The following is an 83,353-nucleotide window of genomic DNA, read 5'->3' on the forward strand; positions in this document are numbered from 1 at the left end:
GACGGCATGCCACTTGGGGAATGTATGCTTACTTCTTTTCATCGTGTAAGAGCGCTTTCAGCAAGTTCTTCACCTGGGGGGACTTGATCGGGTCTGGCCGGTCGCAATGAATGCACTGATACGTGCGTGGCCCTTTGCCGCCGGGCGGCAGCATCAACTTCACGGGCTCCCCGCACTTGGGACAAATACGCTCGTTCGCGGGCATCGCCGCCACCCTGCCAAGGATGAGGTTATTTTAGTTCCTGCGCTGAATGAGAATCGAGTCCAATTTTCGAATTAGGCCACTGCAGAAATCAAAATAGGCCACTAGGGGTTAAAACAGGCCAGTACCCGACCTCGCAAAAGAACATATTGCGAACTTGGAACAAACAGGGTACATTCTTTTCATCGGATCCACCCCGATTCCGGTCCGCCGACCCTGGGAAGCCGTTTGTCCGGCAGGCGAATCCCATACATAAGAGGAGCATCAGATGGCCCCCGCCGCCCTGCGTATCGTTGAAGGATCGTCCATGGACAAGACCAAGGCCCTGTCGGCCGCGCTCTCCCAGATCGAGCGCCAGTTCGGCAAGGGCTCCGTCATGAAGCTCGGCAAGAACGACCGCTCCATGGACATCGAGGTGATTTCCTCGGGCTCGCTGGGGCTGGACATCGCGCTCGGCGTCGGCGGTCTGCCGAAGGGGCGGGTGGTCGAGATTTACGGGCCGGAATCCTCCGGCAAGACCACGCTGGCGCTGCATTGCGTGGCCGAAGCCCAGAAGAAAGGCGGCATCTGCGCTTTCATCGACGCCGAACACGCGCTCGATCCGGTCTATGCCCGCAAGCTCGGCGTCAATGTCGATGAACTTCTGATCTCGCAGCCGGACCATGGCGAGCAGGCGCTGGAAATCGCCGACACGCTGGTGCGCTCCGGCGCGGTCGACGTGCTGATCGTGGACTCGGTGGCGGCGCTGGTGCCGCGCGCCGAACTCGAAGGCGAAATGGGCGATGCGCTGCCCGGCCTGCAGGCGCGATTGATGTCGCAGGCGCTGCGCAAGCTGACCGCCTCGATCAACAAGTCCCACACCATGGTGATCTTCATCAACCAGATCCGCATGAAGATCGGTGTGATGTACGGCTCGCCGGAAACCACCACCGGCGGCAACGCGCTGAAGTTCTACGCCTCCGTGCGCCTCGATATCCGCCGCATCGGCCAGATCAAGGAACGCGACGAAGTCGTCGGCAATTCGACCCGGGTCAAGGTGGTGAAGAACAAGCTGGCGCCGCCGTTCAAGCAGGTCGAGTTCGACATCATGTACGGCGAGGGCGTCTCCAAGATGGGCGAAATCCTCGATCTCGGCGTCAAGGCCGGCATCGTCGAAAAGTCCGGCGCCTGGTTCTCCTATGACAGCCAGCGCCTCGGGCAGGGCCGCGAGAATTCCAAGGCCTTCCTGAAGGCCAATCCCGAGATCACCGCCAAGATCGAAGCCTCGATCCGGCAGAATTCCGGCCTGATCGCCGAGCAGATTCTGGCAGGCTCGCCGGAGCGCGATGCCGATGGCGAGGAGCCGCAGGACGACTAAAGCGTTTTCAAGCGAAGTGGGAACCGGTTCGCGTTAAGAAAACGCGACAACTAAAAAGAGTTCATTTTCGACCGGGCTTCACGGCCCGGCCGGTGCGATCCGAAAAGACGGGAATCCTTTTCGGGCATCCATCGCACCTTCGGAAGCAAACGGGCGTTGTGGATGTTGAGTTGCCGACATCCCCAGCGCCCGATTTGTTTTTGAGCGACGAGCGCGGCTGTTCTCTCTCCGCGTCGTCCCCGCGAAAGCGGGGACACATACTCCCTAAGCTATCGATGCCGTGGGATGTGGGGCAGATGCGTCGTTCTCTTCAGATGAGAAGAGGAAGGTGGATCCCCGCGTTCGCGGGGATGACCGGTTTGGAATTCGAGTGTGCGCTTACTCCGCCGCCTGCGCGTAGTCGGCGACCGGCGGACATGAGCAGACCAGATTGCGGTCGCCATGGACGTTGTCGACACGCCCCACTGGCGACCAGTACTTGTCGCTGCGCGAGGTGCCGGCCGGGAAGCAGCCTTCCGCGCGCGTATACGGCCGCTGCCAGTGATCCTCGGCGATGTCGTGCACGGTGTGCGGCGCATGGCGCAGCGGCGAGGCTTCAATGGGCCATCGTCCGGCCTCGACGTCGGCGATCTCTCGGCGGATCGCGATCATGGCGTCGCAGAAGCGGTCCAGTTCCGCCTTCGATTCGGATTCCGTCGGTTCGATCATCAGCGTGCCCGGCACCGGGAAGCTCATGGTCGGGGCATGGAAGCCGTAATCGATCAGCCGCTTGGCGATGTCGTCCACCGTCACGCCAGATCCCGCCTTGAGCCCGCGCGGATCGACGATGCATTCATGCGCCACGCGGCCGTTGTGGTTGCGGTAGAGCACCGGGAAATGCGGATCGAGCCGTTTGGCGATGTAGTTGGCGTTCAGGATCGCGACTTCCGTGGCGCGCGTGAGGCCTTCGCCGCCCATCATCAGGATGTAGATGTAGGAGATGACGAGGATCGATGCGGACCCGTAGGGCGCCGCCGACACCGGGCCGACCGCGGCGTCATCACCGTTTGTGATGTTCGCCGGAAGGAACGGCGCGAGGTGTTTCTTCACGCCGATCGGGCCCATGCCGGGACCGCCGCCGCCGTGCGGAATGCAGAAGGTCTTGTGCAGGTTGAGATGGCTCACATCCGCGCCGTAGTCGCCGGGCCGGGCGAGGCCGACCTGCGCATTGAGGTTCGCGCCGTCGAGATAGACCTGTCCGCCGTGGCCGTGGACAATGTCGCAGATCTCGCGAATGTGCTCCTCGAACACGCCGTGGGTCGAGGGATAGGTGATCATCACCGCCGCGAGATCGTTCGCGTGCTGCGCCGCCTTCTTGCGCAGGTCCTCGACATCGACGTCGCCACGCGCATCGCAGGCGACCACGACAACGTCCATGCCGACCATGCTGGCGGAGGCCGGATTGGTGCCATGGGCGGAGGAGGGGATCAGACACACCTTGCGATGTGCCTCGCCGCGCGAGCGATGATAGGCGCGGATCGCGAGCAGGCCGGCATATTCGCCCTGCGCGCCGGAGTTCGGCTGCAGCGACACCGCGTCATAGCCGGTGATGTCGGCCAGCCATTTTTCCAGTCTGGTGAACATGGCGTGATAGCCGCCGGCCTGTTCTTCTGGCGCAAACGGATGGAGCGCGCCGAATTCCGGCCAGGTCACCGGGATCATTTCGGTGGTGGCGTTCAGCTTCATGGTGCAGGAGCCGAGCGGGATCATGGCGCGGTCGAGCGCAAGATCGCGGTCGGACAGCTTGCGCATGTAGCGCAGGAGTTCGGTCTCCGAGCGGTGCTCGTGAAACACCGGATGGGTCATGAACTTGCTGGTGCGTGCGAGAGCAGGCGGCAGCGCGTCGCGTGCCTCCTTCTCCACGTCAGCGTAAACCAGATTGCCGCCGAAGGTGCGCCACACGCTTTCGACAATCGCAGGCGTCGTGGTCTCGTCCAGCGCGATGCTGACTGTCGTCTCATTCAGCCGCAGATTGATCTGCTCATGGGCAGCGTGGGAGATGATTTTCTGCCGCTCGCCGTTCACGGCGACCGTGACCGTATCGAAATAGGCGTCGTTCAGCGGCGCGAAGCCGAGCTTGCGCAATCCCGCCGCCAGTACGGCGGTGCGCCGGTGCACGGTCCGTGCGATATGGCTCAAGCCTTCGGGGCCGTGATAGACCGCGTACATCGACGCGATCACGGCGAGCAGCACCTGCGCGGTGCAGATGTTCGAGGTCGCCTTCTCGCGGCGGATGTGCTGTTCGCGGGTCTGCAGCGCGAGGCGATAGGCCGGCGCGCCGCGCGAATCCACCGACAGGCCGACGATGCGGCCGGGCAGCGAGCGCTTCAGCGCATCCTTCACTGCTATGTAGGCGGCATGCGGTCCGCCGTAGCCCATCGGTACGCCGAAGCGCTGCGTCGAGCCAACCGCAATATCCGCGCCGAGATCGCCGGGTGAAGCGAGGAGCGTGAGCGCCAGCGGATCGGCAGCGACAACAGCGATGCCGCCTTTCGCCTTCAGCGCCGTGATGGCCGCACGCGGATCATTCAGCCCGCCATGCGTGCCGGGATACTGGAACAGTGCGCCGAACACGTCGGCCTTGCCGAGATCGTTCGCGGGATCGCCGACGATCAGCGACCAGCCGAGCGGTTCGGCGCGGGTGCGCAGCACGGCCAGCGTTTGCGGATGCACTTCGCGATCGACAAAGAATGCCTTCGTCTTCACCGATGACGAACGCTCGGCGAGCGCCATGGCTTCCGCCGCCGCGGTGCCTTCATCGAGCAGCGACGCATTGGCGATATCGAGCCCGGTGAGATCGCAGATCATGGTCTGGAAGTTGAACAGCGCTTCAAGCCGTCCCTGGCTGATCTCGGGCTGATACGGCGTGTAGGCCGTGTACCACGCCGGGTTCTCGAGGATGTTGCGCTGGATCACCGCCGGCAGGATCGTGCCGGAGTAGCCTTGGCCAATCAGCGAGGTGAACACCTGATTGCGCGCTGCGATGCCGCGCATGTGTGTCAGTGCGTCGATTTCACTGAGCGGCTTGCCAAGATCGAGCGGCGTCTTCAGGCGGATGGACGCAGGCAGCGTCTGATCCATCAGCGCGCTCAGGCTGGCCACGCCGACGGTCTGCAACATCGCATTGATGTCGCGCGGCGAGGGACCGATATGCCGGCGGGCGAAATCGACGGCGGGTTCGGCGGACGGGCGGATGGCGGTCATGCGTAGGTCCTCACTCTGTCGGGCTTATGCCGTGTGGGCCTTGTAGGCAGCTTCATCCATCAGGCCGTCGAGATCGCCCTTGTTGGCGATGCGCAGCTTGAAGAACCAGGCCGCCTTGCCGGGGTCGGAATTGATCAGCGCGGGATCGGCGACCAGCGCGTCGTTGATCTCGATCACTTCGCCGGTGATCGGCGCGTAGACGTCGGACGCCGCCTTGACGCTCTCGACCACGGCGGCGGCTTCAGTCTTCTTCAGCGCGCGGCCGACCTTCGGCAGTTCGACGAACACCACGTCGCCGAGCTGGGTCTGGGCGTAGTCGGTGATGCCGATGGTGGCGACATCTCCCTCGATGCGGAGCCATTCGTGATCGGGCGTGTACAGTGTGGTCATGAAATCCTCAGCCTGTTGATTGCTATCGTTTGTAGCCATTGGGCACGAACGGCATCGCCGAGACGCGCAGCGGCAGACGCTGCCCGCGCACATCGGCAAAAACGGTCGTGCCTTCGTTGGAAAGAGATGTCGGCAGATAACCCATCGCGACGGGCGCGTTCAGCGTCGGCCCGAAGCCGCCGGATGTGACAGCGCCGATCTTGTCGGATGATGTTTCGCCGGCGTAGAGAGCTGCGCCTTCGCGTACTGGCGCGCGGCCCTCGGCCCGCAGGCCGACACGGCGGCGCGATGCGCCGGTTTCGAACTGTTTCAGGATGATGTCCGCGCCGGGGAAACCGCCGGCCCGTGCGCCACCCAGGCGGCGGCTCTTCTGCACCGACCATTCCAGCGCGCCTTCGACCGGCGTGGTCGTCGTGTCGATGTCATGGCCATAAAGACAGAGGCCGGCCTCCAGCCGCAGGCTGTCACGTGCGCCTAATCCGATCGGCAGCACGGCGGGATCGGCGAGCAGGGCCGTCGCAAGCCGCTCGGCATCCTCGGCGGGAACCGAAATCTCGAAACCGTCTTCCCCGGTGTAGCCTGAGCGCGAGACGAAGCAATCGATGCCGAGGACCTTGTGCGGTCCCGCGTCCATGAACTTCATCGCGGCGACGCTCGGCGCGTGCTTCGACAGTACCTCGACCGCCTTCGGTCCCTGAAGCGCGATCAGCGCGCGGTCCGGCAGCGGTTCGATGATGCAGGTGTCGGAGAGATGCTTGCGCAGGTGCGCTTCGTCTTCGGTCTTGCAGGCGGCATTGACCACCAGGAACAGGTGATCGCCGAAATTTGCCACCATCAGGTCGTCGAGAATGCCGCCGGTGTCGCTGGTGAACTGCGCATAGCGCTGGCGGCCGTGCGGAACCGCGAGAATGTCCTGCGGCACCAGCCGCTCCAGCGCGCGGGCGGCATCTTCCACCTTGCCCGACCTCGGCCTGAGCACGATCTGGCCCATGTGCGAGACATCGAACAGGCCGGCGGAGGCGCGGGTGTGGAGATGTTCCTTCAGCACGCCGGCGGTGTACTGCACCGGCATCTCGTAGCCTGCGAAGGGCACGATCTTGCCGCCGCGCGCCACATGCAGGTCGTGCAGCGGAACGCGCTTCAGCGCATTTTCGGCGGAGTCTGGTTGGCGCTCAGTGGCAAGCATATTCAGGGCTCCTGACGGATTCCGGGACGGTTCCCGAAACCTTGTCGAAGCCCCATCTGTCGCTGTGCCTGAGAGTATTATCCCGTCGGCGGATGCCGCGCCGGTCTGCCGGCCGCATCTCTTTCCAGATTTCAGTCAGTCACACGGTCCGTTTGCCTGAGAGTTTCCGGGGCGGTTGCTCCTTCGGCGCCGGCGTAAAGCCGGTCTCTCCCGACGTGACTTGAGAGTGCAGTATATAGCTAACAAGGGCAGGGAAACACGCCTTTCGAGGCCCTGTCAACGCAACTGCGAGATTATCAACGGCCTTCGCGGCGCTCTTGTGACTGCTTGCAAGCTGCTGATCCGGTGCACACTTTCTGGACATTCCTAGCCCGTTCCGTCTAGAAACAGGGCGGGACAAATTGCGCTGCACGCGTCATTGAAGGCGGGCGGCACATCCGAGTGTTTTCGGGCGAAACAGAGCGTGTTTTGCATGCCGAAAACGCATCAGAACATTCAGGGCTTCTTGAGAGCTTTTTGGGCGCGATTGGACGAGCATGAGCGGCGTTAACGAGATCAGGTCAGCGTATCTGAATTATTTCGCGAAAAACGGCCACGATATCGTGCCGTCGTCGCCGCTGGTTCCGCGCAACGATCCGACATTGATGTTCACCAATGCGGGCATGGTGCAGTTCAAGAACGTGTTCACGGGCCTTGAGAAGCGGCCCTATCAGCGCGCGACCTCATCGCAGAAATGCGTCCGCGCCGGCGGCAAGCATAACGACCTCGACAATGTCGGTTACACCGCGCGGCATCACACCTTCTTCGAGATGCTCGGGAACTTCTCGTTCGGCGATTATTTCAAGGACCGCGCCATCGAGCTTGCCTGGAATTTGATCACCAAGGAGTACGGCCTTCCGAAGGACAAGCTGCTGGTCACGGTCTATTCCGAGGACGACGAGGCGTTCGGCCTTTGGAAAAAGATCGCGGGCCTGCCCGAATCGAAAATCATCCGAATCGCGACATCGGACAATTTTTGGCAGATGGGCGACACCGGCCCCTGCGGTCCCTGTTCGGAAATCTTCTATGACCACGGCGACAAGATCTGGGGCGGGCCTCCGGGTTCGGCCGAGGAAGACGGCGACCGCTTCATCGAGATCTGGAATCTCGTGTTCATGCAGTTCGACCAGATCGCACCGGGAAATCGCGTCGCGCTGCCGAAGCCGTCGATCGATACCGGCATGGGCCTGGAGCGCATCGCCGCCGTGCTTCAGGGCAAGCACGACAATTATGAGATCGATCTTTTCGTCGCGCTGATCCGCGCGATTGCCGATCTGACCGGTGCCGATCCGCAGGGCGAACAGAAAGCCTCGCTGCGCGTGATCGCCGACCATCTGCGCGCTTCGTCGTTCCTGATCGCGGACGGCGTGCTGCCGTCGAATGAAGGCCGCGGCTATGTGCTGCGCCGGATCATGCGCCGCGCGATGCGCCACGGGCAGTTGCTCGGGGCGAAAGAGCCGCTGATGTATCGCCTCGTGTGGGCGCTGGTGCGCGAGATGGGTCAGGCCTATCCGGAACTGGTGCGTGCCGAGAACCTGATCGAGGAAACGCTGAAGCTGGAAGAGACCCGCTTCCGCAAGACGCTGGACCGCGGTCTCACAATCCTCGACGAGAAGAGCGCGTCGCTCAAGAAGGGCGATATGTTCGATGGCGAGACTGCGTTCACGCTGTACGACACTTATGGTTTCCCGCTCGATCTGACGCAGGACGCGCTGCGTAACCGCGGCATCGGCGTGGACATCGCCTCGTTTACCGACGCGATGGAGAAGCAGAAGGCCAAGGCCCGCGCGGCATGGGCCGGATCTGGCGACACCGCAACCGAGAACGTCTGGTTCCCGCTGCGCGAGAAACTCGGCGCTACCGAATTCCTCGGATACGACACCGAGATCGCCGAAGGCGTCGTGACTGCGCTGGTGAAGGACGGCAAGGAGATTGACAGTGCCAAGGTCGGCGACAGCGTCGCCATCGTCATGAACCAGACGCCGTTCTACGCCGAATCCGGCGGTCAGGTCGGCGACACCGGCGTTCTGACCGGCGACGGCATACGCGTGCGCATCACTGACACGCAGAAGAAGGCTGGCGATCTTTTCGTGCATCTCGGCACCGTCGAGCAGGGCACGGTGAAGCTCGATACGCCGCTGCAACTCGAAGTCGATCATAGGCGGCGCACGGCGATCCGCGCCAATCACTCCGCGACGCACCTTTTGCACGAAGCGCTGCGGCAGGTGCTGGGCGATCACATCGCGCAGCGCGGCTCACTCGTTGCGCCGGAACGTCTGCGCTTCGACTTCGCGCACAACAAGCCGATCACGCCGGACGAACTGCGCCGCATCGAGGACATCGCCAACGATGTCGTGCTGGAAAACGGCGAAGTCGTCACCCGGTCGATGGCGATCGATGACGCGCGCGAATCCGGCGCACGTGCCCTGTTCGGCGAGAAGTACGGCGACGAGGTGCGCGTGGTGTCGATGGGCAGCGCGGCCCGCGAGGGCGCGGCGAGCAATGCGCTCGGCTGGTCGGTCGAACTGTGCGGCGGCACCCACGTGAAACGCACCGGCGATATCGGCCTGATTTCGGTGACCGGCGAGAGCGCGGTGGCTTCCGGCGTGCGGCGTATCGAGGCGCTGACCGGGAACAATGCGCGTCATGCGGTGAATGCAACCATTCACACGGCGAAAGCAGCGGCAGCGGAACTGAAGACCACGCTGGACGATCTGCCTGTGCGTGTGGCGGCCCTGATCGAGGAGCGCAAGAAGCTCGAGCGCGATCTGTCGGACGCGCGCAAGAAACTCGCCATGGGCGGCACGAGCGTGTCCGGCTCCCATCGCAGCGAGGATGATTTCATCGAAGTCAGCGGCGTGAAGCTGATGGCCAAGCGCGTTTCCGGCATCGAGATGAAAGATCTCAAGAGCCTTGCCGACGACGGCAAGAAGCAGATCGGTTCAGGCGTGGTCGCAATCATCAATGTCGGCGAAGACGGCAAGGCCGGCGCGGTGGTCGGTGTCACGTCCGACCTGACGTCACGCTTCAGCGCCGTCGATCTGGTGAAGGTCGCGTCCGAAGCCCTCGGCGGCAAGGGGGGCGGCGGGCGTCCCGACATGGCGCAGGCCGGCGGTCCCGATGGCGCAAAGGCCGATGCAGCGCTGAAGGCGATCGAAGCTGCGATGGGCGCCTAGCGCGGCGCGGCGATGCTTTCGATCCGGTTGGTCCAGATGCCGAGACCGGATCGTTGTGGTGCTGCCTTGAACTCCTCCGGCGTATCGAGGCCGGTGGAATCGCCTTTCTGATAGCGGCCCGCCAGGATCACGACTGCGGAAGCGCTATGCATGCGGGTCAGGAAGCGATCCGGCCATCCCCACAGCAGCCATGCGTAGTTCTGCGGAATCAGCAACAAACTGCCAGCGCACGACGATGGCACGTAGCCGGTCCAGCCAACGGCGAGATAGCGCCACAGACACCCGATCTCCTGCCGGTTCGACATCGTTGGAATCTGCGGCAACTGCGCGCGTAGCGCGGTGACCGGACGATCGCCGCCATACACCATGAGCATCTTCAGGCGATCGGGCGGCAGTTGTTTCAGGCGGGCCACGAGCCTGTCGGCTTCGGCGGGATCATTGCTCTTGATGTGAATCAGGAAGCGGCGATCGGGAAACGCAGTCAGCACCTCGTCGAGGGTCGGCATCAGACCCACGCCTTTGCCGCGCAGGGGAAACGTCTTGCCGCCGTCCGCCGTGTAGCCGTAGCCGATATCGAGACGTTTCAAATCCGAAAGCGTGTGCTCGCGGGTGACGCCCTTGCCCTCGGTGCGGCAATCGACTGTCCAGTCGTGAAAAACGGCAAAGTGGCCGTCGGTGGTGGGATGAATGTCGAACTCCACGATATCCGCTCCTGCATCGAAGGCAGCTTTCATCGAGGGCAGGGTGTTCTCGATAAAATCGTGCGTAGGCGGGCGGATCATCGTCGCGGTGCAGTCATCGGCAGTCTGAGTGTAGGCGGGATAGGTCTGGTGCACGCCGCGATGCGCCAGCAGAAACGGCTTGCCCGTTGGCGCGAATGCGAGCCAGCTTGCGTTGAGAAGGTAGACGGTGGCGATGAAAAGAAGAACAGCAAGAACAACGCGGCGGCGCATGGTGTATTCCTGAAAGGAACGACTCACTCTGCTGCCAAACACGACAAAACAAGGGCGCGACAGTTGCTGCGGCGATGGGTAGCGAAAGATGCACTGGCATCAATCTACCTCATGCGGCAAAATGCGGCATGCATCACAATACTCCTTTGATTTCGACGGTCGTCGTCGGCCTCGTGCTGGCATTTGTTCTCGGAGCTATCGCTCAGCGGTTTCGCGCTTCACCCCTTGTGGGGTATCTCCTTGCGGGCGTGGTGATGGGCCCTTTCACGCCTGGTTATGTGGCGGATCAGAATATCGCCAATGAGCTTGCCGAAATCGGCATCATTCTGCTGATGTTCGGCGTTGGCTTGCATTTCTCGCTGAAAGATTTGCTGTCGGTGCGCGCCATCGCGGTCCCCGGTGCGGTGGTGCAGATCGCGGTCGCGACACTGCTCGGCATGAGCCTCGGTTGGGCGCTCGGCTGGCCGATCGGCGGCGGGCTGGTGTTCGGTCTCGCGCTGTCGGTCGCCAGTACGGTCGTGCTGTTGCGCGCTTTACAGGAGCGGCGGCTGGTCGATACCGAGCGCGGACGAATCGCGGTCGGCTGGCTCATCGTCGAAGACCTCGCGATGGTGCTGACCCTGGTGCTGTTGCCCGCGCTTGCCGGCGTGCTGAAAGGCGAGGGCGCCAATGGTCTCAGCGCCTATGCGATGGCGCAGCCGGTTTTTGTCACCCTCGGCAAGGTGGCGGCCTTCGTCATCTTCATGCTGGTGGTGGGCCGCCGCGTGATCCCGTGGGTTTTGCATTATGTCGCGCATACCGGTTCGCGCGAACTGTTTCGCCTCGCGGTGTTCGCGATCTCGCTCGGCGTCGCGTTCGGCGCGGCGATCCTGTTCGATGTGTCCTTCGCGCTCGGCGCGTTCTTCGCCGGCATGATCCTGAGCGAATCCGAACTCAGCCAGCGTGCTGCGAACGAAACCCTGCCGCTGCGCGATGCGTTTGCCGTGCTGTTCTTCGTGTCGGTCGGCATGCTGGTCGATCCGGCGATCATCGTCCGCGAGCCGCTGCCGCTGCTGGTGACCGTCTTCATCATCATCTTCGGAAAATCTGTCGCGGCGTTCGGCATCGTGCGCATGTTCGGGCATCCGACATCGACCGCGCTGACGATCTCCGCCAGCCTCGCCCAGATCGGCGAGTTCTCCTTCATCCTTGTCAGTCTCGGCGTCAGCCTGGCGCTGCTGCCGGATCGCGGCCGCGATCTTGTTCTTGCGGGAGCAATCATCTCGATCATGCTGAACCCGCTGTTTTTTGCGTTGCTGGATCGCTATGAGGCGAAGAAGAAGGCAGCGGAGGACGCTGCGGCAGCAGCCTTGTCAGCGGAGGACTCCGCTGCAGAGGCGGTCGCGGAGGCGGCAAGAAAGAAGCCGGCCCGCGTCGAGTTGCCTGTCACCGCTCTCACCGGTCATGTCGTGCTGGTGGGTTACGGGCGCGTCGGGAGTGTTGTCGGGGCATCGTTAAAGCAGGGAGGCGTGCCGCTTCTGGTCATCGAAGATAATCCGGGATGCCTCGAAAAGCTCGCTCAGGCGGGAATCGAGAAGATCACGGGCAATGCGGCCGCGCCGGGAATGCTGGTTGCGGCAAACCTCGAGGCCGCGCGCGGGCTCATTGTCGCGATACCCGATGCGTTCGAGGGCGGGCAGATCGTCGCGAAAGCCCGCGCGATTAGCGCGACACTGCCGATCATTGCGCGGGCGCATTCGGAAGAGGAAATCGCGCACCTCAAGCATCACGGCGCGAATTTCGTGATCATGGGCGAGATGGAAATCGCCAAGGCGATGATCGCGCAGATCGGTCTCGCCAGCATCTGAGCGCTGGCCGCTACGGGTCAGGATGCGAGATGCTTCTCGCGTGTTGCGATCAGGTTGCGGATCTCCGGCGTGATCGGGGCGGGGCGATGCGTCGATTGATCGGTGTTCACCCAGACGATTTCACCGGTGGCCATCAGATCCGCGCTGTTCTTCAGGAAGATCGCCAACTCAAACGCCATGCTTGAACTGCCGATCCGTGCGACGCGCGCACCGACTTCGATCTCCGCGTCGAAACGGATCGGTGCTTTATATTCCACCACCGACTTGACCACATGGAAGTCCATGCCGGTCTTTTTGGCGTCGGCGTACTGGTCGTAGCCCAGCGCGCGGAAATATTCGGTGATCGCCGTGTCGTAGAAGGTCAGGTAGTGCGCGTTGAACACGACGCCCTGACCGTCGATTTCCGAGTAACGGACCCGGAACGGCTGGAAGAAGCTGAACTGGTCTCGGGTCATGTTCGGTATTCCGTTCTTTTCGAAGTCCACAAGCAAACGGCGCAGACACTGTCTGCGCCGTTGAAGAGCGACGGATCAGGCGTCGTGCGTTGCCTCAGGCAGCCATCGCCTTGGTGAGGTTCTCCGCGACCTTGTCGAGGAAGCCGGTGGTCGAGAGCCACTTCTGGTCGGCGCCGACCAGCAGCGCGAGATCCTTGGTCATGAAGCCGGATTCGACGGTGGCGACGCAGACCTCTTCCAGCGTCTTGGCGAACTTCGCCAGTTCCTCGTTGTTGTCGAGCTTGGCGCGGTGGCTAAGGCCGCGGGTCCAGGCGAAGATCGACGCGATCGAGTTGGTCGAGGTTTCCTTGCCCTTCTGGTGCTCGCGGAAGTGGCGGGTCACGGTGCCGTGGGCGGCTTCCGCTTCCATGGTCTTGCCGTCCGGCGTCAGCAGTACGGAGGTCATGAGGCCCAGCGAGCCGTAGCCCTGCGCCACGGTATCGGACTGCACGTCGCCGTCGTAGTTCTTGCACGCCCAGACATAGCCGCCCGACCATTTGAGCGCGGCCGCGACCATGTCGTCGATCAGACGGTGCTCGTAGGTCAGGCCCTTGGCGTCGAAATCCTTCTTGAACTCGGCGTCGAACACCTCCTGGAAGATATCCTTGAAGCGGCCGTCGTACTGCTTGAGGATCGTGTTCTTGGTCGAAAGGTAGACCGGATAGCCGCGCGCCAGACCGAGGTTGAACGAGGAGCGGGCGAAGTCGCGGATGGACTCGTCCAGGTTGAACATGCCGAGGGTCACACCGGGGCCCGGAGCCTTGAACACCTCGCGCTCGATCACCTTGCCGTCGTCGCCGACGAACTTGAGACTGATCGTGCCAGCGGTCGGGAACTTGAAGTCGGTAGCGCGGTACTGGTCGCCGAAAGCATGGCGGCCGATGATGATCGGCTTGGTCCAGCCTGGAACCAGGCGGGGAACGTTCTTGCAGATGATCGGCTCACGGAACACGACGCCGCCGAGGATGTTGCGGATGGTGCCGTTCGGCGACTTCCACATTTCCTTGAGGCCGAATTCCTTCACGCGGGCTTCGTCCGGGGTGATGGTGGCGCATTTCACGCCGACGCCATGCTTCTTGATCGCATTGGCCGCATCGATGGTGACCTGATCGTTGGTCTTGTCGCGGTATTCCATCCCAAGGTCATAGTATTCGAGGTTCACATCGAGGAACGGGTGGATGAGCTTGTCCTTGATGTACTGCCAGATGATCCGGGTCATCTCGTCGCCATCGAGTTCGACGACGGGGTTGGTCACCTTGATTTTTGCCATGGGGAATCGGGCCTTAGCTTGGGGGCGGAGAGGGCGAGAGAACCGCAACGGTTCCGTAGCGAGGCTATAGCACCCGCCTTGGCGGGCTGGAAGGCAACGCACCTGAGACTTTCTGGCATGGCGTTCCGGCGGGCAAATCCGGAGCCTGTTTCAGCCGGTGAACGTGAAGCGATCCGCGCTTTGCCGCTGTGTGCGGAAACCGTGCAGTGGCAGAACCCGTGCGCACTTCCCCGAGGCGTGGTTTTGGAGAGCCGCTGTGCGACAGGAGGCGAACCTCGCGTTTCGCGCGAGATTCAAACCATTCGGTAACCCCATTGATTTATAAGGATAATTTCGGAAACTATGGCCGGGACTGAATCGGTCTGTTCGGTTCTTGAATCAATTCCTTCACGGCTTGAATCAAAACCTTCAGAAGCTGATTCAAAACCTTCATAAGTTGAATCCGGATCATCAGAACCTGATTCAAGGCCCTCTCGATCCTGATTCGAAATGCCAGGATTTGGGACCGCAGCCGGAGCGGCGCTATCGTGCTTTTGGCGTAAACGGCCCCGGCGGGGATTTGGTAATCAGGGCGGTGACAAGCAGGCCTGCGATCGCGAAGCAGAACGTCAGCCAGAAACCGTCGACGTAGGCCAGCACGTTGGCCTCCCGCTGGACGATACCGGCCAGTGTTCCGACGCTGCGCGCGGGGGCCGTCGCTGTGCCATGGCCAGCGAAATAACCCGACATGCGGGCAATAAACTGCTCCACCTGATCAGTCGCGTGGGTGATGTGCTGACCGATCAGGTTGGAGTGGGTCTGTTCGCGCACCCGCAGCCAAGTCCCCATCAGGGCGATACCGAATTCAGCGCCGCCAAGCCGCATGATCTGGATATAGGCCGCGAACGCCGTCGCCCGGGTCGGATCGGAGTTGGACAGCGCGATGATAATGATCGGAAACAGCGTGAATGCCTGGCCGACCGATTGCAGCAACACAATCGGGATGAAGTCGGCCAGCCGCCAAGTATTGGTGATTTGCGTTCCGAGCAATGCGGCCATCCCGAACGTGATCAGGCCGATGATCAGGACGATTCTCACGTCATATCGCCGCAGCAGCCAGACCGAGAGGGGAAACAGCACGGCAAAGGGCAGAACGCCATAGATCAATAGCAGCCGCCCCGTCTGTTCCGGCCGGAGCTGCGCAACGGCGGAGAGGAAATTCGGCACCAGCGATGAATTGGAGAGACCGGTCAGGGTGTAGAGCAGGATGACGACCAGCGCGAAGCCGATATTGCGCGAGAACAGCACATTGGCGTGCGCCCACGGCTCCTTCACCACGGCCTCGTTGATGAAAAACGCCACCAGCAAAAACGCGCCGCAGCCGAGCATTGCGACAACGGTTCCGGAGTTGAGCCAATCCAGCCGGTTCCCTTGATCGAGGCCGGCATAGACCATGGCGATGCCGGTCCCCAGCAACAGCATGCCGCCCCAGTCCGCGGTTTCCAGCAGCGTCCGGTTGACCGGATCGCGGGCGGCGCCGAAGTAAACCAGGATCGCCATCAGCACGGCGATGATCGCATCCTGCCAGTAAAGCCACTGCCAGCCGATATGTTCGACATAGAGGCCGACCAGTGCCGGACCGAAGTTGAGCGCAAAGCCGACCCGCAATGCGTAAATCCCGATCGCCACAAGCCACCACTGCATCGGCAGGTTGCGGAAAATGATCATCAGCGTGGCCGGCACGAAGGTGCCGATCAGTAGGCCATGAAGGATCGTGAGTGCCAGAAGTGTGTGGTAATCGCGGACAAATGGGAGAACCAGCGAGATCACCGCGAAGACCAGACTGGGTATGCCGAGAATGCGGCGCAGTCCGAAAACGGTGGCGAGCCAGGCCACCGCGGGCGCGATGAAAATCTGCGACGCGGTCGAGGCCGTGCTGAGCCAGGCCCCTTCGTCGTAGCTGAGCGAAAAGGCGCCCTTGAGATCGGGCAGGCCAATCGAAAACATCCGGCTGTCGATGTTCGCCATCGACGAGCCGAGCAGCACGGCGATCACGGCAAGCAGCGGATAGTGAACAGGCTGGCCGGTGGAGACCGGCCCGCTGGCGATGATTTTAGCGTCCGACACCGGCTTTGGCTCCGGCGCTTGAGGGGGCAACCGTGCCTTCGGTGTTGATCCGCGTCACGGCCGACATGCCCGGCAGCAGACGGTCGAGCAGGGGCTGGCCCTTGTCGAACTCGATCCGGACGGGAATTCGTTGCACCACCTTGGTGAAATTCCCCGTAGCGTTGTCGGGGGGCAGCAACGCGAACTGCGAACCGCTCGCCGGGGAGATGCGCGCGACCTGCCCGCGCAGCGTTTCGTCCGGGAAGGTATCGATGGTGATCTCCACCGGCTGTCCGGGCTTTACGCGGGTCAGCTGCGTCTCCTTGTAGTTCGCAATGACATAGACATTTGGCAGCGGCACCACGTTGAACAGGTTGCTGCCGACGTTGACGTAGTCGCCCGGCTGAACCTGCCGTGCCCCGACCACGCCGTCGAACGGTGCCACGATCCGGGTGTAGCCGAGCTTGAGCTTTGCGGCCTTCAGCGCGGCCTGAGCGGCGAGCACATCGGCGGCGCGCTGCTTTTTCGTTCCGGCGAGAACTTCGAGCTGATGCTTTTGCGCGGCGATGACAGCGCGGCTGGCCCGCACGTCGGCGTCCGCCTTGGCAAGGGAAGCGGTCGCCTGTTCCAGCCGCTGGCGCGTGCCGGATGAACTCTGGGTCAGCGATTGCTGACGTTCGAGTTCCTGCTGCGCCTCGACCTGAAGGGCTTCGGCGGAAGCGCGCTGCGCTTCGGATTGTGCGATGGTAGCGTATTGCAACTCGACCTGATTGGCGAGGTTGTCGAGCGCGGCCTGCGCTCCGGCGACCGAGGCCTCCGCCTGCGCGACCTGCGCTTCGTAGTCCGCCGGATCGATCTCGACGAGCAGATCGCCAGCCTTGACGTGCTGATAATCGCTCGCGGCGACCTTGATCACTTCGCCGGCGACGCGGCTGCTGAGCTGCGTCGTCTCGGCGCGAACATAGGCGTCGTTCGTGGTCTGGATCACGGCACTGCCGATCCACGCGTCCCAGCGCAGTGTCGCCAGCACCACGAAAACCGCTGCCGCAATCAGGCACGCGACTGGAATCGCCAGCCGGCGCACCGTAGCACTTGCATGCGACGGCTCCAGAGCCGTGCTGGATGTCGCCGGAGCCTGCTGTGGGGCAGGGCCGCCAGCGGAGGCATTATCTGTCTGAGTCATGGGTCACCATCAGCATCACGCTACTCCAAGCGGCGGAGAAAATTCAGAGCGAAACTTGTAATTTTCAGCATGGCCCTGTTGCACCTGATTGCCGAGAAATTTGCCGAACGTCCATTATCCCGAAAAATATCTTGACCTGTGCGCCGCCAACTGCGTTACGGCAGGGCGCAGCGCAAACCAAAGCAGGATCATGACCGGTTCAGGCACCGACAAAACCAAGACGCGAAAGGAATTGGCCGGACCCGTGGTGGTTCTGGTCGAACCGCAGCTTGGCGAGAACATCGGCATGTGTGCGCGCGCCATGGGCAATTTCGGCCTGACGCGGCTGCGCATCGTCAATCCGCGCGACGGCTGGCCCAACATGGCCGCCCAGCGCGCCGCCGCGGGCGCCGATCACATTCTTGATAAAGTCGAACTGTTCGACACTGTGGAAGCTGCGGTCGCCGATTGTTCGCTGCTGTTCGCGACCACGGCGCGGGCGCACGATCAGGCCAAGCCGGTCGTCGGTCCCGAGGAGGCCGCCCGCCAGATCGTCGGCGAAACCGCGGCGAGCGGCACGGCCGCGATCATGTTCGGGCGCGAGCGTTACGGTTTACAGAACGACGAGGTCGCGCTCGCCAACCGCATCATCACGTTTCCCGTCAATCCGGGGTTCGCCTCGCTGAACCTGGCGCAGGCCGTGCTGCTGATGGGCTATGAATGGTTCAAGCTCGCCACATCGAATGCGCTGCCGTTCGCGATGCCCGAACGTTCGGAGCGGGCGTCGAACCATCAGATGCAGGCGTTCTTCGACAACCTCGTGAGCGAACTCGACAAGGTGGAATTCCTCCGCCCGCCGGAAAAGCGGGACACCATGCTTGTGAACATGCGCAACATTTTCACCCGCATGGAGCCGACCAAGCAGGACATGCACACGTTGCACGGCGTGATCATGGCCATCGCGGAGGGCAGGAAGGGGCCTGCAAAAGGCGGGATTCTCGACGGCAACGAAGCGACGCGGCTCCGTGCCTTGCTGGCCGAACAGTCCGATGGCCGCACACCATCCGAAAGCGGCGGCACGGTAAGGGGGCTGGCGCGGCTGCTGCGGCGTAATCCGACCGACGCGGAGCGTATTCTCTGGCAGGCGCTGAGGACGGACCGCCGTTTCGCATCTCACTTCAAGCGGCAGACGCCGGTGGGGCGTCACATTCCGGATTTTGTGTCGTTCACGAAGCGGCTGGCGATCGAACTCGTCAACGCCAATGAGACCGATGTGATCGAACGGGATCGCGCGGCGCGGCGCGAATGGCTGGAGGCGCGGGGGTATCGCGTTTGCCTGATCAATGCGGCGGACGTGGAAGCCGATCTCGCCGCGCAACTCGACCGGCTGGCCGCAACCGCCTAGTCCTTCGCTACCGCAGTACCGATTTTTCTTCTTTGATGGGATGAAAGCGCGTTACCAAGGGTTGCTACAAAAACGCGTAACCAAAAAACCATCAAAGGGAGGCTTCCATATGCGTTCACTCGGTCTTGCAGCCTTGACGACGGCTGCAATCGTTATCGCCGGTCCGGCTCACGCGCAGGCGCCGCAGGTTGAAAAGAACGTGTCGATGACGATGGCCATCGCCATCATCCAGGGCACCATCGAGCAGTGCACCAAGGACGGCTACAAGGTGTCTGTCACGGTCGTCGACAAGGCCGGCAACGTCGCGGCTCAGGTTCGGGGCGACGGCACCAATCCCCACACCATGGAGTTCAGCCGCCTGAAGGCCTACACCTCGCGCACGCGCGGCCAGACCTCGCTGGAGTTCATGAAGCTGACAGACAAGCCGGAAACGGCTTACCTCAAGCAGATTCCGGGCGTGGTGGCTGTCGGCGGCGCAGCCCCCATCAAGGTCGGCAACGAGGTCATCGGTGCGGTCGGCGCATCGGGTGCACCGGGTGGCGAAAAGGACGAAGTCTGCGTCCTGGCCGGCATCGCGAAGGTTCAGGACTCGCTGAAGTAAATCATTCCGGCAAGCAAAACGCCGCGCGAGCCGATCGCGCGGCGTCTTTCGTTCAATGGGGTGGAATTACTACCCGGCCTTGATCTGGGCGACGGCGACGGCCATCAGTTCGTCCATCTTCTTGCGAACGTCGGCTTCCGACACGCCCTTGCTGGCCAGGTCGGCGGCCACCTTGCGCAGGACGTCGGTATCGCCGGCTTCCTCGAAATCGGCCGCGACAACCTCCGTGGAGTAGGCCACGGCGTCATCACCGGTTTTGCCCAGTTTTTCGGCGGCCCAGAGACCCAGCAACTTGTTCCGGCGGGCCTCCGCCTTGAACTTCGTTTCCTGGTCGAGGGCGAATTTCTTCTCGAAACCTTCCTCGCGCTTGTCGAAAGTGGACATATATCTGTTCCGTAAAGCTGAATTGGTCATGCCGGGATGTCGGCGGGACCCTGCATATAGGAGGTCCGACCCCGGCAAGGCAACGTCCCAGAGGTCGCAGGAGGTGGCGATTGCGGGCGAAATACGCCGAAACGGGAATTCTTGAGGATTTCCAGCGCAAAACACCGCTTACTTTTGCGGGAATACGCGCTGCGTTGCGTTGTATCGGCGGGTTCAATCGGGTACGTTGCCGATGAGTCCGGTTCGCGGTTTGTTTCACGATTCCGGACTTCACGGCAGCTCCGCCGTGGGTCGCGTAAATCACCCGGAGCACCCCATTCATGGACTTCAACAGAACACGGTACATCCCTATGAGCCGTCGGCGTCGCATTTATGAAGGCAAGGGCAAGACCCTTTACGAAGGGCCTGAGCCTGGAACCCTGATTCAGCATTTCAAGGACGACGCCACCGCGTTCAATGCCAAGAAACACCAGATCATTGAGGGCAAGGGCGTCCTCAACAACCGGATCTCGGAGTATGTCTTCCAGCATCTGAACGACATCGGCGTGCCGACGCATTTCATCAAGCGCCTCAATATGCGCGAGCAGTTGATCCGCGAGGTCGAGATCGTGCCGCTGGAAGTCGTCGTGCGCAACGTCGCCGCCGGTTCGCTGTCGCAGCGCCTCGGCATCGAGGAAGGCACGCAGCTCCCGCGTTCGATCATCGAGTTCTATTACAAGAACGACCAGCTCGGCGACCCGATGGTCTCCGAGGAGCACATCACCGCGTTCGGCTGGGCCACGCCGCAGGAGATCGACGACATGATGGCGCTTGCCATTCGTGTGAACGACTTCCTGACCGGGCTGTTCCTCGGCGTCGGCATCCGTCTTGTGGACTTCAAGATGGAATGCGGACGGCTGTTCGAGAACGACATGATGCGCATCATCGTCGCTGATGAAATCTCGCCGGACTCATGCCGGCTGTGGGACATCAAGTCGAACGAGAAGATGGACAAGGACCGCTTCCGCCGCGATCTCGGTGGGCTGCTCGAGGCCTATACCGAAGTCGCCAAGCGTCTCGGCATCCTGATCGAGAACGATCGTCCTGCGGGCTCCGGCCCGGTGCTTGTGAAGAGCTGAATTCGATGAAGGCGCGCGTCACCGTCACATTGAAGAACGGCATTCTCGATCCGCAGGGCAAGGCCATCGAAGGAGCGCTGAAATCGCTCGGCGTCGATGGCATTGCCAGCGTGCGGCAGGGCAAGGTGTTCGACATCGAAGTCGCGGGCGCGGACAAGGCGAAAGCCGAAGCCGCGCTCAAGGAAGCCGCTGACAAGCTGCTGGCGAATACGGTGATCGAAAATTACCGCGTCGAGGTTCTGGGTTAGGCCAAGCGACCGATGAAATCAGCCGTTCTCGTCTTCCCCGGCATCAATCGCGAACGCGACATGGCGCGTGCGCTCAAGCTCGCGTCCGGCAATGACGCGGCCATGGTCTGGCACGCCGACACTGCCTTGCCGAAGGGCACGGATCTCGTCGTGGTGCCCGGTGGGTTTTCCTATGGCGACTATCTGCGCTGCGGGGCGATTGCCGCGCGCGCGCCGATTATGGACGCGGTGCGTGCCCATGCGGCGAATGGCGGCCTCGTGCTCGGCGTCTGTAACGGGTTTCAGATTCTCTGCGAGTCGGGCCTGCTGCCCGGCGTGCTGATGCGCAATGCGCAGCTCAAGTTCATCTGCCGCGATGTGCATCTGCGCGTCGAGCGCTCCGATACGCCATTCACGCGCGGCTACAATGCCGGTCAGGTGATCCGCGTGCCCGTGGCGCATGGCGAGGGCAACTACGCCGCGGACGAAGACACCATTCGGCGTCTCGAAGGCGAGGGCCGGGTGCTCTATCGCTATTGCAGCGCTTCAGGCGAAGTCGGCGACACGCACAACATCAACGGCGCGGCGGCATCCATCGCGGGCATTGTCAGCGACAAGGGCAACGTGCTCGGCATGATGCCGCACCCGGAAAACCACGTCGAAGACATCATGGGGAACACCGACGGACGCGGGCTGTTTGCAGGCCTCGTGGCGCATCTGGAAAGCGCGGCCTAATGTCTCCAGCCCGGCGCTCGCTGTCTCTGATTTGCGCCTTAGCGCTTTTCATCGGCGGTGTGTTTTTGGTTGGGTACCATTTCCTCTATTCACCCGTAGTCTATGGAAAGATATTGATGGGCGGAGGGTTAATGATTGGCTTAGGTAGCTGGTGGCTTTACGCCGATTTTATTGACGCGAAGCCCAATTCGTAAATCTGACTACAAAAAGAAAACGCGGCCCCGCAAGGAGCCGCGATTTTTTCTGGATCAGGCGCTGCGCAGGGTGGCCAGGAAGTGATCCACCTGGGTCCGCAACTGCTGGTTTTCAGCGGTGAGCGAACTGGCTGACGAATGCACGTCCGCAGCGGCGCGGCCGGTGTCTTCCGCGCCCTTGCTGACCATGACGATATTGGCGGCCACGTTCGACGATCCGGTCGCCGCAACCTGAATTCCGCTGGTGACCTCACGCGTCGCGGCGTTCTGCTGATCCACGGCCTCGAAGATCGCGCCGGCAATTTGCGAAATCGAACTGATCGTGCCGCTGATCTCGGTGATGGCGCTGACGGTTTCACCGGTCGAGGCCTGCATGCCGACAATCTGGGTGCTGATCTCGTCCGTTGCCTTTGCGGTTTGCGAGGCGAGCGCCTTGACCTCCTGCGCAACGACGGCAAATCCCTTGCCGGCCTCACCCGCGCGGGCAGCCTCGATGGTCGCGTTGAGCGCGAGCAGGTTGGTTTGCTCGGCGATGGCGTTGATCATCTTGATGACATCGCCGATGCGGGCGGCGGCTTCGCTGAGACCGGCCACCCGGCCGCTCGCGCCTTCCGCCTGCTTGACCGCATCGTTTGCGATCCGCAGCGATTCCTGAACCTGCCGCGATATCTCGGAGACCGAAGCGCTCATTTCCTCCGCGCCAGCCGCCACGGACTGCACGCTTTGCGACGCCTGTTCGGAGGCCGATGCGACGGAGCCCGACAGGGTCCGCGTCTGGTCGGCGGTTGATTTCAGCGTGTCGGCCGCCGCATTGAGATCTCGCGACGTCGTGCCGACGCGCCCCACGATCTGCGAAATGGTTTGTTCGAACTGCCCCGCAAGCCGTTCGAGAACGTCGCGCTTTTCGCGCTTGCCCGCATCCAGATAGACCGAGATGGCGAAATCCATGTCCAGCATCGCCGCGCCGACCACGGCTTCGATGATCGCGGCTTTCTTTTCGAGCAACGCCCGGCCGCCGAAACGCGCCGTGACGCCGGTTTCGATTGCGGCAACAAGGCCGCCGATGATCTGCTTGTAGCCGCCGATGTACCAGCGCGGTTCAAGGCCGAGACGGTGATGGGTCTCCCCGATCCGCGTGACAGAGCGGACATAGTCGGCATCGAAGCGCCCGGACAGGATCATGTCCCAGTGGGCAAGCTGCGCAGCTTGCGCATGTGCGACGATCTCGGGGCGCGGGAACATCTTCTGGACGTCCGGAAACTTCGCGACGGTCCGATAGAACTGGTCGAGGATCGCTGGCAGCGCCGCCATGGCCATGGGGCGGACCTCGCGCAGCAGAGTGCGGGTCGTATCGTCAATTCCGATGAAGGCCATGCGGGCGGCGAGAGTGTCGGAAGGATTCATGATGTCTGGGCCTGACTTAAAGCGTAGCGGTGCGTCTACCGCTTGCGGGGTGCAGGCAGTGGGTTACGCAGTCCGATGCGACGGAGTGAGCCGGGGCGCGTTGAAGGCGCGCTGGCCAGGCTACGCTACGAAGGTTTGGTTAATGCGATCTAAATTTTGCGGGTCGCCGCCCGGTAACGACGTGATTTCAATCACTTTTCCTTTGTCTGCCAGCTGGCCATCGCGCCCACGACCGGGAGGCCGGCCAGGTGCGGAGTTTTTTTGCGCACGGTCGTCCGAAGGCCCGAAAAGAGGGACGGGTGCTGCCCCCTCGAGCCCTCGGCAAGGGCCGCAGCAGGGGCTTTTTTAGCCGGGATTTCTCCCTATCTGATGCTTGCCGCAGGCCGGGCTGCCGTGCACAAAGAGGCCCGGAATCAAGCATATTCCGTCCATCCCGCACCTCCGGCCGCCCGGAGGGATGCCGAAGCATTTGACCGGAGCGCCGTCGCCTTGACGATCAGGAACGAACCCCAGATCACCCCCGATCTCGTCGCCAGCCATGGTCTCAAGCCGGACGAATACGAACGGATCCTGAAGCTGATCGGCCGGGTGCCGACCTTCACGGAACTCGGCATCTTCTCGGCGATGTGGAACGAACATTGCTCCTACAAGTCCTCGCGCATCCATCTGCGCGGCCTGCCGACCAAGGCGCCGTGGGTTATTCAGGGCCCCGGCGAGAACGCAGGCGTCATCGACATCGGCGACGGGCTGGCCGTGGTCTTCAAGATGGAGAGCCACAACCACCCGAGCTACATCGAGCCCTATCAGGGCGCGACCACCGGTGTCGGCGGCATCCTGCGCGACGTGTTCACCATGGGCGCGCGGCCGATTGCCTGTCTCAACGCGCTGAGCTTCGGCGATCCGAGCCATCCGAAGACCCGTCATCTTGTTTCGGGCGTGGTCGCGGGCGTCGGCGGCTATGGCAACTCGTTCGGCGTGCCGACGGTAGGCGGCCAGACGCGTTTCCATACGCGCTATGACGGCAACATTCTGGTCAATGCGATGGCCGTGGGCCTCGCCGAAAGCGACAAGATTTTCTACGCGGCGGCCTCCGGCGTGAACATGCCGATCGTCTATCTCGGCTCGAAGACCGGCCGCGACGGTATTCACGGCGCGACCATGGCCTCCGCCGAATTCGACGACGACAGCGAGGAGAAGCGTCCGACCGTGCAGGTCGGCGATCCGTTCGCGGAAAAGCTGCTGCTGGAAGCCTGCCTCGAGATCATGGAAGCGGATTGCGTGATCGCGATCCAGGACATGGGCGCGGCGGGTCTCACATGCTCCGCGGTCGAAATGGGCGCGAAGGGCGACCTCGGCGTCGAATTGCATCTGGATTCAGTGCCGACGCGCGAAACCGGCATGAGCGCCTATGAGATGATGCTCTCGGAAAGCCAGGAGCGCATGCTCATGGTGCTGAAGCCCGAGAAGGAAAAGCAGGCGGAAGCGATCTTCAAGAAGTGGGGGCTCGACTTCGCCATCGTCGGCTACACCACGCCGACGCAGCGCTTCGTTGTGAAGCATGGCGGCGACGTGATGGCCGACCTGCCGATCAAGGAGCTGGAATCCGAAGCGCCGCTCTATGACCGGCCGCATGTGCCGTCGCCGCAGTTGCCGGTGATCCATGCGCGCGACGTGAAGGCGCCCGTATCGATCACGGAGGCGCTGTCGAAACTGATTGCCACGCCTGAACTCTGCTCGAAGCGCTGGGTGTGGGAGCAGTACGATCATGTCATCGGCGGCAACACCTTGCAGCGTCCCGGCGGCGATGCGGCGGTGGTGCGTGTGCAGGACGGACCGAAGGGCCTCGCGCTGACCTGCGATGTGACGCCGCGCTATTGCGAGGCCGATCCGTTCGAGGGCGGCAAACAGGCTGTTGCCGAGGCGTGGCGCAACATCACGGCGGTGGGCGGCAAGCCGCTCGCTATCACCGACAATCTCAATTTCGGTAATCCCGAGCGGCCCGAGATCATGGGCCAGTTTGTCGGCTGCCTGAAGGGCATCGCGGAAGCCTGCCGCACGCTGGATTTCCCCGTCGTGTCGGGCAACGTCTCGCTTTACAATGAAACCAATGGCCGCGGCATTCTGCCGACGCCGTCCATCGGTGGCGTGGGCCTGCTGGACGATTTCACCAAGTCGGCGACGCTGGCGTTCAAGGCTGAGAACGAGGCGATCCTGCTGATCGGCGACACGCAAGGCTGGCTCGGCCAGTCGGTCTATCTGCGCGATATTTGCGGCAAGGAAGAGGGCGCTCCGCCGCCGGTCGATCTCAATGTCGAGAAGCGCAATGGCGATGTGGTGCGCGGCATGATCAAGGGCGGCACTGCGACCGCTGTGCACGATGTGGCCGATGGCGGTTTGCTGGTGGCGCTCACCGAAATGGCCATGGCCAGCGGCATCGGTGCGATCCTGGACGCGCCGCCGGAAGAGATCGTGCCGCATGCCTGGTGGTTCGGTGAGGATCAGGCGCGCTATGTCGTCACGGTGCAGGAAGAGCATTTGCTGACGGTGCTGAGCAAGCTCAAGGCTGTCGGCGTGCCGTGCCATGTCATCGGCAAGACCGGCGGGCACGACATCGCGGTCGAAGGCGAGACGCCGGTTTCAGTGGCGTCGCTCAAGGCGGGCCATGAGAACTGGCTGCCGGCCTATATGTCCGGAAAGAACTGATCGCGCGCTGCGATCATTTCCTGCTCTGGCGCGTTCGCCGTCGCGGCGTCTCCTGCCGCGACGCCATGAATGCCTTCGCCACATCGATGAACCGCGCCGCCAATGGCGACAGGTGATCCTCGCGCCAGACCAGCGAGATATCGAGCGTCGCGGTCGCATCCGCAATTTCCAGCGATACGATTCCCGGCGGCAGGGTCGGGATGAAGGATGCATCGAGGATCGTGCAGCCGAATCCTGACCGCACCAGTTGCAGCAGCACCGGCACGTCGTCGGCTTCCTCGGCAATTGAGAGTGAGAGTCCGCGCTCTGCGATCAGCCCGTTGACGAGCGCGCGGAAGCCGCGCCATCGCCGCGCGGTGCCGATCACCAGCGGAGAGGTTGACAGCGTTTCCAGCGTGATTGTCGGCTTCTCTGCCCATGGATGACTCGCGGGGATCAGTGCGACCAGCCGTTCGCGCGAGATGGGCATGGCTTGCAGCGGCGGCGCGGCGACATTCGACATGATGAAGCCGAGATCGAGCGTGCCTTCCTCAAAGGCTGCGGCCTGTTCGGACGAGGCGAGCAGACGCAGGCCGACCTGCGCCTGCGGATGATGTTTGCGAAACTCGATGATGATGTCGGACATCGGGCCGGTCGCTGCGAAGGTCGAATAGCCCACACTGACCGTGCCGCTCAGGCCCTGCGCGACGCGTTCCGCGTGCATGGTGGCCCGCGCCAGCCGCTGCATGGCATCGGCGCTCTCCCGGTAAAGCACTTCGCCCGCGGGCGTCAGCGTGACCCGGCGGGTCGATCGCTCGAACAGCGCGAAGCCCAATTGACGTTCCAGATCCCGGATGGCGCGGCTGAGCGCGGGCTGGGCGATGCCAAGCTGCTCGGCAGCCTTGCGAAAGCTCAGCGTTTCGCCGACGGCGAGAAAGTACGGAATTCTGGCGGGCAGCAGGGGACGGGTCATGGAAAGAGATCGCGGACGGTTCCAATTGTTGCCTTAAAGGCATCAATCACAGCTTGATTGGTATTGGACAGGCATGAATGCCATCTGTCAAACCGGTCCGTATCGATCCGCGGGGCGAGGGTTTGCCCTGCTTCGCCGCGCGCGGCGCAACCACAAGAAACGCAGGGGAGAGACCATGCCCAAAGGCAAGGAGATGATCGTTGCGGCGCAGGCCGAAGCGGCGGAAGCCGGAGCGGATATGTTGCGGGCCGGTGGCAACGCCATCGATGCGGCAATTGCCTGCGCGCTGGTTCAGGGCGTTGTCGATCCGCTGATGACCGGCATCGCGGGCTTCGGCAGCGCCGGCATCTATTTTCCCGGACAGAACTTCCATCAGTATCTCGATTTCCATGCGCCCGCGCCGGCGGCGGCACGTCCCGACATGTGGGCCGATCTGATCGAAGGCGAGGCGCGCGACGGTTACGGCTTCATCCTGCGCGGCAAGGTGAACGACCTCGGCTACCAGTCGATCTGCGTGCCCGCGTCGCTGAAGGCCTACTACGAGGCGCATTCGCGGTTCGGTATGCTGCCGTGGCGTGAGATCGTTGCGCCAGCGATCGCATGGGCCGAACGCGGCTGGATGGTGCGTCCGCATGTCGAACTGTTCTGGTCCGATCCTGGCATCATGGACCGCGCCTCGGGTATCGATCGTCTCTCGTTCACCGCCTCGGGGCGGAAGCTCTATTGCCGCGACGACGGCAGCTACAAGCGCGTCGGCGATGTCGTCAAAAATCCGGACTATGCGCAGACCCTGCGGATGATCGCCGAAGGCGGCTCTGACGTGTTCTATCGCGGCGAACTCGCGAAGCGCATCGCCGCCGACATGAAGGCGAATGGCGGCCTGATCACCGAAGACGATCTCGCGAACTACCAGCCGCGATGGTGTGAGCCGCTGCGCGGCCAGTATCGCGGCTATGAGGTCACGACCAACAATCCGCCGGGCGGCGGTGTCATGCTGCTCGAGATGCTCAACGTGCTGGAGAACTTCGATCTCTCCACGCTCGGGCACAACAGCGTCGAATATCTGCGCGTGGTCTGCGAGGCGATGAAGCGTGCGACCGCCGACAAAGACCGTTTCCTGGGCGATCCGGGATTCCTTGATATTCCCGTCGGCAAGCTGACGTCGAAAGACTATGCCGCGACGATGGCCGCCGAGATCAAGCAGCGTATCAAGGGCGACGTGCCGCGCTTCAATTCGGGTCATCCGTCGAAGGACACCACGCATGTCTCGGTGGTCGACCGTGAAGGCAACTGCGTGACCATGACGCATTCGCTCGGCATGCCGTCCGGTGTCATCACCGAGGGCCTTGGCTTCATCTACAACGGTTGCATGGGCGTGTTCGATCCGCGGCCGGGTCGCCCCGGATCGGTCGCGCCGGGCAAGGCGCGCTTCACCTCGGTGGTTCCGTCCATCGTTTTCAAGGATAGCAAGCCGTATCTCGTGATCGGTGCGCCGGGCGCAACGCAGATCGCCATGGGCGTGCTGCAGGCCATTCTCAACGTGCTCGATTTCGGCATGACCATGACCGAAGCGGTGAGCGCGCCGCGCTTCTCCGCGACCAGCAACGCCATCGACGTCTCCAACCGCATCGTCCACGGCGTGACGCGCGAACTTGAAGCCGATGGCTACGAGGTGATCCGCAGCCCTTACACGTTCGGCTTCGCAGCTGTGCACGGCATTCGGATCGACGACGACAAACTCGACGGCGGCGCAGACCCCGGACATGACGGCATCGCGCTGCCGGTCTGACGCCAAACAACAGAATTCAGAGGGAGGACAAACTATCGTGAGAACAACAAGGATCGGACTGACTGTCGCGGCGATGCTGATGGCAGGCAGCGCGGCGCAGGCGCAGGTCTCTGACGACGCGGTGAAGATCGGCGTGCTGACCGATCATTCGGGCGGTTTCGCCTATCTGGTCGGCAAGCACTCCGTTGAGGCGACGCAGATGGCGGTCGATGATTTCGGCGGCAAGGTGCTCGGCAAGCCGATCAGCGTCGTCACCGCCGACCATCAGAACAAGGCTGACATTGCGTCCGCCATCAGCCGCAAGTGGTTCGAGACCGAGGGCGTCGACACCATCACCGACGTCGCGGGTTCAGCCGTGGCGCTGGCGACCCAGGAAATCGCGCGCTCGCGCGGCAAGGTGCTGCTGATCTCCGGCGCTGCGACCACCGAACTCACCGGCAAGGCCTGTTCGGAGACGACGTCGCAGTGGAGCTACGACACCTATGCGTTCGCCAAAGGCACGGCCAGCCAGGTCACCAAGCAGGGCGGCGATAGCTGGTATTTCCTGACCAGCGATTACGCGTTCGGTCATTCGCTCCAGCGCGATGCCAGCCGTTTTGTCGAGGTCAGCGGCGGCAAGGTGCTGGGCAGCGTGCGCTTTCCGTTCGGCTCGCCGGATTTCTCGTCGTTCCTGCTGCAGGCGCAAGCCTCGAAGGCCAAGGTGATCGGGCTTGCGATGTCGGGCGCTGACCTTCTGAGCGCGGTCAAGCAGGCGCGCGAGTTCGGCATCGTGCAGTCCGGGCAGAACCTCGCCAGCCTCGTCATCTACATCAACGATATCGAAGGTGTGGGCCTGAACGTCGCGCAGGGCCTGACGCTGACGACCTCGTTCTACTGGGACGCCAACGACGAAACCCGCGCCTGGGCCAAGCGGTTCATGGAGCGCTCGGGCGGCTTCATCCCGAACCTCATCACGGCAGGCACCTATGCCTCCGTGCTTCACTATCTGAAGGCGGTGGAGGCTGCCGGGACCGACGAGGGCAAGGCGGTGGCCGCCAAGATGAAGGAAATGCCGGTCAACGATTTCTACAACAAGAACGTCCAGATCCGGGCGGACGGCCGGGTGATGCACAAGACCTTCCTGATGAAGGTGAAGTCACCGGCGGATTCGAAATATCGCGGCGATTTCTATCAGCAACTGGCTGCGATGTCGGGCGACGAGTCGTTCAAGCCGCTGGCTGAGAGCGAATGCCCTCTCGTTAAAAAGTAGAAACGGAAGTATCCCGACTTTGCCCGCCGGCGACACTCCGGCGGGCATTTTTGTTTGGAAAGCTAAATTTCCTCGATCGTGACCTTGTTGGGGTAAAACGCCAGATGCCCTTCGATCTCTTTCACCGATTCATAGGGCGTCTCGTAGGTCCAGATCGCGTTTTCCAGCGTCTGGCCGCCTGACACGATGCTGAAATAGCTCGCGTCGCCTTTGTAGGGACAATATGTGCTGTGGTCCGTCCGCTTTAGCTTGCCGGCATTGGCATCGGCGCGGGGAATATACTGGACGGCAGGGTAGCCTGCCTCTTTGAGCGTCAGGGCGTGGCTGGTTTCGGCGATCACCTCGCCACCGACGCTGACTCGGACCCGTTTGGGGTTCTCTGCGATTGTAATCGGGTGGTCCGGGCCTGGAATCTTCATACGAATGTTCATGGCGGGCTTCCTGTTGAGAGCCACAATATAGGAGCTATCTTCCGCAATGCTCGCGTGACGGCGCGGGTTGTGCGGGCTAGAATCAGGCATATTTCGTGCGTTGAGTGAGCCGGGTACGGCTCAACATGAGGAGATTCAAAGACATGCCAATGGACGCGCGGGACATCGAAACGATGATCAAGGCTGCCTTGCCTGACGCGCAGGTCACCATCCGCGATCTCGCCGGAGACGGCGATCACTACGCGGCCACCGTCATCTCGGAATCCTTCCGCGGCAAGTCGCGGGTGCAGCAGCACCAGATCGTCTATCAGTCGCTGAAGGGACAGATGGGTGGTGTGCTGCATGCGCTGGCGTTGCAGACGGGTGTGCCTGACGCCTGATCGACGAAAGCGGGGGCCGCCGTGTCGACAAAGAGGACATTGCTGCGGGCGCGGACGCCGCACCAGCATCATCGCGTCACCTACGTCGAACTGTTCTTCGATCTGGTGTTTGTTTTCGCCATCACGCAGCTTTCCCACACGCTGCTGGCACACTTCACGCCGCTGGGCGTCTTGCAGACGACGATTCTGTTTCTGGCGGTCTGGTGGGTGTGGATCTTCACATCCTGGATCACCAATTGGCTTGACCCGGAGCGCACACCGATCCGGGTGATGCTGTTCGGGCTGATGGTCGCCGGGCTGCTGCTGTCCACCTCCATTCCCAAGGCGTTTGAAAGCCGGGGGCTGGCGTTCGCGCTGGCCTTTGTCGTCATGCAGGTGGGGCGCTCCGCTTTCACGTTCTGGTCGATTCCCAAATCCGAGCCCGGTCTGCGCATGAATCTGCTGCGCATCACCCTGTGGCTTGCCTGCAGCGGCGTATTCTGGATCGCGGGCGGGCTGGCTGAGGGGCAGGCGCGACTTCTTCTGTGGATCGTCGCGGTGGCGATCGAATATTGCGGACCAATGATGCGATTCCGGTTTCCCGGCCTGGGGGCGACGCCGCTCGCGGATTGGGAGGTCGAGGGTGGCCATATGGCCGAGCGTTGCGCGCTGTTCATCATCATCGCGCTCGGCGAATCCATCGTGGTGACCGGAGCCACCTTCGCGGAAGCTTCATGGACCGCCCCGACGGTCATGGGTTTCATCGTCGCGCTGATCGGCAGCATTGCGATGTGGTGGGTTTATTTCCATATCGGTGCCGAAGCGGGGGCGGAACACATCTCGCATTCCGACGAAACGGGAAAGCTGGCGCGGCTGGCCTACACGTATCTGCATCTGCCGATTGTTGCGGGGATCGTGGTGTCGGCGGTGGGCGACGAATTACTCTTGGCGCATCCCGCGGGACATACGGACACCAAGGCTATACTCAGCATCATCGGCGGGCCGCTGCTGTTTCTGATCGGCACGATCTTGTTCAAGCGCAGCATCCGCGGCATCTTTCAGCTCTCGCACCTCGTCGGTATCGGTCTGCTGGTCGTGCTGATCCCGTTCGCGCATTCGTTGTCACCGCTGCTGTTATCAACGGCAACGACGGTGGTCATGCTGATCGTCGCAGCCTGGGAAGCGATCTCGCTCGGCTCCGGGACGAAGGAAGACGAGATCTAGAGGTTGGCCGCTCCCACCTCGCGGGCTTATGCCTGCGCCACCAGCGCGTGAACCGAAAACATTCCGTCGGGATCGGTCCATGACGCGCGCGGCGTCCATCCCGAACTGCGCGCCAGATCCGTAAAGCGCTTGATGCTATATTTATAGCTGCTTTCGGTGTGGATCGTCTCGCCGGTACGGAACGTCGCCGTGTGATCCAGCACCCGCACGGTCTGTGGCTTGCGGCTGATCAGATGCATCTCGATGCGATGGCGCTCGCGGTTGTAGATCGCACTGTGCTTGAATCCGTCGAGATCGAGATTGCCGCCGAGTTCACGATTGATGCGCGCCAGCACATTGAGATTGAACTGGCCGGTCACGCCTGCCGAGTCGTTGTAGGCGTCGTGAAGCACGCGCTCGTCCTTCTCTAGGTCAACGCCAACGATCAGCGTCGCGCCTTCGCCGAGAATGGCGCGGGCGCTGCGCAGGAAGGTACGGGCTTCGTGCGGGTCGAAGTTGCCGATGGTCGAGCCCGGAAAGAAGCCCACCTTGGGCATGTCCTTCACTTCCGGCGGCAGTTCGAACGGTTTGGTGAAATCGGCTGTCACCGGATAGACCGCGAGATCGGGGAAGTCCCCGCGCAGCGCGCTGGCCTGACCGTTGAGGAAATCGCCGGAGATATCCACCGGAACATAAGCCTTGAAGGCGCACTGCTTGAGCAGCAGGCGCACCTTGGTTGTGGCGCCGGCGCCGAATTCCACCAGCGCCGCGTTGGCCGGGATCGCCGCTGCAATTTCCTCGCCGCGGTCGCGCAGAATGCGCAGTTCGGTGCGGGTCGGATAGTATTCCGGCAGCAGCGTGATCTGCTCGAACAGTTTCGAGCCTGCCTCGTCGTAAAAGTATTTTGGCGACAGTTTTTTCGGCTGTTGCGACAAACCTGCGATCACGTCCTGCGCGAAAGAATGGTCAATCTGATCGTGGTGCGGGGCGTCGGCCCGCGTGTTGACATGCACATTCATGACGATCTCGTGTGTTCAGGGTTCAAACGGCGTAGTCGGCGAGGCGCAGTCCGGTGAACTGCCAGCGATGATGCGGATAGAAGAAATTGCGATAGGTCACGCGGCTATGGTTGTCCGGCGTTGCCAGCGACGAGCCGCGCAGCACCAATTGGTTGACCATGAACTTGCCGTTGTATTCCCCGAGCGCGCCTTCGATGGCGCGATAGCCGGGATAAGGTGAGTACGAACTGCGGGTCCACTGCCAGACGATGCCGAAGGCGTCGTTGAGATGGCCGGCGCGGGCGGCGACTTCCCACTCCATTTCCGTCGGCAGGTGCTTTCCGCTCCAGCGCGCGAAGGCGTCCGCTTCGTAGTAGCTGACATGGGAGACGGGCGCTGACGGATCGACCGGCTGCAAACCGCCGAGCGTCATGACTTTCCACTCATCGCCGATCTTGCGCCAATGGCCCGGAGCCTTCCACTCCTCTTCCGCTGCTTTCGCAAAGCCATCCATCAGCCAAAGCGTGGCGGTCTCATAGCCGCCGTCCTGCATGAAGGCGAGCCACTCGGCGTTGGTGACGAGATTGCGCGCCAGTTTCACCGGGCCGACCAGCGCGCGGTGAGCAGGCTTTTCGTTGTCGAAGTGAAATGAATCGTCCGTGTGGCCGATGGTGTGGATGCCTTCCATCAGCGTGACCCATGCGTCGCCCTTGCGGGTCGCGGCGGGAAATCGCCAGCCGGGCTGATAGGCGGGCGGGATCGGATTTTGCGCGAAGGCGTGCAGGATGTCGGTAAGCAGCAATTCCTGGTGCTGCTGCTCGTGGTTGAGGCCGACCTCAATGAGCGGCTCCAGTCTGGCCAGCGTGTCCGCGTCCGCCGAACTGAAAAATGCCGCGACCGCGGCATCGACATGTTTGCGATAGGCCGTCACCTCGTCCGCACCCGGGCGGGTGAGGTGGCCGCGCTGGGCCCGGGCGTGACGGGGGCCGGCGCTGACGTAGTAGGAGTTGAACAGGTAGGCGTAATCCGGGTGGTAAGGCTTGTAGCCGGGAGAATGCTCGCCCAGCAGGAATTGCTCCCAGAACCAGGTGACGTGGGCGCGATGCCATTTGGTGGGGCTGGCGTCCGGCATCGACTGGACCAACTGGTCCTCGGGGGACAACGGGGCTGCCCGGCGCTCGGTCTCATCCCGGACCGTGCTGTAGGCCGTCAGCAGCCTTGTTGCCCGCTCGTCGCGGGATTCGGGTGGAAACGCGGAGGGACTGGTGACGCGGGCGTCGGACTGGGAGGCTGGTTTCGTCACAAGAATCTCCGGTTGAGGGGAGAACGATGCTTCTCGGGATCGGTTCCGCAGTAGGGATGCTCTAGATAGGGCGGCCTTCCGGAGAAAAAAGGCACCGCGGGCCATGAAATCCATACGTTGCGGAGGCGATGATTGTTTCATGGGTATGGCATGGCAGACCCGCGCGCCCGTTCGGGAGCGTCGCATGGCTCCTTTTCAGCGATTTGATTGGGATGCGGAGCCGTTCCGGGCTACATATATGGCCAGAACGGCTGGCCGATGGGAGATTCCCGGCCGGCCGCAGGCCCCGGGTTTGCAAGGACGCGAATATGAGCATCGACCAATTTATCGACAACGAAGTGAAGTCCAACGACGTCGTGCTGTTCATGAAGGGCACGCCGCAGTTTCCGCAGTGCGGATTCTCGGGCCAGGTGGTCCAGATCCTCGATCACGTCGGTGTCGCCTACAAGGGCCTGAACGTTCTTGAATCGGGCGAACTGCGCGACGGCATCAAGATCTATTCGAACTGGCCGACCATACCGCAGCTCTACGTCAAGGGTGAGTTCGTCGGCGGTTGCGACATCATCCGTGAGATGTTCCAGGCCGGCGAATTGCAGCAGTTGCTCGCCGACAAGGGCATCGCGGTTCAGCAGCCCGTTGGCTGATCTTTTTGAAGGCGAGACGGCTCAAGCCGTCTCGCTTGTGCGGCCACCTTTTTCACAGATACAGTCCTTCCATCCCGGACACGCCGGGATGGAAGGATTTTTTATGCCCCTTTCCGCAACTCGTCAGCTGATTGAGGCAACGCCCATTCTGCGCCATGCCCGCAGCATTCTGCCTGTCGCGTTTTTTCTCATCACCGCTGTTCAAGCGTCGGCCGACAGCGCGATGCGGACTTATCCGCCGAACGCCGTTCTTTCTCCGCAGCGCCTTGAGCGCATCACCGAGTTTTTCAATGCCGAAGTCACGAACGGCAAGATTTCCGGCGCGATCGTTCTGATTCAGCGCCGCGGCAAGCAGGCCTATTTCAAGTCCTTCGGCAAGATCGATGTGACGACCGGCGAGCCAATGACACCGGACGCGATCTTCAGGATCTTCTCTATGACCAAGACGGTGACCAGTATCGCGGCGATGTTGCTGGTCGACGACGGCAAGCTGAAGCTCGACGATCCGGTGTCCAAGTACATTCCCTCATTCGCCAATACGCAGGTCGGCGTCGAGACCAAGGGCGAGAATGGCGACCCCATCCTCAAGCTGGTGCCATTGGAACGTCCGATCACCATTGAAGATCTGATGCGGCAATCCGCAGGCATTCCCTATGGCTTCTATGGCAACAGCCTGGTGCGTACGGCCTATAAGAATGCCGACATTTACGCCGATGGAACGGACAATGCCGCGGTGGCCGAAAAGATCGCGCGCCTGCCATTGGCCGAGCAGCCGGGGACGTTGTGGGACTACGGCCATTCGATGGATGTGCTCGCCCGCGTGATCGAAGTGATATCTGGGAAATCTCTCTACGCCTTCGAGAAGGAGCGGCTGTTCGATCCGCTCGGCATGAAGGACACCTCGTACTATGTGGCTGACCCGTCGCAGTATCGCCGGATTGCGGAGCCGCTGCCGAGTGACAGCAATTTCAGGACCGGTAATTCCCGCGATCCCCGTAAACCCTATAAATGGGAGCCGGGGACCAGCGGATTGCTGACGACCATCGGAGATTTCAGCCGGCTCTCGCAGATGCTGCTCAATGGCGGTGAACTCGACGGTAAACGTTATCTGAAGCCCGAAACCTTCGCGACCATGACTGCGAACCACATCGCGCCTGCAACAGGCGTGAAGCGTGGATCGTACTACTTCCCCGGCGACGGCTTCGGATACGGTTTGGGCTTTGGCGTTCGCACCGAACCTGGGAATGCTACGCCTCCACCGCCGGGATCGCTCGGCGAAATCAAATGGGACGGTGCCGGCGGCACCTATTTCTGGATCGACCGCGCACAGGATATGTTTGCGATCCTGATGATGCAGTCGCCGTCAGAACGCGGCCGCATTCAGCCTGCGCTCAAAGCCATGGTTTATGACGCTTTAGAGTGACGGGCGCGCTTTGCACGATAGCCGCTGACCGCTAAAGTCCGGGCTCATTGACCGGATTGGCGGAGATAGGTTTTGTTTCATTCAAATATCGTCCGGCGCATGGGCGCTGCCTTGCTTGTCGCATCGATCTCCGCCGCGGTCATATTTCAGTCATCTCCGGTTTTCGCGGAAAGTCTTGCGCAGACCAATCCGGAAAAGGCCGGCTTCTTCCCGCAACGGCTGGCGCGCATCACCGCGTATTTCAACAACGAAGTCGCGACGGGGAAAATCCCCGGCGCGATGGTGCTGATCCAGCGCCGCGGCCATCCAGCATATTATAAGGCGTTCGGCGTTCGCAGTCCTGCGACCAAGGCGCCGATGACAGCGGATACCATCTTCACGCTGTTTTCCATGTCCAAGCCGATCACCTCGGTGGCGGCGCTGATGCTGGTGGAACAGGGCAAGCTCGCGCTCGACGACGAGGTGGGGCAGTACATCAAGGGCTTCTACACCATCAAGGTTGGCGCGGAGAAACCAGGCCCTGACGGCAAGCCGGAACTCGATCTCGTTGCGCCGCGCCGCCCGATCCAGATTCACGATCTGCTGCGCCAGTCAGCGGGCATTCCGTATGCATCGCTGGCCTATGGCGTTGTGAAGAAGCCTTATGAAGACGCCGACTTGATGTCCGGCAAGTTTACCAATGCGGAAGTGGCGGACAAGATCGCCGCGTTGCCGCTGATCAGCCAGCCTGGCGAGTACTGGACCTATGGTCACGCCACCGACGTGCTGGGGCGGGTGATTGAAGTGGTGTCTGGTAAATCGCTTTACGAATTCGAGAAGGAGAACCTGCTCGGCCCGCTCGGCATGACCAATACGAGCTTCTTTGTCACCGATCCGGCAAAGCAGGCGCTGCTCGCCGATTCATTTCCGACCAAATACGACAAGCTTGATCGCGATCCGCGGGTGGTCACCAAGTGGGAATCCGGTGGCGGCGGCATGGTGTCGTCCATGGCGGACTACGCACGCTTTGTGCAGATGCTGCTCAACGGCGGTGAGTTCAACGGCACGCGTATTCTGGCGCGCAAGACCGTAGACCTGATGACGTCGAACCATATCGGCGAGGGAACGGGCATCAAGCCGTGGGTCTATTATTTCCCCGGCGCCGGATTTGGCTTTGGCCTCGGCGTTGCTGTACGGACAGACGCCGGCGTCAGTCACTGGCCCGGATCTGTCGGTGAGTACGAATGGAGCGGGGGGAGCGGCACCTACTTCCTGGCCGATCCGAAGGAAGACATGCTCGCGATCCTGATGATCCAGTCGCCCTCGCAGCGCGGACGCATCCAGTCAGCGTTCAGAAGCCTTGTTTACGGTGCGATGAAGTAATCAGAACTTCATCGCAAGGTTGGCCCTGACGGAATGAGCGCTGGCATCCGCGGCGAGACGCCCGGTGTACAGAACTCCCAGAACCGTATTCCGGTGAACAAGCGCATCCAGCCCGGCTTCGACCAGCAGCGTATCGGTTGCGATCGGAACGCCCGCGATGGCGAATGGCGATGGGCTTGCCGCAAATGCCATCAGCGAGACGGGCGTTGTGCCGTCATACGCATGCTGCCATCCGAGCGAGCCGCGCGCCGTTATGGCCCATGGGCCGATCGCCGGGATTGGAGCCTGGGCCCGAAGTCCGAGGGTCGAGTAGGTCGCGGATGTCGTCGTCTGTGCCACGGTGAGCGCAGCAGGGCCGCCGGTCTCCGTGAAGCCGTTGCTTCGGACCGACACGTAAGCGAGGTTTGCGAAGGCCTCGGCGTTCACCCAGCTCCTGACGACGCCGTAAGCGGCTTCGCCGAACACCTGCGACGTATTCGCGCCATAGCTTGCGGTGGCAGCATCGGCGAAACCCGGGAATGCGATGGTGCGGCTGGTCGAGACGTCGTGGTGGGCGTAGGCGGCGCCCGTGCGAACCGCGATGTCGCCGATCCGTCCGCCGCCATAGGCCGCGAGATGGAAAGTGTCGATGGTGGCCGAGGACGTGCGCGCATCGACGCGGGCGTCGGTCCTTCCGGCACCGGTGGCGACACCGAGCCACCAGTTGTTGTTGAGCGTCACATCAACGCCGCCGATGGCGCCGCCATTGCTGGCGCGCAGCGTGGCGGCATTGCCGTCGCTGTTGAGGCGCGTCCAGTTGCCGTAGCCCTGCACCCAAGCGGTATAGATCGGAGCAGTGACGGGCGGCTGTACCTTGATTGGCCACGCGGGACCACCTTTGACCTTGCGGCCCTTCTTTGCGTAGGCGAGTGCGGATTCGTCTTCATCCGCAAATCCGGTAACCGGCGTGGCGGTCCACCCCTGCGCGGTGTTCAGCCTCTGCCGTCCGAGAATGGCATCGCGGATCAGGGAGCTTTCGTCCAGCATCAGCGAATGCAGGCTTGGATGAATTTCGCCCGACATGCTGTCGAACGCAGCGCGCGCCTCGTCCGGCGTCAGCATCAGCGCCGCGCTGACGATCGGGTTGGTCATGCCGAGCGCGGCGAGGCCGCCGCCGGCCGATTTCTGGTTTGGCGTAATGCCGACGCTGGCGAAGTCGATGCTGTTACGGACCAGCGTCAGATACACGTTGTTGGGATCGTAGGTCAGCGAGGGGTCGAGGAAGGCGAAGTTCGACGTGACGCCGGAGAAGGTGCCTGTGCGCGCGCCTGAGGATGTCAGGATCGTATAAACAGTTGTGGGATTGTACGCGCCCATCGCGGCGATCACGCGGACTGTGCCGCCATTGATAGTCGCCGTGCCCGTCACGTTGATCAGGTCGGACTGTCCCGCAGCGTTGACCTCGACGTTGTAAAACGATCCTGCGTTCTGCACGTACGGACCATTGACGTTCAGCGTGCCGATCGAGTTGCCGGGCGCGATGGTGCCGTTCACGGTGGTCTGTCCGACCGTGCCGGTTCCACCCAGAACACCATTGGTGTTCACGGTCGTGGCGCTGTTCGACATGTTGCCGTTGACCGCGAGGAGGCCGTTATTGACCGTGGTCGTGCCGGTGTAGGTCGAACTGTTGCCGCTCATGGTGAGCGAACCCGTGCCTTGCTTGATGAAGCTGCCGCTGCCTGTGAGATTGCCCTGGAATGTGCGGTCAAGATTGTTGCCGACCGTCAGCGAGCCGGTTCCGATTGCCGCCGTACCGGGGCCGCCGAATGCGCCGACCGTCTGGCTGAATCCTGCAAGGTCGAAGGTCGCGCCGCTGAAGATGAAAAGGCCTCCTGTGGCGGCGAGGCGGTCATTGGCGCCGAGGCGCAGCGTGCCCTGGGAGACGGAGGTGCCGCCGGTGTAGGTGTTCGCGGCTGTGAGCGTGACGGTTCCCGTGCCCATCTTGTCGACGCTGCCGGTACCGGAAATCAGGTTGCTGAATGTAAACGAGTTGGAGCGATTGAAGGACAGGATCGAGTTATTGACGATGTTGCCCGTGATCGAACCTGTCGTACCGCCTGCGCCGATCTGCAGCGTACCGGACGAGATCGTGGTGCCTCCGGTAAATGTGTTCGCGCCTGTCAGGCTGAGTGTATTGCCTCCTGCCTTTTCAAACGTACCGTTGCCGGAAATCGCGCCAGCATAGGTCGCGGACGACGAGAGGTTGACGATCATCGCGCCGTTGTTCGTCACGTTGCCGGCGATGAGGCCTGTCGTGCCGCCATTTCCGAATTGCGCGGTTGCGCCGGCCGAAATGTTGGTCGCGCCCGTGTAGGTGTTGTTGCCGGACAGGATCGTCGTGCCGGCGAGAAAATTCACGGTGCCGGGGCCGGTCCCCTGGATGCTTGGCGCGAACACGTAGTTGTTCGATGTGTGATTGAAATTGATCGTGCCGGTGGCGCCGGTAGAGAAGACAACGCTTGTCGCGTTGAGCGTGCCTGCGGCGGCAGCGGGATTGACTGCAGCAGCGCCGATGTTGAGCGTTGCCTGACTTCCCGCGGCGCCTCCGATACGGACAAGGCCTCCGGTTGCGTTAACGTTCACCGTGCCGCCGTCGGCGATGGTCAGCGTGCCCTTGCTGGTGGAGGAGCTTCCGATCGCGAGGCCTTGCGGTTGACTGCCGGGAACATTTGGCATGTCCGAGATCGTCCAGACCGATCCCGCTCCCGTGACAAGAGCGTTGCCGGTGCCGCTGGCTCCGAGAATGGTATAGCCGGTATTGAGCGCACCGCCGTTGCTGACCGTGATGTTGGCGGTCGTGCCTGTATTGTATCCGGCCCACACATCATAAGGTGTGGTGAACGATGAATTCGCGCCGGTGACGGTGAGCGATCCGGTCGATCCGGTCGAGATGCCCATGCGCAGCTGCATGAACTGACCGTTGGTTGTTGCTGCACCGTCCCTGATCGTGACTTTGCCGCCGTTTGATACGGTGAACGTAGCTGTGCCGTTGACCTTGCTGCCGATGCCGACCACGCCCTGCGACGAGCCAGCGGAGTTGCCGACAATGTCCCATTGCGAGCCAGCGCCGGTCACGGTGGCGCTGCCGCCCAGAGAAACGGCGGGAACGACTGCGTTGCTGCTGGTCGTCGTGGTTTTCGCGCCGCTGGAAATCGTCAGAGCGCCCGTGCCAGTCGTGCCAATGATCATCGTGCCCGTGGCCCAGGTCGTCCCGGCTCCTGCGATATTTGCGGCGCCGTTGCCGATAGCGTTGGTTCCAATCGAGACGGAGCCGCTGGCCGCAGTCGATCCGCCATTCAGGTTGAATGTGCCGACGCCTCTTTCACCGATGGTCATCGCGCCGGTGCTGGCGGACGATCCGCTTGTGACGGTGAGCGTACCGTTGGCGGTTGACGAGAAGTAACCCAGGATCGTCTGGGCGGTGGTGAGTGAGGCTCCGTTCTGAATGGTCACCTGACCGAGGGTGTTTACGTCAGCCGCGACATAGAGTTGCCCCGGCTTGAACTGGGTGCCGGCGCCGGAGACAGTAATCGTACCGGAAGAATTCGCGCTGTCGGCCAACGAACCGAGGCCGGTTGCGGAGACGATACTGCCGCCGGAAATGTTGAGCGTGCCGGAGCCCAGCAGGCCCACATAGATCGTGCCGGTGGTGGCGAGGCCGCCGCTGGTGACGTTGAGCGTGCCGCTCTGGCCCGCAGTGCTGCCAAGCGTGACCGTGCCGGATACTGCTCCCGGCGCATTGATGGTTGCGGGATTTGGAGTCGCCGCATTGTTGATGTTGACGGCCGTACCGGCGCCAGGAATCGCCGCAGGATTCCAGTTTCCGGCGTTGAACCAGTCCGCAGAGACTGTGCCTAGCCAGTCAGCGGCCTGAACCGGGGTAATGCCCCAAATGGCCGTCGAGGCCAGAAGAAAATAACCAAACCGCCGCGCTGGCGCGGTTCGTCCGGCGCCACGCGCTACCCCAAATGACTTTGCCACCCGCCGCCCCGCTTCCCCAGAACAACGGCCAGACGGTGCCAAAGTCGGATATGTCATGCACTATTCAAATGAATAGGGTTGGCTCTAGATTGTTATGTCATTTTAGCTTTCCACAGCGAGCGTGGCGGGGCGGGGTGGTCGTGAGCGAGGCCGAAGGCAAATTTCTGGACGCGCTCTATCAGGGTGTTTCCGACAGCAGCCAACTCACTCTCGCGCTGGGACTGATCCAGAATATGTTCGGTTGCCGCAGCGCCGTGCTGGTGATGGTCGACGCACGCGATCCGACGGCAAGTTTTGTCGAGACCTCGGGCACGCTGCAGCAGAGTCTGCAGCTTTATGTCGAGAAATATGCCCAGATCGATCCCGCGCCGGCCCGCTTTCTCGCTCTGCCTGCCGGACGCGCGATGACCACGAACAAGCTGTTCACGGCGGAAGAGCGCGCTGTCGATCCCTTTTATATCGAGTTCTTCAAGCCGATCGGCCTGATCGAGACCTTGGGCGGGCCGCTTTATTCGAGTGACGGAAACTTCGCGATGATCGCGCTGATTCGCGGGGACGATCGTCCTGCCTTCACTGAAGAGGAGGCCGCATATCTCGAACAGCTCATGCCGCATATCACACGTGCGTTGCAATTGCGCCGCACGTTCTTCCGGATCGATTCACGGAATGTCGGCTTGCAGGCGACGCTCGACCGGCTGCAGGCCGGCCTGATGTTGCTGGCGGCTGACGGGGAGGTGCTCTTCGTCAACGCGGCGATGCACGCTCTCACGCAGCAGAGCGACGGCTTCGTGCTTGGCCGGATGGGCAAGCCTCTGGTCACCCATACCGACGCGCGCCGACGCTTTGATGCGCTGTTGATCAATGTCGCAGGCGGTGGTGCCGGCGGCGTGGTTGCCGTACCGCGCACCAAGGGACGGGACTATGTTGTGCTGGTCGCGCCGTCTCCGGCGTCGGCGATGCAATCCGACTGGGAGCGCGGCGGGCCGCGTGGCGCGATCGTTGTCGTCCACGATCCCGATTCCGGATCTGCCAATACGTCCGAAATTCTGGAGCAGGGGCTTGGGCTGTCCAAGGGAGCCGCGCGGCTGGTCGCGGCTCTGGCGGCTGATCATGATCTCAAGACTTTTGCCGAAAGCGAAGGCGTCACGATTCACACCGCGCGATTCCATCTGCGGAGTGCGCTGTCGCGCACCGGAGCCAAGACACAGGCCGAAGTGGTGCGGATCGCGGTGCGCCTGTTGCGGGATTTCGCTTTGGCCGAACCCAATCCGGTATCCTCCACCTGATGCGATCAGCCAAAGAAAAAGGCCGCCCTGTGGGGCGGCCTTTCGCTTTCTGTAATCCGCGCTGAGAAATTAGCGCGAATAGAATTCGATGATGAGGTGCGGCTCCATCTGAACCGGGAACGGCACTTCCGAAAGACCCGGAACGCGCACGACCTTGGCGGTCTGCTTGCCGTGATCGACTTCGAGATAGTCAGGCGTGTCGCGTTCGCCGAGCTGGTTGGCTTCGAGCACAAAGGCGAGTTGCTTGGAAGATTCCTTGATCTCGACAACGTCGCCGACCTTCACCTTGTAGCTGGCGATGTTGACGCGCTTGCCGTTCACCTTGATGTGGCCGTGGTTGATGAACTGGCGAGCCGCGAACATGGTGGCCACGAACTTCGCGCGGTACACCACGGTGTCGAGGCGGCGCTCGAGCAGGCCGATCAGGTTCTCACCCGAGTCGCCCTTCAGGCGGCTGGCTTCGACGTAGATCGCGTGGAACTGACGCTCGGAAATGTTGGCGTAATAGCCCTTGAGCTTCTGCTTGGCGCGGAGCTGCGTGCCGAAGTCGGAGAGCTTGCCCTTGCGGCGCTGGCCGTGCTGGCCGGGGCCGTACTCACGCTTGTTGACGGGGCTCTTCGGGCGGCCCCAGATGTTCTGGCCCATACGGCGATCGATTTTATACTTCGCCTCACTACGCTTAGTCATCGCGTCCTCTTTCTTTGAACGTGGGTTTGAGGAAACGCGCCCTCCTGTGCAGCGGATAAATCCGGTGCTGACAGGTCCGCCTCATAAGCTTGATGGGGAGGACCACGGGTCGCGAAACGCAACGCGGGCCGAAACCGGCCCGCGAGCAACGTGTTCATAGGTAGAAAAGGCCGCGAAGTCAAACAGTTCGGCTATTTTGCCGGGGCTGGGGAGGCCAGCGGCTTGGTCTTGTCGACGACGTAAACTCCCAATACTTTCATGGGCTTATCCCCATGAACCGCGGCGTCATGCACCGCGCCTGCCGGGATCTGGTAGGAATCTCCGGCCTTCAGCGTCTTGTCCGGCTGGCCGTCGATGGACAGCACCAGTTCGCCTTCCAGAACATAGCCGGTTTCGATGCCCGGATGGGTATGGCGGCCAGCCTTGGTTCCGGGCGCCAGCTCGGCGAGGCCGGTGACGGTGTTGTAGCCCTCCGGGAACGGGGCCGTCTGTAATGGCGTGCGCTTGATCCCTGCGGGCGGCTGTTGTGCGAGGGCTGCGCCGATGCCGGCGAGCGCGAGAACCGAGACGCAAAGCACTGTCTTCCTGAGCATGTGTATCTCCCTTTCGCTGTTCTCTTTCGGAACAGATCGCGCGGGAGGCTAGCAGCCCAATGTTACCGGCGGAAGGGAGGTTCTCAGTTCACGAGGCTGGCGCCGAACAGCGGCGCAAGTGCCTTGGCCAGAACCGGCGAGGGCGCTTGTCCCGACGTGAACAAGATTCGCGCATCGTGTGTTTCGCCAGCGCCGTTGGCGGAGCCAAGCAGATCACCGACCCGCCGGGCGATGGCAGGCGCGGGGTCAATCCAGTCCACGCCCCAGGGGGCCAGCGCGACCATCTGGTCGATCAGCAAAGGATAGTGCGTGCAGGCCAGCACGACGGTGTCTGTCCGCGCTCCATCACCATTTTGGCCGTTGAGGAAACAGGGTGCGATCTCGGCGGCGATGGCTTCGTCGCTGACGCGCTCGCCGCGCAAGGCAGCTTCCGCGAGGCTCGCCAGATTTTCCGCACCGACCAGCGTCACGTCACAGCCCTGCGCGAAGTCTGCGATGAGTTTCTTGGTGTACTCGCGTTTCACGGTGCCCTTGGTGCCGAGCACCGAAACGCGCTTGGTCTGAGAGGACGCGCAAGCCGGCTTGATGGCGGGCACGGTGCCGACGAACGGGACGGTGTAGGCTTGGCGTAGGTGCGTCATCACCAGCGTTGAGGCGGTATTGCAGGCGATGACCACAAGGTCTGGAGTGTGCTCGGCAATCAGGTCTCCGACCAGCGGTACGACCCGCGCAATGATCTCGTCCTCGGTGTGCTGGCCGTAGGGGAAATAGGCGTCGTCCGCGACGTATGTGTAACGCGCGCCCGGCCGCAGCTTCACGATCTCGCGGAAAACGGTCAATCCGCCGAGGCCGGAATCGAAAACCAGGATCGTAGGGGCGTGGGACACAAAGGACATGATAGCCGATCTGCGGTTACCACTTTGTTGTAATCAGGGCGGTTAGACGGGCAGCAGCGGGTTATGCGGCCCCTCCGGCAGTTCAACCCGGATGGCGTCGCCGGGACGGACGTCGCCGTCCGCCAGAACGACACTCATGACCCCGGCCTTCCGCACGAGATTGCCGTTTGCATCCTTGTCCAGCGTTGCGGCCATCAGGCCCTTCTGAAAGCGGTCGATCTGGATGCAGGGATTGCGCAGGCCGGTGACCTCGACAATGGCGCTCTCGCCCAGGTGCAGCCGGGTGCCGGTCGGCAGGCCAAGGAGATCGATGCCGCGGGTGGTGACGTTCTCGCCCATCTCGCCGGGCCGCACGACAAAGCTTTTCGGAGCCAGTTCGTCGAACAACTCCTCGTGGATCAGGTGGACCTGACGCAGGTTCGGCTGGTGAGGGTCGCTCGCGACGCGCGAGCGGTGCCTCACCCTCTCGCCCATATGCGCGTCGCCGTCGACACCGAGGCCTTTCAGCAGCCGGATGCTGAGGGCGTTCGTCTTGCTGAAATGATGGCCTTTGCGAAGGCTGACAGCGGTGACGACGGCCATCAGTTCAGCTTGCCCCAAACACCCGTTTGAAGATCGTATCGACGTGCTTGAAGTGATACGCGAGATCAAATTGTTCTTCGATCTCCTTGTCCGACAGATATTTCTTCACGTCGGCGTCCTTCTTCAACAAGGACTGGAAGTCGCCTTCGCCGCGCCACACCGGCATCGCGTTGCGCTGGACCAGCTTGTAAGCGTCTTCGCGCGAAGCGCCCTTCTGGGTAAGCGCGATCAGCAGGCGCTGCGAGTGAACGAGGCCGCCGAGGCGGTCGAGGTTCTTCTGCATGTTGGCCGGATAGACCAGCAGCTTTTCGACCACGCCAGCGAGACGGTTGAGCGCGAAGTCCAGCGTTACGGTCGCGTCGGGGCCGATTATGCGCTCGACGGAGGAGTGCGAGATATCGCGCTCATGCCAGAGCACGACGTTCTCCAGAGCAGGTGTGACGGCGGAACGGACGATACGCGCGAGGCCGGTGAGGTTTTCCGTCAGCACCGGGTTGCGCTTGTGCGGCATCGCCGACGAGCCCTTCTGTCCTTCGGAGAAGAATTCTTCGGCTTCCAGCACTTCGGTGCGCTGCATGTGGCGGATTTCGGTGGCGAGACGCTCCACGGAGGACGCGACCACACCAAGCGTCGCGAAGAACATCGCGTGGCGGTCGCGCGGGATCACCTGCGTCGAGATCGGCTCGACAGTGAGGCCCATGGCCTTGGCGACATGCGCTTCGACCCGCGGGTCGATCTGCGCGAAGGTGCCGACTGCGCCGGAAATGGCGCAAGTCGCGATCTCCTTGCGCGCGGCAATCAGGCGTTCTTTCGCGCGGGTGAATTCCGCATAGGCGTAAGCAAGCTTGAGGCCGAAAGTCACCGGCTCGGCGTGAATGCCGTGCGAGCGGCCGATGGTCGGCGTCATCTTGTGTTCGAAAGCGCGGGTCTTCAGCGCGGCGAGCACCTTGTCGGTGTCGGCAATCAGGATGTCAGCGGCGCGTGCGAGCTGCACATTGAGACAGGTGTCGAGCACGTCCGACGAGGTCATGCCCTGATGCACGAAGCGCGCTTCGGGTCCGACGATTTCCGCCAGATGCGTCAGGAAGGCGATGACGTCGTGTTTGGTCTCGCGCTCGATCTCGTCGATGCGCTCGACATTGAAGACCGCATCCTTAGCCTTGGCCCAGATGGTTTTCGCAGCGTCTTTCGGGATCACGCCCAGTTCAGCCAGCGCGTCGGCGGCATGCGCCTCGATCTCGAACCAGATCTTGAAACGCGTCTGCGGCTCCCAAATGGAGACCATTTCGGGGCGGGAATAACGGGGAATCATCGCGAACTCGTAGGGTTGGGGATTACGCCGCGCTTTAGCAGATCGTATCCTGTGAGGCCACCCTTCACGTGCAGTTCTGTGCGGAAAATCAGGCCTTTTGGGCCTAAATCGCTTCGCCGCGCGCGGACGCCGCTGCACCCCGGATCGCTGCAATGTTCGCCCTGTAGCTGTCCATCGTGCCGCCCTTGAATACGGCCGATCCGGCAACCAGTGCGTTGGCGCCAGCGGCCGCAATTTCCGCGGCATTGGCGGCGGTGACGCCGCCGTCGACCTCGATGTCGATCGGTCGTCCGGCGCACATGGCGCGGACCTGCGAGATTTTCTCCAGCACGGCGGGGATGAACGACTGTCCGCCGAAGCCCGGATTGACCGACATCACCAGCACCAGATCGATCATGTCGATGACGTATTCGATCGCGCTCGCAGGCGTTGCCGGATTGAGTGACACGCCGGCCTTCTTACCGAGGGCGCGGACCGCCTGCAGCGAGCGATGCAGATGCGGGCCCGCCTCGGCGTGCACGGTGATGATGTCGGAGCCGGCCTTGGCGAAGGCTTCGAGATATGGATCGCACGGTGCGATCATCAGATGCGTGTCGAAGATTTTCTTCGAGTGCGGGCGCATCGCCTTGATGACGTCGGGACCGTAGGAAATGTTCGGCACGAAGTGGCCGTCCATCACGTCGAGGTGGATCCAGTCGGCGCCGGCCTGATCGACGGAGCGGACTTCCTCGCCGAGCTTCGAGAAATCAGATGCCAGGATCGATGGCGCGATGATCAGCGGACGGGGTGCGAAGGGTTGGGACATGGCGGTTTCCGGTGTTGCCCTTGGCGCAGCAGGGATCAGGTGTTTCGCCTAACACGCCACCCGTGTGTGGGCAATGTAACCCATGCGGCATGCACAGGAACCACGCGCGGCACGCGGCAAATCCTGCCCGTGGCGGCAGAAATTGCCGCGTCAGATCGTGTCCTCGGGTGCATGAAAGCCCTAGATTTGCTGGGTTTCCGCAGCGGCACGGCAATTGCTGGATAACAGGCGGACGATCAGGCCGCGTGCGCGGTCTCGGGGAGTATTGCGATGTTTTTTGCCGCAGGTGCCGTTGGAGCTGCCGCTGCCGCCGCCGGAACAGCACTGGATCTGCTGTCCTCGCTGACGCCTGCGAAATCGGGCTCGACGACGGGCGTCAAGCAAACGAATTCGCTGTTTGATGTGATCGGATCCAACAGCAGCACGCAGACCGCAACATCTGTATCCTCGACTGGTCCGGCTCCGGCGGGAGCGCTCTCGCCATCGACATTCAATGCGCTGCTGTCAGCACAGGATTCTTCCGGCAAGGCCAGTCCGTCCGGCGCGCTGAAGGACTTGTTCGCGCAGATCGACACCAACGGCGACGGCAAGATCACCAAAGCCGAATTCGAGGACAAGCTCGGTGCGGGCGGCACCAATATCGCAGCCGCTGATAACGTCTTCAGCAAGATGGATGCCGATGGCGACGGCTCGGTGAACCTCGACGAGATGGCAACGGCGCTGAAGGGCAAGGGCCGCGGTCATCCTCACGCGCATCAGACCGGTGGCGGCGCAGATGCGCTGATGCAGGCGCTCCAGAGCGCTTCGAGCACTTCGACTACGAACAGCGACGGTTCGATTACCACCACGCTGACCTACGCTGACGGGTCGAAGATCACCATCAGCCAGCCCGCGGCTTCGGGCTCGTCGAGCAGCGCGTCGTCGCAATACAATCTGGTCGAGCGGATGGTGCAGCGTCAAGCCGACTCTCTTGCCGCCGCAGCGAAACAGTCCGTCTCCGTCAAAATCTGACTGTAGCGGATACCGTCTGCATCGGTAGCACTACGCACAAAAGTGCGATTTTCATCAGTCGCTAACCACACAAGCCCGGTAATCACACCCACGCGAATTCGTTGCGAGGGTGCATGTTGTGCTGAAGAAATGGGTGAGCGCTGCCATCATCGGTGTTGTTGCGTGCAGCGCTCATGCCGAGGACGACTTCGTCGCGTCGCTGCGGTTGCGCGGCGGATACGACACCAATCCGCAATTCTCGACCGGCAGTGGAATCGGCGGCAGCGCTTTCATCGGAACGGACACTGCGCTTGCCGCCGGCACCAAGGAGAAAGACTACAGTTACGGCGTTGCCGCGGAAGCGAGCACGACGCAGTACGCAAATCCGTTGGCCGTGCCTGCATTGGCGGGAAAGGTCGTGCTGCGAGGAACGTACGGCGGTGACGATGCCAGCATCGCGGCTACCACGACTATCACCGATACCAACACCTACAATCTCCGCTCGTCGGATTTCGTGCAGTCGGTCAAGGGCGAAGCGAAGTTCGGCTCCGTGAAGGTTTTCACGACGGTCGAGGGTGCCCGTTCGAGCCTGAACCAGACCAACGCGATCTTTCAGGATTTTCTGCCCAATCCACAGGTCTATTTGCGGGGCACGCTTATCCCCGGCGTCGCCTATGTTGCCGACAGGTTCGAGGTTGGAGCGTCGGTCAACCTGTCGGTGCGGCGCTATCAAAAGGAACTGGATGATTTCGGCTATCGTCGTGATAACGAGCGCGTGCAGCCGTTTCTGTTCGCGAAGTATCAGGACAAGGACATCACGGTGTTCGGCTCGCTCTCGCAGTTGTATGCGACCTTCCACGACGTCGATTTTACCAACGTGAATACGACGCTGTTCGATGCCAGTCTGTCCTGGCGGATTGCGGCGTTTACAATCGATCTCGCTGCCTACCGCCGGGCCGGAGAGACCACATTTCCGATCTCGCCGATCACAATCGATACAGCCTATACAGCGAAGGGGAGCTGGCTGGTTGAGCCGCAACTGACCCTGACGGCGGCGATCGGCTACGCCACCACCGACTACCTGGATTCGCGCTTCAGCGCGCAGACGCTGACCTACGGCATCGGCGCGTCGCACGATCTGGGAAATGGCTATACGATCGGCCTCGATCTCACGCGCGCGCAAGGCACATTGATCTCGGGTGAGAAAGCCAGCGCGTTCGTTATTTCATCGTCGCTGACGAAGAAGTTTTCACCCTTCGCAAAGGACGGGGCGAAAGATGTGTTGAAGGACAAACCTGTCACCAAAAGTTAGGGTGGCAGCCTGATCAAGCAGGGGGGAGTGCGGACCAGGCTGCCGCGCGAATGAGACTTGGGATGTGGGGGAACTCATTCGCGGTCTTGCAGTGGTCTAGACGTCAGTGCCCGCAGCCGCAGCCGCCACCGAGCAGTCCGCCAAGAGCGCCGCCTTTGCCGAGCACGGCGCCGAGGACGCCGCCTTTGCCGGTGGTGACCGCCGCGTTGACGACGAGAGCGCCGCGGCCGTCAAGCAAGCCGAGCACGCCGCCCTTGCCGGTAAGCACGTTCGCTCCCACGTTCAGACCCTTGCCGCCGCCACCACCTCCTGCGAGGGCGGGGGCACTGATGAACGCGGTCGCGACAACGGCCAGACACAGCATTTTCTTCATGACGTTTTCTCCACTGTTACGTGCACGACGTTGTGCACGCCGCGGACCGTATTGCGGAGAATGCCGACTGCAATCGAAAGGAAAAGATAACCTTAAACGGCAGAGGTTTTCTGCAATTTGCGACAGCATGATGCGTGACTACTTACGGACAAATACGTAAGCAGCCGCACGGCAAAATCAGTCACTGCTTTCCGAACCGCATTTTCCACGACGGCAATGCGCCGGCGAAAGGCAGCGCATTCGCCTCATAGACGCCGCGCGCGATGGCGCGTGCGACGACGTTCGCAGCCACGCCGCCGAGTTCGGTCAGGCCGTATAGCGGATCGATCGTTTTCTCGCAGGTCGCTGCCGCGAACACGATGTCGCCGTCGAGCGGCGCATGGACCGGATATATCGCGCGGGCGAATCCGGTCTGCGCGATCATTGCAAGCCGCTGAGTCTGCGGCTTCGTCAGGATAGCGTCGGTGACGACAATGGCCAGTGTAGTGTTTTCGATCGCCGTCGCGGCAGGACCGCCCTTGAGCCGCATCGCGAGCATGTCCGCAGTGAACGCAGACGGCAGGCCATATCCGCCGAATTCGTTGTTCTGCTCGAAAGGCGCAGCCCAGAACCACGGTCCATCGCCGACATTGACATTGCCGACGGCATTGACGGACGCGATAGCCGCCACTCGTACGCCGTTGGCCATCACAGCGGAGGCGGAACCAAGTCCTCCTTTGAAATTGGCGGTGGTCGCGCCGAATCCTGCACCGACGCTGCCGAGCGCGAATGCGCCGTCGGTTGCGGCGGCAGCCGCCGTGTATCCCAGATCGCGATAGGGCGGGAAGCGGCCCCATTTCTTGTTGCCGCCGTTCAGCATGTCGAATTGAACGGCTCCCGGAACGATCGGGATCAGGGTGTTGCCGACCGCGAAGCCTCGTCCTTGCTCGGCCAGCCAAGCCTGCACGCCGCCGCCAGCTTCAAGCCCGAACGCTGAGCCTCCCGAGAGCGCGATGGCATCGATGCGCTCGACGGTATTGACCGGTTCGAGCAGGGCGCCATCGCGGATGCCCGGGCCGCCGCCACGAACATCGGCGGAAGCGACCGCTGCTCTGTCGAAAATCACGGCGGTCACTCCGGATGCGACCGCCGCGTCATGGGCATGGCCAACGCGGACGCCGGGGATGTCGGTGAGCAGGTTCTTCATATCGCTTCTCTTTCCCGGTCACGTTCCGATCACAACAAACGGAACGATGGAGACAGGAGCTTGCATAGCATATGGGCGACAGTGCAATAAGCGGCATGATCCAGGACGTCTCCATCCCCGCCGCGCTCGCCGCCGGCGTTATCAGCTTCCTTTCGCCGTGCGTGCTGCCGCTGGTGCCCCCGTATCTGATCTATCTGACGGGCGCGACCATCGAGCATGTCGCCAACGACGAGGAGCAGAAGGCGTCCAAGCGGGCGGTGATGCTGTCGGCACTGATCTTTGTGCTGGGATTTTCGACCGTGTTCGTGGCGCTCGGCGCCAGCGCCAGCCTCGTCGGCGGGCTGATCCGCGCGTGGTCGGCGCAACTGTCGATTGTTGCGGGCATCGCGATCATTCTGATGGGGCTGCACTTCCTCGGGCTCACACGGATCGGCTTCCTGATGCGCGAGGGGCGCCTCCCGATTCCCAAGCCTGTCGGGCTGTGGGGCGCTTACGTCATGGGCTTAGCGTTTGCGTTCGGCTGGACGCCATGCATCGGGCCGATCCTCGCGGCAATCCTGTCGGTGGCGGCGTCGGAGACAACGGTCACGAAGGGAGCAGGGCTGCTCGCGGTCTATTCCGCAGGCCTTGGCATTCCGTTCCTGATCGGGGCATTTATGGTGGAGCAGTTTTCATCAGTGCTCGCGCGGATGAAAAAACATCTCGCCACCGTCGAACGCGTGATGGGCGTGCTGATGATTCTGGTGGGAATCGGATTCCTTACCGGCGCAGTCACGGATGTGAGCATCTGGCTGCTGGAAACCTTTCCGGCGTTGCAGAACTTCGGGTAACGGCCAGCAAAGAAAATGGCCGGGCAAGCCCGGCCATCATCATGCTGTTCGTTGAAAGGGATGCTTACGATCCCTTGTTCAGTTCGGCGTAGTTGCCCTTGGCGTCCCACTTGTAGACGACATAGTCGAGCAGCTTGATATCGCCCTTGGCGTCGAACGACAGCTTGCCCAGCACGGTGTCCCACTCGCCGCCCTTGATGGCCTCGATGACCTTCTTCGGATCGGTGCTCTTGATCTTGTTGACGGCCTGCGACCAGACCTGGAACGAGGCGTAGGTGTAGAGTGTGTAGCCTTCAGGATCGATGCCCTTCGACTTGAACTTCTCAACAATGGCCTTCGCGGTCGGCTTGTTGCGCGGATCGGGGCCGAAGGTGAACAGCGTGCCTTCTGCAGCCGCGCCGGTGATCGAGGCGAACTCCTTGTCGTTCATCGCATCGCCGGCCATCAGGATGGTCTTCAGGCCCTGATCGCGCATCTGGCGCAGGATCAGGCCTGCTTCCTGATGATAGCCGCCGACATAGACCAGATCGATGTTGTCGCGCTTCAGGCGGGAGACGATGGAGTTAAAGTCCTTGTCGCCCTTGTTGTAGGATTCAAACAGCTTTTCCTTGAAGCCGGCGGCGTTCAGCGCCTTCTTGGTCTCGTCCGCAAGACCCTTTCCGTAGGTGGTCTTGTCGTTGAGGATGGCGACGTTCTTGCCGGCGAACGCCTTGACGATGTACTGCGCGGCGACAAGGCCCTGCTGGTCATCGCGGCCGCAGACGCGGAGAACGTTCCACAGCTTGCGCTCGGTAAACACCGGATTGGTCGAGGCCGGGGTGATCTGCAGCACGTTGCCTTCCGCGTAGGCTTCCGACGCCGGGATCGACGACGACGAGCAGAAGTGACCGGCGACGAACTGCACCTTCGAGCTTGCGAGCTTCTCGGCTACCGAGCGCGCCTGCTTCGGATCGCAGGCGTCGTCACCGATTTGCAGGGCGAGCTTCTTGCCGTTGACGCCGCCCGCGGCGTTCAGGTCGGCGACGGCGAGATCCGCGCCGTTCTTCATCTGGCGGCCGAAGGCTGACTCGCTGCCCGTCATCGGGCCGGCGACGGCGACAGAAATGTCTTGCGCAAACGCAGCAGTCGACATGGCAATCGACGCGCCGAGTGCGAGGCCAAGGATGTGGATCGATTTCATAGGACAGTCCTCATGAAGGTCTCGAAGGAGCGTGGCCAGACGGCCCGCCGGGCGAATAAATCCCGCGCATTGTCGGCTGATTTTACCGCCAAGTCATCGGCAATTTTGGCACCTGCTCAGGAGTTGGATGGCGCATCTTGCCGCAGCCGCCAGCCAAGGGGGCCGCTCGGTTCGTACAGCCAGTAATACTGTTTCACCATCTGCGAAGCCCGGGTGCGCTGAAATGCCAGGCAAGAGATGGTCATCAGTATTGCGGTTTCGAGCAGATAGGTCGCCGGCTGCCACAGGGTTTCGTTGAACAGCGCGAAATGCACGAATCGCACCGCCAGTCCCATCGGAATCATGGCAACGGCCGCAATCCAGATGCTTCGCCACGTCAGCGCAATCGCGCGGCCCGCGAGCAACGCGCATCCGCCGCCAAGCACCAGGGTGATGAACAGCACCTGAAAAACGGATTCGTTGGCGTAAAACTGCTGCATCAGCGTCGCCCGCCTTCAAGGTAAGCTGCCCTGATCTCCGGCCGCGCCAGCAGTTCCTCGCCGGTTCCGCTGAGCGTAATCAGGCCGTTGACCATCACGTAGCCGCGGCTCGCCAGTTTCAGTGCATGGTTGGCGTTCTGCTCGACGATCAGAACGGTCAGGCCGTCCTGCCGGTTGAGGGTGCGGACGGCGTCGAAAATCTGCCGCGCGATAAGCGGTGCGAGGCCCAGGGACGGCTCGTCCAGCATCAGGAGCCGTGGACGGCTCATCAGTGCACGGCCAATCGCCAACATCTGTTGCTCGCCGCCGGATAATGTGCCGCCGCGCTGTGCGATGCGCTCCTTGAGGCGGGGGAACAGCGTGAAAACGCGTTCGAGATCTTCATTCCGCTCCGCTTCCGTGCTCTCGACAGCGGCGTCCGCGCCCATGCGCAGGTTTTCCGCGACCGTCATACGCGGGAAGATGCGTCGTCCTTCCGGGGACTGCGCTATGCGCAACCGCGCGACATGATGGGTCGGCTCGTTGGTGATGTCCCGGCCGTCGAACTCGATCGTGCCGGCGCGCGCGCGTGGCCGCCCGAACACCGACATCATCAGCGTCGACTTGCCGGCGCCGTTGGCGCCAATCAGAGCCACGATCTCGCCGGCGTTGATGTCGAGGTCGACGCCCTTCAGGGCTTCGATGTTGCCGTAGGCGGCGACCAGTCCGCGAATGGAGAGGAGGGGCTCGCTCATGTGCCACCCTCCATCACCTCGATGGCGGTCTTTTCGTCAGCGCCGAGATACGCGGCGATGACTTTTGGATCGTCGCGGATTTCTCGCGGCGTGCCTGCGGCGATCTTGACCCCATGATCGAGCACGAAGATGCAGTCGGAGATTTCCATCACCACCGACATGTCGTGTTCGATCAGCAGGATCGATGTGCCGTGATCGTTGCGGATTGCGCGGAGCAATTCGCTCAGTTCGTCGCTCTCGCGCGCGTTCAGCCCAGCCGCTGGCTCGTCGAGGCAGAGAAGTGCAGGCTCGGAGCACATGGCGCGCGCGATCTCGAGCCGCCGCTGGTCGCCATAGGGCAGGTTGCCCGCGGCATCGTCAGCGCGTGCGGTCAAACCAATGCGGTCGAGCCAATAGCGCGCTCGTTCGATGGCTTCGTCCTCGGCGCGGCGAAAACCCGGCGCGCCGACAAGGCCGAGAAATGTGTAGCCCGACGCCAGCATCAGCGCGTTGTGCTGCGCCACCATCAGATTTTCCAGTGCGGTCATGCCCGCGAACAGCCGGATGTTCTGAAACGTGCGCGCGACCTTCGCGACCTTGGAGATGCGATAATCGAACAGCCGCTCCAGCAGGAACTCGCGGCGATCTTCGTGAACGAGACGCATCATGCCGGTGGTCGGCTTGTAGAAGCCGGTGATGCAGTTGAACACGGTGGTCTTGCCGGCGCCGTTCGGGCCGATCAGTGCGGTGATGTCGCCGCGCTTCGCGGTGAACGACAGATCGTTGACCGCGATGATGCCGCCGAAGCGCATCGACAGATGATCGACGTGGAGAATGTCGTCGCCGGTGCCCGCCATCAGCGGTGGCCTTCCTTGACCATGGTGGATGAAATTTGCGTCGGTTTTTCCAAAAACACCGACGGTGCGCGGTGGCCGATCAGGCCACGTGGGCGCCAGATCATCAGCAGCACCATGGCCGAGCCGAACACCAGCATGCGGAACTGCTCCAGTCCTCTGAACAGTTCAAAACCGCCGATCATCGCAAGTGCGGCGAGGGCGACGCCGAGCTGCGAGCCCATGCCGCCGAGAACGACGATGGCGAGCACAAGTGCGGATTCGTGGAACGTGAAGGATTCAGGACTAATGAAGCCCTGGCGGGTGGCGAAGAACGCGCCGGCAAAGCCGCCGAACATTGCACCGGTCGCGAAGGCCGTGAGTTTCGTTGTCGTGGTGTTGATGCCGAGCGAACGGCATGCCACCTCATCTTCGCGCAATGCTTCCCATGCACGACCGATCGGCAGGCGGCGCAGGCGAATGGTGACCCAGTTTGTCATCAGGGCGAGTGCGAGGATCAGATAGAACAGGAACACGACGCGGTGCGTGGTGGAGAATTCGATGCCGAGCAGGGCGGCCAGCCCGTCGTCGGTGTTGGTCAACGGAATGCCGAAGAACGACGGACGCGGAATGCCAGTAATGCCGTTGGGGCCGCCGGTGACATGCTGCCAGTTAAGCAGGATGAGGCGGATGATCTCGCCGAAGGCCAGCGTCACGATGGCGAGATAGTCCCCGCGGAGCCGCAGCACCGGGAAACCGAGCAGCACGCCCCAGAATGCGGCGAGAATGCCGGCCAGCGGCAGGCATGCCCAGAACGACAGGCCGAACGTCGTCGCCAGCAGCGCGTAGGAATAGGCGCCGACCGCATAGAACGCGACGTAGCCGAGATCCAGCAGGCCGGCGAGACCCACGACGATGTTCAGACCCCATCCGAGCATGATGTATGTCAGCACGAGGATGCCGAGGTCGAGGATGTAGCGCTGATCATAAAAGATCACCGGCACCAGCAGGGCAAAGACAAGAAGCGCCGGGGCGAGAAAACGGCGAAGGGTATCAATCGTGCCTTTGGCGGACTCTGGAATTAGAGTGATGCTTTTTGACGGGCCGATCCACTGTCGCAGCAACTCGACAATGATGCTTCCGAAAAACACTGCGGCCACGAGTGCGGCGAGGTCGCCGAACCGCGTCCAGTAGATCAGTTGTCCTTCCGGTCCGGCTTCGGTCCGGATGCCGATCATCAACGAAAACAGAACCAGCGCCACAAGGGCGCTGATGAGGGATTTCTTGAGAATGAAAGCGACGCCGTGCGGAGCAGCAGCGGCGGCTTTGGGCGCTCGGGCGGCGGGATCGGTCGGACGCGCCACGCTGCCTCTCAGACTTTTTCGACTTCCGGACGGCCGAGCAGGCCAGTCGGAAGAAAGATCAGGACGACGATCAGGATCGAGAACGCCGCGACGTCCTTGTATTCGGACGAGAAGTAGGCGGACCAGAACGTCTCGATCAGGCCAATGAGGAGGCCGCCGAGCATCGCGCCGGGCAGGGAGCCGATGCCGCCGAGCACCGCCGCAGTGAAGGCCTTGATGCCGGCGACGAAGCCCATGAAGAAATCGACCACGCCGTAATAGAGCAGGTACATCATGCCAGCGACCGCGGCGAGCGCCGCGCCGATCACGAACGTCATCGAGATGGTGCGGTCGACATCGACGCCAAGCAGCGCCGCCATGGTCTGATCCTGCTCGCAGGCGCGCATGTCGCGGCCGAGCCGTGTGCGGGCCACCAGCCACGAGAAGATCGCAAGCAGGATGACGGTGGTGACGACAACGATGATCTGGATGTTCGACAGCCGCACCACGAAACCGTCGTTCTCGAACAGCGTATAACCGCCGGTGATGACAGGGGGCACCGGCTTGACGCGCGCGCCTTGCGACACCTGCGCGTAGTTGGTCAGGACGAACGACATGCCGATCGCGGACAGCATCGGCGCGAGGCGGAATGATTGCCGCAATGGACGGTAGGCGATCCGCTCGACGGTCCAGCCATACAGCGCCGTGACGGCCATCGCCACCAGCAGCACCAGCAGCAGGATCACGGGAATCGCCGTGAGGCCGATCGAAACCAGGATGAGGAACGTAATGAGGGCGATGAATCCGCCGATCATGAAAATGTCGCCGTGGGCGAAATTGATCATGCCGACGATGCCGTACACCATCGTGTAACCGATCGCGATCAGGCCGTAGATCGAGCCTAGCACCAGTCCGTTGATGAGTTGCTGGGCGAAATAATCCATGGGCTGCCGCGTTTGAGCAAATCTCTCGACACGTCGAAGGCCCCGGCAGCCGGATCGTCGCGTCGTCTCATTTTCTAACAGCGGGAACTGGGTGCGGCAACCGTACCGGGTGCGGCGTGGGGTCGTCGTCCACGATGTTTGCGTTGCCGCGAAATGGTCACGCCGGAACTCGGGTTCCTCTGAAACCAATGCAGATGCCGACCGTTGGGGCTATGTTCAATGAAGGAGAGTCAACATGGGTAACCAGAACAATCCGAACCAGAACCCGGGCCAGCAGAGCCAGAATCCCAGCCAGAAGCCGGGTCAGCAGCAGCAAGGCGGCGGTCAGAAGCCGGGCCAGCAGCAGCAGGACCCGAGCCAGAAGCCAGGCCAGCAGGACCAGCAAAAGGGCGGACATTGAATTTTCGGGCATGATCTTCATGCCCTGATTGTTCCGTTCGGACAGTCTGAGGGAGATCCCGCCGAAAGGCGGGATTTTTCTTTGGCGCGGCGCTCCGGGCCGGTTGTCCACAGGGCCGGGGGCGCCGTTAAGGTTAAGAAAGGGTTTAAATTGCCGCTCGCCTTTGAGGGGCGTTAGCTCCGCCGATCATCATTGCGGTGTCCAACAGGGCGCCGCTTTGGCCGGGGCATGATCGAAGCGCCAGTTTCGAAGCGCTATGCCCCTCAGATCAGGGCGAGGCGGCATGCCGAAGGATTGGCGGATCAGCACGTTCAATGGCGTGCTTCTGGCGTGCTATTTCATCCCGTCATGGGTGATTTCGGCGATGAAGATCTGGGTCTCGCCGATCCGTGGCTTTTATGATCGCACCAATATCGCCGCCGCGATGTATGTCAGCGACTTTGTGACTCTCTCGGCGATGGGAACCATCCGCGTCGCGTGGCTGCTCGCGCTCTCCAAAGTCATCGTAGCCGCGTTTTTCTTCGTGTTTCTGCTGCTGGTGATCCGTGCGGCGATCCGCAACAAGGGCGGAGCCGACGAGGCGCTGGCTTTCGCGCTTGGGGTTGGCTCCTTCATCAGCATGGCAAGCCTGATCGCGGCGTCAAAAGTCGGCGAACTCGCCGCGCTGCGGCTTCATGCCAGTGAATCGCTGTTGCTGATCGGCGCCGCGATTTTGCTGATCGTCGATACCGATCAGGCAACTGTGCCTTCCAGCGAGCCGGCGGCGTCAGCGGCGGAGCCGCATCACACCTACTTCTCGAGCAGCCCTAATTCCTGAACCACGGCGGCGGCTTCCTTGACCGCATGGTTGGCGGCGGGGACGCCGCAATAGATCGCCTGCTGCAGCAAGATTTCCTTGATGTCGTCCGGTGTGAAACCGCCTTCGCTCAAGGCTGCGCGCACATGGAGGCGAAATTCGTCCCATTGTCCGAGCGCCACCATGGTCCCGATCACCAGCACGCGGCGGGTACGTTCGTCGAAATGCGGACGCGTCCAGATATCACCCCATGCGTAGCGCGTGATGAGATCGATGAAGTCGGCATTGAATGCGTTCTTGCCGGTCACCGATTTATCGACCCAGGCGTTGCCGAGCACCTTGCGCCGTTTTGCCGTGCCCTGATCGCGGCGTTGATCGTCGTCCATGGTTTCTCTCAGCGCTGGGTCAGGAAGCCGACCACGGCCTCGGTGAAGTTGTGCGGCTGCTCGACATTGGAAATGTGCGCCGCGTCAAGCAGGGTCATGCTTGCATTGGGGATGTTGCTGCGGATGTACACGCTGGCTTCGACCGGCGTCGAGACGTCGTGGCGTCCTGCGATCACCAGCGTCGGCGCGGTGATGCGGGGCAGCAGGTCGCGCTGGTCGAGCCGGCTCAATGCCTCACAGCAGGCGACATAACCTTGCACCGGGGTGGCGATCAGCATGGCCTTCATGCGTGCGGTGATTTGCGGCTCGCGTTCGCGGAAATCCGCCGTCAGCCAGGCAGCAATAACGGCATCCGCGATGGATGCGATCCCACCTTCGTTGACCGCCTTGATGCGGTTCAGCCAGTTGGTTGGATCGGGATAGTAGCAGGACGTATTGGCGAGAATCAGCTTCTCGATCCGCTCCGGCGCGTTGGCGCCGAGCCACTGTCCGACCATTCCGCCCATCGACAGGCCGCACCAGTGGATTTTTTCAATATTGAGATCGTCGAGAATCGCCAGCACGTCCTTGCCGAAACGCTCCATCGAATATGGACCGGCTGGAACGCCGGACTTGCCATGGCCGCGCCGGTCGTAACGGATGACGCGATACAGCTTTGTCAGCGCCGCCATTTGCGGCTCCCACATCTGCATCGTCGCGCCGAGCGAATTCGACAGCATGATCGTTGGTCCGCCGTCGCGCCCCTCTACCGAGACATTGAGCAGGCATCCGTCGGCGTCGATCATAGGCATATTGGGTCTCCGTGAGTTCTTGTTGTTATTCGCTGGCCAGCGATGCCAGCAGCCGGTCGATCAGCGTTTGCGCGACGCCCTGATAGGCCATCGGATCGAACAGGCCCTTGAGTGTGCCTGTGTCGATATGTGTCGTGACGCGTGTATCTTCCGCGAGAACTTCATGCAAATGCCGCCGGGTTTCGATGGCCCTGCGGCTTGCGGCTTCGACGATGTGATGCGCTTCGCTCTTGCCGACTTTTTCCGCCAGCGCCATCGATACGGCCTCGGCCATCACGAGGCCTTGGGTCATGTCGAGATTGGCGCGCATCCGCTCGGGGTCGACCTCGAGTCCCTCGGCGATCTCTGCAATCGCCTCAAGCGCTCCCGATGTGACCAGTTGCAGCGTCGGCAATGTCGGCCATTCGGCATGCCAGGGGCCGGCGCTGCGCTCGTGATCCTGAACCTGAGCGGCCATGATCGTCGCTGCAAGATTTGGCGCCATTGTCGCGGCCGCCAGTACTCTTGCAGCGGCAACCGGGTTGCGCTTGTGCGGCATCGTCGACGACCCGCCGCGGCCTTCGTCCGCAGGCTCGAAGGCTTCCGCGACATCGGTCTGCATCATCAGCGAGACGTCGCGGGCGATCTTGCCGCAGGTGCCGGTGAGAATGGCCAGTGCCGACGCCACGTCCGCGATTCGGTCGCGATGGGTGTGCCATGGCGCGTCCGGCAGCGGCAGCGATAATTCCTGAGCGAGCTGTTCGGCGACCTTGAGGCCGTTGTCGCCAAGGGCGGCGAGCGTTCCGGCGGCACCGCCGAATTGCAGGGCGAGGGTTTCGCGGCGGAGACGCTTTAGCCGCTCGCGCGAGCGATGCAGCGCCGCCGCGTATTCCGCCAGCTTCAATCCGAACGGCATCGGCAGGGCATGCTGCAACCATGTGCGTGCGACAACTGCGGTCTCGCGGTGCCGGATCGCCAGGCGGGCAAACCCTGCAATCGCGCGGTCAAGATCCGTGATCAAGGCGTTGATGGCGGCGCGCAGGCCCAGCATCGTGGCGGTGTCGATCACATCTTGGCTGGTCGCGCCCCAGTGCACGTAACGTGCGGCGGACGGGTCCATACTGGCGACCTTCGCAGTCAGCATTTTCACCAGCGGAATCGCCAGATTGCCGGCTTGTACGGCTGCTTCGGCCAGCGCGGGTCGGTCGAACGATTCGGCGTGACAGGCTTTTGCGATGCTGACGACGGCGCTGGCTGGAATGATGCCGACCGCGGCTTCAGCGCGCGCAAGGGCGTGCTCGAAGTCCAGCATATGCTGCAAATAGACTTCATCGTCGCACACAGTGCGCATGGCGGCGCTCGACAGCAAGGGTGCGAGCAGGGGAGGCAGGGAAGAACTCATGATGCGCGGACCCTATCCAACGCGCAGAAGCGTGCCAATAGCGCGATACCCATTGCTGAAAGCGCCGCAACATGAAGCGACATTTGCCGGGTGCATTGCGTAAGTTTTGCAACGCTCCCTCCCGCACGATACCCTTTCCTTTGCGGGCGCTGTATCCTAATTGACACTGGCAGAACCGCGGGACGCGGCCATTGAGTTAAAGGGAGGCTTGCACATGGCAATGACGATGACGGGCGAGGTGCAGCTTCCTGCTTCCCGCGAAGTGGTCTGGGAAAAGCTCAACGATCCAGCCGTGCTGAAAACCTGCATTCCGGGCTGCGAGGAGCTGGAAAAGTCGGGCGACAACCAGTTTCAGGCCGTCGCCAAGATGAAGGTCGGGCCGGTGTCCGCGCGCTTCAAGGGCCGGGTCACGCTCAGCGATTTCGATCCGCCGAACAGCTACAAGATTTCGGGCGAAGGCGAGGGCGGTGTCGCCGGGTTCGCCAAGGGCGGCGCCACTGTGGCGCTGGCGGAAAAGGATGGCGGCACGCTTCTGAGCTATAATGTGGAGGCCCAGATCGGCGGCAAGCTCGCGCAGCTCGGTCAGCGGCTGATCAACGGCGCGGCCAAGAAGCTGGCCGATGAATTCTTCGCCAAATTCGCTGACGCGGTGAAGACGGGCTAAGGCCGTTTCGGCATATCAGGTCCTCGTACAAATCAAGCCTTCTTGTCCGGAAGCGGCGCGCCATGAGGTTGCTCATTGTCGCAATGGCCCATATTATGAATTTGGAACCATTATAAACGCGTTTTGCGCCGCGCCATGCGGTGCTGCGTGAGTCCCAGAACTTGAGTCCCACAATCTGGGCGCCAAGCTGAAAACAAGAGAGTGTTGATGGCCAAGATTTCACTGATCGTGAACGGCAATCCCGTGACAGGGAAGGTCGAACCGCGCACGCTGCTCGTCCAGTTTTTGCGGGAGCATCTGCGCCTGACAGGCACCCATGTCGGCTGCGACACCTCGCAATGCGGCGCCTGTGTCGTCCATCTCGACGGCAAGGCCGTGAAGTCGTGCACCACGCTGGCGGTGATGGCCGACGGGCACGAGGTCAAGACCATCGAGGGCCTCGCCGCAGACGGTGCGCCGCTGCATCCGATGCAGGAGGCTTTCCGCGAACATCACGGCTTGCAGTGCGGCTTCTGCACGCCCGGCATGATCATGACGGCGGTTGATCTCGTGCATCGCAAGGGGCACGACCTGAGCGACGAAGTGATCCGGGAAGAACTCGAAGGTAATCTGTGCCGCTGCACCGGTTACCAGAACATCGTCTTGTCGATCGCGGCCGGCGCCAAGGCGATGGCCAAATCCGATCTCGCGTAACCGACGCCGTTCCCGAAGGACCGCTCATGTACGACTTCAAATATCATCGTCCGGGGACTGTGCGGCAGGCCGCCAATCTTCTCGTCAAGAACGAGGACGCCAAGCTGATCGCCGGCGGCCACACGCTGGTGCCGGTCATGAAGCAGCGGCTTGCCAGCCCACCGCATCTGGTCGATCTCAGCCACATCGAGGGGCTGAACGGCATCGAGATGAAGGGCCGCAATCTGGTGATCGGCGCGACTGCGACCCACGCGGAAGTCGCCAACTCCGCCGTTGTCGGTGAGGCGATCCCGGCGCTTGCCGAGCTTGCCGGCCTGATCGGCGATCCCGCCGTTCGCCACAAGGGCACCATCGGTGGATCACTAGCCAATAACGACCCGACCGCGGATTATCCCGCGGCCGTCACGGCGCTGGGTGCGACCATCGTCACCAACAAGCGCCGGCTGAAGCCGGAGGAATTCTTCCAGGGCCTGTTCACGACAGCGCTGGAGCCGGACGAGATCATCACCCGCGTGATGTTTCCGCTGCCGAAAAAGGCCGCGTATCAGAAATTCCGCAACCAGGCTTCGCGCTATGCGCTGGTCGGCGTGTTCGTCGCGCGGCGCCCATCTGATGTGCGCGTGGCGGTGACTGGCGCAGGCGGTGACGGCGTGTTCCGCGTCACCGAGTTCGAGGAAGCGCTGAAGAAACGTTTTTCGCCGAAGTCGCTTGACGGGCTGACGGTGTCCGCCGATGGCCTCAATAGCGACATTCACGGCAGCGCGGAGTATCGTGCGCACCTGATCGGTGTGCTCGCACGCCGGGCCGTGGAAGCCGCCACAGCAAAGTAGCGCTATTGGAGTTTGTCGCCTCATGAGCAAGATCCCGGCGTCCGTCGATGCAACGCTCGATCTGCTCACCAGCCGCGGCTATCTCGCGGAGCGTTCGCTCGCGACAGTGGTCTACCTGTCGCTCAGGATGGGCCGTCCGCTGTTTCTCGAAGGCGAGGCCGGCGTCGGCAAGACCGAGATTGCGAAGGTTCTCAGCGCGGCGCTCGGGCGCAAGCTGATCCGTCTGCAGTGTTATGAAGGCCTCGATGTCGCGTCCGCGGTCTATGAGTGGAACAGCGCTGCGCAGATGATCGCCATTCGTCTGGCGGAAGCGAGCGGCGAGACTGACCGCGAACAACTGTCTGCCGACGTGTTTGCGGAGAAGTATCTGATCAAGCGGCCGCTGCTGCAGGCGCTGGAGCCGGATGTTGCCGGACCGCCGGTGCTGCTGATCGACGAACTCGACCGCGCGGATGAGGCGTTTGAGGCCTATCTGCTGGAAATTCTCAGCGACTTTCAGGTGACGATCCCGGAATTCGGCACCGTGAAGGCGCCGCAGCCGCCAATCGTCATCGTGACCTCGAACCGCACGCGCGAGATCCACGACGCGCTCAAGCGCCGCTGCCTTTACCATTGGGTCGACTATCCGTCCGCCGAGCGCGAGCTTGCCATCGTCAAGTCGCGTGTGCCGAATATCGGCGCGAAGCTGTCGGAGCAGGTGGTCGGCTTTGTGCAGGCGCTGCGCGAACAGGATCTGTTCAAGGTGCCCGGCGTGGCCGAGACCATCGACTGGGCGACGGCTCTCACCGAACTCGATGCCCGTTCGCTGACTCCGCAGGTGGTGGGCGATACGCTCGGCGCGCTGCTGAAGTATCAGGACGATATCGCGCGCATGCAGGGGCCGGCACTCGACAAGGTCATCAAGGAAGCCGTCAGCGATCCTGCGGCCTGAATGCGCTTTCGGGAATCGTCATGGCAGATGACATCGAGACCCCAACGACCGGATTGATCGCTGACAATGTGATCGGCTTTGCGCGCGCATTGCGCGTCGCCGGACTGCCGATCGGGCCGGGCGCTGTGATCGACGCGTTGAAGGCGATGCGACTGATCGATATCGGCAACCGTGCCGATCTGTTCACCACACTCGAATCGATCTTCGTCAAACGCCATGAGCATGCGCTGATCTTCGCGCAGGCGTTCGACCTGTTCTTCCGACGCGCCGAGGGCACGGAAAGTATGCTCGACTCGGTGCCGCTGCCGCCCGAGGCGCAGAAGCCGCCGCCGCCAGCCTCACGACGTGTCCAGGAGGCGTTCGCGCAAAGCCGCAATATCGAAGGGCCGGAAGTCGAGGAGAAGGACGTCCAGCTCTCGGTGTCCGACCGCGAGGTGCTTCAGCGCAAGGATTTTGCGCAGATGAGCGCGGCCGAGATCGCCGAGGTTACCCGCGCAATCGCGAAGATGAAGCTTCCGCAGGCTGAGCTGCGCACGCGCCGCTTCAAGCCGGACGCGCGAGGCCAGCGGCTCGATCTGCGACGGACATTGCGTGGCAGTCTGCGCACCGGCGGCGAGATCGTGAAATTCCAGCGGCTCGGGCGCATCGACAAGCCGGCGCCGATCGTGGCGCTGCTCGATATTTCCGGCTCGATGACCGACTACACCCGGCTGTTTCTGCAATTCCTCCATGCGATTACCGATGCGCGCAAACGCGTCTCCGTGTTCCTGTTCGGCACGCGGCTGACCAACGTGACGCGTGCGCTACGCGCGCGCGACCCCGATGAAGCGCTGGCGGCCTGCTCAAGCAGTGTCGAGGATTGGGCGGGCGGCACCCGGATTGCGACCTCGCTGCACAACTTCAACAACCTCTGGGGCCGCCGGGTGCTGGGGCAGGGTGCCATCGTACTCCTGATCTCCGACGGGCTGGAGCGCGAGGCTGATACCCGGCTGGAGTTCGAGATGGACCGGCTGCATCGGTCCTGCCGCCGCCTGATCTGGCTCAACCCCCTTCTGCGTTTTGAGGGCTTTGAAGCCAAGGCGCAGGGCATCAAAATGATGCTGCCGCATGTTGATGAATTCCGTCCCGTGCATAACTTGAAGTCGATGGAGGGGCTGATCGACGCGCTGTCGTCGGACCAGCCGCCACGGCGTATTGAGACCCGCTCCGCAGCTTGAGGAATCGAACCATGCTCAACCGCGACGAAGATATCCTGAAGGCCGCCGAGACTTGGATGAAGTCCGGTCACGGTGTTGCGCTCGCCACCGTGGTAGAGACCTGGGGCTCCGCGCCGCGTCCGGCGGGATCGAGCCTTGTGATCAACGATGACGGCACGTTTCTCGGCTCCGTCTCCGGCGGCTGTGTCGAAGGTGCGGTGGTCACCGAAGCGCTCGACGTGATCGCCAGCGGCAAGCCGAAGATGTTGGAATTCGGCGTGGCCGACGAGACCGCATGGAATGTCGGACTGTCGTGCGGCGGCACGATCCGCGTTTTCGTCGAGAAGGTGGACAACTCTTGAAACAGAATACTCTGGCAGAGCTGAACGCCGAGCGCGCGGCGCGCCGGGCTGTGATCGTCGTGACCGATGTGGTGAGCGGCGACCAGCGCCTGATCAAGGCGGCGGACATCGCGGCCGATCCGCTTCATGCCGAACTCGACAAGCATCTGCGCATGGGCAAGAGCGGCATGATCGAGAGTGACGGCAGGAAGCTGTTTCTCAATGTGTATGCGCCGACCGCGCGTTTGGTGATTATCGGCGCGGTCCATATCAGTCAGGCGCTGGCGCCGTTGGCGCAGTCGCTGGACTATGATGTGTTCGTGGTCGATCCGCGTACGGCCTTTGCCTCGCCCGAACGTTTCCCCGATGTGCCGCTGTTTGCGGATTGGCCCGATGTGGCGCTGCCGCCGCTCAACATCGACCGCTACACGGCGTTCGTCGCGCTGACCCACGATCCCAAGATCGACGATCCGGCGCTGCTGCATGCGCTCGAACGCGACTGTTTCTACATCGGCGCGCTGGGCTCGCGGAAGACGCATGGCAAACGTCTCGAGCGTCTGAAGGCCCAGGGTGCGAGCGACGCCGCGCTGGCGCGCATCCACGCGCCGATCGGTCTCAATATCGGTGCGGTGTCGCCCTCGGAGATCGCGGTCGCTATCATGGCCGAGATCACAGCGCGGCTCCGGCTTCCTGCAGACACGCCCCTCAAGACGAAGTCAGCGGCATGAAATTCGGTCCTGTTGCGCCGGAAGACAGCATCGGCGGCGTCACCGTTCACGCTATCCGTCAGGGGCCGCTCGTCCTCAAGAAAGGCACTGTCATCGGCGCGGCTGAAATCGCGGCCCTCAAGCAGGCCGGCGTGAAGGAAATCGTCGTCGCGCGCCTGGACAAGGACGATGTGTCTGAGGACGAGGCAGCCGCCAGTATCGCTGCGGCGGTGGCGGGCGAGGGCGTCGACGTCGAGCGCGCCTTCACTGGCCGCGCCAACCTGTTTGCAGCGGAAGCCGGCGTGCTGGTGGTTGACCGCGATGCCGTCGACCGTATCAACCGGGTGGATGAGGCGATCACCTTCGCCACGCTGTCAGCTTTCAAGCCGGTGGTTGCCGGAGAAATGATCGCTACCGTCAAGATCATTCCCTTTGGCGTGGAGGCGAAGCTGCGCGACGCTGCCGTGGTCGCTGCCAGTGCGGGGCGGATGCGGGTCGCGCCGTTCAGGATCAAGCGCGTCGGAATTATTTCGACGATCCTGCCTGGGTTGGCTCCGAAGGTGATCGAGAAAACGTTGCGCGTCACCGAGGAACGTCTCGCTCCGACCGGCGCTCGCATCATCGGCGAACGCCGCGTTCCGCATGACGAGAGCGCGCTTGCGCCCGCCATCGAAGAACTGCTCGCGCTCGGCGCCGAACTGGTGCTGGTGTTCGGTGCCTCCGCGATCGCCGACAGGCGCGACGTGATCCCGGCGGCGATCGAACGGATCGGCGGTGCGGTCGAGCACTTCGGAATGCCGGTCGATCCCGGCAATCTCATGCTGATCGGCAAGGTCGGAAATTCACCGGTACTCGGCGCGCCGGGCTGTGCACGCTCGCCGAAGGAAAACGGATTCGACTGGATATTGATGCGCCTGCTGGCCGGTCTTCCTGTTACCCGTACGGATGTCACAGGCATGGGCGTCGGCGGCTTGTTGATGGAAATCGTGACCCGGCCGCAGCCGCGTGTCCCGGTCGAGGCCGATGGCAATCGCAAGGTCGCAGCCGTGATCCTCGCGGCGGGACGCTCGACGCGCATGGGCGGGCCGAACAAATTGCTGGCCGAGCTGAACGGGAAGAAGCTGGTGCGGATCGTCGCCGAACAGGCGCTGGCCTCGAAGGCATCGTCTGTCATTGTTGTGACCGGCCACCAAAGCCTGGAGGTCGAAGCGGCGCTGAAAGGGCTCAAGGTCGAGTTTGCGCGAAATCCTGATTTTGCCGAAGGCCTCGCAACTTCCGTGAAGGCTGGCATCGGTGCGGTCCCTGAGACCGCTGACGGTGCTGTGGTGTGTCTGGGCGACATGCCGCTGATCGACGCTAAACTGATCGACCGCCTGGTGGATGCTTTCGCGCCGGATCGAGGATCACTGATCGTCGTGCCGGTGGCGGGCGGCCGGCGCGGTAATCCAGTGTTGTGGTCGCGGCGGTTCTTCCCGGAATTGATGACGCTCGATGGTGATATCGGTGCGCGGCACCTGATCGCTCAGCATGCTGAAGCGGTCGCAGAAGTCGAGGTTGAGGGCAAGAGCGCTTTTCTCGATATTGATACGCCGGAAATGCTGGCAGACGCACGGCGCGGCTAGCGTTTACCTCCTTTCTTTCCGCCTTGTTCACCAAGTTGAAACGCCCTTCCGCCTAGTGTGATCCTGGAATGACCTCTGGGGAGGGGACGTTGACGGCTTTGACGGCGGCGTGTTGCCGCGCTGTTTTTATTTTTGCTTTGGTTTCAGCTTTTGCCGCCCACCTTGCTGCCACACCGGCGTTTGCCGCTGGCGCGCTGGCGATTGGCAAGTGCGGCGCCTATGGCCAGGCATTCGACTATCCCGCCGAGCAGGCCGCACGAGCCGCTGCCCTCAAGCAATGCAAGGGCGAGTGCTCGGCAGTGACCATGAAACGCGCCTGTGCTGCGCTGTCGCTCGATATGACCAAGCCGTGCGGAGCCCATGGTTATGCCGTTGCCCCGCGCATTTCCAGCGCACTCAATGAGGCGATGAAGAAGTGCTACGCGTTCGGCGGCAAGGAATGCGTCATCCGTGCCTGGGCGTGCGACGCCAAGGGCTAGGAGAGGCTTTCAGCAAAGCCTCTTGCCGCAGCACTTGCTTGGGTGGTTGAATAATCTGCATATAATCAAAGGTTTAAGAGACTTATTTGGAAAGTTTGTTTTCTGATCTTGAATATGACTGACCAGTCAGTCATATTCAACGGATGGCAAAACTCCCGCTGATCGACACGCGTCCCGTGAAAGACAAAGCCGCGCGCAAGGCCAGGACGCGCGCGCCGGCGGATCGCGCTGCATCGCCGCGTCCGTCAAAGCGCGCGGTCGGTGCCACCGAACGGCGTGCTGCGATCATCGCGGCGGGTCTCGATGAATTCACCGCCAAAGGATTTGCGGCGACGCGCCTCGACGATGTGGCCAAACGCGCCGGCGTCGCCAAAGGTACGATCTATCTGCACTTCAAGGACAAGGAAGCGCTGTTTCAGGAACTGGTGCGCACGGCGCTGGGGCCGCTGATTGTCCGGATTTCGAATCCGCAGATCGGGGAAGGCGCGGGATCGGCGCGCGCGGCGATCGAATTATTGGCCGAGACGTTTGCTCGCGACGTCATCGGCACAAAGCGCGCCGACATCGTGCGGATGATCATTTCCGAAGGCACGCGCTTCCCGCAACTCGCGGATTTCTATTACCGCGAGGTGATCACGCACGGTATCGCCGGAATGCGCAAGCTGATCGAATACGGCATCGCGCGCGGCGAAATCCGCAATCCGGGACTGGCGGATTTTCCGCAACTGCTGGTCGCTCCGCTGGTTGTTGCGGTGATCTGGCAAGGTCTTTTCGGAAAGCAGGCACCGCTCGATGTTGCCGCGATGCTGCGGGTTCATCTCGATCTGATTTTTAGTGAAGGGAAAGCGACATGATTGCGTCGCGAGGTGTTTCGCAAAGTTTGGTGCTGTTGCTGGCTTCCCTAAGCCTGGCGGGTTGCTGGGATTCCAAAAAGCCCGGTTATCAGGGCTGGGTCGAAGCCGACATGATCTTTGTCAGCCCGGACGAGCAGGGGCGCGTGGTCAAACTCAGTATTCGCGAAGGCGACAGGGTCGAAGTCGGCATGCCGCTGTTTGCGGTCGACGATGATCTCCAGCAGGCTGCCCTGAACCAGAGCAATGCCACGCTCGTCAATGCGCGGCAGGCCTACGATCGCGCGGCGTCTCTGAGCAAGACCGGCTCCGGCACGCAGGCAAACCTCGATTCCGCGCTGGCCGCGTTGCGCGTTGCCGAAGCGCAGGTGAACACGTCGCAGACGCGGCTGGCCCGCCGCCGGATGAACGCGCCTATCGCCGGCACGATTCAGCAGATCTATTTCCGCGAGGGCGAGACAGTTCCCGCGCAAAAGCCGGTGGTGTCGATCCTGCCGCCCGGCAACATGAAGGTTCGCTTCTTTGTGCCGGAGCCGGAATTACCCAGGCTCAAGGTCGGTGATGAAGTACGCGTGACATGCGACGGTTGCGCCAGCGACCTGACCGCGAAAATCTATTTCATCGCGACCATGGCGGAATACACGCCGCCCGTGATCTACAGTCTCGATGAGCGCTCGAAGCTGGTCTATCTGATCCAGGCGCGGCCGAACAAGCCGGACAGCCTGCGCGTCGGTCAGCCGGTGAGCATTTTCACCAATGGCAAGACGCCGTGAGCATCGACACCGCACAATCCGATATCGCGATCGAGGTCCACGGCCTGTCGAAGTCGTTCAACGGCCGTGAGGTGGTGCACGATCTGTCGATGCAGGTGAAGCGCGGCTCGATCTACGGATTTCTCGGTCCTAACGGCTCGGGCAAGACCACAACCATCCGCATGCTGTGCGGACTTCTGACGCCAGACAGCGGCGAGGGGACATGCCTCGGCTACGACATCCGGCGCGATGCCGACAAGATCAAGCGGCGCGTCGGGTACATGACGCAGCGTTTCAGCCTTTATCAGGATCTCTCTGTGCGGGAGAATCTGGAGTTCGTCGCGCGGCTCTATGGCGTGCCGGACCCGCGCGGCGCGGCGCGCGAGATGATCAAGCGCATCGGGTTGTCGGGGCGCGAAGAACAGCTTGCCGGCGAACTGTCCGGCGGCTGGAAACAGCGGCTTGCGCTGGGCGCCTGCACATTGCCGAGTCCTCAGCTATTGCTGCTCGACGAGCCGACCGCTGGTGTCGATCCCAAGGCGCGGCGCGAATTCTGGAACGAGATCCATGCGCTGGCGGCCGAGGGGCTCACGGTGCTGGTCTCGACGCACTACATGGACGAGGCCGAGCGCTGCCACGAGATCGCGTACATCGCCTACGGCAACCTGCTGGTGCACGGCACCGTCGAAGACGTCATCGCAAAGTCGGCGCTGACGACCTACACCGTGACCGGCGAGGGATTGAACAAGCTGACCGCCGATCTCACCGGCAAGCCCGGGGTCGATATGGTCGCGCCGTTCGGCACCAGTCTGCATGTGTCGGGACGCGATGCGGCAGCGCTTGAGGACGCAATCGCGCCATACAGGTCTGGCGGCGGTACGACATGGCATAAATCCGAACCATCGCTCGAAGATGTCTTCATTGAGTTGATGAGCCGCTCGAAGGATAACTTCCAATGAGCGTAACCGAAATCGGCAACGGCGGCGCGCGTGGCTTCTGGCAGCGCACATACGCGATGCTGGTGAAAGAATTCCTTCAACTGCGCCGCGACCGCGTCTCATTTGCGATGATCGTGATGCTGCCGATCATGCAGTTGCTGCTGTTCGGCTACGCCATCAACACCACGCCGCGTAATCTGCCGACGGCTGTGCTGTTGCAGGAGGACAGCGATCTCGGACGCTCGATCCTGAAGGCGCTTCAGAACACCGCCTATTTCCGCTTCACGCGCGAAGTCCATACGGTCGCTGAATTCGACAGTCTGCTCGAGTCCGGCAAGGTCCTGTTCGGGGTCGAAATTCCGCGCGGCTTCGAGCGCGCGGTCCGGCGCGGCGACAGGCCGGCGTTGCTCGTGGCTGCGGACGCTACCGATCCGGTGGCGTCAGGGTCGGCGCTCGGCGCACTAGGACAGATCGCGCAGTCGGCTCTCAAGCACGATCTTTACGCCGGCGATCCACCTTCAATGCCGTTCGAAATCCGCGCCCATGCGCGCTACAACCCGGCAGCGGAATCGCGGCTGAACATCGTGCCAGGTCTTGTCGGGACAATCCTGACCATGACCATGCTGATCTTCACTGCGCTGTCGGTGACCCGCGAAATTGAACGCGGCACCATGGAAAATCTGCTCGCCATGCCGATCACGCCGGTGGAGGTGATGCTCGGCAAGATTATTCCCTATGTGCTCGTCGGCTTTCTGCAGGCGACAATCATCATCGGCATCGGCTACTTCCTGTTCCATGTGCCGATCCTCGGCAGCCTGTCGGTGTTGGCCGCCCTTTCGACACTGTTCATCGCGGCCAATCTGTCGATCGGCTACACGTTCTCGACCATCGCGCAGAACCAGCTTCAGGCGATGCAGATGTCGATGATGTTCTTCTTACCGAACATTCTCCTGTCCGGATTCATGTTCCCATTCGCGGGCATGCCGGTCTGGGCCCAGTGGATCGGCGAAGCGCTCCCGCTGACCCACTACATTCGCATCGTCCGCGCCATCATGCTGAAAGGCGCGTCGCTGGAGAACCTGCAGTACGACGCCGTCGCTCTGTGCGTGCTGGTGCTGGTCGCCATGAGCATCGCTGTCACGCGATTCCGGCGCACTTTGGATTGAGGCCGCTGGCCGATGCTGTATTCTGCCCGTAAAGGCGCTGTAGGGGCAGGCATGATGCGCGGTCTGAAAGAGCTTTTGAGCAGCGAAGAACGGGAGCCGGTTTCCGCGGACTTCCACCGCGCATTGACGCAGGAAATTCTGAAAACCGAACTGATCCGGATCAAGACGCTGATCGTTACGGCTTCGGCGATCGCCGGCATGTTGTGGACGGTGTACCTGATCGCACCTGAACAAATCGAACGACTCTGGCACGGCAATCTCAAACCGGCTTATCTCTTCATCGTTCTCGGGCCTTTCCTTCTGTTTGAGCTGCTCGCCCATGCGCTGGTGAAGCGGCAACTCGAGCTTGACCGCGACGTATCGGTCGCAAGGCGCTACGCAAGCGCCTTCATCGAAACCAGCATGCCGACGATCGCGCTTGCGCTTCACATCGACAACATGGGGTCGGTCACGGCGCTCGGTTTCGTCGCGCCGCTGGTCTATTTCGTTTTCATCATTCTTTCCACGTTGCGGCTTGATTTCTGGCTGTCGACCTTCACCGGGTTCGTCGCCGCTGCCGAACTGCTTGCGATGGCGATGCTTTATCATCCCGATGGGCGGCCGGAATTCGAGTACCATTTCGCGCGCAGCCTGATCTTCTTTACTGGCGGCGTGCTCGCGGGAGCGGTCGGGGTTCAGCTACGGCGGCAGTTCGAGAAGAGCATTGCGGCTGCATCCGCTCGTGACCGGGTGACCAATCTGTTCGGTCAGCATGTTTCACCGCAGGTTGTGGAGCGCCTCCTGACGGAAGGAACCAGCACGGCGACCGACATCCGCCGCGTTGCCGTCATGTTTGTTGATTTCCGCGGCTTTACGGCCGCCGCGCGGTCGCATACGCCGCAGGAAATCGTCGACCGGCTGGATGGCGTATTCGGAGTTCTCGTTGAGATCGTCGACCGTCACGGCGGCATCGTGAACAAGTTTCTCGGTGACGGATTTCTGGCGATTTTCGGAGCGCCCTTCGAGTCGCCCGACGCGCTGGCCCGCGCGGTCGAGGCGGCGCGTGAGATGCTGGTCGCGGTCTCGCGCAACAATGAAGTGAATACCTGGGCGCTGCGCGTCGGAATCGGACTTCATTTCGGTGAAGTCGTCGCCGGCAACATCGGCTCATCGCGGCGCAAGGAATACACGGTCATCGGCGACACGGTGAACTTTGCGGCGCGGCTTGAAGCCCTCAACAAGGAATTCAACTCGCAATTTCTGGTCTCGTCGGCGGTTCGCGACTCTCTCGGCGATGCCTGCGCGGACGCGATATCGCTCGGCGAGGTCGCGGTGAAAGGCTACGAGCAGCCGATGGCGGTCTGGCGCCTCGGCTGATCTGTTATGCCGTCGCCGCTTTCGGGTTGTTCCGAAGCAGCATCATCACCGCCGCCGCGATCAGGCAAAGGATGCCAGCGGCAAAGAACGCCGGCAGATAGCTTTCATATAATGTTCGCGTCAGGCCCGCGCCGAATGCGACCGTTGCCGATCCAAGCTGATGGCCGACGAAAATCCAGCCGAACACCATCGCCGCGCGCTCCGGGCCGAAGTGCTTCGCCGTCAGCTTCACGGTCGGCGGGACGGTGGCAATCCAGTCAAGACCGTAGAACACGGCGAACAGCGACAAGCCATAGAACGAGAAATTGGTGAACGGCAGGAACACCAGCGACAGCCCGCGCAGGCCGTAATACCAGAACAGCAGCCAGCGGTTGCTGTAGCGGTCCGAAAGCCAGCCTGACGCAATGGTGCCGACGAAATCGAAGATGCCCATGGCCGCGAGCAGGCTTGCGGATGTCGTGGCGGGAATGCCGAAGTCAGCACACATCGGGATGAGGTGGGTCTGGACCAATCCGTTGGTGCTGGCGCCGCAGACGAAGAACGTGCCGAACAGAATCCAGAACACGCGGGTTTTCGACGCATCGCGAAGAGCCGCGAACGCAGCGGCGATGATCGACGTGGCAAGGGGCGTCGCCGGGAGGGGAGCGCTGCCGTTATCACCATAAGGACGCAAACCGAGATCCGATGGCCGGTCGCTCATGAACAGCAAGACTGTCACGGCGGCGAATGCCAGCATCACGCACATGGTGCCCATGGCGGTGCGCCAGCCGAATACTTCGGTGAGATAGGCCATGATCGGGAGAAAGATCAGCTGTCCGGTTGCGACGCTGGCCGCCAGAATGCCGACGACCAGCCCTCGCTGCGCGACAAACCAGCGCGTGGCGACGGTTGCGCCCAGCACCATCGCGGTCATGCCCGTGCCGAAGCCGACGACAAAACCCCACAGCGCGATCAGATGCCAGGCCTGGGTCATGGCCAGTGACGCGAGCAGGCCCACCGAAATGATGGTCAGCGCGGAAATCACCACGTTGCGCAGCCCGAAGCGCACCATCAGTGCTGCGGCGAAGGGGGCCATCAGACCGAACAACAGCAGACGGATCGACAGCGCGGAGGATATTTGCGTCGTGCTCCAGCCGAATTCCTTCTCCAGCGGCAGGATGAAGACGCCGGGCGCACCCACGGAGGCCGAACTGATAAGCGCCGTCAGGAACGTCACGGCCACCATGACCCAGCCATAGTGGATGCCTCGCGCGGCAAGACGTGCTGAAACCCACGAAGAAAGCATTACGTGTCCTGAAGGGTGAGAAGAAAGCAGGGTTATGTATGATGCAAATCGATGCGCTTCAACATTCCCCGCGGTTTATTTGAGGGCGACCAAAGTCTAGTCTGCGCTATCGGCGCGTGAGCACGCCGATGCGCCCGTAGAGGCCCGAGCGATGGCTGTTGTCCTGAACATAGCCCGCGCCCAGCGACCATTCGAAAGCGGCGGTCTTGAGGGACGTCAGATGTGCACCGATCCGATACTGGCGATACACCTCGTCACCTGATGTCTCGACCTCGGGACCTGCCCAGAAGCGGTCCATCACACGCCAGCCCGCGGCGCCCCGCACACCGAAGCTGTTGCCGATGGTCGAGCCGGAGATCGACGACGCCAGCATCATGGTGGGGGTGGGCTCCCACCAGAGATCCGCGCCTATGCGCAGGCCGGCATGATTGCCCCGCAGGCTGTTGCTGGGATCGTCCGGCGACAGGCGATGGTTCTGTAGATCGAGACCGGCGAAGACCTTGATTTCGACGTCGCCGCGCTTGATCCGCCAGCCCGGAAGGATCGCTCCAAGCAGTCCGGTGCCGCGAATGTTGGTGCTGCCAGCGAGGTAGCGATAACTGCCTTGTGCAAGCAGCACCTTGAGTGTGAAGCCATCCTCGTTGAGGCCGCCGGGGGCCCATTGCAGGCCGCCGTAGAAGGAGCCGCCACTGCGCCAGAGATCGAAGCCGCTGAAATAGAGAAACTTCTCGGGATATGCGCCGCCGCTGAGGTTGCTTGCTGGTGGCAGTATCAGCTCGTTCAGAGGATCGGCCACAGCTGGAGAGCCTCCGCAAAGCAACGCGGCGGCGGTGACGCAAAACGCGCGCACCCTTCCAACGCAACGCATGGAGCCCCCAAGCCCCGGTACAAATGCTTACATAAAAATACAGAATGATTAGAGCGCCAAAGGCCGCGTTCGTCTAGCGAACAGATCGGGGCCCGCCGATGCCCTGTGGATAACTCAGAACTGGGGGGCGGCCAGATTCTCGATCTTCACGCCTTCACGGTCCTGGATAATCTCGGCGATGAACTTGCGATGACAGGCGGTGTGGTCGCGCTCGTAACAGAGGATGCAGACCGGTCCGGCCTTTTTGACCAGCGCCGCAAGCTCGTCCATCTCCGCACGCGCCTCAGGTTTTTTGAGGTGCGCGTGATAGATTTTCGACAGCGCCTTCATGTCGCCGCTGCGCGCGGCCTCGCGGCCGTCCTTCGGTGTACCGAGTCCCCGCAAATGGACGTACGAGATGCCGCGTTCATCGAGCCCTGCTGCGAGCTGGGTCTTGGAGAATCCCGGGCGGCGCGATGACGCGATCGCGCGCACGTCGACAAGGAGCTTCACGCCCGCGTGCTGCAGCTCGTCGAGCACCGCTTTCGGCGGCGTTTGTTCGTAGCCGATAGTGAAGAGCTTTTTGGCTTTGGCCATGCTGTCTCCCGTCCTCGTTCGCTCACGTCACGCGCTCGATCAATTCCATCGCCCCAGCGGGAGCCCGGATTTTCCCCTCGTGAATCACATAGGCGAACACGTCGCGGGGTTCTTTCTTCGGCGGCGTCTTGTCGAAGCGGGCAAGGTCATCCGGTTCGCTGCCCTGCGCCCACAACGTCAATCGCTTTGCCCATGCATCCAGTTCCTTGGGCGGGTAGGCGGTCTTCACCGTATCCTTGCCGGTCTGGAGGCGGACGTAAACGAAATCGGAGGTTATGTCGGCGATCGCCGGATACTTCGCATGATCGGCGTAGACCACCGCGACGTTATGCTTGCGCAGCAGCGCGATGAACGCCGGCGTGCAGAAACTGTCATTTCGCACTTCGACCACATGGCGCAGGGCGAGGCCGTCGAACTTGCGTGGCAGCAGGTCGAGAAAGGCGCCGAAGTCGGCTTCGTCGAACTTCTTGGTCGGCGCGAATTGCCACAATACCGGCCCAAGCCGGTCGCCCATTTCCGTGACACCGGAATCGTAGAACCGTTTGATGGAATCCCCGGCCTCGGCGAGCACGCGGCGGTTGGTGGCGAACCTCGGGCCCTTGACCGAGAAGATGAAGCCGTCCGGGACCTCGCTGGCCCACTTGCGGAAGCTTTCCGGCTTCTGCGAGCCATAATAAGTGCCGTTGATCTCGATCGAGGTCAGTTTGGAGGCCGCGTAGGACAGTTCTTTCGACTGGGCCAGCTTCTCCGGGTAGAACACGCCCCGCCATGGCGCGAAGGTCCAGCCGCCGATCCCGATGTGAATTCGCCCTGATTTTTTTGCCATTTTTGCTTCCCTTGAGGGCCTCTTGCGGAACGCCGGGCCCATACCTATCTAGCTTCTATCGGCAATGTTGCAGCTTCCGCTCCATTGCCGGGACGACCACGAGAAGAACCGTGAGAAGTCGGGCGCGCCGGATGTACGCGCAGACTTGATTCTCTCACTGGTTTCCCTCCGTGGTCGTTGGCATTTCTGGACCCCTGAATGCCCGCCGCCACCCGATTTCCAGCCCTTATCGCATCGAAATCGCGTCCCGGCAGGGCGTCTTGGCATCGTCCGGTCCCCCGGATATACGCTGGCTCCATGACTGAGGCCATCTCACCCGGGGCAGCACCTGCACGTCAATTGTGTGTCGTGGTGCCGACTTTCAAAGAGCGCGACAACGTTCCCAAGCTTTTCGCGAAGCTGGACGCCGCGCTGTCCGGCATCGCGTGGGAGGTCATCTTCGTCGATGACAATTCCCCGGACGGGACCTGGGACGTGGCCCGGCAACTGGCCCAAACCGACTCCCGTGTCCGGTGCATTCGCCGGATCGGCCGGCGAGGGCTCTCCGGGGCGTGCATCGAGGGCATCCTAGCTTCCAGCGCGCCCTACGTCGCGGTGATGGACGCCGATCTTCAGCACGACGAAACACAGCTCCCAAAGATGCTCGCGCTGCTGCAATCGGGGCAGGCCGAGCTCGTGGTCGGCAGCCGTTATGTCAGTGGCGGCGACACCGGCAGTTTCGGGAGCGCGCGCCTTGGCGGCAGCGTACTTGCGACCAACATCGCAAAGAAGCTGCTGCATGTCGAAATCGCCGATCCCATGAGCGGGTTCTTCATGATCCGCCGCGAGCGGTTCGAGCAGCTTGCGCCATCGCTGTCGGTGCAGGGGTTCAAGATCCTGCTCGATATCGTGGCGACTGCCGGCGGAAAACTCCGCGTGGTCGAGGTGCCGTTTTCGTTCGGCGCGCGGCAGCATGGCGAGAGCAAGCTGGATTCGCTGGTCGTGCTGGACTTCCTCGGTCTCGTGCTTGCCAAGCTGACTGGCGATCTGGTGTCGCTGCGCTTCCTGCTGTTCGCTCTTGTCGGCGCGATCGGTCTCTTCGTTCACTTCGCGACGCTGTACACGTCGCTTGCGCTCAAGGTCCCGTTCGCCGAAGCACAAGGCGTTGCTGCCTTTGTCGCTATGACCGGAAACTTTCTCCTTAACAACCAGCTCACTTATCGCGACCAGCGCCTGAAGGGCGCCGCGCTCATTCGTGGCCTCCTGCTGTTCTATCTCGTTTGCAGCGTCGGGCTGTTGGCTAACGTGGGCGTCGCGGCGACTGTGTTCGATCAGGAGCCGATCTGGTGGCTCGCGGGTGCCGCCGGTGCATTGATGGGCGTGGTCTGGAACTACGGCGTGTCCAGCCTGTTTGTCTGGCGCGCAAAATGATTTCGTCTGAGTCTAAACTGGCGCGCGGCGCGGCTCTCACCGTCGCCGTGCTGGTGCTGCTTCGTCTGGTCGCGGCGGCGTTTACACCGCTGACCTTCGACGAGGCCTACTACTGGACGTGGTCGAAGCATCTCGCGGGCGGATACTACGATCATCCGTCAATGGTCGCGGTGGTGATCCGGCTCGGCACCATGATTGCGGGCGATACCGAATTCGGTGTCCGGCTGGTGTCGGTCCTGCTGGCGCTGCCGATGAGCTGGGCGGTCTATCGCGCGGCACGGATTCTGTTCGATGACGCGCGGATCGCCGCGACGGCGACGATCCTGCTCAATGCCACCCTGATGGCGTCGGTGGGCACCACCATCGTGACACCGGATGCGCCGCTGATGGTGGCATCCGCATTTGTCCTGTATTTCCTCGCCAGGATTCTGGAGACCGGCCGCGGGATCTGGTGGCTTGGAGTTGGCGCCGCGGCGGGTTTCGGACTGCTCTCGAAATACACCGCACTGTTCTTCGGGGCGCAGATCCTGTTGTGGTTGATGCTGGTGAGAGACCAGCGCCGCTGGCTGGTATCGCCATGGCTCTATGCTGGCGGCATTGTCGCCGTCGCGATTTTCTCACCCGTGATCTTTTGGAACGCCGACCATCAGTGGGTGTCGTTCATCAAGCAGCTTGGCCGTGCGCGTGTCGAGGGCATGACGCTCAAGTTCCTCGGTGAAATGATTCCGACGCAGTTTGCGTTCGCGACGCCGTCCGTCTTTATCCTTGGCGTCCTCGGCCTTTACGCGCTGGCACGGGGAAGGGCTGCGAATGCCGCGAGCGCAACGCTGGTCAACATCAGCGTCTGGATGATCTTCCTTTATTTCGTCTGGCACTCGCTGCACGCCCGCGTCGAGGCCAACTGGCTCGGACCGATCTATCCGGCATTCGCCATCGCCGCCGCATTCGCCGTGTGGGGCACGACATGGAACACGCGCGAGCAGCGCACGGTGAACTGGTCGCGCCGTCTTGCGCTGCCGATCGGCGTGATCCTGTTCGTGGTGCTGATCGTCCAGACCAACACCGGCGTGTTCACCGGATTCCGGCGCGATGCCACCGTGCGCAGCGTTGGGGTCGGCTGGCCGGAACTGGCCAGAGAGATCGAAGCGCTTCGCATCAAGCAAAATGCAAACTGCGTGCTGGCGGCGGACTACGGCACCACGTCGTGGATGATGTTCTATCTGCCGAAAGGCACCTGCATCGCGCAATTCCAGCAGCGCTATCGCTGGACCTTCATGCAGGAGCCCGGCGCCAAACTGCTCACGGGCAGGGCGCTCCTGATCGGCCCGCCCGGCGCAAGCCCGTTCTACCGCGAGACCTATGCGCGCGCTGAAACGCTGACCGAACTGACCCGCAAACGCAGCGGCGTCGGCTTTGAGACCTATGAGGCCAGCCTGCTCGATGGACCGAAAGGCGAGATGCTCGACCGCTCGCCTGCGCCGGAGCTTGGCGGGCCTCGATAGTCAGCGCCGCGCCGTTTCCGTTCCGACAACACATCGCCTCCGCGCGCTCATTATTTGCGCGCAATGCGGAGAAATGATGCGGGAACGGCATTGACGGCCGGTGAGTTGGCTCACGATGATCGATCCATCCAGGAGACGCCCGATGGGGAAGGTGACTGGCTTCATTGTGTTCGCTGTGTTCGCTGTGATCGCCTGCGCTCAGCCCGCTTTCGCACAGGGAACCGAGCAGGAGCGCGAAGCCTGCACGCCGGACGCCATGCGCCTGTGCGGGCAATTCATCCCGGATGCCGATCGCATCGAGGCCTGCCTGCGCAATGCCGGACCGCGCCTCAGCCCGGCCTGTTATGCGGTGTTCAATCCGCCGCGCGCGACCGACCAGACGCGCCGCGCCCAGCAGCGGTCCCGGCGTCCGCCGCCACCACCGTCGGATGACGACGACGAGTGAAGGGAACCCGGATTTACGGCCTGCCTTACATCCGCCGCCACTTAATCCGCATTTAACTAAATGCCGCCTTAATGCCGCTCCGCACCTTTGCGAGATGTCGCGTGGGGAACTCCAAGCTCCGCAAGGCAACTGACGCTGGCCCGCTTTCGCATGCGCTGTTCGCGCATGACCTGACGAATGCAGCCGGAAGGACAAGGCGGGATTGTTCTGGATGCAAGGCGTATGAGTACCAGTTCTGTTGCGCGTACCGGCTACACAGCCCACCCCCAAGGTCGTTCGGTTCGAACTTCCAGCCCTTTGAACATTGCAGGCGTCGCGGCGATCGCGTTCGCGACGCTGGCCTGCGGCTGGACCCTCTATAGCAACGTCTTCAGCGGCAATGCGTTCGGCACGGCTTACGACCTCGCCTCGCGCGACGCGCGCGTGGTGTTCGTGCCCGCAGCCAGCGGCCTCGATCAGCAGGCCTTCGCCGACCGCTTCGCGGCGCTGACGCCCGCAAGCGAGGAGCCGCCCGCGCTCACCGTCGAGCAGAAGAATTACGCCGCGCTGATGGACGTCACCCATTCGCTCGGCGCGCCGCCGGTGACCTTCAAGCCGACGGTTGTCGCGGCCCCCGATACGCCGAAGCCCGCGCCGTCGCGGGCGGAGATCGCGAAGGCGCCGGACGTTGCGCTTCCGCCGGCATCCGCACGCGTCGCCAGCATTCCGCTGCCGTCCTCGCGCCCGGCCGACTTCAAGTTCACCCAGCAGGGTCGCGTCAAGCCCGGCCACTCCGAGATGGTGGAGCGCGCGAAGAACGCCGCGCTCGCCGCGATGGCCAGCAAGACGCCGAGCCTGTTCGACAAGCTGTTCGGCAGGACGCCCGCGCCGGGGCCCGTGCTCGCCTATGCCGGCTCCGACGGCGGCGTGATGAACGACGGCACCTCGGCAACCCCGGCGGGGTCGAGCGAAGACGACAAGCTGACCGCGATCTACGACATCACCGCGCGCACCGTGTACATGCCGGACGGCTCGAAGCTCGAAGCGCATTCCGGCCTCGGCGCGAAGCTGGACGATCCGCGCTACGTCAATGTCCGCATGCACGGCGCGACGCCGCCGCACATCTACACGCTCAAGCCGCGCGAGGCGCTGTTTCACGGCGTGGCCGCGCTGCGCCTGACGCCGGTGGGCGGCGAGGGCGCGATCCACGGCCGCACCGGACTGCTCGCGCACACCTACATGCTCGGGCCGAACGGCGATTCCAACGGCTGCGTGTCGTTCAAGGACTACAACGCATTCCTGAAAGCCTATCAGCGCGGCGAAGTGCGGCGCCTGGTCGTGGTCGCGAGCTTGAAGGACTGAGGTTTTGCGTTTCTCCCTCCCCCGTGAGTGGGGAGAGGTCGCGAGCGTCAGCGAGCGGGTGAGGGGCTCTTTCCGCGTCGTCCCCGCGCAGGCCTTGCCGTGAGCTTGTTCAAATTCGCAGTTCGTCATGGCCGGGCATAGCTCGTCGAAGACGGGCGTGAACGCCCTTTTGACCCGGCCATCCATCTTTCTTGAGTGATGGATACGCGGGTCAAGCCCGCGTATGACGATTGTGGATCAGGCAACATTGTGCGCAATCTTCGCATCCAGATTCAATTTTCATACAGCCAAGCGGAATTACCCCTGTTGTTATGACGGCGCGCGCGCGGGGCTTGCCCCGTTCGCGTCTTAAAAACCCGCGCCGTTGCGGGCCGTGCGCCATCGCCCCTATTATTTGGACGGCGCGGGGGCGCCCGAAGCTCTTTTTCGTTCCTCCCTCAAAATGAGGGCGCGCGGAACGCCGGATGCGCGAGCGCATCCGCAGCCCCGTGTGCAAAAGTGAAAAGCACACGAGCGTAGTCACCACGGTTGCGCCGGAGGCATCCGGCGTTCCGCACGCAATGGTTGG

General features: G+C 62.3%; 75 protein-coding genes, 1 pseudogene and 1 riboswitch. Of the genes and pseudogenes, 40 read left to right on the forward strand and 36 right to left on the reverse strand.

Annotated features, from left to right (window positions below):
• Positions 1-470 precede the first annotated feature (470 nt).
• Entirely contained in the window at positions 471-1,559 is a 1,089-nt protein-coding gene (gene recA / locus I554_RS0120400; RefSeq protein WP_024574824.1) for a recombinase RecA, read from the forward strand.
• Positions 1,560-1,937: 378 nt separating this feature from the next.
• Here recA and gcvP read toward each other — a convergent pair whose 3' ends face one another.
• The 3 genes from gcvP to gcvT are packed head-to-tail and all read right to left on the reverse strand — an operon-like array spanning position 1,938 to position 6,378.
• Entirely contained in the window at positions 1,938-4,802 is a 2,865-nt protein-coding gene (gcvP, locus tag I554_RS0120405) for an aminomethyl-transferring glycine dehydrogenase (RefSeq protein WP_024574825.1), read from the reverse strand.
• A gap of 24 nt (positions 4,803-4,826) precedes the next feature.
• Positions 4,827-5,192 (reverse strand): glycine cleavage system protein GcvH, encoded by a 366-nt coding sequence (gcvH, locus tag I554_RS0120410; RefSeq protein WP_024574826.1) that lies wholly within the window; start codon positions 5,190-5,192, stop codon positions 4,827-4,829.
• A 22-nt stretch (positions 5,193-5,214) separates the two neighbouring features.
• Positions 5,215-6,378, reverse strand: a complete 1,164-nt coding sequence (gcvT, locus tag I554_RS0120415) for a glycine cleavage system aminomethyltransferase GcvT (RefSeq protein ID WP_024574827.1) — start codon at positions 6,376-6,378, stop codon at positions 5,215-5,217.
• A 134-nt stretch (positions 6,379-6,512) separates the two neighbouring features.
• A riboswitch (glycine riboswitch) is annotated at positions 6,513-6,602 on the reverse strand.
• Positions 6,603-6,914: 312 nt separating this feature from the next.
• Here gcvT and alaS point away from each other — a divergent pair.
• Complete coding sequence (gene alaS, locus I554_RS0120420) at positions 6,915-9,593, forward strand: alanine--tRNA ligase (RefSeq protein WP_024574828.1); 2,679 nt, start codon at positions 6,915-6,917, stop codon at positions 9,591-9,593.
• On the opposite strand, the gene I554_RS0120425 is transcribed toward alaS, so the two are convergent.
• Positions 9,590-10,546 (reverse strand): glycerophosphodiester phosphodiesterase family protein, encoded by a 957-nt coding sequence (locus I554_RS0120425; RefSeq protein WP_024574829.1) that lies wholly within the window; start codon positions 10,544-10,546, stop codon positions 9,590-9,592. The two genes, alaS and I554_RS0120425, sit on opposite strands and share 4 nt — an antisense overlap.
• 128 nt (positions 10,547-10,674) lie before the next feature.
• Between I554_RS0120425 and ybaL the strand changes: the two genes are divergently transcribed.
• Positions 10,675-12,393 (forward strand): YbaL family putative K(+) efflux transporter, encoded by a 1,719-nt coding sequence (gene ybaL, locus I554_RS0120430; RefSeq protein WP_024574830.1) that lies wholly within the window; start codon positions 10,675-10,677, stop codon positions 12,391-12,393.
• 17 nt (positions 12,394-12,410) lie between these two features.
• Here ybaL and I554_RS0120435 read toward each other — a convergent pair whose 3' ends face one another.
• From I554_RS0120435 to I554_RS0120455, 4 genes and pseudogenes are all read right to left on the reverse strand, one after another.
• Positions 12,411-12,848, reverse strand: coding sequence for a thioesterase family protein (locus I554_RS0120435; RefSeq protein WP_024574831.1), 438 nt, complete (start codon positions 12,846-12,848; stop codon positions 12,411-12,413).
• Positions 12,849-12,942: 94 nt separating this feature from the next.
• Entirely contained in the window at positions 12,943-14,157 is a 1,215-nt protein-coding gene (locus tag I554_RS0120440) for an NADP-dependent isocitrate dehydrogenase (protein ID WP_024574832.1), read from the reverse strand.
• A 525-nt stretch (positions 14,158-14,682) separates the two neighbouring features.
• A pseudogene (locus I554_RS0120450) lies at positions 14,683-16,263 on the reverse strand (MFS transporter); the annotation flags it as partial.
• Positions 16,250-17,425, reverse strand: a complete 1,176-nt coding sequence (locus I554_RS0120455) for an HlyD family secretion protein (RefSeq protein WP_024574834.1) — start codon at positions 17,423-17,425, stop codon at positions 16,250-16,252. The gene I554_RS0120455 and the pseudogene I554_RS0120450, both read right to left, overlap by 14 nt.
• 190 nt (positions 17,426-17,615) lie before the next feature.
• Here I554_RS0120455 and I554_RS0120460 point away from each other — a divergent pair, with 190 nt between their 5' ends.
• Positions 17,616-18,809, forward strand: a complete 1,194-nt coding sequence (locus tag I554_RS0120460; RefSeq protein ID WP_024574835.1) for a TrmJ/YjtD family RNA methyltransferase — start codon at positions 17,616-17,618, stop codon at positions 18,807-18,809.
• A 109-nt stretch (positions 18,810-18,918) separates the two neighbouring features.
• On the forward strand, positions 18,919-19,410 hold the full coding sequence (locus tag I554_RS0120465) for a heme-binding protein (RefSeq protein WP_024574836.1): 492 nt from the start codon (positions 18,919-18,921) through the stop codon (positions 19,408-19,410).
• Positions 19,411-19,479: 69 nt separating this feature from the next.
• On the opposite strand, the gene I554_RS0120470 is transcribed toward I554_RS0120465, so the two are convergent.
• Positions 19,480-19,794, reverse strand: a complete 315-nt coding sequence (locus I554_RS0120470) for a DUF1476 domain-containing protein (RefSeq protein WP_024574837.1) — start codon at positions 19,792-19,794, stop codon at positions 19,480-19,482.
• A 350-nt stretch (positions 19,795-20,144) separates the two neighbouring features.
• Here I554_RS0120470 and purC point away from each other — a divergent pair, with 350 nt between their 5' ends.
• The 3 genes from purC to purQ are packed head-to-tail and all read left to right on the forward strand — an operon-like array spanning position 20,145 to position 21,874.
• Positions 20,145-20,912, forward strand: coding sequence for a phosphoribosylaminoimidazolesuccinocarboxamide synthase (gene purC, locus I554_RS0120475; protein WP_019196322.1), 768 nt, complete (start codon positions 20,145-20,147; stop codon positions 20,910-20,912).
• 5 nt (positions 20,913-20,917) lie between these two features.
• Positions 20,918-21,160 carry a phosphoribosylformylglycinamidine synthase subunit PurS gene (purS, locus tag I554_RS0120480; protein ID WP_024574838.1) on the forward strand — a complete coding sequence of 81 codons (243 nt, stop codon included), beginning with the start codon at positions 20,918-20,920 and terminating at the stop codon, positions 21,158-21,160.
• Positions 21,161-21,172: 12 nt separating this feature from the next.
• Complete coding sequence (gene purQ / locus I554_RS0120485; protein WP_024574839.1) at positions 21,173-21,874, forward strand: phosphoribosylformylglycinamidine synthase subunit PurQ; 702 nt, start codon at positions 21,173-21,175, stop codon at positions 21,872-21,874.
• A gap of 248 nt (positions 21,875-22,122) precedes the next feature.
• Here purQ and I554_RS0120495 read toward each other — a convergent pair whose 3' ends face one another.
• Positions 22,123-23,472, reverse strand: a complete 1,350-nt coding sequence (locus I554_RS0120495; protein WP_024574841.1) for a globin-coupled sensor protein — start codon at positions 23,470-23,472, stop codon at positions 22,123-22,125.
• Positions 23,473-23,961: 489 nt separating this feature from the next.
• On the opposite strand from I554_RS0120495, the gene purL reads away from it, so the two are divergent.
• Positions 23,962-26,175 (forward strand): phosphoribosylformylglycinamidine synthase subunit PurL, encoded by a 2,214-nt coding sequence (purL, locus tag I554_RS0120500; protein ID WP_024574842.1) that lies wholly within the window; start codon positions 23,962-23,964, stop codon positions 26,173-26,175.
• Positions 26,176-26,188: 13 nt separating this feature from the next.
• Here the strand turns inward: purL and I554_RS0120505 are convergent, their stop codons facing one another.
• The gene (locus I554_RS0120505) at positions 26,189-27,127 is read right to left on the reverse strand and encodes a LysR family transcriptional regulator (protein WP_024574843.1); all 939 of its coding nucleotides are present in this window, start codon (positions 27,125-27,127) and stop codon (positions 26,189-26,191) included.
• A 175-nt stretch (positions 27,128-27,302) separates the two neighbouring features.
• Between I554_RS0120505 and ggt the strand changes: the two genes are divergently transcribed.
• Together ggt and I554_RS0120515 are read left to right on the forward strand one after the other, a co-directional pair.
• Positions 27,303-28,916 carry a gamma-glutamyltransferase gene (gene ggt, locus I554_RS0120510; RefSeq protein WP_024574844.1) on the forward strand — a complete coding sequence of 538 codons (1,614 nt, stop codon included), beginning with the start codon at positions 27,303-27,305 and terminating at the stop codon, positions 28,914-28,916.
• Between the two features lie 73 nt (positions 28,917-28,989).
• A complete protein-coding gene (locus I554_RS0120515) occupies positions 28,990-30,165 on the forward strand; it encodes an ABC transporter substrate-binding protein (RefSeq protein WP_029659598.1) in 1,176 nt (391 codons plus the stop codon).
• Between the two features lie 62 nt (positions 30,166-30,227).
• On the opposite strand, the gene I554_RS0120520 is transcribed toward I554_RS0120515, so the two are convergent.
• On the reverse strand, positions 30,228-30,584 hold the full coding sequence (locus tag I554_RS0120520; protein ID WP_024574846.1) for a DUF427 domain-containing protein: 357 nt from the start codon (positions 30,582-30,584) through the stop codon (positions 30,228-30,230).
• A gap of 155 nt (positions 30,585-30,739) precedes the next feature.
• Here I554_RS0120520 and I554_RS0120525 point away from each other — a divergent pair, with 155 nt between their 5' ends.
• A complete protein-coding gene (locus tag I554_RS0120525; RefSeq protein ID WP_006021342.1) occupies positions 30,740-30,976 on the forward strand; it encodes a BolA family transcriptional regulator in 237 nt (78 codons plus the stop codon).
• Between the two features lie 21 nt (positions 30,977-30,997).
• Entirely contained in the window at positions 30,998-32,179 is a 1,182-nt protein-coding gene (locus tag I554_RS0120530) for a low temperature requirement protein A (protein WP_024574847.1), read from the forward strand.
• Between the two features lie 26 nt (positions 32,180-32,205).
• On the opposite strand, the gene egtD is transcribed toward I554_RS0120530, so the two are convergent.
• Together egtD and egtB are read right to left on the reverse strand one after the other, a co-directional pair.
• Positions 32,206-33,177, reverse strand: coding sequence for an L-histidine N(alpha)-methyltransferase (egtD, locus tag I554_RS0120535; protein ID WP_024574848.1), 972 nt, complete (start codon positions 33,175-33,177; stop codon positions 32,206-32,208).
• Positions 33,178-33,199: 22 nt separating this feature from the next.
• Complete coding sequence (egtB, locus tag I554_RS0120540) at positions 33,200-34,459, reverse strand: ergothioneine biosynthesis protein EgtB (RefSeq protein ID WP_024574849.1); 1,260 nt, start codon at positions 34,457-34,459, stop codon at positions 33,200-33,202.
• Between the two features lie 308 nt (positions 34,460-34,767).
• Here egtB and grxD point away from each other — a divergent pair, with 308 nt between their 5' ends.
• From grxD to I554_RS0120555, 3 genes are all read left to right on the forward strand, one after another.
• Positions 34,768-35,103, forward strand: a complete 336-nt coding sequence (grxD, locus tag I554_RS0120545) for a Grx4 family monothiol glutaredoxin (RefSeq protein ID WP_006021337.1) — start codon at positions 34,768-34,770, stop codon at positions 35,101-35,103.
• A gap of 103 nt (positions 35,104-35,206) precedes the next feature.
• Positions 35,207-36,526, forward strand: coding sequence for a serine hydrolase domain-containing protein (locus I554_RS0120550; protein WP_051358620.1), 1,320 nt, complete (start codon positions 35,207-35,209; stop codon positions 36,524-36,526).
• A gap of 72 nt (positions 36,527-36,598) precedes the next feature.
• Complete coding sequence (locus tag I554_RS0120555; protein ID WP_024574851.1) at positions 36,599-37,888, forward strand: serine hydrolase domain-containing protein; 1,290 nt, start codon at positions 36,599-36,601, stop codon at positions 37,886-37,888.
• Here I554_RS0120555 and I554_RS0120560 read toward each other — a convergent pair whose 3' ends face one another.
• Positions 37,889-41,908, reverse strand: a complete 4,020-nt coding sequence (locus tag I554_RS0120560) for an autotransporter domain-containing protein (RefSeq protein WP_244432807.1) — start codon at positions 41,906-41,908, stop codon at positions 37,889-37,891.
• 140 nt (positions 41,909-42,048) lie between these two features.
• Here I554_RS0120560 and I554_RS0120565 point away from each other — a divergent pair, with 140 nt between their 5' ends.
• Positions 42,049-43,194, forward strand: a complete 1,146-nt coding sequence (locus I554_RS0120565; protein WP_024574853.1) for a PAS domain-containing protein — start codon at positions 42,049-42,051, stop codon at positions 43,192-43,194.
• 69 nt (positions 43,195-43,263) lie between these two features.
• On the opposite strand, the gene rpsD is transcribed toward I554_RS0120565, so the two are convergent.
• The 6 genes from rpsD to rpe form a co-directional block, all read right to left on the reverse strand.
• Positions 43,264-43,881: a 30S ribosomal protein S4 gene (gene rpsD, locus I554_RS0120570; RefSeq protein ID WP_006021331.1), complete on the reverse strand. Its 618-nt coding sequence runs from the start codon at positions 43,879-43,881 to the stop codon at positions 43,264-43,266.
• Positions 43,882-44,072: 191 nt separating this feature from the next.
• Positions 44,073-44,474: a cupin domain-containing protein gene (locus I554_RS0120575; protein ID WP_024574854.1), complete on the reverse strand. Its 402-nt coding sequence runs from the start codon at positions 44,472-44,474 to the stop codon at positions 44,073-44,075.
• Between the two features lie 83 nt (positions 44,475-44,557).
• Positions 44,558-45,361 carry a glutamate racemase gene (gene murI, locus I554_RS0120580; RefSeq protein ID WP_024574855.1) on the reverse strand — a complete coding sequence of 268 codons (804 nt, stop codon included), beginning with the start codon at positions 45,359-45,361 and terminating at the stop codon, positions 44,558-44,560.
• 51 nt (positions 45,362-45,412) lie between these two features.
• On the reverse strand, positions 45,413-45,952 hold the full coding sequence (locus tag I554_RS0120585) for an MOSC domain-containing protein (RefSeq protein WP_024574856.1): 540 nt from the start codon (positions 45,950-45,952) through the stop codon (positions 45,413-45,415).
• Between the two features lie 4 nt (positions 45,953-45,956).
• A complete protein-coding gene (purB, locus tag I554_RS0120590) occupies positions 45,957-47,264 on the reverse strand; it encodes an adenylosuccinate lyase (protein WP_024574857.1) in 1,308 nt (435 codons plus the stop codon).
• A 103-nt stretch (positions 47,265-47,367) separates the two neighbouring features.
• Positions 47,368-48,069 carry a ribulose-phosphate 3-epimerase gene (gene rpe, locus I554_RS0120595; protein ID WP_024574858.1) on the reverse strand — a complete coding sequence of 234 codons (702 nt, stop codon included), beginning with the start codon at positions 48,067-48,069 and terminating at the stop codon, positions 47,368-47,370.
• 270 nt (positions 48,070-48,339) lie between these two features.
• Here rpe and I554_RS0120600 point away from each other — a divergent pair, with 270 nt between their 5' ends.
• The gene (locus I554_RS0120600; RefSeq protein ID WP_024574859.1) at positions 48,340-49,080 is read left to right on the forward strand and encodes an EF-hand domain-containing protein; all 741 of its coding nucleotides are present in this window, start codon (positions 48,340-48,342) and stop codon (positions 49,078-49,080) included.
• A 133-nt stretch (positions 49,081-49,213) separates the two neighbouring features.
• Positions 49,214-50,371: an outer membrane beta-barrel protein gene (locus tag I554_RS0120605; RefSeq protein WP_244432808.1), complete on the forward strand. Its 1,158-nt coding sequence runs from the start codon at positions 49,214-49,216 to the stop codon at positions 50,369-50,371.
• Between the two features lie 103 nt (positions 50,372-50,474).
• Here the strand turns inward: I554_RS0120605 and I554_RS0120610 are convergent, their stop codons facing one another.
• Positions 50,475-50,744: a hypothetical protein gene (locus tag I554_RS0120610; protein ID WP_024574861.1), complete on the reverse strand. Its 270-nt coding sequence runs from the start codon at positions 50,742-50,744 to the stop codon at positions 50,475-50,477.
• A gap of 181 nt (positions 50,745-50,925) precedes the next feature.
• Positions 50,926-51,930 (reverse strand): P1 family peptidase, encoded by a 1,005-nt coding sequence (locus tag I554_RS0120615; protein WP_024574862.1) that lies wholly within the window; start codon positions 51,928-51,930, stop codon positions 50,926-50,928.
• Between the two features lie 95 nt (positions 51,931-52,025).
• On the opposite strand from I554_RS0120615, the gene I554_RS0120620 reads away from it, so the two are divergent.
• Entirely contained in the window at positions 52,026-52,760 is a 735-nt protein-coding gene (locus I554_RS0120620) for a cytochrome c biogenesis protein CcdA (protein ID WP_024574863.1), read from the forward strand.
• Positions 52,761-52,824: 64 nt separating this feature from the next.
• Here I554_RS0120620 and I554_RS0120625 read toward each other — a convergent pair whose 3' ends face one another.
• The 6 genes from I554_RS0120625 to I554_RS0120650 form a co-directional block, all read right to left on the reverse strand.
• Positions 52,825-53,940, reverse strand: coding sequence for a branched-chain amino acid ABC transporter substrate-binding protein (locus I554_RS0120625; protein ID WP_024574864.1), 1,116 nt, complete (start codon positions 53,938-53,940; stop codon positions 52,825-52,827).
• 116 nt (positions 53,941-54,056) lie between these two features.
• A complete protein-coding gene (locus I554_RS0120630) occupies positions 54,057-54,419 on the reverse strand; it encodes a DUF6867 family protein (RefSeq protein ID WP_024574865.1) in 363 nt (120 codons plus the stop codon).
• Complete coding sequence (locus I554_RS0120635; RefSeq protein WP_024574866.1) at positions 54,419-55,153, reverse strand: ABC transporter ATP-binding protein; 735 nt, start codon at positions 55,151-55,153, stop codon at positions 54,419-54,421. Before I554_RS0120635 ends, I554_RS0120630 begins: the two co-directional genes overlap by 1 nt.
• On the reverse strand, positions 55,150-55,989 hold the full coding sequence (locus I554_RS0120640; RefSeq protein ID WP_024574867.1) for an ATP-binding cassette domain-containing protein: 840 nt from the start codon (positions 55,987-55,989) through the stop codon (positions 55,150-55,152). The genes I554_RS0120635 and I554_RS0120640 overlap by 4 nt, the downstream gene beginning before the upstream one ends.
• A complete protein-coding gene (livM, locus tag I554_RS0120645; RefSeq protein WP_024574868.1) occupies positions 55,989-57,329 on the reverse strand; it encodes a high-affinity branched-chain amino acid ABC transporter permease LivM in 1,341 nt (446 codons plus the stop codon). Before livM ends, I554_RS0120640 begins: the two co-directional genes overlap by 1 nt.
• A gap of 8 nt (positions 57,330-57,337) precedes the next feature.
• The gene (locus I554_RS0120650; RefSeq protein WP_024574869.1) at positions 57,338-58,252 is read right to left on the reverse strand and encodes a branched-chain amino acid ABC transporter permease; all 915 of its coding nucleotides are present in this window, start codon (positions 58,250-58,252) and stop codon (positions 57,338-57,340) included.
• 235 nt (positions 58,253-58,487) lie between these two features.
• Between I554_RS0120650 and I554_RS27395 the strand changes: the two genes are divergently transcribed.
• Together I554_RS27395 and I554_RS0120660 are read left to right on the forward strand one after the other, a co-directional pair.
• Positions 58,488-58,652 (forward strand): hypothetical protein, encoded by a 165-nt coding sequence (locus I554_RS27395; RefSeq protein ID WP_192817768.1) that lies wholly within the window; start codon positions 58,488-58,490, stop codon positions 58,650-58,652.
• 283 nt (positions 58,653-58,935) lie between these two features.
• Positions 58,936-59,469 (forward strand): hypothetical protein, encoded by a 534-nt coding sequence (locus tag I554_RS0120660; protein ID WP_024574871.1) that lies wholly within the window; start codon positions 58,936-58,938, stop codon positions 59,467-59,469.
• Here I554_RS0120660 and I554_RS0120665 read toward each other — a convergent pair.
• Genes I554_RS0120665 through I554_RS0120675 form a run of 3 tightly spaced genes read right to left on the reverse strand, consistent with a single transcriptional unit; the run spans position 59,442 to position 62,006 of the window.
• A complete protein-coding gene (locus I554_RS0120665) occupies positions 59,442-59,834 on the reverse strand; it encodes a carboxymuconolactone decarboxylase family protein (RefSeq protein WP_024574872.1) in 393 nt (130 codons plus the stop codon). The two genes, I554_RS0120660 and I554_RS0120665, sit on opposite strands and share 28 nt — an antisense overlap.
• Before the next feature lie 8 nt (positions 59,835-59,842).
• Positions 59,843-60,625, reverse strand: a complete 783-nt coding sequence (gene pcaD, locus I554_RS0120670) for a 3-oxoadipate enol-lactonase (protein WP_024574873.1) — start codon at positions 60,623-60,625, stop codon at positions 59,843-59,845.
• Positions 60,626-60,650: 25 nt separating this feature from the next.
• Positions 60,651-62,006 (reverse strand): 3-carboxy-cis,cis-muconate cycloisomerase, encoded by a 1,356-nt coding sequence (locus tag I554_RS0120675; RefSeq protein ID WP_024574874.1) that lies wholly within the window; start codon positions 62,004-62,006, stop codon positions 60,651-60,653.
• 214 nt (positions 62,007-62,220) lie between these two features.
• On the opposite strand from I554_RS0120675, the gene I554_RS0120680 reads away from it, so the two are divergent.
• From I554_RS0120680 to I554_RS0120745, 14 genes are all read left to right on the forward strand, one after another.
• Positions 62,221-62,670, forward strand: coding sequence for a carbon monoxide dehydrogenase subunit G (locus tag I554_RS0120680; RefSeq protein ID WP_024574875.1), 450 nt, complete (start codon positions 62,221-62,223; stop codon positions 62,668-62,670).
• 207 nt (positions 62,671-62,877) lie between these two features.
• Positions 62,878-63,363, forward strand: coding sequence for a (2Fe-2S)-binding protein (locus I554_RS0120685; protein ID WP_006021304.1), 486 nt, complete (start codon positions 62,878-62,880; stop codon positions 63,361-63,363).
• 26 nt (positions 63,364-63,389) lie between these two features.
• Positions 63,390-64,193, forward strand: coding sequence for a xanthine dehydrogenase family protein subunit M (locus tag I554_RS0120690; RefSeq protein WP_024574876.1), 804 nt, complete (start codon positions 63,390-63,392; stop codon positions 64,191-64,193).
• A gap of 22 nt (positions 64,194-64,215) precedes the next feature.
• Positions 64,216-65,124: a MoxR family ATPase gene (locus tag I554_RS0120695; RefSeq protein ID WP_024574877.1), complete on the forward strand. Its 909-nt coding sequence runs from the start codon at positions 64,216-64,218 to the stop codon at positions 65,122-65,124.
• Positions 65,125-65,144: 20 nt separating this feature from the next.
• On the forward strand, positions 65,145-66,341 hold the full coding sequence (locus I554_RS0120700) for a VWA domain-containing protein (RefSeq protein WP_024574878.1): 1,197 nt from the start codon (positions 65,145-65,147) through the stop codon (positions 66,339-66,341).
• A gap of 11 nt (positions 66,342-66,352) precedes the next feature.
• Positions 66,353-66,682 (forward strand): XdhC family protein, encoded by a 330-nt coding sequence (locus I554_RS0120705; RefSeq protein WP_024574879.1) that lies wholly within the window; start codon positions 66,353-66,355, stop codon positions 66,680-66,682.
• Positions 66,679-67,389, forward strand: coding sequence for an XdhC family protein (locus I554_RS0120710; protein WP_006021299.1), 711 nt, complete (start codon positions 66,679-66,681; stop codon positions 67,387-67,389). Before I554_RS0120705 ends, I554_RS0120710 begins: the two co-directional genes overlap by 4 nt.
• Positions 67,386-68,990, forward strand: coding sequence for a molybdopterin-binding/glycosyltransferase family 2 protein (locus I554_RS0120715; RefSeq protein WP_024574880.1), 1,605 nt, complete (start codon positions 67,386-67,388; stop codon positions 68,988-68,990). Before I554_RS0120710 ends, I554_RS0120715 begins: the two co-directional genes overlap by 4 nt.
• 68 nt (positions 68,991-69,058) lie before the next feature.
• Complete coding sequence (locus tag I554_RS0120720; protein ID WP_152527666.1) at positions 69,059-69,469, forward strand: DUF4189 domain-containing protein; 411 nt, start codon at positions 69,059-69,061, stop codon at positions 69,467-69,469.
• 143 nt (positions 69,470-69,612) lie between these two features.
• Entirely contained in the window at positions 69,613-70,323 is a 711-nt protein-coding gene (locus tag I554_RS0120725; protein WP_024574882.1) for a TetR/AcrR family transcriptional regulator, read from the forward strand.
• Positions 70,320-71,093 carry an efflux RND transporter periplasmic adaptor subunit gene (locus tag I554_RS0120730; protein WP_024574883.1) on the forward strand — a complete coding sequence of 258 codons (774 nt, stop codon included), beginning with the start codon at positions 70,320-70,322 and terminating at the stop codon, positions 71,091-71,093. The genes I554_RS0120725 and I554_RS0120730 overlap by 4 nt, the downstream gene beginning before the upstream one ends.
• The gene (locus I554_RS0120735; protein ID WP_024574884.1) at positions 71,090-72,031 is read left to right on the forward strand and encodes an ABC transporter ATP-binding protein; all 942 of its coding nucleotides are present in this window, start codon (positions 71,090-71,092) and stop codon (positions 72,029-72,031) included. Before I554_RS0120730 ends, I554_RS0120735 begins: the two co-directional genes overlap by 4 nt.
• Positions 72,028-73,176: an ABC transporter permease gene (locus I554_RS0120740; RefSeq protein ID WP_024574885.1), complete on the forward strand. Its 1,149-nt coding sequence runs from the start codon at positions 72,028-72,030 to the stop codon at positions 73,174-73,176. Before I554_RS0120735 ends, I554_RS0120740 begins: the two co-directional genes overlap by 4 nt.
• A gap of 54 nt (positions 73,177-73,230) precedes the next feature.
• Positions 73,231-74,532 carry an adenylate/guanylate cyclase domain-containing protein gene (locus I554_RS0120745; RefSeq protein WP_029659835.1) on the forward strand — a complete coding sequence of 434 codons (1,302 nt, stop codon included), beginning with the start codon at positions 73,231-73,233 and terminating at the stop codon, positions 74,530-74,532.
• Positions 74,533-74,536: 4 nt separating this feature from the next.
• On the opposite strand, the gene I554_RS0120750 is transcribed toward I554_RS0120745, so the two are convergent.
• From I554_RS0120750 to I554_RS0120765, 4 genes are all read right to left on the reverse strand, one after another.
• The gene (locus I554_RS0120750; protein WP_024574887.1) at positions 74,537-75,817 is read right to left on the reverse strand and encodes an MFS transporter; all 1,281 of its coding nucleotides are present in this window, start codon (positions 75,815-75,817) and stop codon (positions 74,537-74,539) included.
• A 106-nt stretch (positions 75,818-75,923) separates the two neighbouring features.
• The gene (bcsS, locus tag I554_RS0120755) at positions 75,924-76,685 is read right to left on the reverse strand and encodes a cellulose biosynthesis protein BcsS (protein ID WP_024574888.1); all 762 of its coding nucleotides are present in this window, start codon (positions 76,683-76,685) and stop codon (positions 75,924-75,926) included.
• Between the two features lie 114 nt (positions 76,686-76,799).
• Positions 76,800-77,261, reverse strand: a complete 462-nt coding sequence (locus I554_RS0120760; RefSeq protein ID WP_024574889.1) for a DUF488 domain-containing protein — start codon at positions 77,259-77,261, stop codon at positions 76,800-76,802.
• Between the two features lie 22 nt (positions 77,262-77,283).
• The gene (locus I554_RS0120765) at positions 77,284-78,087 is read right to left on the reverse strand and encodes a DUF72 domain-containing protein (protein WP_024574890.1); all 804 of its coding nucleotides are present in this window, start codon (positions 78,085-78,087) and stop codon (positions 77,284-77,286) included.
• A gap of 297 nt (positions 78,088-78,384) precedes the next feature.
• Between I554_RS0120765 and I554_RS0120770 the strand changes: the two genes are divergently transcribed.
• From I554_RS0120770 to I554_RS0120785, 4 genes are all read left to right on the forward strand, one after another.
• Positions 78,385-79,497 (forward strand): glycosyltransferase family 2 protein, encoded by a 1,113-nt coding sequence (locus tag I554_RS0120770; protein WP_024574891.1) that lies wholly within the window; start codon positions 78,385-78,387, stop codon positions 79,495-79,497.
• Entirely contained in the window at positions 79,494-80,999 is a 1,506-nt protein-coding gene (locus tag I554_RS0120775; RefSeq protein ID WP_024574892.1) for a glycosyltransferase family 39 protein, read from the forward strand. Before I554_RS0120770 ends, I554_RS0120775 begins: the two co-directional genes overlap by 4 nt.
• A 142-nt stretch (positions 81,000-81,141) precedes the next feature.
• Positions 81,142-81,444, forward strand: coding sequence for a hypothetical protein (locus I554_RS0120780; protein ID WP_024574893.1), 303 nt, complete (start codon positions 81,142-81,144; stop codon positions 81,442-81,444).
• Between the two features lie 222 nt (positions 81,445-81,666).
• Positions 81,667-82,785, forward strand: a complete 1,119-nt coding sequence (locus tag I554_RS0120785; RefSeq protein ID WP_024574894.1) for a DUF2778 domain-containing protein — start codon at positions 81,667-81,669, stop codon at positions 82,783-82,785.
• The last annotated feature ends 568 nt before the right edge of the window (positions 82,786-83,353 follow it).

The sequence above is a fragment of the Afipia sp. OHSU_II-C1 genome (assembly GCF_000497575.1).
In the GTDB taxonomy this organism is placed as follows: domain Bacteria; phylum Pseudomonadota; class Alphaproteobacteria; order Rhizobiales; family Xanthobacteraceae; genus Afipia.

Coding starts and splice junctions, on each gene's coding strand:
- I554_RS0120515 (WP_029659598.1), top strand. CDS start 28,990: ATGCTGATGGCAGGCAGCGCGGCGCAGGCGCAGGTCTCTGACGACGCG.
- I554_RS0120690 (WP_024574876.1), top strand. CDS start 63,390: ATGTACGACTTCAAATATCATCGTCCGGGGACTGTGCGGCAGGCCGCC.
- I554_RS0120785 (WP_024574894.1), top strand. CDS start 81,667: ATGAGTACCAGTTCTGTTGCGCGTACCGGCTACACAGCCCACCCCCAA.
- I554_RS0120740 (WP_024574885.1), top strand. CDS start 72,028: ATGAGCGTAACCGAAATCGGCAACGGCGGCGCGCGTGGCTTCTGGCAG.
- I554_RS0120610 (WP_024574861.1), bottom strand. CDS start 50,744: ATGAAGAAAATGCTGTGTCTGGCCGTTGTCGCGACCGCGTTCATCAGT.
- I554_RS0120620 (WP_024574863.1), top strand. CDS start 52,026: ATGATCCAGGACGTCTCCATCCCCGCCGCGCTCGCCGCCGGCGTTATC.
- alaS (WP_024574828.1), top strand. CDS start 6,915: ATGAGCGGCGTTAACGAGATCAGGTCAGCGTATCTGAATTATTTCGCG.
- I554_RS0120770 (WP_024574891.1), top strand. CDS start 78,385: ATGACTGAGGCCATCTCACCCGGGGCAGCACCTGCACGTCAATTGTGT.
- I554_RS0120505 (WP_024574843.1), bottom strand. CDS start 27,127: ATGACCCGTCCCCTGCTGCCCGCCAGAATTCCGTACTTTCTCGCCGTC.
- purC (WP_019196322.1), top strand. CDS start 20,145: ATGAGCCGTCGGCGTCGCATTTATGAAGGCAAGGGCAAGACCCTTTAC.
- I554_RS0120705 (WP_024574879.1), top strand. CDS start 66,353: ATGCTCAACCGCGACGAAGATATCCTGAAGGCCGCCGAGACTTGGATG.
- I554_RS0120665 (WP_024574872.1), bottom strand. CDS start 59,834: ATGGACGACGATCAACGCCGCGATCAGGGCACGGCAAAACGGCGCAAG.
- I554_RS0120625 (WP_024574864.1), bottom strand. CDS start 53,940: ATGAAATCGATCCACATCCTTGGCCTCGCACTCGGCGCGTCGATTGCC.
- gcvT (WP_024574827.1), bottom strand. CDS start 6,378: ATGCTTGCCACTGAGCGCCAACCAGACTCCGCCGAAAATGCGCTGAAG.
- I554_RS0120695 (WP_024574877.1), top strand. CDS start 64,216: ATGAGCAAGATCCCGGCGTCCGTCGATGCAACGCTCGATCTGCTCACC.
- I554_RS0120470 (WP_024574837.1), bottom strand. CDS start 19,794: ATGTCCACTTTCGACAAGCGCGAGGAAGGTTTCGAGAAGAAATTCGCC.
- purB (WP_024574857.1), bottom strand. CDS start 47,264: ATGATTCCCCGTTATTCCCGCCCCGAAATGGTCTCCATTTGGGAGCCG.
- I554_RS27395 (WP_192817768.1), top strand. CDS start 58,488: ATGGGTAACCAGAACAATCCGAACCAGAACCCGGGCCAGCAGAGCCAG.
- I554_RS0120575 (WP_024574854.1), bottom strand. CDS start 44,474: ATGCTCAGGAAGACAGTGCTTTGCGTCTCGGTTCTCGCGCTCGCCGGC.
- I554_RS0120685 (WP_006021304.1), top strand. CDS start 62,878: ATGGCCAAGATTTCACTGATCGTGAACGGCAATCCCGTGACAGGGAAG.
- I554_RS0120600 (WP_024574859.1), top strand. CDS start 48,340: ATGTTTTTTGCCGCAGGTGCCGTTGGAGCTGCCGCTGCCGCCGCCGGA.
- ggt (WP_024574844.1), top strand. CDS start 27,303: ATGCCCAAAGGCAAGGAGATGATCGTTGCGGCGCAGGCCGAAGCGGCG.
- I554_RS0120635 (WP_024574866.1), bottom strand. CDS start 55,153: ATGAGCGAGCCCCTCCTCTCCATTCGCGGACTGGTCGCCGCCTACGGC.
- I554_RS0120455 (WP_024574834.1), bottom strand. CDS start 17,425: ATGACTCAGACAGATAATGCCTCCGCTGGCGGCCCTGCCCCACAGCAG.
- purS (WP_024574838.1), top strand. CDS start 20,918: ATGAAGGCGCGCGTCACCGTCACATTGAAGAACGGCATTCTCGATCCG.
- I554_RS0120640 (WP_024574867.1), bottom strand. CDS start 55,989: ATGGCGGGCACCGGCGACGACATTCTCCACGTCGATCATCTGTCGATG.
- I554_RS0120715 (WP_024574880.1), top strand. CDS start 67,386: ATGAAATTCGGTCCTGTTGCGCCGGAAGACAGCATCGGCGGCGTCACC.
- I554_RS0120465 (WP_024574836.1), top strand. CDS start 18,919: ATGCGTTCACTCGGTCTTGCAGCCTTGACGACGGCTGCAATCGTTATC.
- I554_RS0120425 (WP_024574829.1), bottom strand. CDS start 10,546: ATGCGCCGCCGCGTTGTTCTTGCTGTTCTTCTTTTCATCGCCACCGTC.
- I554_RS0120495 (WP_024574841.1), bottom strand. CDS start 23,472: ATGAATCCTTCCGACACTCTCGCCGCCCGCATGGCCTTCATCGGAATT.
- I554_RS0120615 (WP_024574862.1), bottom strand. CDS start 51,930: ATGAAGAACCTGCTCACCGACATCCCCGGCGTCCGCGTTGGCCATGCC.
- gcvP (WP_024574825.1), bottom strand. CDS start 4,802: ATGACCGCCATCCGCCCGTCCGCCGAACCCGCCGTCGATTTCGCCCGC.
- I554_RS0120730 (WP_024574883.1), top strand. CDS start 70,320: ATGATTGCGTCGCGAGGTGTTTCGCAAAGTTTGGTGCTGTTGCTGGCT.
- I554_RS0120700 (WP_024574878.1), top strand. CDS start 65,145: ATGGCAGATGACATCGAGACCCCAACGACCGGATTGATCGCTGACAAT.
- I554_RS0120775 (WP_024574892.1), top strand. CDS start 79,494: ATGATTTCGTCTGAGTCTAAACTGGCGCGCGGCGCGGCTCTCACCGTC.
- pcaD (WP_024574873.1), bottom strand. CDS start 60,625: ATGCCTATGATCGACGCCGACGGATGCCTGCTCAATGTCTCGGTAGAG.
- I554_RS0120525 (WP_006021342.1), top strand. CDS start 30,740: ATGCCAATGGACGCGCGGGACATCGAAACGATGATCAAGGCTGCCTTG.
- I554_RS0120760 (WP_024574889.1), bottom strand. CDS start 77,261: ATGGCCAAAGCCAAAAAGCTCTTCACTATCGGCTACGAACAAACGCCG.
- I554_RS0120750 (WP_024574887.1), bottom strand. CDS start 75,817: ATGCTTTCTTCGTGGGTTTCAGCACGTCTTGCCGCGCGAGGCATCCAC.
- I554_RS0120550 (WP_051358620.1), top strand. CDS start 35,207: ATGCCCCTTTCCGCAACTCGTCAGCTGATTGAGGCAACGCCCATTCTG.
- I554_RS0120660 (WP_024574871.1), top strand. CDS start 58,936: ATGCCGAAGGATTGGCGGATCAGCACGTTCAATGGCGTGCTTCTGGCG.
- I554_RS0120650 (WP_024574869.1), bottom strand. CDS start 58,252: ATGGATTATTTCGCCCAGCAACTCATCAACGGACTGGTGCTAGGCTCG.
- I554_RS0120675 (WP_024574874.1), bottom strand. CDS start 62,006: ATGAGTTCTTCCCTGCCTCCCCTGCTCGCACCCTTGCTGTCGAGCGCC.
- I554_RS0120720 (WP_152527666.1), top strand. CDS start 69,059: ATGACCTCTGGGGAGGGGACGTTGACGGCTTTGACGGCGGCGTGTTGC.
- I554_RS0120460 (WP_024574835.1), top strand. CDS start 17,616: ATGACCGGTTCAGGCACCGACAAAACCAAGACGCGAAAGGAATTGGCC.
- bcsS (WP_024574888.1), bottom strand. CDS start 76,685: ATGCGTTGCGTTGGAAGGGTGCGCGCGTTTTGCGTCACCGCCGCCGCG.
- I554_RS0120680 (WP_024574875.1), top strand. CDS start 62,221: ATGGCAATGACGATGACGGGCGAGGTGCAGCTTCCTGCTTCCCGCGAA.
- I554_RS0120435 (WP_024574831.1), bottom strand. CDS start 12,848: ATGACCCGAGACCAGTTCAGCTTCTTCCAGCCGTTCCGGGTCCGTTAC.
- ybaL (WP_024574830.1), top strand. CDS start 10,675: ATGCATCACAATACTCCTTTGATTTCGACGGTCGTCGTCGGCCTCGTG.
- I554_RS0120585 (WP_024574856.1), bottom strand. CDS start 45,952: ATGGCCGTCGTCACCGCTGTCAGCCTTCGCAAAGGCCATCATTTCAGC.
- I554_RS0120765 (WP_024574890.1), bottom strand. CDS start 78,087: ATGGCAAAAAAATCAGGGCGAATTCACATCGGGATCGGCGGCTGGACC.
- rpe (WP_024574858.1), bottom strand. CDS start 48,069: ATGTCCCAACCCTTCGCACCCCGTCCGCTGATCATCGCGCCATCGATC.
- I554_RS0120630 (WP_024574865.1), bottom strand. CDS start 54,419: ATGCAGCAGTTTTACGCCAACGAATCCGTTTTTCAGGTGCTGTTCATC.
- I554_RS0120745 (WP_029659835.1), top strand. CDS start 73,231: ATGCGCGGTCTGAAAGAGCTTTTGAGCAGCGAAGAACGGGAGCCGGTT.
- I554_RS0120440 (WP_024574832.1), bottom strand. CDS start 14,157: ATGGCAAAAATCAAGGTGACCAACCCCGTCGTCGAACTCGATGGCGAC.
- I554_RS0120520 (WP_024574846.1), bottom strand. CDS start 30,584: ATGAAGATTCCAGGCCCGGACCACCCGATTACAATCGCAGAGAACCCC.
- grxD (WP_006021337.1), top strand. CDS start 34,768: ATGAGCATCGACCAATTTATCGACAACGAAGTGAAGTCCAACGACGTC.
- egtD (WP_024574848.1), bottom strand. CDS start 33,177: ATGAATGTGCATGTCAACACGCGGGCCGACGCCCCGCACCACGATCAG.
- purQ (WP_024574839.1), top strand. CDS start 21,173: ATGAAATCAGCCGTTCTCGTCTTCCCCGGCATCAATCGCGAACGCGAC.
- I554_RS0120725 (WP_024574882.1), top strand. CDS start 69,613: ATGGCAAAACTCCCGCTGATCGACACGCGTCCCGTGAAAGACAAAGCC.
- gcvH (WP_024574826.1), bottom strand. CDS start 5,192: ATGACCACACTGTACACGCCCGATCACGAATGGCTCCGCATCGAGGGA.
- I554_RS0120780 (WP_024574893.1), top strand. CDS start 81,142: ATGGGGAAGGTGACTGGCTTCATTGTGTTCGCTGTGTTCGCTGTGATC.
- rpsD (WP_006021331.1), bottom strand. CDS start 43,881: ATGACTAAGCGTAGTGAGGCGAAGTATAAAATCGATCGCCGTATGGGC.
- recA (WP_024574824.1), top strand. CDS start 471: ATGGCCCCCGCCGCCCTGCGTATCGTTGAAGGATCGTCCATGGACAAG.